The organism is Bacillus sp. NMCC4, from assembly GCF_002998555.1.
Classification (GTDB): domain Bacteria; phylum Bacillota; class Bacilli; order Bacillales; family Bacillaceae; genus Bacillus.
On record NZ_PVRA01000003.1, the window covers coordinates 56750 to 169313 of the forward strand.

Annotated in this window: 129 protein-coding genes, 2 riboswitches and 1 other annotated feature (2 of these 132 cut by a window edge); of the genes, 104 read left to right on the top strand and 25 right to left on the bottom strand. The window is 42.1% G+C overall.

Features of this window, described 5'->3' with window-relative positions; genetic code table 11:
* The 8 genes in view from comGA to C6Y02_RS07575 are tightly spaced (at most 58 nt apart) and all read left to right on the top strand, a layout consistent with a single transcriptional unit that may run on beyond the window.
* On the top strand, positions 1–734 hold the 3' portion of the coding sequence (comGA, locus tag C6Y02_RS07540; RefSeq protein ID WP_106030998.1) for a competence type IV pilus ATPase ComGA. 337 nt of this gene lie to the left of the window's left edge; 734 of the gene's 1071 nt are visible here — the last part of the coding sequence; the start codon falls outside the window, past its left edge; its stop codon occupies positions 732–734.
* Positions 715–1755, top strand: coding sequence for a competence type IV pilus assembly protein ComGB (comGB, locus tag C6Y02_RS07545; protein ID WP_106030999.1), 1041 nt, complete (start codon positions 715–717; stop codon positions 1753–1755). Before comGA ends, comGB begins: the two co-directional genes overlap by 20 nt.
* Positions 1756–1771: 16 nt before the next feature.
* On the top strand, positions 1772–2065 hold the full coding sequence (gene comGC / locus C6Y02_RS07550) for a competence type IV pilus major pilin ComGC (protein WP_003217322.1): 294 nt from the start codon (positions 1772–1774) through the stop codon (positions 2063–2065).
* On the top strand, positions 2058–2504 hold the full coding sequence (gene comGD / locus C6Y02_RS07555; RefSeq protein WP_106031000.1) for a competence type IV pilus minor pilin ComGD: 447 nt from the start codon (positions 2058–2060) through the stop codon (positions 2502–2504). Before comGC ends, comGD begins: the two co-directional genes overlap by 8 nt.
* Positions 2488–2805, top strand: a complete 318-nt coding sequence (gene comGE, locus C6Y02_RS07560; protein ID WP_034661291.1) for a competence type IV pilus minor pilin ComGE — start codon at positions 2488–2490, stop codon at positions 2803–2805. The genes comGD and comGE overlap by 17 nt, the downstream gene beginning before the upstream one ends.
* Positions 2744–3244, top strand: coding sequence for a competence type IV pilus minor pilin ComGF (comGF, locus tag C6Y02_RS07565; protein WP_034661289.1), 501 nt, complete (start codon positions 2744–2746; stop codon positions 3242–3244). The genes comGE and comGF overlap by 62 nt, the downstream gene beginning before the upstream one ends.
* Entirely contained in the window at positions 3241–3624 is a 384-nt protein-coding gene (locus C6Y02_RS07570) for a competence type IV pilus minor pilin ComGG (protein ID WP_034661288.1), read from the top strand. The genes comGF and C6Y02_RS07570 overlap by 4 nt, the downstream gene beginning before the upstream one ends.
* Positions 3625–3682: 58 nt before the next feature.
* Positions 3683–3877 (top strand): YqzE family protein, encoded by a 195-nt coding sequence (locus C6Y02_RS07575; RefSeq protein WP_024718846.1) that lies wholly within the window; start codon positions 3683–3685, stop codon positions 3875–3877.
* 33 nt (positions 3878–3910) lie between these two features.
* Here the strand turns inward: C6Y02_RS07575 and C6Y02_RS07580 are convergent, their stop codons facing one another.
* Positions 3911–4189 carry a DUF3889 domain-containing protein gene (locus C6Y02_RS07580; RefSeq protein ID WP_223250494.1) on the bottom strand — a complete coding sequence of 93 codons (279 nt, stop codon included), beginning with the start codon at positions 4187–4189 and terminating at the stop codon, positions 3911–3913.
* Between the two features lie 299 nt (positions 4190–4488).
* Here C6Y02_RS07580 and tapA point away from each other — a divergent pair, with 299 nt between their 5' ends.
* From tapA to tasA, 3 genes are read left to right on the top strand one after another with little or no spacing between them, the layout of a single operon-like run.
* Entirely contained in the window at positions 4489–5016 is a 528-nt protein-coding gene (tapA, locus tag C6Y02_RS07585; RefSeq protein ID WP_060596834.1) for an amyloid fiber anchoring/assembly protein TapA, read from the top strand.
* Positions 5017–5067: 51 nt separating this feature from the next.
* Positions 5068–5640, top strand: a complete 573-nt coding sequence (gene sipW / locus C6Y02_RS07590; protein ID WP_106031142.1) for a signal peptidase I SipW — start codon at positions 5068–5070, stop codon at positions 5638–5640.
* Positions 5641–5697: 57 nt separating this feature from the next.
* Positions 5698–6498: a biofilm matrix protein TasA gene (tasA, locus tag C6Y02_RS07595; RefSeq protein WP_034661283.1), complete on the top strand. Its 801-nt coding sequence runs from the start codon at positions 5698–5700 to the stop codon at positions 6496–6498.
* 67 nt (positions 6499–6565) lie between these two features.
* Here tasA and sinR read toward each other — a convergent pair whose 3' ends face one another.
* The 4 genes from sinR to C6Y02_RS07615 all read right to left on the bottom strand — a co-directional run bounded on the left by sinR (position 6566) and on the right by C6Y02_RS07615 (position 9764).
* Positions 6566–6901, bottom strand: coding sequence for a transcriptional regulator SinR (sinR, locus tag C6Y02_RS07600; protein WP_095285385.1), 336 nt, complete (start codon positions 6899–6901; stop codon positions 6566–6568).
* Between the two features lie 33 nt (positions 6902–6934).
* Complete coding sequence (locus C6Y02_RS07605) at positions 6935–7099, bottom strand: anti-repressor SinI family protein (protein WP_106031001.1); 165 nt, start codon at positions 7097–7099, stop codon at positions 6935–6937.
* Positions 7100–7281: 182 nt separating this feature from the next.
* The gene (locus tag C6Y02_RS07610) at positions 7282–8079 is read right to left on the bottom strand and encodes a YqhG family protein (RefSeq protein WP_034661279.1); all 798 of its coding nucleotides are present in this window, start codon (positions 8077–8079) and stop codon (positions 7282–7284) included.
* Positions 8080–8093: 14 nt separating this feature from the next.
* Positions 8094–9764, bottom strand: a complete 1671-nt coding sequence (locus tag C6Y02_RS07615; protein ID WP_060596833.1) for a DEAD/DEAH box helicase — start codon at positions 9762–9764, stop codon at positions 8094–8096.
* A gap of 250 nt (positions 9765–10014) precedes the next feature.
* Positions 10015–10122: riboswitch (glycine riboswitch) on the top strand.
* Positions 10123–10125: 3 nt separating this feature from the next.
* Positions 10126–10220, top strand: a riboswitch (glycine riboswitch).
* A 104-nt stretch (positions 10221–10324) separates the two neighbouring features.
* Between C6Y02_RS07615 and gcvT the strand changes: the two genes are divergently transcribed.
* The 3 genes from gcvT to gcvPB are packed head-to-tail and all read left to right on the top strand — an operon-like array spanning position 10325 to position 14235.
* Positions 10325–11422 (top strand): glycine cleavage system aminomethyltransferase GcvT, encoded by a 1098-nt coding sequence (gcvT, locus tag C6Y02_RS07620; RefSeq protein WP_106031002.1) that lies wholly within the window; start codon positions 10325–10327, stop codon positions 11420–11422.
* Between the two features lie 16 nt (positions 11423–11438).
* On the top strand, positions 11439–12785 hold the full coding sequence (gene gcvPA / locus C6Y02_RS07625; protein ID WP_106031003.1) for an aminomethyl-transferring glycine dehydrogenase subunit GcvPA: 1347 nt from the start codon (positions 11439–11441) through the stop codon (positions 12783–12785).
* Positions 12778–14235 (top strand): aminomethyl-transferring glycine dehydrogenase subunit GcvPB, encoded by a 1458-nt coding sequence (gene gcvPB / locus C6Y02_RS07630; RefSeq protein WP_106031004.1) that lies wholly within the window; start codon positions 12778–12780, stop codon positions 14233–14235. Before gcvPA ends, gcvPB begins: the two co-directional genes overlap by 8 nt.
* A 44-nt stretch (positions 14236–14279) precedes the next feature.
* Here gcvPB and C6Y02_RS07635 read toward each other — a convergent pair whose 3' ends face one another.
* Complete coding sequence (locus C6Y02_RS07635; RefSeq protein WP_024718853.1) at positions 14280–14660, bottom strand: rhodanese-like domain-containing protein; 381 nt, start codon at positions 14658–14660, stop codon at positions 14280–14282.
* A gap of 220 nt (positions 14661–14880) precedes the next feature.
* Between C6Y02_RS07635 and C6Y02_RS07640 the strand changes: the two genes are divergently transcribed.
* The 3 genes from C6Y02_RS07640 (at position 14881) to C6Y02_RS07650 (ending at position 17389) form a co-directional block, all read left to right on the top strand.
* Positions 14881–15717 carry a lipoate--protein ligase family protein gene (locus C6Y02_RS07640; protein ID WP_003216009.1) on the top strand — a complete coding sequence of 279 codons (837 nt, stop codon included), beginning with the start codon at positions 14881–14883 and terminating at the stop codon, positions 15715–15717.
* A gap of 85 nt (positions 15718–15802) precedes the next feature.
* Entirely contained in the window at positions 15803–16237 is a 435-nt protein-coding gene (gene mntR / locus C6Y02_RS07645) for a transcriptional regulator MntR (RefSeq protein ID WP_003215946.1), read from the top strand.
* Positions 16238–16513: 276 nt separating this feature from the next.
* Positions 16514–17389, top strand: coding sequence for a patatin-like phospholipase family protein (locus C6Y02_RS07650; RefSeq protein ID WP_060596829.1), 876 nt, complete (start codon positions 16514–16516; stop codon positions 17387–17389).
* On the opposite strand, the gene C6Y02_RS07655 is transcribed toward C6Y02_RS07650, so the two are convergent.
* Together C6Y02_RS07655 and C6Y02_RS07660 are read right to left on the bottom strand one after the other, a co-directional pair.
* A complete protein-coding gene (locus C6Y02_RS07655; RefSeq protein WP_106031005.1) occupies positions 17386–17781 on the bottom strand; it encodes an SA1362 family protein in 396 nt (131 codons plus the stop codon). The genes C6Y02_RS07650 and C6Y02_RS07655 overlap by 4 nt on opposite strands.
* 38 nt (positions 17782–17819) lie before the next feature.
* Positions 17820–18776: a DUF1385 domain-containing protein gene (locus tag C6Y02_RS07660; RefSeq protein ID WP_106031006.1), complete on the bottom strand. Its 957-nt coding sequence runs from the start codon at positions 18774–18776 to the stop codon at positions 17820–17822.
* Between the two features lie 222 nt (positions 18777–18998).
* Here C6Y02_RS07660 and C6Y02_RS07665 point away from each other — a divergent pair, with 222 nt between their 5' ends.
* The 29 genes from C6Y02_RS07665 (at position 18999) to C6Y02_RS07815 (ending at position 44536) form a co-directional block, all read left to right on the top strand.
* Positions 18999–19532, top strand: coding sequence for a YqhR family membrane protein (locus tag C6Y02_RS07665; RefSeq protein WP_106031007.1), 534 nt, complete (start codon positions 18999–19001; stop codon positions 19530–19532).
* Positions 19533–19633: 101 nt separating this feature from the next.
* The gene (gene aroQ, locus C6Y02_RS07670; RefSeq protein WP_003215787.1) at positions 19634–20077 is read left to right on the top strand and encodes a type II 3-dehydroquinate dehydratase; all 444 of its coding nucleotides are present in this window, start codon (positions 19634–19636) and stop codon (positions 20075–20077) included.
* The gene (locus C6Y02_RS07675; RefSeq protein WP_106031008.1) at positions 20074–21135 is read left to right on the top strand and encodes a M24 family metallopeptidase; all 1062 of its coding nucleotides are present in this window, start codon (positions 20074–20076) and stop codon (positions 21133–21135) included. Before aroQ ends, C6Y02_RS07675 begins: the two co-directional genes overlap by 4 nt.
* Before the next feature lie 25 nt (positions 21136–21160).
* On the top strand, positions 21161–21718 hold the full coding sequence (efp, locus tag C6Y02_RS07680; protein ID WP_012010541.1) for an elongation factor P: 558 nt from the start codon (positions 21161–21163) through the stop codon (positions 21716–21718).
* A 382-nt stretch (positions 21719–22100) separates the two neighbouring features.
* Positions 22101–22385, top strand: a complete 285-nt coding sequence (locus C6Y02_RS07690; protein ID WP_066030673.1) for a YqhV family protein — start codon at positions 22101–22103, stop codon at positions 22383–22385.
* A gap of 66 nt (positions 22386–22451) precedes the next feature.
* On the top strand, positions 22452–23375 hold the full coding sequence (spoIIIAA, locus tag C6Y02_RS07695; protein WP_106031009.1) for a stage III sporulation protein AA: 924 nt from the start codon (positions 22452–22454) through the stop codon (positions 23373–23375).
* Positions 23369–23884: a stage III sporulation protein SpoIIIAB gene (gene spoIIIAB, locus C6Y02_RS07700; protein ID WP_034661265.1), complete on the top strand. Its 516-nt coding sequence runs from the start codon at positions 23369–23371 to the stop codon at positions 23882–23884. Before spoIIIAA ends, spoIIIAB begins: the two co-directional genes overlap by 7 nt.
* Positions 23885–23903: 19 nt before the next feature.
* On the top strand, positions 23904–24110 hold the full coding sequence (spoIIIAC, locus tag C6Y02_RS07705; RefSeq protein WP_003153142.1) for a stage III sporulation protein AC: 207 nt from the start codon (positions 23904–23906) through the stop codon (positions 24108–24110).
* Positions 24107–24520 carry a stage III sporulation protein AD gene (gene spoIIIAD, locus C6Y02_RS07710; protein WP_087978339.1) on the top strand — a complete coding sequence of 138 codons (414 nt, stop codon included), beginning with the start codon at positions 24107–24109 and terminating at the stop codon, positions 24518–24520. The genes spoIIIAC and spoIIIAD overlap by 4 nt, the downstream gene beginning before the upstream one ends.
* A gap of 19 nt (positions 24521–24539) precedes the next feature.
* Complete coding sequence (spoIIIAE, locus tag C6Y02_RS07715) at positions 24540–25733, top strand: stage III sporulation protein AE (protein WP_034661263.1); 1194 nt, start codon at positions 24540–24542, stop codon at positions 25731–25733.
* Between the two features lie 14 nt (positions 25734–25747).
* Positions 25748–26380 (top strand): stage III sporulation protein AF, encoded by a 633-nt coding sequence (gene spoIIIAF / locus C6Y02_RS07720; RefSeq protein ID WP_060596824.1) that lies wholly within the window; start codon positions 25748–25750, stop codon positions 26378–26380.
* A complete protein-coding gene (gene spoIIIAG / locus C6Y02_RS07725; protein ID WP_034661260.1) occupies positions 26373–27044 on the top strand; it encodes a stage III sporulation protein AG in 672 nt (223 codons plus the stop codon). Before spoIIIAF ends, spoIIIAG begins: the two co-directional genes overlap by 8 nt.
* Entirely contained in the window at positions 27044–27676 is a 633-nt protein-coding gene (locus C6Y02_RS07730) for a SpoIIIAH-like family protein (protein WP_034661997.1), read from the top strand. The genes spoIIIAG and C6Y02_RS07730 overlap by 1 nt, the downstream gene beginning before the upstream one ends.
* 197 nt (positions 27677–27873) lie before the next feature.
* Positions 27874–28350, top strand: coding sequence for an acetyl-CoA carboxylase biotin carboxyl carrier protein (gene accB, locus C6Y02_RS07735; protein WP_034661259.1), 477 nt, complete (start codon positions 27874–27876; stop codon positions 28348–28350).
* An 11-nt stretch (positions 28351–28361) separates the two neighbouring features.
* Positions 28362–29711, top strand: a complete 1350-nt coding sequence (gene accC, locus C6Y02_RS07740) for an acetyl-CoA carboxylase biotin carboxylase subunit (RefSeq protein ID WP_034661258.1) — start codon at positions 28362–28364, stop codon at positions 29709–29711.
* A gap of 25 nt (positions 29712–29736) precedes the next feature.
* Positions 29737–30144, top strand: coding sequence for an Asp23/Gls24 family envelope stress response protein (locus tag C6Y02_RS07745; RefSeq protein ID WP_034661256.1), 408 nt, complete (start codon positions 29737–29739; stop codon positions 30142–30144).
* Positions 30145–30355: 211 nt separating this feature from the next.
* Positions 30356–30751: a transcription antitermination factor NusB gene (gene nusB / locus C6Y02_RS07750; protein WP_034661255.1), complete on the top strand. Its 396-nt coding sequence runs from the start codon at positions 30356–30358 to the stop codon at positions 30749–30751.
* A gap of 11 nt (positions 30752–30762) precedes the next feature.
* Positions 30763–31614 carry a bifunctional methylenetetrahydrofolate dehydrogenase/methenyltetrahydrofolate cyclohydrolase FolD gene (gene folD / locus C6Y02_RS07755; RefSeq protein WP_106031010.1) on the top strand — a complete coding sequence of 284 codons (852 nt, stop codon included), beginning with the start codon at positions 30763–30765 and terminating at the stop codon, positions 31612–31614.
* 70 nt (positions 31615–31684) lie between these two features.
* Positions 31685–33031, top strand: coding sequence for an exodeoxyribonuclease VII large subunit (gene xseA, locus C6Y02_RS07760; protein WP_106031011.1), 1347 nt, complete (start codon positions 31685–31687; stop codon positions 33029–33031).
* A complete protein-coding gene (locus C6Y02_RS07765; RefSeq protein WP_003215880.1) occupies positions 33028–33288 on the top strand; it encodes an exodeoxyribonuclease VII small subunit in 261 nt (86 codons plus the stop codon). Before xseA ends, C6Y02_RS07765 begins: the two co-directional genes overlap by 4 nt.
* Positions 33272–34168 (top strand): polyprenyl synthetase family protein, encoded by an 897-nt coding sequence (locus C6Y02_RS07770; protein WP_189288356.1) that lies wholly within the window; start codon positions 33272–33274, stop codon positions 34166–34168. Before C6Y02_RS07765 ends, C6Y02_RS07770 begins: the two co-directional genes overlap by 17 nt.
* 150 nt (positions 34169–34318) lie before the next feature.
* Complete coding sequence (dxs, locus tag C6Y02_RS07775; RefSeq protein WP_106031013.1) at positions 34319–36220, top strand: 1-deoxy-D-xylulose-5-phosphate synthase; 1902 nt, start codon at positions 34319–34321, stop codon at positions 36218–36220.
* Positions 36217–37071, top strand: a complete 855-nt coding sequence (locus C6Y02_RS07780) for a TlyA family RNA methyltransferase (RefSeq protein WP_060596819.1) — start codon at positions 36217–36219, stop codon at positions 37069–37071. Before dxs ends, C6Y02_RS07780 begins: the two co-directional genes overlap by 4 nt.
* Before the next feature lie 162 nt (positions 37072–37233).
* A complete protein-coding gene (ahrC, locus tag C6Y02_RS07785) occupies positions 37234–37683 on the top strand; it encodes a transcriptional regulator AhrC/ArgR (RefSeq protein ID WP_024422938.1) in 450 nt (149 codons plus the stop codon).
* 33 nt (positions 37684–37716) lie between these two features.
* A complete protein-coding gene (recN, locus tag C6Y02_RS07790; RefSeq protein WP_060596818.1) occupies positions 37717–39450 on the top strand; it encodes a DNA repair protein RecN in 1734 nt (577 codons plus the stop codon).
* Positions 39451–39648: 198 nt separating this feature from the next.
* Positions 39649–40926, top strand: a complete 1278-nt coding sequence (gene spoIVB / locus C6Y02_RS07795; protein ID WP_034661244.1) for a SpoIVB peptidase — start codon at positions 39649–39651, stop codon at positions 40924–40926.
* 285 nt (positions 40927–41211) lie between these two features.
* Entirely contained in the window at positions 41212–42015 is an 804-nt protein-coding gene (spo0A, locus tag C6Y02_RS07800; RefSeq protein ID WP_012010520.1) for a sporulation transcription factor Spo0A, read from the top strand.
* Between the two features lie 456 nt (positions 42016–42471).
* Positions 42472–43572 carry a Rap family tetratricopeptide repeat protein gene (locus C6Y02_RS07810; protein WP_106031014.1) on the top strand — a complete coding sequence of 367 codons (1101 nt, stop codon included), beginning with the start codon at positions 42472–42474 and terminating at the stop codon, positions 43570–43572.
* A 226-nt stretch (positions 43573–43798) separates the two neighbouring features.
* Positions 43799–44536 carry a glycerophosphodiester phosphodiesterase gene (locus C6Y02_RS07815; protein ID WP_060596816.1) on the top strand — a complete coding sequence of 246 codons (738 nt, stop codon included), beginning with the start codon at positions 43799–43801 and terminating at the stop codon, positions 44534–44536.
* Between the two features lie 34 nt (positions 44537–44570).
* On the opposite strand, the gene C6Y02_RS07820 is transcribed toward C6Y02_RS07815, so the two are convergent.
* Complete coding sequence (locus tag C6Y02_RS07820) at positions 44571–44807, bottom strand: DUF2627 domain-containing protein (protein ID WP_034661240.1); 237 nt, start codon at positions 44805–44807, stop codon at positions 44571–44573.
* A 149-nt stretch (positions 44808–44956) separates the two neighbouring features.
* On the opposite strand from C6Y02_RS07820, the gene C6Y02_RS07825 reads away from it, so the two are divergent.
* The 9 genes from C6Y02_RS07825 (at position 44957) to C6Y02_RS07865 (ending at position 55377) form a co-directional block, all read left to right on the top strand.
* Positions 44957–47029, top strand: a complete 2073-nt coding sequence (locus C6Y02_RS07825; protein WP_034661239.1) for a sigma-54 interaction domain-containing protein — start codon at positions 44957–44959, stop codon at positions 47027–47029.
* Between the two features lie 125 nt (positions 47030–47154).
* On the top strand, positions 47155–48048 hold the full coding sequence (gene yqiS / locus C6Y02_RS07830; RefSeq protein ID WP_034661238.1) for a phosphate butyryltransferase: 894 nt from the start codon (positions 47155–47157) through the stop codon (positions 48046–48048).
* Positions 48049–48073: 25 nt separating this feature from the next.
* Positions 48074–49168 carry a branched-chain amino acid dehydrogenase gene (gene bcd / locus C6Y02_RS07835; RefSeq protein ID WP_003215658.1) on the top strand — a complete coding sequence of 365 codons (1095 nt, stop codon included), beginning with the start codon at positions 48074–48076 and terminating at the stop codon, positions 49166–49168.
* Between the two features lie 33 nt (positions 49169–49201).
* Entirely contained in the window at positions 49202–50323 is a 1122-nt protein-coding gene (gene buk, locus C6Y02_RS07840) for a butyrate kinase (protein ID WP_060596815.1), read from the top strand.
* On the top strand, positions 50313–51737 hold the full coding sequence (gene lpdA, locus C6Y02_RS07845) for a dihydrolipoyl dehydrogenase (RefSeq protein WP_106031016.1): 1425 nt from the start codon (positions 50313–50315) through the stop codon (positions 51735–51737). The genes buk and lpdA overlap by 11 nt, the downstream gene beginning before the upstream one ends.
* A gap of 17 nt (positions 51738–51754) precedes the next feature.
* Positions 51755–52747 (top strand): thiamine pyrophosphate-dependent dehydrogenase E1 component subunit alpha, encoded by a 993-nt coding sequence (locus C6Y02_RS07850; RefSeq protein WP_106031017.1) that lies wholly within the window; start codon positions 51755–51757, stop codon positions 52745–52747.
* Between the two features lie 12 nt (positions 52748–52759).
* Entirely contained in the window at positions 52760–53743 is a 984-nt protein-coding gene (locus tag C6Y02_RS07855) for an alpha-ketoacid dehydrogenase subunit beta (protein ID WP_034661229.1), read from the top strand.
* 18 nt (positions 53744–53761) lie between these two features.
* Entirely contained in the window at positions 53762–55018 is a 1257-nt protein-coding gene (locus C6Y02_RS07860) for a dihydrolipoamide acetyltransferase family protein (protein WP_106031018.1), read from the top strand.
* Positions 55019–55083: 65 nt separating this feature from the next.
* A complete protein-coding gene (locus C6Y02_RS07865) occupies positions 55084–55377 on the top strand; it encodes a YesK family protein (RefSeq protein ID WP_034661226.1) in 294 nt (97 codons plus the stop codon).
* 15 nt (positions 55378–55392) lie between these two features.
* Here C6Y02_RS07865 and C6Y02_RS07870 read toward each other — a convergent pair whose 3' ends face one another.
* Positions 55393–56286, bottom strand: coding sequence for a YegS/Rv2252/BmrU family lipid kinase (locus tag C6Y02_RS07870; RefSeq protein WP_095285373.1), 894 nt, complete (start codon positions 56284–56286; stop codon positions 55393–55395).
* 171 nt (positions 56287–56457) lie between these two features.
* On the opposite strand from C6Y02_RS07870, the gene C6Y02_RS07875 reads away from it, so the two are divergent.
* The 6 genes from C6Y02_RS07875 (at position 56458) to C6Y02_RS07900 (ending at position 60990) form a co-directional block, all read left to right on the top strand.
* Positions 56458–56895: a BrxA/BrxB family bacilliredoxin gene (locus tag C6Y02_RS07875; protein ID WP_034661224.1), complete on the top strand. Its 438-nt coding sequence runs from the start codon at positions 56458–56460 to the stop codon at positions 56893–56895.
* A 195-nt stretch (positions 56896–57090) separates the two neighbouring features.
* Complete coding sequence (locus C6Y02_RS07880) at positions 57091–57855, top strand: transporter substrate-binding domain-containing protein (RefSeq protein ID WP_012010505.1); 765 nt, start codon at positions 57091–57093, stop codon at positions 57853–57855.
* A 126-nt stretch (positions 57856–57981) separates the two neighbouring features.
* The gene (artQ, locus tag C6Y02_RS07885; RefSeq protein ID WP_003215691.1) at positions 57982–58638 is read left to right on the top strand and encodes an arginine ABC transporter permease ArtQ; all 657 of its coding nucleotides are present in this window, start codon (positions 57982–57984) and stop codon (positions 58636–58638) included.
* Positions 58631–59353, top strand: a complete 723-nt coding sequence (artM, locus tag C6Y02_RS07890) for an arginine ABC transporter ATP-binding protein ArtM (protein WP_106031019.1) — start codon at positions 58631–58633, stop codon at positions 59351–59353. Before artQ ends, artM begins: the two co-directional genes overlap by 8 nt.
* Positions 59354–59473: 120 nt before the next feature.
* Positions 59474–60427 (top strand): aromatic acid exporter family protein, encoded by a 954-nt coding sequence (locus C6Y02_RS07895; RefSeq protein ID WP_034661221.1) that lies wholly within the window; start codon positions 59474–59476, stop codon positions 60425–60427.
* 53 nt (positions 60428–60480) lie between these two features.
* Entirely contained in the window at positions 60481–60990 is a 510-nt protein-coding gene (locus tag C6Y02_RS07900) for a L,D-transpeptidase (protein ID WP_034661220.1), read from the top strand.
* Between the two features lie 38 nt (positions 60991–61028).
* On the opposite strand, the gene prli42 is transcribed toward C6Y02_RS07900, so the two are convergent.
* Positions 61029–61121, bottom strand: coding sequence for a stressosome-associated protein Prli42 (gene prli42 / locus C6Y02_RS19215; protein ID WP_149865350.1), 93 nt, complete (start codon positions 61119–61121; stop codon positions 61029–61031).
* Between the two features lie 102 nt (positions 61122–61223).
* Here prli42 and mce point away from each other — a divergent pair, with 102 nt between their 5' ends.
* From mce to C6Y02_RS07920, 4 genes are read left to right on the top strand one after another with little or no spacing between them, the layout of a single operon-like run.
* Complete coding sequence (mce, locus tag C6Y02_RS07905; protein ID WP_034661218.1) at positions 61224–61646, top strand: methylmalonyl-CoA epimerase; 423 nt, start codon at positions 61224–61226, stop codon at positions 61644–61646.
* Positions 61633–63102: an acyl-CoA carboxylase subunit beta gene (locus tag C6Y02_RS07910; RefSeq protein ID WP_189318249.1), complete on the top strand. Its 1470-nt coding sequence runs from the start codon at positions 61633–61635 to the stop codon at positions 63100–63102. The genes mce and C6Y02_RS07910 overlap by 14 nt, the downstream gene beginning before the upstream one ends.
* A 16-nt stretch (positions 63103–63118) precedes the next feature.
* A complete protein-coding gene (locus C6Y02_RS07915; RefSeq protein WP_034661216.1) occupies positions 63119–64240 on the top strand; it encodes a M20/M25/M40 family metallo-hydrolase in 1122 nt (373 codons plus the stop codon).
* Between the two features lie 14 nt (positions 64241–64254).
* Positions 64255–64719: a chemotaxis protein CheW gene (locus C6Y02_RS07920; RefSeq protein WP_034661215.1), complete on the top strand. Its 465-nt coding sequence runs from the start codon at positions 64255–64257 to the stop codon at positions 64717–64719.
* A 36-nt stretch (positions 64720–64755) separates the two neighbouring features.
* Here C6Y02_RS07920 and C6Y02_RS07925 read toward each other — a convergent pair whose 3' ends face one another.
* Both C6Y02_RS07925 and C6Y02_RS07930 read right to left on the bottom strand, forming a co-directional pair.
* Entirely contained in the window at positions 64756–65574 is an 819-nt protein-coding gene (locus tag C6Y02_RS07925; protein ID WP_034661213.1) for a membrane protein insertase YidC, read from the bottom strand.
* A 27-nt stretch (positions 65575–65601) separates the two neighbouring features.
* Entirely contained in the window at positions 65602–65883 is a 282-nt protein-coding gene (locus C6Y02_RS07930; protein ID WP_003215677.1) for a hypothetical protein, read from the bottom strand.
* Between the two features lie 106 nt (positions 65884–65989).
* Here C6Y02_RS07930 and C6Y02_RS07935 point away from each other — a divergent pair, with 106 nt between their 5' ends.
* The 9 genes from C6Y02_RS07935 to C6Y02_RS07975 all read left to right on the top strand — a co-directional run bounded on the left by C6Y02_RS07935 (position 65990) and on the right by C6Y02_RS07975 (position 74952).
* Positions 65990–67246, top strand: coding sequence for a DNA polymerase IV (locus C6Y02_RS07935; RefSeq protein ID WP_106031020.1), 1257 nt, complete (start codon positions 65990–65992; stop codon positions 67244–67246).
* Between the two features lie 98 nt (positions 67247–67344).
* On the top strand, positions 67345–68754 hold the full coding sequence (gndA, locus tag C6Y02_RS07940) for an NADP-dependent phosphogluconate dehydrogenase (RefSeq protein ID WP_034661210.1): 1410 nt from the start codon (positions 67345–67347) through the stop codon (positions 68752–68754).
* Positions 68755–68876: 122 nt separating this feature from the next.
* Positions 68877–69725, top strand: coding sequence for a GRP family sugar transporter (locus C6Y02_RS07945; RefSeq protein ID WP_181185461.1), 849 nt, complete (start codon positions 68877–68879; stop codon positions 69723–69725).
* A gap of 12 nt (positions 69726–69737) precedes the next feature.
* The gene (locus tag C6Y02_RS07950; RefSeq protein WP_034661209.1) at positions 69738–70523 is read left to right on the top strand and encodes a glucose 1-dehydrogenase; all 786 of its coding nucleotides are present in this window, start codon (positions 69738–69740) and stop codon (positions 70521–70523) included.
* 143 nt (positions 70524–70666) lie between these two features.
* Positions 70667–70978 carry a PTS sugar transporter subunit IIB gene (locus C6Y02_RS07955; protein WP_003215713.1) on the top strand — a complete coding sequence of 104 codons (312 nt, stop codon included), beginning with the start codon at positions 70667–70669 and terminating at the stop codon, positions 70976–70978.
* 3 nt (positions 70979–70981) lie between these two features.
* On the top strand, positions 70982–71314 hold the full coding sequence (locus C6Y02_RS07960; RefSeq protein ID WP_060596797.1) for a PTS sugar transporter subunit IIA: 333 nt from the start codon (positions 70982–70984) through the stop codon (positions 71312–71314).
* 25 nt (positions 71315–71339) lie between these two features.
* The gene (gene celB / locus C6Y02_RS07965) at positions 71340–72686 is read left to right on the top strand and encodes a PTS cellobiose transporter subunit IIC (protein ID WP_034661207.1); all 1347 of its coding nucleotides are present in this window, start codon (positions 71340–71342) and stop codon (positions 72684–72686) included.
* Entirely contained in the window at positions 72670–74076 is a 1407-nt protein-coding gene (locus C6Y02_RS07970) for a glycoside hydrolase family 1 protein (protein ID WP_106031021.1), read from the top strand. Before celB ends, C6Y02_RS07970 begins: the two co-directional genes overlap by 17 nt.
* A 153-nt stretch (positions 74077–74229) precedes the next feature.
* Entirely contained in the window at positions 74230–74952 is a 723-nt protein-coding gene (locus tag C6Y02_RS07975; RefSeq protein WP_106031022.1) for a GntR family transcriptional regulator, read from the top strand.
* Between the two features lie 47 nt (positions 74953–74999).
* On the opposite strand, the gene zwf is transcribed toward C6Y02_RS07975, so the two are convergent.
* Positions 75000–76475, bottom strand: coding sequence for a glucose-6-phosphate dehydrogenase (gene zwf / locus C6Y02_RS07980; RefSeq protein ID WP_034661204.1), 1476 nt, complete (start codon positions 76473–76475; stop codon positions 75000–75002).
* A 221-nt stretch (positions 76476–76696) separates the two neighbouring features.
* On the opposite strand from zwf, the gene rnz reads away from it, so the two are divergent.
* Positions 76697–77626, top strand: coding sequence for a ribonuclease Z (gene rnz / locus C6Y02_RS07985; protein ID WP_034661203.1), 930 nt, complete (start codon positions 76697–76699; stop codon positions 77624–77626).
* A 139-nt stretch (positions 77627–77765) separates the two neighbouring features.
* On the top strand, positions 77766–79073 hold the full coding sequence (locus C6Y02_RS07990) for an aspartate aminotransferase type Ic (RefSeq protein ID WP_066030694.1): 1308 nt from the start codon (positions 77766–77768) through the stop codon (positions 79071–79073).
* A gap of 47 nt (positions 79074–79120) precedes the next feature.
* On the opposite strand, the gene C6Y02_RS07995 is transcribed toward C6Y02_RS07990, so the two are convergent.
* Together C6Y02_RS07995 and namA are read right to left on the bottom strand one after the other, a co-directional pair.
* Positions 79121–79885 (bottom strand): alpha/beta fold hydrolase, encoded by a 765-nt coding sequence (locus tag C6Y02_RS07995; protein ID WP_106031023.1) that lies wholly within the window; start codon positions 79883–79885, stop codon positions 79121–79123.
* A 119-nt stretch (positions 79886–80004) separates the two neighbouring features.
* On the bottom strand, positions 80005–81021 hold the full coding sequence (gene namA, locus C6Y02_RS08000; protein WP_106031024.1) for an NADPH dehydrogenase NamA: 1017 nt from the start codon (positions 81019–81021) through the stop codon (positions 80005–80007).
* Between the two features lie 140 nt (positions 81022–81161).
* Here namA and C6Y02_RS08005 point away from each other — a divergent pair, with 140 nt between their 5' ends.
* On the top strand, positions 81162–82775 hold the full coding sequence (locus C6Y02_RS08005; protein WP_106031025.1) for a M20/M25/M40 family metallo-hydrolase: 1614 nt from the start codon (positions 81162–81164) through the stop codon (positions 82773–82775).
* Positions 82776–82896: 121 nt separating this feature from the next.
* Positions 82897–83379, top strand: coding sequence for a DinB family protein (locus tag C6Y02_RS08010; RefSeq protein WP_106031026.1), 483 nt, complete (start codon positions 82897–82899; stop codon positions 83377–83379).
* 46 nt (positions 83380–83425) lie between these two features.
* Here the strand turns inward: C6Y02_RS08010 and proC are convergent, their stop codons facing one another.
* Positions 83426–84253 carry a pyrroline-5-carboxylate reductase gene (gene proC / locus C6Y02_RS08015; protein WP_066030697.1) on the bottom strand — a complete coding sequence of 276 codons (828 nt, stop codon included), beginning with the start codon at positions 84251–84253 and terminating at the stop codon, positions 83426–83428.
* Positions 84254–84294: 41 nt separating this feature from the next.
* Positions 84295–84506, bottom strand: a binding site (T-box leader).
* A gap of 169 nt (positions 84507–84675) precedes the next feature.
* Here proC and C6Y02_RS08020 point away from each other — a divergent pair.
* Both C6Y02_RS08020 and C6Y02_RS08025 read left to right on the top strand, forming a co-directional pair.
* Entirely contained in the window at positions 84676–85626 is a 951-nt protein-coding gene (locus C6Y02_RS08020; protein WP_106031027.1) for an MBL fold metallo-hydrolase, read from the top strand.
* Positions 85627–85638: 12 nt separating this feature from the next.
* On the top strand, positions 85639–86415 hold the full coding sequence (locus C6Y02_RS08025) for an SDR family NAD(P)-dependent oxidoreductase (RefSeq protein ID WP_106031028.1): 777 nt from the start codon (positions 85639–85641) through the stop codon (positions 86413–86415).
* Positions 86416–86479: 64 nt separating this feature from the next.
* Here C6Y02_RS08025 and C6Y02_RS08030 read toward each other — a convergent pair whose 3' ends face one another.
* Positions 86480–87808, bottom strand: a complete 1329-nt coding sequence (locus C6Y02_RS08030) for a CoA-disulfide reductase (RefSeq protein WP_106031029.1) — start codon at positions 87806–87808, stop codon at positions 86480–86482.
* 187 nt (positions 87809–87995) lie between these two features.
* On the opposite strand from C6Y02_RS08030, the gene coaA reads away from it, so the two are divergent.
* Positions 87996–88955 (top strand): type I pantothenate kinase, encoded by a 960-nt coding sequence (coaA, locus tag C6Y02_RS08035; protein WP_106031030.1) that lies wholly within the window; start codon positions 87996–87998, stop codon positions 88953–88955.
* A gap of 30 nt (positions 88956–88985) precedes the next feature.
* On the opposite strand, the gene C6Y02_RS08040 is transcribed toward coaA, so the two are convergent.
* The 4 genes from C6Y02_RS08040 to C6Y02_RS08055 all read right to left on the bottom strand — a co-directional run bounded on the left by C6Y02_RS08040 (position 88986) and on the right by C6Y02_RS08055 (position 92602).
* Positions 88986–90221, bottom strand: a complete 1236-nt coding sequence (locus tag C6Y02_RS08040) for an MDR family MFS transporter (protein ID WP_034661190.1) — start codon at positions 90219–90221, stop codon at positions 88986–88988.
* A 188-nt stretch (positions 90222–90409) separates the two neighbouring features.
* Complete coding sequence (locus C6Y02_RS08045) at positions 90410–90754, bottom strand: YolD-like family protein (protein ID WP_106031031.1); 345 nt, start codon at positions 90752–90754, stop codon at positions 90410–90412.
* A gap of 15 nt (positions 90755–90769) precedes the next feature.
* Positions 90770–92002 (bottom strand): DNA polymerase IV, encoded by a 1233-nt coding sequence (locus C6Y02_RS08050; RefSeq protein WP_034661188.1) that lies wholly within the window; start codon positions 92000–92002, stop codon positions 90770–90772.
* A 150-nt stretch (positions 92003–92152) separates the two neighbouring features.
* Positions 92153–92602 carry a YfmQ family protein gene (locus tag C6Y02_RS08055; protein ID WP_034661187.1) on the bottom strand — a complete coding sequence of 150 codons (450 nt, stop codon included), beginning with the start codon at positions 92600–92602 and terminating at the stop codon, positions 92153–92155.
* Positions 92603–92880: 278 nt separating this feature from the next.
* Between C6Y02_RS08055 and C6Y02_RS08060 the strand changes: the two genes are divergently transcribed.
* Together C6Y02_RS08060 and C6Y02_RS08065 are read left to right on the top strand one after the other, a co-directional pair.
* Positions 92881–93360: a GNAT family N-acetyltransferase gene (locus tag C6Y02_RS08060; protein WP_034661184.1), complete on the top strand. Its 480-nt coding sequence runs from the start codon at positions 92881–92883 to the stop codon at positions 93358–93360.
* Positions 93357–94331, top strand: a complete 975-nt coding sequence (locus C6Y02_RS08065) for a GNAT family N-acetyltransferase (RefSeq protein ID WP_106031032.1) — start codon at positions 93357–93359, stop codon at positions 94329–94331. Before C6Y02_RS08060 ends, C6Y02_RS08065 begins: the two co-directional genes overlap by 4 nt.
* A 17-nt stretch (positions 94332–94348) precedes the next feature.
* Here the strand turns inward: C6Y02_RS08065 and exlX are convergent, their stop codons facing one another.
* A complete protein-coding gene (gene exlX, locus C6Y02_RS08070; protein ID WP_223256530.1) occupies positions 94349–95011 on the bottom strand; it encodes an expansin ExlX in 663 nt (220 codons plus the stop codon).
* A gap of 257 nt (positions 95012–95268) precedes the next feature.
* Between exlX and C6Y02_RS08075 the strand changes: the two genes are divergently transcribed.
* From C6Y02_RS08075 to C6Y02_RS08085, 3 genes are all read left to right on the top strand, one after another.
* A complete protein-coding gene (locus tag C6Y02_RS08075) occupies positions 95269–95595 on the top strand; it encodes an iron-sulfur cluster biosynthesis family protein (protein WP_106031034.1) in 327 nt (108 codons plus the stop codon).
* 12 nt (positions 95596–95607) lie between these two features.
* Positions 95608–95847 carry a YqkC family protein gene (locus C6Y02_RS08080; RefSeq protein WP_003215790.1) on the top strand — a complete coding sequence of 80 codons (240 nt, stop codon included), beginning with the start codon at positions 95608–95610 and terminating at the stop codon, positions 95845–95847.
* Between the two features lie 305 nt (positions 95848–96152).
* A complete protein-coding gene (locus C6Y02_RS08085) occupies positions 96153–97415 on the top strand; it encodes a response regulator aspartate phosphatase (protein ID WP_034661176.1) in 1263 nt (420 codons plus the stop codon).
* Between the two features lie 26 nt (positions 97416–97441).
* Here C6Y02_RS08085 and C6Y02_RS08090 read toward each other — a convergent pair whose 3' ends face one another.
* A complete protein-coding gene (locus C6Y02_RS08090) occupies positions 97442–98368 on the bottom strand; it encodes an alpha/beta hydrolase (RefSeq protein WP_106031035.1) in 927 nt (308 codons plus the stop codon).
* A gap of 124 nt (positions 98369–98492) precedes the next feature.
* Here C6Y02_RS08090 and C6Y02_RS08095 point away from each other — a divergent pair, with 124 nt between their 5' ends.
* Both C6Y02_RS08095 and C6Y02_RS08100 read left to right on the top strand, forming a co-directional pair.
* Positions 98493–98717, top strand: a complete 225-nt coding sequence (locus tag C6Y02_RS08095; protein WP_106031036.1) for a YqkE family protein — start codon at positions 98493–98495, stop codon at positions 98715–98717.
* A 322-nt stretch (positions 98718–99039) separates the two neighbouring features.
* Positions 99040–99321: an antimicrobial peptide LCI gene (locus C6Y02_RS08100; protein WP_106031037.1), complete on the top strand. Its 282-nt coding sequence runs from the start codon at positions 99040–99042 to the stop codon at positions 99319–99321.
* Between the two features lie 442 nt (positions 99322–99763).
* On the opposite strand, the gene C6Y02_RS08110 is transcribed toward C6Y02_RS08100, so the two are convergent.
* Positions 99764–100687 carry an aldo/keto reductase gene (locus C6Y02_RS08110; RefSeq protein WP_060596776.1) on the bottom strand — a complete coding sequence of 308 codons (924 nt, stop codon included), beginning with the start codon at positions 100685–100687 and terminating at the stop codon, positions 99764–99766.
* Between the two features lie 167 nt (positions 100688–100854).
* Between C6Y02_RS08110 and C6Y02_RS08115 the strand changes: the two genes are divergently transcribed.
* From C6Y02_RS08115 to C6Y02_RS08190, 16 genes are all read left to right on the top strand, one after another.
* Positions 100855–101412 (top strand): NUDIX hydrolase, encoded by a 558-nt coding sequence (locus tag C6Y02_RS08115; protein ID WP_060596775.1) that lies wholly within the window; start codon positions 100855–100857, stop codon positions 101410–101412.
* Positions 101409–102590: a TIGR00375 family protein gene (locus tag C6Y02_RS08120; RefSeq protein WP_106031039.1), complete on the top strand. Its 1182-nt coding sequence runs from the start codon at positions 101409–101411 to the stop codon at positions 102588–102590. The genes C6Y02_RS08115 and C6Y02_RS08120 overlap by 4 nt, the downstream gene beginning before the upstream one ends.
* Positions 102577–103029, top strand: coding sequence for a GNAT family N-acetyltransferase (locus tag C6Y02_RS08125; RefSeq protein ID WP_034661163.1), 453 nt, complete (start codon positions 102577–102579; stop codon positions 103027–103029). Before C6Y02_RS08120 ends, C6Y02_RS08125 begins: the two co-directional genes overlap by 14 nt.
* Before the next feature lie 68 nt (positions 103030–103097).
* Positions 103098–103319 (top strand): hypothetical protein, encoded by a 222-nt coding sequence (locus C6Y02_RS08130; RefSeq protein ID WP_106031040.1) that lies wholly within the window; start codon positions 103098–103100, stop codon positions 103317–103319.
* 109 nt (positions 103320–103428) lie between these two features.
* Entirely contained in the window at positions 103429–104559 is a 1131-nt protein-coding gene (locus C6Y02_RS08135) for a S8 family peptidase (protein WP_106031041.1), read from the top strand.
* 116 nt (positions 104560–104675) lie between these two features.
* A complete protein-coding gene (gene spoIIM, locus C6Y02_RS08140) occupies positions 104676–105323 on the top strand; it encodes a stage II sporulation protein M (RefSeq protein ID WP_060596772.1) in 648 nt (215 codons plus the stop codon).
* A 118-nt stretch (positions 105324–105441) separates the two neighbouring features.
* Positions 105442–105894, top strand: a complete 453-nt coding sequence (fur, locus tag C6Y02_RS08145) for a ferric iron uptake transcriptional regulator (protein WP_003215577.1) — start codon at positions 105442–105444, stop codon at positions 105892–105894.
* 118 nt (positions 105895–106012) lie between these two features.
* Positions 106013–106240, top strand: a complete 228-nt coding sequence (locus C6Y02_RS08150; RefSeq protein ID WP_003215798.1) for a YqzK family protein — start codon at positions 106013–106015, stop codon at positions 106238–106240.
* Between the two features lie 6 nt (positions 106241–106246).
* Positions 106247–107137 carry a site-specific tyrosine recombinase XerD gene (gene xerD / locus C6Y02_RS08155; RefSeq protein WP_060596771.1) on the top strand — a complete coding sequence of 297 codons (891 nt, stop codon included), beginning with the start codon at positions 106247–106249 and terminating at the stop codon, positions 107135–107137.
* 151 nt (positions 107138–107288) lie between these two features.
* Positions 107289–108473: a phosphopentomutase gene (gene deoB / locus C6Y02_RS08160; RefSeq protein ID WP_066030705.1), complete on the top strand. Its 1185-nt coding sequence runs from the start codon at positions 107289–107291 to the stop codon at positions 108471–108473.
* Positions 108474–108484: 11 nt separating this feature from the next.
* Positions 108485–109297, top strand: coding sequence for a purine-nucleoside phosphorylase (locus tag C6Y02_RS08165; RefSeq protein WP_034661149.1), 813 nt, complete (start codon positions 108485–108487; stop codon positions 109295–109297).
* 157 nt (positions 109298–109454) lie between these two features.
* Complete coding sequence (locus C6Y02_RS08170) at positions 109455–110609, top strand: D-alanyl-D-alanine carboxypeptidase family protein (RefSeq protein WP_374955737.1); 1155 nt, start codon at positions 109455–109457, stop codon at positions 110607–110609.
* A 162-nt stretch (positions 110610–110771) separates the two neighbouring features.
* Positions 110772–111125 carry an anti-sigma F factor antagonist gene (gene spoIIAA, locus C6Y02_RS08175; protein WP_034661146.1) on the top strand — a complete coding sequence of 118 codons (354 nt, stop codon included), beginning with the start codon at positions 110772–110774 and terminating at the stop codon, positions 111123–111125.
* On the top strand, positions 111122–111562 hold the full coding sequence (gene spoIIAB, locus C6Y02_RS08180) for an anti-sigma F factor (RefSeq protein WP_034661145.1): 441 nt from the start codon (positions 111122–111124) through the stop codon (positions 111560–111562). Before spoIIAA ends, spoIIAB begins: the two co-directional genes overlap by 4 nt.
* 13 nt (positions 111563–111575) lie before the next feature.
* On the top strand, positions 111576–112343 hold the full coding sequence (gene sigF / locus C6Y02_RS08185) for an RNA polymerase sporulation sigma factor SigF (RefSeq protein ID WP_060596768.1): 768 nt from the start codon (positions 111576–111578) through the stop codon (positions 112341–112343).
* Positions 112344–112457: 114 nt separating this feature from the next.
* Positions 112458–112564: the start of a stage V sporulation protein AA gene (locus tag C6Y02_RS08190; protein ID WP_060596767.1), read on the top strand. The gene runs 514 nt beyond the window's last position; 107 of the gene's 621 nt are visible here — the first part of the coding sequence; its start codon is at positions 112458–112460; the stop codon falls past the right edge of the window.

The following is a 112564-nucleotide window of genomic DNA, read 5'->3' on the forward strand; positions in this document are numbered from 1 at the left end:
TTCCAAAAATAAAACATCTGTCACTATTTCCGAAAGCCTCCATCAGGTTATTATCATTTTTGAATCATTCGCATGGGCTGATTTTATTTACCGGTCCAACAAATTCAGGGAAAACAACAACCCTTTATTCATTAATCCAGTTTGCAAAAAAGAATTTCAACCGAAATATTATTACACTTGAAGATCCTGTGGAAACAAGAAATGAAGAAGTGTTACAGGTTCAAGTGAATGAAAAAGCCGGCATCACATATGCCGCAGGATTACGTGCTATTTTAAGACATGATCCAGATCTGATTGTGCTAGGAGAAATAAGAGATGCTGAAACGGCCCGAACGGCAATTAGAGCAGCACTGACAGGCCATTTAGTGATGAGTACGCTTCATGCGAAAAATGCAAAAGGAGCCCTTTATCGTATGCTTGAATTTGGTGTCACGATGAATGAACTCGAACAAACGATGGTTGCGATTGCTGCGCAGCGATTAATCGAGCTTACCTGTCCTTTTTGCGGAGAAACATGTCAGCTTTACTGTAAATTAAATCGACCGGTCAGACGAACAAATGTATTTGAACTGCTTTTCGGAAAGGAGCTCGGTGAGTGTATCAAGGAGGCTAAAGGAGAATATGCTCACTCGTCATATGAAACACTGCAAAGATTAATTCGTAAAGGAGTGGCACTAGGCTATTTATCGAAAAACACCTATCATCGCTGGGTTTATGAAGAAGCAAGCCTCTAAAGCATGGTCTAAAAAGGACCAAGCGGAATGTCTATCAAAACTTGCTCAATTGATTCAGGCTGGATATACAGTGATTGAGGCATTAACGATGGTGAATATCCAGTTGTCGAATGAGCAGCAGCAACAATTAACACCGGGCGTTCAGTGGCTGCTTGAAGGGGAGCCTTTTTATGTGGTGCTGGAGAGACTCCAATTTCAGCGGGAAGTCATTGCCATATTAAGTTTCTCCGAAAAGCATGGCAGTCTAGCACAAGCACTTGAACAAAGCGCGCGGTTTTTAGAGAAAAAAATCAAACAGGTAGACACGTTTAAACGCATGTTACGTTACCCGATCTTCCTCATCTTTACGGTTTTGGTCGTGCTCATACTCGTTCAACAAATGATCATTCCTCAATTTTCTCTCTTGTACTCCTCGATGGATACCCGAATGTCATGGCTGATTCAAGGTATGTTTGGACTTTTTCAATTGCTGCATGTTTCTCTCCTCCTCATCGGCAGTGTGTGTATCTGTTTGACCGGATACTATGCTGTCTTTTTTAGGAAAAAGTCCACCCTTGAGAAGCTGAGGGTGATAAGCAGGTTTCCTTTTTTATATAAAGGAATGCGGCTGATGCATACGTACCTTTTCTCTCTTCAGTTAAGCGGACTGCTTCAAGCTGGATTATCGATGTACGAGAGCTTGCTAGCTTTTAAACAGCAAAGCTACTTACCCTTTCTTCAAGAAATATCAGAACAGATGATTGAAGAGCTAAGAAAAGGAGAAAGCATGGCACATCAAGTAAGCTCGTCTCCTTTTTTCGAGAAACATTTTGCAGCCGTCATCGAGCATGGTGAAGCGAGCGGGATGCTTGCAAGAGAAATGTACACGTACAGCCAATTTCTATTAGAGAATGCAGAGCTGAAAATTGAAAAATGGATTTCGTGGCTGCAGCCGGTTATCTATGGTGTGACAGCACTTCTTATACTCATTGTGTATCTATCTATTCTTTTACCAATGTATCAACTCATGGAGCAAGTGTAAGAAGGAGGACAAAGACATGAATGATAAAGGATTTACCCTGTTAGAAATGTTAATTGTCATGCTCGTGATTTCGATTCTTTTACTTATTACCATTCCGAATATCACTCGTCACCACCAAACGATTCAAGCAAAGGGCTGTGAAGGGCTTAAATCAATGGTGAGCACACAGGTGATGGCATATGAATTAGAGCATGATGGCAAGACACCATCTTTAGCTGAATTAGAAAAAGAAGGCTATGTCAAAAAGGGATTAACGTGTCCTAATGGAAAAGCGATTGTCATTCAAAACGGCCATGTGAAGCATGAATAAATTGATTTTTCATGAGAAGGGTTTTACCCTCATTGAACAGCTAATGGTCTTACTTGTTCTATCGATTCTATTGTCGATCATAGGAGGAAAAATCCCAAATTTAATAGAAGGCGCTGAAGCCAAAAGACAAGTGAACATCATGAAACAAGATTTTCAATTGGCTGCTTATACTGCATTTATCAAAAAAACACGTGTGTATGTTGAATTCCATCCGCCACATGTATCGTATCAGGTAATCGATCAGAAGGATGGCGAAGTCATTACTTCTTTTCAGCAACAAAAGGGAAGCATTAAGGCTTCTACATTTCCACAAGGTATCTATTTTAATGTAAACGGACATCCAAGCAGCGGCGGGTCTCTCATCATTCAATTTGGCAGTCAAACGTATAAACTCACGATCTATTTAGGAAGCGGGCGAATCCATGTTCAAAAACAATAGAGGGTTTAGTACGATTGAGGCGCTGTTTGCTTGTCATATCTTCCTATTTGCAGCCCTTGTGCTCATGCCAGCCTATGAAAAAATCATGATAGGGAAAAATGAAGTAAGAGCCAAACTTGAAGCTTACCAAATCTTGCATGAACAGATGAATGAATCGTTCATAGATGGTACAAAACCTTCTGTCAAAAAGAAACGAGGCGACGTCACATATGTATTCAATTGGAGTAAAGAGAAGGGATGTGTATCATACAAAATACAAAAAAAGCAGACCATATGCTTTCACCATGTTGCTGAACGGTGAACAAGGTTTTACCCTTGTCCAGGCTTTGTGGCAATTACAGCTATTTTTGTTCCTTTCTTTTGGCTGTGTACTAATCTTTTCTACAGCTGAGAAAGCCCGTCCTTTTGAAGAGATTAACCGATTTTCACAAATGGAGTGGAAACAGACTGTCCTGCAATTAGATGAGGAATTAAGCCGTGCAACAGCTGTTAGATCGGTGCAAGGAGGTAAAGCGTTAGAGTATGTATCTGATCAAGGGCGAGTGGTAACGATTGAGCCATATCAAGAGATGCTTCGGAAGCGAATGGATCAAGCAGGCCATCTTCCTTTATTGCAAAAGGTGAAAGAATTTCGTGTCAGAACGAATCAATATAGAGCCATCCTGAAAGTCACAGATGAATCTGGTAAGGTGTATGAAGCCGTTTTTTTCATATATAAAGGGGTGGTTCCTACATCGTGAAAAGAGAAGGAGGATTTATCTATCCGCATGTACTAGCTGCGATTCTATTTTTTCTCTTGATCCTAGGATCAATGACGATAGGGTTTCAAAAAGAGCTGAGAAGTGCAGAGCTGACGATTTCTTTTTATAAAAAACAGCAGCTTTTCAGAGTGGGGGCGAGTGAAGCTGCCCGTACATTACATCGTTTGTGTGAAAAGCAGCATACCCATATTGACACTGAAGAAGGCCGCGTGACATTGAAGCAGATGACATGCGATCAAAAGAAAAAGCGTATCCTCATGTTAGTCAGTGTGAAAACAAAGGATGGTTTATCAGATGAGCGGGAACTGGTGCTGGATTGGAAGACCCGTGAAATCATGAAATGGGCAAACCCTGAATAGCCAGTGTATAAAATGATCCTCTTCTAGGTAACACTTGAAGAAAGAAGAGGTGAATGTGTTGAAAACCAATGACTATGTAAAATATATGACGCAGGAAATCATTAAATATATGAATACACCACGTGACGAACGGAAGGAACATAAACAAGAGAAAATGGAAACGAAACCGCCATTTTCACAGCGTTTATTTGGGGTTCTGCCGTTTGGGTTTTCAATGATGTTAAAAAAACGTCAGCGACATCGACGAAAGTAAAAAGCCGCCAGCAGGCGGTTTTTTTATGCCCCTTTAGCTGTATTCTTCCACAACTATCACTTTATTGACCTTGTTTGAGTAAGGGTTATAAGAAATAGTGACAAATACCCCAAATTCTTTGGCGTGGTCTTTTAACGTAATATGATACTGTTTCACAGATTCCTTCTCACGATGACGGTCCCATACTTTTTGTTTGAATAAGACTTGTGCCAGCGGATATCGTTTCTTTGCTTCTTTGACTGCCCGTGTTTCCCATTGATCTGCGGCGGCAGTGAAACCTTTCGCATCAGCAGGATTGGCGTCGTATATCATAGGGCCCAACAATAAACTGAGCAAGATTAACATCTTTCCATATTTCACTTCACATCACCTCACCTGTTATTATTCTGACCAAATGCTGCACTTTTATGTAAATTTTTAAGAAGTACAAATGTCACACAAAAAATTATTGAATACGGCGAAAGAATGAGAAAATGGAAGAATTTTCTCGTAATAGTTCTTGTTTAAGAACAAAATGGACTAATTTGACGTTTTGGGTTTTATAGGTATTTCCTTATACTGTATGTAATCGTTCTTATTAAAGAACAATCGTTCAAGGAGTTGGAGAATGAATGAAACAGTCGCTCTTTGTACTCTTTTGTACCATTTGTTTGATTTTCACATCTCTTTTGATCTCAACAACGAACGCTTCTTTTAACGATGTTGAGCACTCAAACTTTGTCATGAAAACATGCGAAAATTTTGAACAGACGGATCAGCATTGTCAGCCTACCAAATGGGATAGAAGTCATTTGGAACTCATCGATCAAACGATGAACAAAGGAACAGTCTGCGCGCCTCAAAGCTTGAGCATGACATTAAAAAATAGTGGACAATCTATTGCACACTCTGAATGGAAATGGGAATTACATAAAGTAAAAAGTGAGCAGAAGCCGTTACAAGATGGTCATATTCTTGAAAAAGGCTCTATACAGTCCCTTCTTTCACAAGAAACAACGACTGTCACGACAGATAAAGCAAAAACGAATGGAATCTATGCGTTTAAAATCTATTATCCTAAAGGTTTTGGTGGATCTGAAGAAGCATTCATATGGTCTAAACATATGCAGCTCGCAAAGTGTCAAGAAAAGGCATCCTAAATGGAGCTGTCTTCTAAAGGAAACAATGATAGGCGAAGGGGAGAAGAGGTCATGAAAAAATGGATGAAGATGTCTGGAAGTATTCTTTATGTGGTGGTGTTCACGGTGATGATTGCATGTATTATTGTCGTATTGTCTTCAAGAACTACTGGGGGAGATCCTCAGATTTTCGGTTATCAATTCAGCCAAGTATTATCTGGATCAATGGAACCAGAATTTTCGACTGGCTCACTCATTGTCGTAAAAGAAGTGACTTCACCGGAGGCGCTTAAAAAAGGAGATATTATCACGTTTCAAACGAAGCAGGACCAGTCTTATGTGACCCACCGAATTGTTGGGGTGAAAGGAAAGGGAGCAAATAAAGCCTTTGAGACGAAAGGTGACCACAATATGTATCAGGACGGCACGCTAGTAAAAGCGGATCAGGTGGCTGCGCAGTATACGGGTGTGAACATTCCTTATGCAGGAAAGCTTCTATCGTATGCAGGGACTTCGGCTGGAACTGCGTTGCTGCTCATTATACCAGGTGTGATGCTGCTCGTTTATTCCACTCTTCATTTTGTGGGCGCTGCAAAACACCGAAGACACACGGCTGATTTACATATGTCAGAGGAACAAGCTTAAATTTTCGTTTGTAACCTAATTAGGTTTCAATAAAACAATTTATTAGGGGGTTCATTCATGGCAAAGAAAAGATCAATTCGTTTAGGTGTATTATCAGGGGCTTTAGGCCTTGCATTAATCGGCGGGGGGACATGGGCGGCGTTTAACGATGTAGAAAAGGCAAACGCGGTCTACTCGACAGGAGAGCTGGATTTATCAGCAAAAGAGAACTCCGGCGCCATCAACCTTGCGAACTTAAAACCTGGTGATCGGATCAAGAAAGAATTTCATTTTGAAAATAAAGGATCGCTTGCGATCAATCAAGTGCTGATGAGTCTTGATTACAGCCAGTTTCAAGACGGAGCTTCCGCGAAGAATGGCGGTAAGAATACAGCTGAAGAATTTCTCAGCCAGTTTCAGGTGAGTGTTCTTACGGTTGGAGCCGAAGGTGGAAATGGTTATCCGAAAAATATTATCTTAGACCATGCAAACCTGCTTGACTTGCATCAACTAACGTCAAAACAGGATCAGACCGCATTTGAAAAGCTTCGTCATGCCGTCGATGAGAAGTTTTTACATGAAAGTGGGAAGATTAATGTAGCAACTGTTGATGGAACAGTGGCTCCAGAGTATGACGGCATTCCAAAGAACCCGTTTGATTACGATAAAATGGAAATGATCATTGAATTTGTCAATGACCAGACGAAGGATAAAGCTGGTCACTATATCCAAAATAAATACCAAGGCGATGCGATTCAAATTGATCTTTCCTTCGAAGCGACTCAGTGGAATGGTTTAACGATCAATCCCAAAAAGCATACGGATGAAAAAGGCTACGTGAAAGAAAACGAAAAAGCACACAGCGAAGATAAAAAATAAAGCCAGTCTTTAGACTGATATCAAGCTCTGCATAGCAATTGGAGGAGTATGCGCTAAAATGTGCGCTTTACTCCTCTTCTTGATTTTTTTTCCAGATTTGATAATCTAAAAATTCACGAAATTGCTTTTTCGAAACCCCTGATGTCATTGCATCTCGAACTAGTTTTTCCCATTCACTATCTAATTGACCATCGTATTCGGTTTCATCTTTTTCGTGTAACAGTGTATGAACCGAGACGTCCAGAACAGCGGAGACTTTTTCAAGAAATTGAATGGAGGGGTTTGTTTGCAAGTTTCTTTCTATTGAGCTTAAATAAGACTTCGCTACCCCAGCCTTTTCGGCCAGTTCTGATAGTGAGTAGCCTTTTTCATTGCGGTATTGTTTAATACGCTGGCCAATCAATGTCATCACCTTCCTTTCGATATTATAGCACATTCAGAAAGGTTTGATAGAATGACTTCTTACCAGAGGGTGAGACTCAGAGGACTTTTCACTTGATTTGAGGAATTGACGGACTTCTTCAACTGTTAGCCCTGCTTTACGAGCTTCAAGTAATAATTCAATCCATTCACTGTCTAATATGTTCGTTTTCTTTTCCATACAAATACCCTCCTAAAATACTGAATCATGTATTTCAGGCACTTAACGCATGAAATGGAAAGACACAGGTGGTAAGACCTCATAGTTTGCTTGCGTCATTTTTCCGCCCAATACAAACAGACAAACGTTGCTTTTGGCTGATCGAAAATTGTATGTCACATGAAAGGGAGGGGACCTATGGGTCAACCTCCTCTTTTTTGCTGTAAGTAAAAAAGTCCGCCATTTTCAATCGTAAGACTGATTTTTGGTTCGTATAAAGTTTTAAGTGCTTGTCTTTCTATTTCATATTCTACAGACGTGTCTGAAGTCCCTTCATAAAATTGGTTTAAAAGTTCAGTGTCTTCTTTCCATTTTTGAACAGCTCTCACCGCCCAATTGTCTGGTTCCTCATGGGCGTAACGCTCCATTAGACTATAGAGCCGTTTGACTCCGCTTTCTGGCTTGATCATTGTACTCATTGTAAAGCAATAATCGGGAATTTGAGATGACAGCTCACGGGTTTCCAGCTTTTCTTGAAATTGTTCAACGACTTCTCCGCGTATTAGATGAAGTCCTAGTGATAAAAGTTTATCCTTCTTTCGATCTGCGAGATAAGAAATTTTCACATTGAGACCAAGCCATGGCTCGAGTGCGATCTGGTTGTTCGTGAGCGGAGTGACTCGTTCATAGAGACGGATAAAACGGCCCTGCTGTTTGACAGCTTCAAATATTTGAAATAAACGAGGGGAGCCAAAGTGGATAAATTCACCCTCAATCGTATCATCCACTTTTTTTTGATCGGTGATGAGGGTCAATTGCCGCGGCTCTGGTACACCACCAGTTTTTTCAAGCCAGTGCCAATAAAAAGGGCGGTTCATAATCAATTTATCCATATCGATGGTTAGTTGTACGGTCATATGTCCTGCACTTTCTTCTAGTATGTCGCATTGATTTGCCTGAAAGAAACGGAGAAGAAAGGTATGTATGTCACGCTGCTCCATTGATCAACTCTCCTTTATGAGCCTTGCTGTCTTTTTTCTAAAAGTGGTGTTTTTGCTTCTGATAAATAGGAAGCAAACTGGGTTAATTTCTTTTTCATGTCTCCGTCTGATTCGTGCTGAAAGAGAATCTGATGTAGTTCTGTTTCGGCATCTTTGATATCTATTCGCGTTAAAATATCATCTAGATCGCCAATGACGTTTTCAAACAGCTGAATTTTTTCATATAAAAGCTTTAAGATATGTTCCTCAACGGTTCCGTTTGTTGCCATATTGTAAATGTGGACATCTCGCTCTTGTCCAAGGCGGTGGATACGTCCAATTCGCTGTTCTAGACGCATCGGGTTCCACGGAAGATCGTAGTTGATGATTTGGTTACAAAACTGAAGGTTGATTCCTTCGCCGCCCGCTTCTGTCGCAATTAACACTTGCGCCCGTTCTCTAAATAAATCTTTCATCCAATCTTTTTTGCCCCGCTTAAAGCCGCCTCGAAAAGGAACGGAGCTGATGCCATTTTGCTGAAGAAACCATTGTAAATATATTTGTGTCGCGCGGTATTCGGTGAAAATAATGACCTTTTCATTTAACTGCTGAATAAGCTTGACGACTTCAAGCGCCTTTGTGTTTTGCTGAACTTGATTGATTTTCTCCATAATTTGCGCTATAGCAGAAGATCCAAGGATATGTTTTTCATCTTCCTGCATTTTTTTAATCGTCATATAGACCGCCTCGCGGCTTGAACAGCATTCACGTTCCAAGGTCATGATGGAAAACATGTGCTTTGTATAAGACGGGTTCTCTTTCAGCTTGCAGATTTCATCATATAAAGCTTGTTCCGTTGGAGAGAAATCAATGGAAATCGTTTTGACATGCCGTTTTGTCCACTCGATGCCCGTGTCTTGCCTTCGGTTACGAATCATCACTTTATTCACAAGCTGTTTTAATCGGTCGTGGTCTTCAAGCTGTAAATCCTTTTTGGCAAAGACATCTTTAAACTGATGTTCATTCCCGAGGTGGCCTGGCTTCAGAAGGGAAACGAGATTAAATATTTCTCCGATACGGTTTTGGATAGGTGTCGCTGTCAGCAGCAGGCAGAATTTCTTATTTAGATTTCTCACAAATTCATAGTTTTTCGTTTTATTGTTTTTCAGTTTGTGTGCTTCATCAATAATGACCATATCGTAGGCAATTGATAAAATGGTGTCTCGATGCGGCTGTCTTTTGGCTGTATCAATGGAGGAAACCACGACGTCACACTGCTCCCACACGTAGCTCTTTTTTTGTTCAACAGCATCAATGTAAAATTTCGTCCGCAGCTCCTGTACCCATTGAGACACAAGGGAGGCGGGGACAAGTATGAGAATTTTTTTTGCAAGTCCACGAATCATGTATTCTTTGATAATGAGTCCTGCTTCTACGGTTTTTCCAAGTCCCACTTCATCTGCTAAAATGGCTTTTCCGTTCATCTCTTCTACGACTCTTCTGGCTACTTCAAGCTGATGTTTTAAAGGCGTGAATGCAGGCAGGTGCGCGGGAGCTTGCAGTCCTTCAAATGAATCAATGGCTGTGACTTTTTGGACCTGCGTCGCTAAACGGTACATTTCCCAGTTCGCCCAGGGGCCGTCTGCTGCAAGCCGCTGCTGAAATTCACTTGCCCATTCCTGATCAAAAATCGTTTGAATATTCAATGTGATCGCCTGCCTTTCTAATAGGTTAAGGATAAAATTGTTCTGTATTTAAACGCTTCATTTTTTAAGAGGTCTTTAAAAGACTAGATATATGAATAAAAGCGAACGATAGTGAATGTTTGTTTAAAAAATGTTAATGATTTTTCTGTTGCTCTTCATCCGTTTCTAATGGTAGGATGTTGGTAAGTGATCTAGAAAATAAGTCACCCATTTTGATAGTATGTCCAATAAATGTGAAGAATATGAGCGGATGATGGTATGGGGAGAGACTTGGCGGTTATTTAGCACTGGCAGGCGCCGAAGGAGCAAGCTGAATCGTTTCAGTGAATCTCTCAGGCAAAAGTACTCTTACCGGACGCAACTCTGGAGAGTGTTTGCTCTCGATTTTTAGCAAACCACCAAAGGGGAAAACGCACAATGCTGTTGTGCTGTAAACTTTCAGGTGCAAGGACAGAGACTTCTTTTTGATAAAAGGGAGCGCTCTGTCCTTTTTTGCTGCGATTTTTTTCTGAAAATTCAGCTTGTGATCTGCACTGAAAGAAAAAAGGGGGAAACGATTGATGTTGAAACGAACACCGCTTTTTCATGCGTATGAAACGTTTGGCGCAAAAACCATTGACTTCGGGGGCTGGGAATTACCTGTCCAATTTTCTTCCATTAAAGAAGAACATGAAGCTGTTCGAACAAAAGCAGGGCTTTTTGATGTGTCTCACATGGGTGAGGTGGAAATCAAAGGTCAAGATGCCCTTCCTTTTTTACAAAGGTTATTAACCAATGATGTGTCTAAGCTGACAGACGGTAAGGCACTATATACAGCCATGTGCTATGAAGATGGCGGGACGGTGGATGATCTGCTCGTCTATCAAAAAGAAAAGAACAATTATCTGCTTGTCATTAATGCATCAAATATTGAAAAAGATGTGGATTGGCTGCTTCAGCACCAAGGTGAGAACGACGTATTGATCCAAAATGTCTCTGATCAAATCGCCTTGCTAGCACTTCAAGGACCTCTTGCTGCTGACATTATGAAAGATGTGGCGGATGAAGAGGTGACATCTCTCAAGCCATTTACATTTTTATCAAAAGCTGAGGTCGCTCAAAAAGAAGTGCTTGTTTCAAGAACGGGCTACACAGGGGAGGACGGCTTTGAAATCTACTGCCAGTCAGAAGATGCAATCCACATTTGGTCGGCTTTATTAGAAGCAGGCGAGCCAAAAGGGTTAATACCGTGCGGGCTCGGTGCACGTGACACCTTAAGATTTGAAGCAAGACTTCCGCTTTATGGCCAGGAGCTGACAAAGGATATCTCTCCATTAGAAGGCGGGATTGGCTTTGCTGTCAAAACGGATAAAGAAGCCAATTTTATTGGCAAAGAAGCGCTCAAACAGCAAAAAGAAGAGGGAGCGAAGCGAAAGCTTGTCGGCATTGAAATGATCGATAAAGGGATTCCGCGCACAGACTATCCGGTCTTTTCAGGAGAAAAGCAGATTGGGGTTGTCACAACCGGCACACAATCCCCAACATTAAAGAAAAATGTCGGGCTTGCTTTGATCGAATCTTCTCAGGCGCAGCTTCAGGCAGAGGTGGAAGTACAAGTTCGCAAAAAACGTCTAAAAGCTAAAATCGTCGCAACACCATTTTATAAAAGAGCCAAATAACGAGGGGGAATAGAGGATGAAGCACAGGTATCTGCCGCAAACCGAGCAAGATCAAAAAGAAATGCTGGATGTCATCGGCGTTCAGTCGATTGATGAGCTTTTTTCAGATATCCCAGAAAAAGTGAGATTTAAAGGAGCATACAACATTAAAGAAGCCGCATCTGAAACAGAGCTTGTAAGGGAATTATCCCGATTAGCTGCAAAGAATAAGGATACGGTTTCCTATGCATCGTTTCTTGGTGCCGGTGTATATGATCATTACCAGCCTGTCATTGTTGATCATGTCATCTCACGTTCCGAATTTTATACAGCATACACACCTTATCAGCCGGAGATTTCGCAAGGTGAACTACAAGCCATTTTTGAATTTCAAACAATGATTGCTGAGCTGACGGGTATGGATCTTGCCAACTCCTCGATGTATGATGGCGGGACGGCATTAGCTGAAGCGGCGATGCTGGCTGCGGGACATACAAAAAAGAAAAAAGTGGTTGTTTCTGAAACGGTTCACCCTGAATCAAGAGCAGTGCTAAAAACATACGCCAAAGGACAGCACATCGAAGTTGTTGAAGTGCCTGCAAAAAAAGGGCAGACGGATCTAGCAGCATTAGAGAAGGCCGTCTGTGACGATACAGCAGCAGTTCTTGTGCAATATCCAAACTTCTTTGGTGTCGTCGAACCGTTAAAAGACATTGAACCTATTGCGCATAAAGGAAAAAGTCTGTTCATTGTCTCAAGTAATCCGCTTGCACTCGGGTTACTGACGCCGCCAGGTAAACTTGGGGCAGACATTGTCGTTGGTGATGCACAGCCGTTTGGCATTCCAGCAGCGTTTGGCGGGCCGCATTGCGGATATTTTGCTGTGACGAAAAAGTTGATGCGAAAAGTGCCAGGTCGTTTAGTCGGGCAGACAGAAGATGAAAATGGTGTTCGTGGGTTTGTGCTGACCCTTCAAGCGCGTGAGCAGCATATTCGGAGAGATAAAGCGACGTCCAATATTTGTTCGAATCAGGCATTAAATGCATTAGCCGCTTCCGTTGCCATGACAGCACTCGGAAAAACAGGCATCAAAGACATCGCCTATCAAAACGTGCAAAAAGCGCACTATGCTAAGATGCAGGCTCAAACATATGGACTTCTTGCTGATATAGAAGGGGCCCATTTTAATGAATTTGTGATCAAATTACAAGAGCCTGTGAAAGAAGCCAATAAACGATTGCTTGAAAAAGGAATCATCGGCGGCTATGACTTAGGGATAGACTACCCAGAGCTTCAACATCACATGCTTGTCGCCGTAACAGAGCTAAGAACGAAAGAAGAAATTGATACGTTCATTAAGGAATTGGGGGATCGCCATGAATAAACAAGATCAGCCGCTTATTTTTGAATTATCCAAAGAAGGAAGAATTGGTTATAGCCTGCCTGATTTAGATGTACCTGAACAGGAGATCCCGTCTTTATTTGATGAAACGTATATCCGTCATGAGGATGCTGAGCTTCCTGAAGTATCTGAGCTTGATATCATGCGTCATTATACAGCATTATCAAGACGTAATCATGGGGTCGATTCCGGATTTTATCCTCTTGGCTCTTGTACGATGAAATATAATCCGAAGATTAATGAAAAGGTCGCACGCCTTGCAGGCTTCGCGCAAGTCCATCCACTACAGGAGGCAGACACTGTGCAAGGTGCATTAGAGTTACTCCACGACCTGGGTGCTCATCTTGAAGAAATTACTGGGATGGACGCTGTGACATTACAGCCTGCGGCAGGAGCACACGGGGAATGGACAGGACTCATGATGATCCGTGCGTACCATGAAGCAAGAGGAGACCATAAGCGAACAAAAGTCATTGTGCCTGATTCTGCCCATGGAACGAACCCGGCATCTGCGACAGTGGCCGGATTTGAAACCATTACCGTCGCATCTGATGCGAATGGGCTTGTTGATTTAGAGGACCTGCGCCGTGTTGTCAATGAAGAAACAGCTGCTTTAATGCTGACGAATCCGAATACACTCGGTCTATTCGAAGAAAATATTTTAGAAATGGCTGAAATCGTTCATGGAGCTGGCGGTAAGCTTTATTATGACGGAGCCAACTTGAATGCCGTTTTAAGCAGAGCAAGACCGGGGGATATGGGGTTTGACGTCGTTCACTTAAATCTCCATAAAACCTTTACAGGTCCACATGGAGGCGGAGGCCCTGGTTCAGGTCCTGTAGGCGTCAAAAAGGATTTGATCCCATACTTGCCAAAGCCGGTGCTTGTGAAGAAGGAAGGCCGCTTTTACTTTGATGATGATCGACCAGAATCAATTGGCCGCGTGAAGCCGTTCTATGGCAACTTTGGCATTAATGTCAGAGCATATGCGTACATTCGCTCTATGGGTCCAGACGGCCTAAAGGCTGTAACGGATAATGCCGTGTTAAATGCGAACTATATGATGCGCCGCTTAAGTGCTCATTTCGATTTGCCATTTGACCGTCACTGTAAGCATGAATTTGTTCTTTCAGGTAAACGTCAGAAAAAATTAGGTGTGCGGACACTCGATATTGCCAAACGATTACTTGATTTTGGCTATCATCCGCCAACGATCTACTTCCCGCTCAATGTAGAGGAATGTATCATGATTGAACCAACTGAAACAGAATCAAAAGAAACTCTTGATGCCTTTATCGAAGCGATGATTCAGATTGCCAAAGAAGCAGAAGAGAATCCAGAAGTGGTACAGGAAGCGCCGCATACGACGGTCGTCAAACGAATGGACGAAACAAAGGCCGCGCGGAATCCAGTCCTCGTTTTTGAAAGATAAAGAAAAAAAGACTCAGGGGGATCACGCTCCCAGAGTCTTTTTTGTTAGTTCTTCGTTTTGATGCGGCCGCCCCATTTTTTAAAGCCGCCTTTTAAATTATAAATCTCACGACAGCCGTTTTTACGTAAAGTTTGAGCTGCTTTTCCGCTTCTTAAATTGTTTTGGCAATAGAGATAAACAGGCTTGTCAGGACGAATTTCATTTTTGCGCTGCTTTAGCTGGGAAAGGGGGATGTTTCTGGCCCCTAAAATATGTCCGCCTTCAAACTCATTTGGCTCTCTCACATCAATGAGTTGAGCTTTGCGGTAACCTTTAATAAATTCTGCTTCCGTCAGCGTTTTCATAATGCGCTGCTGATAAATGTAGCTGCCGATGGAATAAAGAACGAAAAGTCCACAAAGTGAGAGGACGATATAGTTGAATATTGACAATACAACTCGACTCCTTCTTGAGCATCAGCACAGTAGCCTGTCTGATGGTACGTTTTAGACAAATACTATTATAGTAAAGCAAAAGAAACTTGTCATCATAAATGGTAAGAATTATTTTCAATTCGTTCCCTATTTGATAGACTGATGAAGAGAGAAAACCGGTGGCCATCACCATCATCTAACATTGACTACGTAAAAGAGAAGGGATTTTTATATGCAAAAAGAGAAATGGTGTTTCATTGATACAGGAAATCAAGACCCTGCCTTTAACATGGCAATGGATGAAGCCTTGCTTTATTGGCATAGTGAGAAGCTCATCCCGCCTGTCATCCGTTTTTATGGATGGAATCCGGCGACATTGTCTGTGGGGTATTTTCAGCATGTTGAAAAGGAAATCAACATGGAAGCAGTCGAGCGCTATGGTCTTGGGTTTGTCCGTAGACCAACTGGAGGGCGGGGGGTTCTTCATGATCAGGAGCTGACCTACAGCGTGATTGTGTCAGAGGAACATCCAGAAATGCCAGCGACGGTGACAGAGGCATACCGCGTCATTTCAGAAGGCATTTTAGAGGGCTTTAAAGAACTGGGACTCGATGCATATTTTGCCATTCCTCGTACAGATAAAGAAAAAGAAAGCTTAAAAAATCCAAGATCGTCTGTATGCTTCGATGCTCCTTCCTGGTATGAGCTTGTCGTAGAAGGCAGAAAGGTAGCAGGCAGTGCTCAAACGAGACAAAAAGGAGTGATCCTCCAGCACGGCTCCATCTTAATTGACCTTGATGAGGACAAATTGTTCGATTTATTTCTTTATCCAAACGACCGTGTGAGAGAGCGGATGCAGCGGAGCTTTAAAAACAAAGCGGTCGCCATCAATGAAATCTCAGACCGAACTTGTACAATAGACGATGCGCGTGTTGCGTTTAAACGAGGATTTGAAAAAGGGTTAAATATTGAGCTTGTGCCTTATGAGCTGACAGATGAAGAATTAGCGTTTGTCCATCATCTCGCCAAAACGAAATATGCCTCAGACGAGTGGAATTACAAGCGTTAAGACAGTGGACACTCCTTGTTTTTTAATGGGCGATGGTGTAGAATTGTTATGATTATTAAGTAAAGGTGCATTATGGAGGGGTTTTATGACTACACCTAGTATGGAAGATTACATTGAACAAATATATATGCTGATAGAAGAAAAAGGATATGCCAGAGTCTCTGATATTGCAGAAGCACTCGCTGTCCATCCCTCCTCTGTAACAAAAATGGTTCAGAAGCTAGATAAAGATGAATACCTCATTTATGAGAAGTATCGTGGTCTAATTTTAACCCCGAAAGGCAAGAAAATTGGAAAACGTCTCGTATACAGACATGAACTGCTAGAGCAATTTTTAAGAATCATTGGTGTAGATGAAGAGAAAATTTATGATGATGTAGAAGGCATTGAACATCATCTCAGCTGGAACAGCATTGACCGCATCGGCGATCTTGTTCAATTCTTTGAAGAAAACGACGAGCGATCTGTTCAGCTGAAAGCGATTCAAAAGAAAAACGAACAAACAAATCAAGAATCTTAAGAAAAAGGACACCCTTAGCAAGGGTGTTCTTTCATATTGTTGACAAAGGGCTAAAATGATTTTTATTTTAGCCCTCTGTCTTCTTTTCAGCGTGATTTGAAAACCTTTGCAGTCTAGGAAGGGCGAGTACCGGAGCGCAGACCTGAAACCGAATGCGAGGGTTTGTCCGCGCGCTGAAAGGACACCCTCAGCATGGGTGTCCTTTTTGATTAAAGTTCTAATTGAAAGCATATGCTCTTACACTATTAATAGCGTGATATCAAAGGGGGCTCCTTGATGAAGATAGATGGTGTGTTCTCAGGTGGAGGCATTAAAGGGGCAGCACTTGCGGGTGCCTATGAAGCGCTTGAAGCGAGAGGATATCAATTTGTCCGCCTTGCTGGTACAAGTGCTGGAGCGATCATTGCTTCATTCATCGCAGCAGGTTTTACTAGTCAGGAGATTCGGGAGCTTTTAGATGAAATGGAGGAACATCACTTGCTTGACAGGAGATGCCAATTCATTCCGTTTCAAATGCTCAGGTGGGTATCCATTTACTGGCGCCTCGGTCTGTACAAAGGCGACCGGCTGGAAAAATGGCTGACAGACGTTTTAAAACGAAAAGGGGTTACCGTATTTGGAGATCTCAAAAAAGATTCGCTGAAAATTGTTGCCTCCGATTTAACAAATGGGAAAATCCTCGTGCTGCCAGACGACCTTCCTTCATACGGCTTAAATCCAGAGCGCTTTTCCGTTGCAAGGGCGATTCGGATGAGTTGCAGCCTGCCGTATTTTTTCGAGCCTGTCAAACTAAGGTCATCAAAAGGCATTTGTACCATTGTGGATGGAGGAGTGCTTAGCAATTTTCCAATTTGGTTGTTTGCGGAAGAGAAAAAAAGACCGTTCGTCGGTGTCACATTAACCCCAAACGAAAAAGAACGCCCTCAACACTCCATCCGCAATGCGTTTGAACTGTTTGGCGCTCTTTTTGAAACGATGCGTGGTGCTCATGACGAAAGACACATTGCCACAAAACACGAACGTCATGTTATTTTTATTCCTGTAGAACACGTCATTGCCACTGATTTTCATCTGAAGACAGAAAAGAAAAAGGCGCTTGTCGATCTAGGCAGACAGAAAGCCGAGCAATTTTTAAAAAGCTGGACATTTTAAAACAAGGCGCGATTTTTCTTTTTGTTTTTCTTGCCTTCAATCACAGTTAACTGTGTTTGGCTTTTCTTTTTGAGAAGGACGGGCTTAGACTTGTGGTCAGTCGGCACGCTTCGCAAATGAGTGACCCGATTTTTCATCTGGCTTTTCGTTTTTGGTTTAGGCTGCTGGTAGCGACGTTTTGATTGTTTGACTGCTTTACGATAAAGATTGCCCTCTGTTCCAGCTCTTCGATTCATCAGCCATCTAAATAGGAAAAATAGAGCCGCTCCAATGATCACAACTGATAGCAGCATTGTAAAAAGTCTGCCTGGATTCGTTGTGAGTAAATACACAAATCCCAAAATACCTAAAGCGAAAATAATGGTAAAAGCAGGATGTACTCGGCGATTCATAACTGTCCACCTCCGAAGGAATTTACCGGATTTATAAGTTAGATCACTTGATGAGCAGAATCTGACGCTTGTTTCTCAGACGCTTCCTCTAAACGAAGAAGTTCATTAAAACTTGCAATGGCTACCTCGACTTGATCGCCAGAGGGTTCTTTTGTTGTGAGCAATTGCAGCCAACGGCCAGGATAGCCAAGCACTTTAAGCACAGGCACTTCTCGGAGTTTGTTCGTGAGCTGAAGCACTTCAAATGAAATGCCCAGAACAACCGGAATGAGCGCCAAGCGATTCAGAACTCTCACCCATAAAGGATCTGTCGGTACGAGTAAATAGACGAACATTCCGACAATGACAGTGAATAAAATAAAGCTGCTACCGCATCGATAATGCAGCCGTGATTGTTTTTGGACATTTTCCACTGTGATGTCAAGATTCTGTTCATAGCAGTTTATGACTTTATGTTCTGCGCCATGATATTGAAATACCCTTTTAATTAAAGGGGTCATGGAAATAAAGTAAATGTAGCCTAATAACAGGACCAGTTTAAAGAATGTTTCCACCGCGATTTGTGCGAAATTCCCTGAAAAGACGGGCCGCACCAGTTCAGCTAAAAAGACAGGTACTAGGGTAAAGACAAATTTACTAAAGAGAAGAGAGAGAACTCCGATTACAGCAATGCCGAAAATCATGGATAATTTCGAGCTTTTTTGTTCTTTTTCAAGAGTATGATCTTCTGAAGGATCTAAGTCATAGCGCTCGCTGGAGAAGTTCAAGTGCTTACTGCCATTTGCGCTTGCTTCAAGAAGTGCAGCAACACCCCTGACAAAGGGAATTTTCTTGAGAAAGGCGGTTCGTTTATTGGAGGTCCGGGGAAGCTTCAAAAACTCAATGGACTGATCCTTTCGCCGAATCGCTGTCACATAGTTCTTTTTACCTCCAAACATGACACCTTCGACAACTGCCTGCCCTCCATATGCTGGACGTTTTGTTTGATTGGACATATTTCATCAACCTGCCTGTTTCCTGTAATTTACATGCATTTCCTTATACCTTTATTGTACAGGAAATGAGGGGAAATCACTAGCGCACAGGTCGATTATCTACTAGAATTCTATCTACCTCTTTTTAGCCAGTATACCCTGTTATAAAAATTTTACACTCACGGATGGAAATCCTTTTTTTTATGACATTTTGGACATACTACTTGCTGGAGGTGTTCACAAATGAAACGTGATGAAAAGAAAAACCAAGAAGAAAAAAATCAGTCTGTACAAACGTCATCGCTGTTGGCAAGAGCAGCTGCGACAGGCTTTGTTGGCGGTGTTTTTTGGGGCTTTATCGGGTTTCTGACCCATATGTTTCATTTCTCAGAGGTGAGTCCCAATATGCTCCTTCAGCCATTTGTGCTCGGAGAGTGGAAAAAGGGAGGACTTGGCACTTTTATTAGTATTGTGCTTTTAGGGGTTTTATCGATTGGAGCAGCCTTTATTTATTATGGGGTTTTAAAACGAATCAAAGGCTATTGGATGGGGCTGATATATGGCGCGCTTTTATGGCTGCTCGTTTTTTACGTATTTAATCCGATTTTCCCAGATGTAAAGCAAGTCCAAGATTTGCAGCAAAGCACCATCGTCACGACATTTTGCCTATATATTTTATATGGCATGTTTGTCGGGTACAGTATTTCGTTTGAATATAATGAATTAACGAGTCAGAAGCTTGCAAGGGCTCTCGGGAAAAGACAGAATAAAGTGTAAATCACCTATTCATATGATAAAATATTTTTGGAAACGAAAGGTTTCTAATGAAAAAGAAACAGATCTCGATATAGATTGAATTAGGGTGAAGGAGTGGTTGTATGCCTCATTTTCTTGTGCTGAATGGGCCCAATTTAAATAGGCTTGGCAAAAGAGAGCCGGCTGTTTACGGAAGTAAGACGCTGACAGATTTAGAAACGGATTTGTTCCAGTTTGCAGAAAGAGCCAATATCCAGTTAACGTTCTTTCAATCGAATCACGAAGGGGATTTGATTGATGCGCTCCACGAGGCAGAAGATCAGTACGATGGAGTCGTGTTTAACCCGGGTGCTTTTACACACTACAGCTATGCGCTGAGAGATGCCATTGCAAGTATTTCTTTATCCGTCGTCGAAGTACATATCTCAAACGTTCATAAGAGAGAGGAATTCCGCCATCATTCTGTACTTGCTCCAGTATGCCAAGGGCAAATCGTTGGTCTTGGTTTAGAAGGGTATAAATTGGCGATTCGTTATTTAGTGAGTGAAGGGGGAGCAGTATCATGAAACTTGAAAAGTTAAAAGCACTTTTATCTGAATTAGAGATCGATGGTCTTGTCATTACGAGCAGCTTTAATTTACAGTACATGACCAGCTTTACTGGCTCAGCCGGTCTTGCAGTTGTTTCAAAGGACCAGGCAGCTTTTATCACGGATTTCCGTTATACAGAGCAAGCGAAGGACCAAGTAAAAGGCTACGACATTATTGAACATAAAGGAAACATCGTGGAAACCGCAGCCCAAACGGCAAAGGAATTTGGGATAAAACGCCTTGGGTTTGAACAACATCATATGACATTTGCCACGTACCAGCAGTATGCAGATAAAGCAGGCGATATAGAGCTTGTTCCGGTCTCAGAATCAGTTGAAAAGTTGCGCTTGATTAAGTCTAGTGAAGAGATTAAGATATTAGAGGAAGCTGCGAAGATTGCAGATCACGCCTTTGATCATATTCTCACTTACATCAAGCCGGGCTTGACGGAAATTGCTGTCATGAACGAGCTTGAATTTTTCATGAGAAAAGAAGGCGCTGAAGGATCTTCATTCGATATGATTGTCGCCTCAGGTGTTCGTTCAAGCCTGCCGCACGGAAGAGCGAGTGAAAAGGTGATTGAATCTGGTGATTTAGTCACACTCGATTTTGGTGCTTACTATAAAGGTTATTGTTCTGATATGACAAGAACGATTGCTGTCGGCACACCGAGCGATAAGCTAAAGGAAATTTATCATATCGTATTAGAAGCAGAAAACGCTGGTGTGGATAGAATCAAGCCAGGCTTAACAGGAAAAGAAGCTGATCGCATCACACGTGACATCATTGAAAAGTATGGCTATGGTCAATACTTCGGGCATTCAACTGGCCACGGGCTAGGGATGGAAGTACATGAAGCGCCAGGCCTTTCCTCACGATCAGAGGTCGTCTTAGAAGAAGGAATGGTCGTGACAGTTGAGCCGGGAATTTACTTGCCGGATGTCGGCGGCGTGAGAATTGAGGATGATATTGTCCTGACAGCTGACGGCAATAAACGATTGACCCACTCACCGAAAGAACTTATCATATTATGATGGTGAAATGTAGGAGGATGACAAAATGATTTCAGTAAACGATTTTCGTACAGGCCTGACAATTGAAGTGGACGGCGGTATTTGGCGTGTAGTGGATTTCCAACACGTAAAGCCAGGGAAAGGCGCAGCGTTTGTTCGTTCGAAACTGCGTAACCTGCGTACTGGTGCTATTCAAGAAAAAACATTCCGTGCAGGCGAAAAAGTAGCGAAAGCTCAAATTGAAACAAAAACAATGCAGTACTTGTACGCAAATGGCGACCAGCATGTCTTCATGGATACAAGTTCTTATGAGCAGCTTGAACTAAGTGAAACACAAATTAAAGATGAGCTGAAATATTTGCTAGAAAATATGTCAGTTCAAATTGTGATGTACGGTGCTGAAACACTTGGAGTAGAACTTCCAAACACGGTAGAACTAGAAGTAGTAGAAACAGAGCCTGGTATTAAAGGTGACACAACATCAGGCGGCTCAAAACCTGCAAAAACTGAAACTGGTTTAATCGTCAACGTTCCTTTCTTTGTGAACCAAGGAGATAAACTAGTCATTAATACATCAGACGGTTCATACGTGTCAAGAGCGTAATGAACGAAGAAAGACTGTAAACCTCGTGTTTACAGTCTTTTTAGATTGTTGACAAAGGGCTAAAATGACGTTTATTTTAGCCCTTTGTCTTCTTTTCAGCGTGATAGAAAACCTTTGAAGTCTAGGAAGGACGAGCACCGAAGCGGAGCGAATTTGCCATTCGTGAGCATCGGCGCGCAGGACTGACACCGAATGCGAGGGTTTGTCTACACGCTTTGACTGTAAACGTCGTGTTTACAGTCTTTTTTTATTGTAAAACATGTAAGACTCCTCAAAAGGCAGACCTTCTCTCAATTCTCTCATTCATCTCTCTTCCTTTCTGAAAAACAAGACTACTTCCAGCTAGACAAGCATATAGTGTAAAAAAAGCTGGAGGTTCTATATGAAACCATTTCTTTTCCCAGGCATCCATCCGTCAGTAGCTGCAATGGCAGGCATGAGGTTCTTATCGGCAGCGATTGAACTGACGGCCGCCATCCTCATTTTAGTCACAAATGACGTTCGAAAAGCGGTTGTCATCAATAGTATATTGGCGATCATTGGGCCGCTCATTTTTATTATCACGATGACGATTGGAATCTATCAAATTGCAGGGCAGTTATCCTATGCCAAGCTCGTCTTTATTTTCATTGGTGTCGTGTTTATTCTTGTTGGGATCTATAAGTGAAACGGCTTGGCATAATTAACGACTCCCATCATACATTTTAGAGAAGAAAAAAAGGAGGGGAATTCGTTGCGGAGTTTGTTGGATATTCTCCCGCACTCGATTGGACAAGAACTTAGACTGCTAAAAGAAGCAGAATGGGATCAAATAGAAGAAATCCGCATTCGCACGGATCGTCCTATTGAATTGATGCAAAGAGGAAAACCGCGCTTTCTTTCTTATCGCACAACAGGAGAAGATGCGTCTCAGCTATTAGGCAGGCTGAGCAATTACAGCATGTACACACTTGAAGAGGAGCTAAAGCAAGGCTACATCACCATATCTGGCGGACACCGGGTGGGACTTGCAGGAAAGGTGATCGTTGAAAACGGCATTGTCAAAGGATTAAGAGATATCTCTTCATTTAATATCCGCATCGCAAAAGAAAAAATCGGGATTGCGCTTCCCTTTCTTCCTTATTTATATGACGAGCACTGGTGCAATACACTCATCATCGGTCCACCGCAAACAGGGAAAACGACATTATTGCGGGATGTAGCAAGACTGGCTAGTACTGGCAGAAAAGCAATTCCTCCTAAAAAAACAGGCATTATAGATGAGCGTTCTGAAATCGCCGGATGTATAAGAGGGGTGCCGCAGCACCAGTTTGGACACCGGGTTGATGTGCTCGATGCATGTCCAAAGGCTGAAGGTTTGATGATGATGATTCGGTCTATGAGTCCAGAGGTCATGATTGTTGATGAAATCGGAAAAAGCGAGGATGTACAGGCACTTTTAGAAGCGATTCATGCCGGAGTCACCATTATCGTCTCAGTTCATGGCTATTCACTTGAAGATGTGTATAAACGTCCATCATTGAAGCCGTTATGGGAGCTTCGAGTATTTGAACGATATGTTGAATTAAATCGCAAGAATGGTCCCGGCACGATTAGGCGGATATATGACCAAGACGGACAAGAGATGAAATGGAGGCGGGGAGTGGACGTATGTTAAAGCTCATTGGCGCTATCTTGATTGTCGCGGCTACGACTTGGGGAGGGTTCGAGTTTGCCAAACGATATAGCGACCGGCCGAAACAAATTCGGCAGCTTCGGTTTGCGCTCCAGTCTCTTGAAGCTGAAATTATGTATGGGCAAACGCCTCTAGCGCGGGCTGCAGAGCAAATTGCGTCGCAAGTAGGTCCTCCTGTGAATCGGTTATTTGAACAATTTGCAGAAAAACTCAAAGTCGGAACTTTTTCGGCACGGCATGCATGGAATGAGAGTCTTGAGGATGTTTGGAAAAAAACCGTTTTGAAAAAAGGCGAATATGAGGCACTGAAGCACTTTGGAGAAACACTTGGCCAGCATGATGTCACTTCTCAGCAAAAGTATATCAAGCTTGCTTTAGGTCATTTGGAATCGGAGGAGAAGGAAGCTGAAATCGCCCAAGCGAAAAATGAAAAAATGGTCAGAAGTCTCGGATTTTTAAGCGGATTACTACTGATTCTTTTATTGATGTGAGAGGAAGGGAGTCGAGAGCATGGGCGTTGATGTAAACGTCATTTTTCAAATTGCGGGAGTAGGCATCGTTGTGGCATTCCTCCATACGATTTTAGATCAAATGGGGAAAAAGGAGTATGCTCAGTGGGTCACGCTGCTTGGGTTTATCTACATTTTGTTTATGGTGGCAACCATTGTAGATGATTTGTTTAAAAAGATTAAAGCCGTATTTCTATTTCAAGGATAGGGGAGGGCTTACAAATCGAAATCATACAAATTGTTGGACTTGGTTTAATCGCTACTTTTTTAGCATTAATCGTCAAAGAACAAAAGCCGACCTTCGCCTTTATGCTTGTTGTTTTTACAGGATGTGTGATTTTTCTTTATTTAATTGATCAAATCTATGCCATTATCTCGATGATTGAAAAAATTGCGGCAAGCGCCGGCGTCAATATGAAGTATGTTGAAACCATTTTAAAAATTATTGGCATTGCCTATATTGCAGAATTCGGCGCCCAGCTGACAAAAGATGCTGGACAAGGCGCCATTGCATCAAAAATAGAGCTTGGCGGCAAAATTCTCATCTTGGTCATGGCAGTCCCTATTTTAACAGTCATCATTGAGACCATCTTAGGTATGATCCCGTCCATGACGTAATTGAAAAGAGGTGATGACAATGAAACGGGTGACAGCTGTTATGGGACTGATGCTTTTCTTCTGGCTGATCGCTCCGCATGCAGGTGCAGAAGAGAAAGTACCTTTATCAAATGAAGAACCAGCAGCAGAAGAAGTGGCGAATGGACAGGCTGATGCACTAGAGCTTCAATCCATCAATGACTTTTGGGAAACCATATTGGACGAGTATGGCGGCTTTCTGCCAGAAAGCCAAAAAGGCACAGTGAAGGAAATGATTGATGGCGATAAAGAGCTGTCTCCCCAAACATGGCTGAAAGCCTTTGTTCATTATCTTTTTCACGAGGTCATAGCAAACGGAAAGCTCCTAGGTACACTGATTTTACTCACCATCTTTTGTTCGCTTTTGCAGCTTTTGCAGAATGCGTTTGAGCAAAGCACCGTCAGTAAAGTCGCATACGCTCTTGTTTATATGGTGCTGATCATTATTGCACTCAACAGCTTTCATGTGGCGATTTCTTATGCAACAGAAGCCATTCAAACGATGACCAGTTTTATTCTTGCTCTTATTCCTCTTTTATTAGCACTTATTGCTTCATCAGGCGGGCTTGTCTCAGCCGGATTCTTTCATCCCGTTATTTTATTTTTGATGAATACGAGCGGCGTTTTTATTCAATATGTCGTTCTTCCCCTTATCTTTTTATCTGCGATATTGAGCATTGTCAGTACGCTGACCGAACAATACAAGGTCACCCAGCTTGCCCAGCTGTTAAGAAATGTGGCGATAGGCGGGTTAGCCGTTTTTTTAACTGTCTTTCTTGGCGTCATTTCTGTGCAAGGTGCATCTGCTGCAATTACGGATGGAATCGCTCTTCGTACAGCCAAATTTATTACCGGAAATTTCATCCCTGTCCTTGGCAGAATGTTTACAGATGCGACGGATACCGTGATCAGTGCCTCTGTGTTACTCAAAAATACGGTCGGACTTGTTGGCGTTGCCATTCTCATTTCAATTGCCGCCTTCCCGGCGATTAAAGTGCTCTCGCTAGCCCTTATATATAAGCTTGCCGCAGCCATTCTTCAGCCATTAGGAGGCGGACCGATCATCAGCTGTCTTGATGTCATTTCAAAAAGTGTTCTTTATATCTTTGCCGCACTTGCTGTCGTGTCGCTCATGTTCTTTTTAAGCATTACCGTCATTATCACTGCTGGCAACTTGACCATGATGATGAAGTAAGGAGGGGACACCTTTTGAGTTTTCTCACGGAATGGATCACAAGTATTATTCTCTTTATCTTATTTGCGATTGTCATTGATCTTCTGCTTCCCAATTCAAGCATGCAAAAGTATGCCAAAATGGTCGTCAGCCTGCTGCTGATTGTGGTGATGCTCAATCCGATCTTTGCTTTATTTCGGGCAGACCCTGACCAAATTTTTTCGGAATTGATGAAGGGGAAGGAAGAAGCACAGTCAGAAGAAATAAAAAATCAGATGAATTTAGAAAAAAAAGAAATACAAGCCTCTCAGCGTGCATATATTTTAAAGCAAATGGCTGTCCAACTAGAAAAAAGCGCAAAGGAGCCACTGGAGAAGGAGAGCTATGAAATGAAACACGTAGAAGTGCTGGCAGATGAGGAGCACCTGGATCAGAATATGGAGGCGGATCAATTTCGCATCAAAGCAGTTCTTTCCCCGCTCACAGGTGATGCTGTAGAAACGGTGGCAAAGGTGGACATTGATCTCTCCACGCAAAAGGAGGAAAGCGCTGAATCTTCTAGCAAAGAGATCACGAGGTTGAAAGAGACACTTGCTGATGTTTGGAATACGAGTCCTGAGCACATTGCGCTGAACATTGAGGGAGGTGACGCAGCAGATCATGAATAACAAGGACTGGAAACAAAAGCTGAAATCATTCTTGCAGCCGCCTGAAAAAGGTGAAGGGAAACCAAAATTAACGAAGCACCATTACTTGCTGCTTGTATTCATCATCGGCGTATCTTTCATGTTAGTCAGTCAGATCTTGTCACCGCCATCAAGCAAAGAACAGGCTGCTGTTCCTGCTTCTAAAAAAACATCCTCACAAGAGCAGGAGGTATTCAAGCCGGCATCGTCAAGTAAATCAAAGAATTCGATTGAGGATGTGGAGCAAGAATACGAAAATCAGCTGAAAGAAATTTTAGAGACCATCATTGGCGTTGAGGATGTATCGATTGTGGTCAATGTAGACGCAACTTCTTTAAAAGTGTTTGAAAAAAACAAATCCAATAAAAGCACAACGACCGAGGAAACAGATAAAGAAGGTGGCGTGCGAAGTGTCACTGATCAAACAAAAGAAGAAGAAATCGTCATCATCAAAAATGGCAATGAAGAAACACCTGTAGTGGTTCAAACGAAAAAACCAGATATTCGCGGTGTCCTCGTTGTTGCTCAAGGAGTAGACAACGTTCAAATAAAGAAAACCATCATTGAAGCGGTTACACGAGTGCTTGATGTACCGAGCCATAGAGTGGCTGTTGCCCCTAAAAAAATCAAGGAGGATTCGGAATGATGTTAAAAAAACAAACGGTTTGGCTATTAACGATGCTAAGTTTAGTTGTCGTCTTAAGTGTGTACTATATCATGTCTCCACAAGGTGAAAATGCAGTGACAGTAGAAGATATGAAATCAAAAGGAACGGAAGAGAAAAAGACTGAAACAGAAAAAGGGACGGACAAAGGAACGGAAAAAGGCACTGATGAGAAGTCCACTGACAAAGAAACAAATGGCAAACAAGAGGATATCGAAACAAGCGGTGAAGAAGGAAAGGCTGTGTCGGAGCAAACAGACGATGAGCTTTTTACAACATACAGATTAGAGCTTGAAGATAAACGAAGCAAACAGCGCGAAGAGTTCAACGAAATCGTATCCAGTGATGATGCAACAGCACAAGAAAAAAGTGAAGCGTATGATCAAATGACAGCGCTTAGTGAGGCAGAAGGGACGGAGCGTCAGCTCGAAACCTTAATTAAAACAAAAGGATATAAAGATGCGCTAGTGAGTGCTGAAGGAGATAAAGTGAGCATCACGGTTCGTTCTGACAAAAAATCAAAGTCCCAAGCGGCCGATATTATTGATATGGTCACAAAAGAAATGAGAGGTCTTGATAACGTAGCTGTCACTTTTGAGCCCTCCAATCAATAAAAAATGAACAGGCGCCCTTTGCCGAAAAGGGCGTTTTTTGATGCGGTTTGGCGTCCTCTCCAAGGTGCTTTCGCGAGGCGCTTCGCCACAATAGTAGTTGAATTCATTGAAATCCTCCTGTAAGATGGTTATAGTATGTACTTTTAGTACTAGCCTATAAGACAAAAAGATAAATCCATACATAGGGGTGCAAATCCATGTTAAAAATTGAAGAAATTCATGAACTGATTAAATTAATTGACGAATCTACAATTGATGAATTTACGTACGAAAACGAAGGTGCAAAAATCAAACTGAAGAAAAATAAAGAAGTCGTTCAGCAAGTTGCGGCACCAGTGGCTCCTGTCCAAGCAGCTCCAGCTCAACAAGCTCCTAAAGCACAAGCTCCAGCTCAGACCGAAGCCCCTGCACAAGAGGCAGCTGCGTCTGAAAATCTGCATAAAATCACATCCCCAATGGTTGGCACATTTTATGCTTCATCTTCACCAGAAGCAGGTCCATACGTGACAACAGGTTCTAAGGTGAAGGAAAACACAGTTGTGTGCATCGTAGAAGCGATGAAACTGTTTAATGAAATCGAAGCAGAAGTAAAAGGTGAAATCGTCGAAGTATTAGCTGAGAACGGTCAGCTTGTAGAATTCGGACAACCCCTCTTTCTAGTGAAAGCAGAGTAAGGAGTACGATCATGATTAAAAAGCTATTAATTGCAAACAGAGGAGAAATCGCAGTTAGAATTATCCGCGCTTGTAAAGAGCTTGGAATTGAAACAGTTGCGGTATTTTCTGAAGCGGATCGCGATGCGCTTCATGTTCAAATGGCTGATGAAGCATATTGCATCGGACCGACTGCTTCAAAAGATAGTTATTTAAATGTCACGAATATTGTCAGTGTAGCAAAATTAACAGGGACAGATGCCATCCATCCAGGATACGGCTTCCTTGCTGAAAATGCAGACTTTGCAGAGCTTTGCGAGGAATGCAATGTCATCTTTGTTGGGCCAACTGCGTCAGCGATTTCCAAAATGGGAACGAAAGATGTCGCAAGGGAAACAATGAAAGATGCCGGGGTTCCGATTGTTCCTGGTTCTCAAGGAATTGTAAAAGATCTTGATGATGCTGTTTCAACAGCAGCAAGTATTGGGTATCCTGTCATTATTAAAGCAACTGCCGGCGGAGGCGGTAAAGGAATCCGTGTGGCTCGTACCGAAGAAGAGCTCATTAATGGTGTCACCATCACGCAGCAGGAAGCAGCGCAAAACTTTGGTAACCCTGGCGTCTATTTAGAGAAGTTCATTGAAGACTTTAGACACGTGGAAATCCAAGTGCTTGCAGATCAGCATGGCCATACCATTCACTTAGGAGAGCGTGATTGCTCGATCCAAAGAAGAATGCAAAAGCTTCTTGAAGAAACGCCATCACCAGCGCTGAATGCAGACATCCGTGAGCAAATGGGTGAAGCAGCCGTAAAAGCAGCAGAAGCTGTTGAATACACTGGTGCTGGAACAGTCGAATTCATTTATGATTATAATGAAGAGAAATTCTACTTCATGGAAATGAATACCCGTATTCAAGTAGAGCATCCTGTAACAGAAATGGTCACAGGTGTTGACTTGATCAAAGAACAAATTAAAGTTGCATCAGGTGAAAAACTTTCTCTTACACAAGAGGATGTCGTATATGCAGGATGGGCGATCGAATGCCGTATTAATGCAGAGAACCCAGAGAAAAACTTCATGCCATCAGCTGGTGAAATTAAAATGTATCTTCCGCCAGGCGGTCTAGGAGTACGTGTTGATTCTGCCGCTTATCCGGGCTATGTGATTCCGCCATATTACGATAGTATGATTGCAAAGGTGATCACATATGGTAAGACGAGAGAAGAAGCGATTGCGAGAATGAAACGCGCGCTTCAAGAATTCGTCATTGAAGGAGTCTACACAACGATCCCATTCCATCTAAGATTGCTTGAGCATGAAACATTTGTGAGCGGTAATTTTAATACGAAGTTTTTAGAAACATACCAAATCATGAAATAATCATAGCTTTCGGAGGTGAATGATCGTGTCAGAAAACAATTTGCTTGAAATGAACCTTGATGAAGATCAATTGGGAAAAGTGCAAATTGCACCAGAAGTGATTGAGGTCATTGCTGGGATCGCCGCTTCAGAAGTCGAAGGCATTGCCGAAATGCGCGGCAATTTCGCTGCTGATGTAGCAGAACGCTTTGGTAAGAAAAATCACCGTAAAGGTGTGAAAGTAGATGTCTCTGATGAAGGCATCACAATCGATGTATACTGTGTGGTTCAATTTGGCCTATCCATTCCAAAGGTATCCACTGCTGTCCAAGAAAATATCCGTCAAACTCTTTTGAACATGACTGCCTTGACGATTAATGAAATCAATATTCATGTCGTTGGTATTCAATTTGATACTAAAGCATCTGAGGCTGAAGTAGATCAAGAAATGTAAAAAAAGAGTTCAAGTGAAACCAAGGAGGCATTGCCTCTTTGGTTTTTTAAAGCCCATTTTTGGGTCATTTCCGAATAATAATGATCTCACGCGTTGATTGATTCGTTTTTCGTCACAGCTCGCATGGATCTTGGTGCGACCACGGGCAAAATATGTTATGATCTCTGTATGGCTTAACGACAAGCGGATAAAGTGGTTAAAGGAGTAAATAATGAAAAGAAGAACTGCAAGAGAAAAGGCGCTACAAACATTATTTCAAATTGATGTGAGCAATATTGATCCGAAAGAGGCCATTACACATGCGCTGGATGAACAAGAATCAGATCCTTTTTTCGAGGAACTGGTTTTCGGTGTGCTTGAACAAAAGGACAAGCTCGATGACATGATTTCACAGCATCTAGTGAATTGGAAACTCGATCGTATTGCAAACGTAGACAGAGCCATTTTAAGGCTGTCTGTGTACGAGATGGTGTATCAAGAAGATATCCCGCTTAGTGTTTCGATGAATGAAGCGATTGAATTGGCCAAATTATTCGGTGATGATAAAGCACCGAAATTTGTAAATGGTGTACTTTCAAACATTAAAAACGACCTAAAGCAGCAATAGGAGGATTCGACATGACAGCAACAATCATCGATGGGAAAGAAACAGCAAAAGAAAAGCGTGAGCAATTAGCAAAAGAAGTAGAAGAGCTAAAACAAAAAGGTGTCACACCTGGTCTTGCCGTTATTCTAATCGGTGATGATCCGGCTTCACTTTCTTACGTGCGCGGGAAGAAGAAAGCAGCAGAAGCAATGGGGATGCATTTCCAGCTTGACCATTTAGATGCTTCTTTAACAGAAGAAGAATTGCTTCAGCTGATTGATCAGTACAATGCGAACGACCAATTCCACGGGATTCTTGTTCAGCTTCCACTGCCAAAACATATTTCTGAAAAAGCCGTTATTGAACGTATTTCACCTGAAAAAGATGTTGATGGTTTCCATCCATTGAATATCGGGAAAATGCTGCTTGGGGAGGACACATTCCTTCCATGTACACCAGCAGGCATTGTTGAATTACTAAACAAAACGGGTGTTAATCTTTCTGGAAAAGAAGTCGTTGTTGTGGGACGCAGCAATATTGTCGGTAAACCAGTAGGGCAATTGCTGTTAAACGAAAACGCAACGGTTACTTATTGCCATTCAAGAACAGTGAATATTTCAGAACATACGTTGAAAGCGGACATTTTAGTTGTTGCCGTCGGTCGAGCAAACTTTATTAAAGCTGACCAAATTAAAGAAGGCGCTATTGTTATTGATGTAGGAGTCAATCGTTTAGATAATGGGAAGCTTGTTGGAGATGTTGATTTTGAAGAGGCAAAAGAAAAAGCTTCTTATATCACACCAGTCCCTGGCGGAGTCGGTCCAATGACGATTACGATGCTTGCACACAATACGGTTAAATCAGCAAAACGTACATTAGCATAAGCTTTATCCATTCATCCACCTGCATGCTGCTGGTGGATGAATGTGCGTTTTTGAAGAGGAGGAATACGTCATGAGTGAAAAAGCCTTTGTGACGGTCACAGCCCTTACAAAATACATAAAAAGAAAATTTGATGTTGATCCGCATTTAGAAGATATTTGGATCAAAGGTGAGCTATCCAATGTAAAGATTCATTCAAGAGGACATGTGTACTTCACCTTAAAAGACGAAAACGCACGCATGCAAGCTGTCATGTTCCAGCGCTCTGCGTCTAAGCTGCCTTTCTCTCCTAAGAGCGGAATGAAGGTGTTTGTACGCGGCGGGATTCAAGTATATGAACCAAGCGGCAACTATCAATTATATGCAAAAGAAATGCAGCCTGATGGTGTTGGTGCTCTTCATCTTGCTTATGAAGAGCTGAAGAAAAAGCTGGCAAGTGAAGGCTTATTTGATGCGCGCTATAAAAAACCAATTCCTGAATATCCAGAGGTTGTTGGTGTGATTACATCTCCAACAGGAGCGGCTGTTCGAGATGTCATTACGACCATCAACCGGCGCTATCAGCAGGCGAAAATCATTGTGCTTCCGGCGCTTGTCCAAGGTGAACATGCGACCCGTTCCATCGTAGAACGGATCAAGGAAGCGAATGAAAAACAGCTCTGTGATGTCTTGATTGTCGGAAGAGGAGGCGGTTCGATTGAAGAACTTTGGGCCTTTAATGAAGAAGCTGTCGCAAGGGCCATCTTCGCATCAGACATTCCAATCATATCTGCAGTTGGGCACGAAACAGACTTTACGATCAGTGATTTCACTGCAGACATGAGAGCACCCACACCAACAGGAGCAGCCGAACTTGCTGTTCCAAGCACGACCGATTTAATTGAACGAATCAAATCAATCGATATACGGCTGACAAGAGCGGTAAAGAATCAAACCTCACAAGCGAAAGACCGTCTTGTGGCGCTGCAATCCTCGTATGCCTTCCGTTTTCCAAAACGATTACAGGAGCAAAAAGAGCAGCAATTTGATTTGGTATTTGACCGTTTTCAAAAACAGCTGACGAGACAAATTGAGCAAAAACGCAGTCAACTAGACAGACAAACATACAGGCTGAAGCCGCTTCATCCTAAAGAGCAGCTGCTTCAGGCGAAAAAACGCCACGCCAATGAATCAGAACAGCTCATCCGCAGTATGAATGTGCAAATGAAAACAATTCATTCGCAGTTCCAATCGGTTCTTGGTAAACTAAATGCATTAAATCCACTTCAAGTGATGGAAAGAGGCTACAGCTTAGCCTATAAAGAAGAAGAACTGATAAAAAGTGTGAACCAAGTAGAGACGAAGGATCAGCTGACTATCACGATGAAAGATGGACGTCTGATTTGTGAGGTTATTGAGAAGGAGGGGCAATCATCATGACAGAATCCAATAAACAAAAAGAAGAACAAATGACATTTGAAGAGGCGATGAAAGGTCTTGAGGAGATTGTGGGAAAGCTCGAGGAAGGAGATGTACCACTTGAGCAGGCCATTCATTATTTCCAAGAAGGCATGACCCTTTCGAAGCTTTGTCATGAAAAATTACAGCATGTTGAAAAGCAAATGGATTTCATTTTAAAAGAGGACGGTGAGCTGGCTCCCTTCTCAGTGAAGGAGGCAGATGCTGGTGACAAGTAATTTAAATGAATTTTTAACAACACGAAAACAGGCCATTGAAGATTATTTATTTACATATGTTCAGGAATTGACGATTCCAGAAGACCTGAAATCTTCTATGCTCTATTCTCTTAAAGCGGGCGGGAAAAGGCTTCGACCTGTTCTCGTTCTTGCTCTATTACATGCCTACGGTAAAAACGAAGAAGACGGTATACCTGTCGGCTGTGCAGTTGAGATGATTCATACGTATTCATTGATACATGACGACCTTCCTTGCATGGACGACGATGACCTTCGCAGAGGAATACCGACAAATCATAAAGTGTACGGAGAAGCAACAGCGGTTCTCGCAGGTGATGCCCTTTTAACAGAAAGCTTCCGCCTGATTACATCACAGCTGTCTAGCAGCGTCTCAGCTGACCAAAAGCTCAGAATTGTAGAGGAGCTTGTAAAGTCAGCAGGTGCACTAGGAATGGTTGGCGGTCAATTTGACGACATGGAAGCAGAGCAAAAACAAGTATCGCTTGCTGAACTAGAATCCATTCACGCCCGTAAAACAGGAAAGCTTCTTACGTTCAGCGTCGCGGCAGGTGCAATGCTGGCAGGAGCATCAGATGACGATATCGAAAAGCTAAGGGAATTCAGCTATCATATTGGCATTGCGTTTCAAATCCGTGATGACATTTTAGATCTTGAAGGAAACGAAGAAAAAATCGGCAAACGGGTCGGCTCTGATACAGCAAATGAAAAGTCGACATATCCTTCTTTATTAACGCTTTCAGGAGCAAAAGAAAAACTGCATGAGCACATCACACGTGCAAAAGAAATTGTCTCAAATCTTCAATTAGAGCAGCAATTGCTGCATGATTTATGTGATCTAATTGCCTCAAGAGATCATTAAAAACAGCCTAGATTTGAGGGTCCTCGAGCAATTGTGGTAAACTGTAAACAGTTTATTATGATGAGACAACTCTTATTCCCTATTGGTTTTCAAAGGAATAAGGCATTATAGATGTATATAGAAATTTTGTTGAAAGCGAGTTGATCCTAATTGGATCTTTTATCAATAAAAAATCCAACGTTTCTAAAAGGAATGTCAAATGCAGAATTAGAGGAGCTTAGCGCTGACATTCGCATGTTTTTAATTGAGTCCTTAGCTAACTCTGGCGGGCATATTGGTCCGAACCTGGGAGTCGTTGAACTGACTGTTGCGCTTCATAAAGTATTTGACAGCCCAAAAGACAAATTCCTCTGGGATGTTGGACATCAGTCTTACGTTCATAAGCTGTTAACGGGAAGAGGGTCGGAGTTTGATACACTTCGTCAATATAAAGGGCTTTGCGGTTTTCCTAAACGAAATGAAAGCGAACATGACGTTTGGGAGACAGGTCACAGTTCAACCTCGTTATCTGGTGCGATGGGTATGGCAGCAGCGCGTGATATTAAAGGGACAGATGAATATATCCTGCCGATTATCGGAGACGGTGCACTAACCGGAGGGATGGCGCTGGAAGCTTTGAATCATATCGGTGATGAAAAGAAAGATATGATTGTCATATTAAACGACAATGAAATGAGTATTGCACCAAACGTTGGTGCGATTCATACAATGCTTGGCAGATTACGTACAGCAGGCAAATACCAATGGGTAAAGGACGAGCTCGAATATTTATTCAAGCGCATTCCAGCTGTAGGCGGAAAGCTTGCTGCCACAGCAGAGCGTATCAAAGACAGCCTCAAATATTTACTTGTGTCTGGCATGTTTTTTGAGGAAATGGGATTTACTTACTTAGGTCCTGTAGACGGACATTCGTATGAAGATCTTTTTGAAAATCTTGAATATGCAAAGAAAACAAAAGGTCCAGTTCTTCTGCATGTCATCACGAAAAAAGGAAAAGGCTATCAACCGGCAGAATCCGATAAAATCGGGACTTGGCACGGTACTGGTCCATACAAAATCGATACCGGTGATTTTGTAAAACCGGCAGCAGCAGCTCCGTCTTGGAGTGGTCTCGTCAGTGAAACGGTCAGAAAGCTGGCGCGGGAAGATGAGCGGATTGTTGCGATCACGCCTGCGATGCCTGTTGGTTCAAAGCTTGAAGGCTTTGCGAAGGAATTTCCAGAGCGGATGTTTGATGTAGGAATTGCCGAACAGCATGCAGCCACAATGGCAGCTGGGCTTGCGACGCAGGACATGAAGCCATTTTTAGCGATTTATTCAACGTTCCTGCAAAGAGCCTATGACCAAGTGCTGCACGATATTTGCCGTCAGAACCTCAACGTATTTATTGGCATTGATCGTGCGGGACTTGTCGGTGCAGATGGAGAAACCCATCAAGGTGTGTTTGATATTGCCTTTATGCGTCATATGCCGAATATGGTACTTATGATGCCAAAAGATGAAAATGAAGGACAGCACATGGTCAATACAGCCATTCAGTACGATGACGGTCCTATTGCTATGCGTTTCCCGCGCGGTAATGGGCTGGGCGTGAAAATGGATGAACAGCTGAAAACCATTCCGATTGGGTCCTGGGAGGTTCTTCGTCCAGGGAAGGACGCTGTCATTTTAACATTTGGTACGACGATTAAAATGGCGCTTCAAGCAGCAGAAGAACTTCAAAAAGAAGGGAAATCAATTCGTGTCGTCAATGCTCGTTTTATTAAGCCTCTTGATGAAGCGATGTTAAATGACATTCTTTCTGAAGGTATTCCGATTTTAACGATTGAAGAAGCTGTGCTCCAAGGCGGATTTGGCAGCAGCGTCTTAGAATATATACACGATAAGAAAGCATCTCATATCAAAGTAGAACGTATGGGCATTCCAGATGAATTTATTGAGCATGGAAGTGTTGATGCCCTGCTTGAAGAAATTGGTCTGACGAAAGCACAGGTTGCTGACTCTTTACGTGACCTGCTTCCCGCAGCACCAAGAAAAGGAATTGGATCATGACATCAAAGAAAGAACGACTTGACGTTTTATTAGTCGAACAAGGACTAATGGAAACGAGAGAGAAAGCAAAGCGTGCCATCATGGCAGGGATCGTTTACTCAAATGAAAACCGTTTGGATAAACCAGGAGAGAAAATCGCTCGTGATACTCCGCTCACTGTGAAGGGGAACCCTCTGAAATATGTGAGCCGCGGCGGGTTAAAGCTCGAAAAAGCGCTCAAAGAATTCGACTTAACCGTTGAAGGGAAATTGCTAATCGATATTGGTTCATCAACAGGCGGATTTACAGATTGTGCTCTTCAAAATGGAGCGGTCAAATCATATGCTGTTGATGTTGGCTACAATCAGCTTGCGTGGAAATTAAGGCAGGATGACAGGGTAATCGTCATGGAGCGCACCAATTTCCGTCACTCCGTCCCAGCAGATTTTACTGAAGGGTTGCCAGAAGTAGCATCAATTGATGTCTCTTTTATTTCACTTAAACTCATCCTGCCGGCTTTAAAGCACATTCTTGTCCCAGGCGGAGACTGTATTGCACTCGTCAAGCCTCAATTTGAAGCAGGCAGAGAGCTTGTTGGGAAAAAAGGCATTGTGCGAGATCCGTCCGTCCACCTCGGTGTACTGGAAGAGATGAATCAGTTTGCTGCAAAAGAAGGCTATGATGTAAAGGATGTATCATTTTCGCCTATTACTGGTGGAGACGGGAATATTGAGTTCCTTCTTCATTTAGTGCTTCATTCCGATCAAGAAGAGAATGCGGCACTTCCGGCTTCAGAGCTTGAAAAGGTCGTCAAGGAAGCCCATTCGGTATTGAAAGAAAAGAAAAACAGCCCTGAGCCGGCTGACACATGAGATCATCGAAACAAAAGGAATAATAGCTCGCTATTATTCCTTTTTACATGGTCAAAAGACGAGAATTCATCGTTTCTCACGTAATGCTTGTTTTTTGAACAGTGGTTCATATAACATAGAACGTAAAGACAAACTGAGATCAAACGCCTAGGGGGGTCAAACATGAATAAAGGTCAAAGGCATATTAAGATTAGAGAAATCATTGCGAGCCAAGAGATTGAAACACAGGATGAACTAGTCGATATTTTAAAAGCCGATGGATATAACATCACACAAGCGACCGTTTCAAGAGATATTAAAGAATTGCATTTAGTGAAAGTGCCAACGAACAATGGAACATATAAATACAGTCTTCCTGCGGATCAGCGGTTTAACCCGCTGTCTAAACTGAAGCGATCCTTAATGGATGCATTTATCAAAATGGATGCTGCCAGTCATTTAATCGTCCTCAAAACCATGCCCGGTAATGCTCAGGCCATTGGGGCTTTAATGGATAATTTAGATTGGGAAGAAATTATGGGAACCATTTGCGGAGATGATACCATTTTGATCATTTGCCGCACACCAGATGATACGGAGACAGTTTCGAGCAAAATTTTAGAGCTTCTATAAAGAATCAGGTTTACAAAAAGAGGTGTCAAATGAGTGTTAGCAGAACTAACCATTAAAAACTTTGCAATCATTGAAGAGTTAACGGTTTCATTTGAAAAAGGACTCACAGTCCTAACAGGGGAAACAGGTGCTGGAAAATCCATCATGATTGACGCAGTCTCACTTCTTGTAGGAGGGAGAGGGTCGTCTGAATTTGTTCGTTATGGTGAAAAAAAGGCAGAGTTGGAGGGGCTTTTTCTTGTGCCAGCCGATCACCCTGTATTTGCTTTATGCGAAGAGCAGGGAATTGACGCATCGGATGAAATGATGATTCTTCGCCGTGATATTAACAATAACGGAAAAAGCATCTGCCGCATCAATGGCAAGCTTGTCACGATCTCACTTTTACGCGAGGTAGGACGCCTTTTGCTCGATATACATGGGCAGCACGATAACCAGTTATTGATGGAGGATGAAAATCATCTGCATTTGCTCGATCAATTTGGAGCAGAAGAAATTGCACCTGCTTTGTCACAATATCAAGAAGCATATGAGCAATATACAAAGACAGCCCAAAAGCTCAAACAGCTCTCTGAGAATGAGCAAGAGATGGTGCACCGGTTAGATTTACTGCAATTTCAGCTAGAGGAGATTGAAGCGGCACAATTAGAGCCGGGAGAAGATGAGAAGCTTCAAGAAGAGCGCCATCAGATCAGCAACTACGAAAAAATCTTTTCCTCACTCCAAAACGCATATAATGCCTTGCGCAATGAGCAGGGAGGACTTGATTGGGTTGGCATGTCATCAAGCGAGCTCGAGCAGGTTTCTGAGATCAACGACGATCTGAAAAAGCTATCCGAACAAGTGTCGAACTCCTATTACTTATTAGAGGATTCGACGTTCCAAATGCGAAGCATGTTGGATCAATTAGAGTTCGACCCAGCACGTCTTGATTTTATTGAATCTAGGCTGAATGAAATGAAGCAGTTAAAACGAAAATATGGGACAACGGTTGAGGAAATTTTGGAGTATGCGGCGAAGATTGAAGAAGAAATAGATCAAATTCAAAATCGAGACAGCCACCTGCAGACGCTTAAAAACAAACTGGATGCAATGAGCCGTGATGCCCTGCTTGAAGCACTTAACGTTTCAGAGCTTCGTAAAAAATGGGCGAAAAAACTAGCGAAGCAAATTCAAACAGAACTAAAAGATTTGTATATGGAGAAGTCAACGTTTGATACATCCTTTTCCATTCGGTATGCGCCTTTTAGCAGCACGGATAATCCGCTGCTAGATGGAAAGCCCGTCCAGCTTGGAAAAAACGGAATCGACCAAGCTCAATTTGTGATCTCTACTAATCCTGGCGAACCGATGAAATCTTTATCAAAAGTTGCCTCGGGTGGAGAAATTTCACGTGTCATGCTCGCCGTGAAAAGTATTTTCTCAGCCAAACAAGAAGTCACGTCCATTATTTTCGATGAGGTGGATACGGGCGTAAGCGGCAGAGTGGCACAGGCGATTGCCGAAAAAATTTACAAAGTGGCGGCTGGCTCACAAGTGCTCTGCATTACGCACCTCCCGCAAGTAGCAGCAATGGCTGACACGCATCTCTTCATTTCTAAACGCTCTAAAGCCGGCAGAACACTGACAAGCGTCAAACCATTAAGTCATGAAGAAAAAGTGAGTGAAATTGGCAGGATGATTGCGGGTGTGGAAGTCACTGAGCTGACAAAACAGCACGCAAAAGAATTGCTTCATCAAGCAAATGATGTCAAAACAACAGGGTAGCTGAAAAATCAGCTGCCTTTTTTATATTGTGTCAAAATCGCTGTATATACCCGTGAAATCGTCTTTTTCTTTTATCAATTTATCCAATCATTTTCTATAGGTGCCGGTTATAAATCCTAGCGAAGAAGGCAAAAGTAAAGATGTAGCCAAAACATGAGTGTTCTGGTGTGGGTAAGGAGCGAGGAGAGTGAAAAATGAATGCCCGAAAAGATGAGAAAAGCCATTGGTGTGATTCTCCTTGTTTCTTTAATAAGTACAGGGTTTATGAGCATAGTGAAGGAATACATCAGCATTCCAACAAATGTTGCTGTATTTGAAAAACAAAAGCACTCAATTGACACATCAATAGAAGCGTCAGCCAATGCTTCTTCACAAGCCTTTAGTCTTTCAGAGAAAAAGAATCAGCTTGAAGTGACAGGACAAAAGGCGGGAAAAGCCGAAATTGTTTATGATTTTAAAGGATTTCCTATTAAGAAAACAAAAGTCGACGTTCTCCCTGAATTAAAAGTCGTTCCTGGAGGACAATCCATTGGCGTCAAGCTCCACTCTGTAGGAGTTCTCGTTGTTGGTTTTCATCAAATCACAACAGCAGACGGCAAAAAATCACCAGGCGAAGCCGCAGGCATTCAATCAGGGGATATGATCATTGAAATCAATGGTCAAAAGATGGAGAAAATGAATGACCTCACCCCATTTATCCAGAAAGCAGGAAAAACAGGTGAAACGCTTCGTTTACTCATAAAAAGAGACCATAAAACCTTTCAAACAACATTAACACCCGCAAAAGATGCAAGTGAAGGCACCTATCGAATTGGTCTTTACATTCGAGATTCCGCAGCAGGAATCGGCACGATGACCTTCTTTGAACCATCTTCTAAAAAATATGGTGCCCTTGGGCATGTGATTTCTGACATGGATACAAAAAAACCAATCGTTGTCAACAATGGTGAAATTGTCAGATCAACCGTGACATCAATTGAAAAAGGCACAGGAGGCAACCCTGGAGAAAAATTGGCGAGATTCTCTTCCGAACGAAAAACGATAGGGGATATCTCCCGCAACAGCCCATTTGGTATCTTTGGTACGTTAACCGAAAAGCTTGAAAATCATGTATCAGACAAACCGCTTCCAGTCGCTTTATCAAATGAAGTAAAAGAAGGTCCAGCAGAAATTTTAACCGTTGTGGATCATGATAAAGTGGAGAAGTTTGATATTAAAATCGTCAGCACGACACCGCAGAAATTCCCGGCAACAAAAGGGATGGTATTGAAGATAACAGATGAACGTCTTTTAAGTAAAACGGGCGGTATCGTCCAAGGCATGAGCGGAAGCCCCATCATCCAAAACGGAAAGGTCATTGGAGCGGTCACACACGTATTTGTCAATGATCCGACAAGCGGGTACGGCGTACACATTGAATGGATGCTGTCAGAAGCAGGAATCGATCTTTATCAAAAAAACAAAAAAGCAAGCTGATCATCAAACTGCCGCGAATCTCCCGGCAGTTTTTTTCTCCCCTTTCTTTCTCTGCCATCATGTTATAAAATAAGGAAAAAGAGATTTTTCGACAAAATGGAAAATAGTATGTTGTCAAATTGCAATAATCGTCGATTCGTTAAGAAAAACGTAGAAAAAGCTAGATAATGCTCTATTATTCGGAAAATTAAAGTTTTTTAAAGGGGATAGCATGGTTTTGTCGAATTGAACACTCAGAAGAGAAATGCAAAAGACTAAAGGAATCGACATTGGGGAGGAAAGAACGTGGAGAAAATTAAAGTGTGTGTAGCTGATGACAATCGAGAGCTTGTTGGCCTTTTGACAGAGTATATTGAGGGACAGGAAGATATGGAAGTACTTGGCGTGGCGTATAATGGTCAGGAATGTCTGACATTATTTAAAGATAAAGAGCCCGACGTTCTCCTCTTAGATATTATCATGCCTCATTTAGACGGTCTTGCTGTACTGGAACGCCTCCGTGAAAACAATGACATGACCAAACAGCCAAGTGTGATTATGCTAACGGCGTTCGGTCAAGAAGATGTCACGAAAAAAGCAGTTGATTTGGGCGCATCCTATTTCATCTTAAAGCCATTTGATATGGAAAACCTAGTCGGTCATATTCGTCAAGTCAGTGGAAACGGCACACAAGTCACCCATCGATCTTCATCTATCCAAAACAGTGTCCTTCGGAACAAACCTGAACCGAAACGTAAAAACTTAGATGCGAGCATTACGACGATTATTCATGAGATTGGCGTACCCGCTCATATTAAAGGATATTTATACTTAAGAGAAGCGATTTCGATGGTGTACAATGACATTGAGCTTCTCGGAAGCATCACAAAAGTGTTGTACCCAGACATCGCGAAGAAATTTAACACGACTGCCAGCAGGGTAGAACGAGCGATTCGCCATGCGATTGAAGTTGCTTGGAGCAGAGGAAACATCGATTCCATTTCCTCACTCTTTGGTTATACAGTCAGCATGTCTAAAGCGAAACCAACCAATTCTGAATTTATTGCTATGGTGGCTGATCGTCTGCGCTTAGAGCATAGAGCTAGCTAGTTCATTTTCTTAAAAAAACGTTTCTGCAAAGAGGCGTTTTTTTATTTCGAAAAATATTGTTAAAAATTGGTTGTGTTGATACAATCATCTTATTGTTTCATTTGGACAAACTCGGCTTGCTTTATTTTCGGAATAAAATGAAAAATAAAGCATGAAAGAAATGGGTATGTCATAAATTAGTGGTAATCAGCTACGCCAATCAATTGTTTGGTCTTCAAATAGAAGAAGAAAAAGCTCATTCGTAAGGAAAAGGATGAGAGGAAAAGGTCTGATGGATTTGGTAAATAAAGCAAATAAGATCGAAAGTTCTATTTCTATTGACCTGATTGGTTGGCGTTTTAAAGTCACTGGCTTCTTAGAGATTGTGCCATTTGAACTGAATATTCCCATTGTCGAATTTAATAATTTTCACATTCTTTTACTATGCTATAATAATGAGAAGAAGAGGGTGAGGTTATGGGAAAGCTGAAAATCCACTCTGCTGAGGTAGCGAACGAAATTAGCAAGTGGACGAGGGTCATTTCTCAGAATGACCTAGGAAAATCTGCTGTCTATAAAGAGAAAATTCAGAATTTGCTAAAAAATACAGATGAAGACCGTGAAGTTCTCCTTTATTATCAGCTTGTTAATGGCAGACATGAAATGTTACTTGGAAATATTGAAAAAGCCAATCACATTATGAAGAGTGTCGGAACGCTCGATGAGAAAGCAGATGACATTATTAATTTTTATTTTTACTTTTACAAAGGCCAATATGCTGCATATGTGAAAAAGTATGATGAAGCCATCAGTTTTTACAAAATTGCAGAACAGCGCCTAAAACGTGTGAATGAAGACCTGGAAGTAGGAACTTTTCACCATAAGGTTGCTTCAATCTATTACGAACTGAAACAAAATTTCATATCCATTAATCATATTAAAAAAGCCATCGATACGTTCAAAGCGCATGAAGAGTATACAGCGCAGGCGATTGACAGTTTGATTTTACATGCAAGTAATTGTATTGATTTGTTTCAATTTGAAGAAGCAGAAGAAAAATACCAAGAAGCACTTGAGAAAAGTAAACGCATTAACAATGAAGTGCTGATTGGGAAATGCTATCACAATTTAGCCGTTCTTTATTATGCGAAGCCTGATTATGAAAAAAGCGCACAATATGCCAAAAAAGGGATGGGCATTCAAATTCACCGTGACAATAGCCATTATTACATCCAATCTTTATATGTTCTGGCAAATGCCTTGGTTCATCTAGGAGATCAAGAGGCGAAGGAATATATTAAAGAGGGTATTCAGTATAGCTGCGATATCCAAAATAATGAATATATAGTAAAATTTGAAATTTTGGATTTGATGTGCGAAAATAGTGGAGCAGCAGACGTATTCTCTGAAAAATTAGGCTACATAGAAAAAAATAGATTATATGTGGAGCTTGAGGATTTGTCTGAACAAATATCGAAATACTTCAAGGAACGAAATGACTATCAAAATGCCATTCGTTTTCTTGAAAAGAAATTCGATGCACAAATACTTCAAAAGAAAGTGGAGGTTATCTTATGAAAAAGTTGTTGTTAGGTGTAACCGTCGTTACAGCAGTCGCAGTTGTTTCTTCCCTTTTTGCTCTTGACGCAGAGACGACAGAGCAAGCCATCAGAGCGATTACGTGATCGAATTTACCTGTGAGCCTCTTCGTACTAATCAGAAGAGGTTTTTTTATGTGCTCAAACTGGAAAAATGAAAAGAGACACGTCATAATGAAAGGAAGCATCATACTTAGAGGTGACCTATGACGAAAATTTTTGCACACAGAGGTTTTAAAGGAATCTACCCTGAAAATACCATGATAGCCTTTGAGCATGCACTCCATTCTGGAGCTGACGGAATTGAGCTCGATGTTCAGCTGACGAAAGATGGCAAGCTTGCTGTCATTCACGATGAGAAGCTGAACAGAACAACGAATATGAAGGGCTTAGTGAAAGACCATACATATGAAGAGTTAAAAGCAGGAGATGCGAGTCATTCTTTCTATGAAGAAACTGGTGCTGTATCCATTCCTCTTTTAGAGGAAGTATTGGAGTTAGTGACGCAGCAACCATCACTCATCATCAATATTGAACTGAAAAATTCCATTTATCGATATCCTGGTATTGAAGAGAAAGTAAAGGAGCAAATTGAACACTTTCAAATAGAAGATCGTGTACTTGTCTCATCGTTTCATCATGGGAGTTTAGCTCTTTTTCACAAGCTGATGCCGCATGTTGAGCTTGCTGTTCTCACAATGGATGTGATTCATCAGCCGGAGATGTACTTGAAAACAGTACCTGCAAGAGGTTATCATCCGAATATAAAGGGCGCAGGGGTGACAAAAGAAGTCGTGTCGGCTCTCCGTGCCGCTCAGCAAGTGATCAGGCCGTTTACGGTAAACAGTGAAAAGCAGATGAAAAGCATGTTTTCCTTAGGTGTCGATGGAATTTTCACTGATTTTCCTGACAGAGCCGTCAAAATAAGAGAAGAAATGAAATAGAGACCTGCTATCAGAAGCGGGTCTTTTTTCATGTCTATCTCTGCTTAAAGCGGGTGGTCACTTTATTGCGTTTGCGGTCTCTATATAAAATAAAGCCAGCGACTACATAAAGACCTCCTCCTAAAAATAACAACCCTGCAATTCCTTGCAGCCATAAAAATGGAAATGGTGCAATGATGATGCCGAAAACCGTGTCACGCAGCAGCTTAATCCCAAGTGCAGCAAGCGCGCCAGGTATTAAAATAATCACTAATGCAAGTATTCTCCCCATCAAATGTCCCCTTAAACGTCATTTACTTCCATTGTCTAATTCAAAAAATATTTTGTCAAGAAAGGAAAACGTGGTAATATAAGAGTTGTGCAATTTTTTGCAACGGAAAAATATGGTGTGCAAATTTTTTCATATAAAGGGGTAACGGGATGCAGAGAGTCTTGATTGTCGGTGCAGGACACGGTGGATCAATATTGCTTGAAACATTGCTGAAAACAAATATGATTCAAATCGTTGCGATCGCCGACCTTGATCTTGGGGCACCGGGGATGGTAGAAGCGAAAAAGAATGGAATCGATACGACAACGGATTGGAAAGAATACATAAAAGATGACATTGATATCATCATTGAAACAACGGGCAGTTCAGCTGTGCTTAAAGAACTGATGAAAGAAAAACGAGAGCATGCTGTCATTGTTCCGAGTTCGATGGCATACGTCATATCAGAATTAATGTCAGAAAAGCATCAGCTCATTCAAATATTAAAGGAACAAACCTATAAACATGACCGCATTTTTAATGCAACGAACGATGGCATGATTTTTATTAATATGGATGAAGAAGTCGTCCTATTTAATCGGTCGGCTGCCAAAATGGTTGGATGTTCGCAAAAAGATGCGATTGGCCGTCACATACGTGAAGTCATTCCAAACACAAAGCTTCCCGATATTTTAAGATCGAGGGAGCCTGAATTTAATCAAAAACAATTTCTGAATCAGCAAATACAAATTGTCACAACGCGTTTGCCAATTATTGATGACGCAGGAAGAATGCTGGGCGCTTTATCGATCTTCAAAGATATTACAGATGCGGTGGAGCTTGCGGAGGAAGTCACAAACCTCAAAGAAGTGCGGACAATGCTTGAGGCTATTATTCAATCATCGGATGAAGCGATATCCGTCGTAGATGAGCAGGGGAAAGGAATTTTAATCAACCGAGCTTACACGAAAATGACGGGGTTAACAGACAAAGAAGTTGTGGGCAAACCAGCAGGTGCGGATATTTCTGAAGGCGAAAGCATGCATTTGAAGGTGCTTGAAACGAGAAGGCCGGTTCGAGGCGTTAGAATGAAAGTCGGACCAAATAAGAAGGATGTGATCGTCAACGTAGCGCCAGTGATCGTTGATGGCATTCTAAAAGGCAGTGTCGGCGTCATTCATGACGTATCAGAAATTCAATCACTCACCAATGAATTGAATAAAGCAAGACAGCTCATCCGGACACTTGAGGCAAAGTACACATTTGAAGACATTATTGGAGAAAGTGAGCAAATGCTTGTGGCACTTGAGCAGGCAAAGCTAGGGGCAAAAACACCAGCCACCATCTTACTCAGGGGAGAATCAGGTACTGGGAAAGAGCTGTTCGCGCACGCTATACACAATGAAAGTGACCGGAAATATAATCGCTTTGTAAGAGTCAACTGTGCGGCCTTATCGGAAACCCTTTTAGAGTCAGAGCTTTTTGGCTACGAGGAAGGAGCATTTTCTGGTGCAAGGCGCGGCGGTAAAAAAGGGCTGTTTGAAGAGGCAAATCACGGCAGTATTTTTTTGGATGAAATTGGTGAAATGACGCCAAGTACACAAGCGAAATTATTACGCGTCATGCAGGAGAAAGAAATTGTCAGAGTAGGCGGAACAAAAGCCATCCCTGTTGATGTACGTGTGATCACCGCAACAAATGTCAATATTGAAAAAGCGATGGCGGAAGGAAAGTTCAGAGAGGACTTATATTATCGCATGAACAGATATCCGATCTCTATTCCGCCGCTAAGGCAGCGCCTTGAAGATATTGACTCCTTAAGCAAACGTCTCATCCAGAAGATCAATTTAGACTATGGACGAAATGTGAGCGGCTTAACGGAAGGGGCGCTCGATAGACTTCGATCCTACAGCTGGCCTGGAAACGTAAGAGAACTGGAAAATGTCCTTGGACGAGCCATGATCTTTTTGAACCCGCAAGAAGAATGGATCGATGAAGATCATATTTCCTTCATGGAGTCAGAAGAGCAGGAAGAAAAAGAGCAGCAGGAACTGGCTGTCAGTCAATTTGAGGGAGAGACACTTTCGGATGCTGTTGAGGCATTTGAAGCGCAGCTGATTAAACAAACCCTTGAAAAGCATCAATTCAACCGCACGAAAACAGCGAAAACGTTAGGGATTAGCATTCGAAACCTTTACTATAAAATGGATAAATATCAACTTGCAAAAGATAGCATGCAATAAAATGCATGTTACCTGCAAAAAATTGCATGTATTTCATGCGAAATGCCTTATGTCGCTGCATTTCAAGCTGGCACAGAACTTGCATATGAAAACCATGAACCGAGCATAAGGAAAGGTGGACATATATGAAGCTTGACGATCTGATTATGAAAGCCGCCCAGCTGCAAAATAAAACTGCTGCTGTGGCTCATGCAGAAGACGAAGAAGTGCTTCATGCCATCAAGATGGCAATTGAACGAAAGGTCGCTCGCTTCCTGCTGGTTGGGAACAAACGCAACCTGAAGGAGCTGGTGAAACAGCATGAGATCAATGAGGACTGGATAGATATTATTCATTCGGATTCTCCTGAAGAATCAGCCAAAATTGCCGTGCAGGCAGTGAGTGAGAAGCATGCAGATATATTGATGAAGGGGCATGTCCCGACAGCCGTTCTTTTAAAAGCGGTACTGAATAAAGAGTACGGGCTGCGGACAGCGAGTGTCCTATCACATGTCGCGGCATTCGAAGTGCCGGGCTTTGATCGTTTTATTTATGTCACGGATTCTGCGATGAACATCGCGCCCGATTTAAATATGCTCAAAGAGATCACGATCAATGCTGTTCAAGTAGCACAAGCTGTCGGAAACGACATGCCAAAGGTGGCAGTGTTATCTGCGGTAGAGGTCGTGAACCCGGCAATGGATTCAACTTTGACAGCGGCAAGTCTGGCACAAATGAATAGGCGAGGTCAAATTTCTGGCTGCCTCATTGATGGACCTCTTGCTTTAGACAATGCCATTTCTCAAACGGCAGCTTCTCATAAAAATATTACGAGTGATGTCGCCGGTCATGCAGATATTTTGCTTGTGCCAACGATTGAAGCAGGGAACATTCTTTATAAATCTCTCATCTACTTTGCACATGCAAAGGTGGGAGCTGTGGTGGCAGGAGCGAAGGCGCCGATTGCCTTAACAAGCCGGTCGGATACAGCTGAAAGTAAGCTTTATTCAATTGCACTTGCCATCTGTACATCAAATTAAGCGGAAGTCATAGGAGGAATAAACAATGGAACTTTTTAAATATATGGAACGATACGATTATGAGCAGCTTGTGTTTTGTCAGGATGAACAGTCTGGCTTAAAAGCCATTATTGCTATTCATGATACAACACTTGGGCCAGCACTAGGCGGGACGAGAATGTGGACGTATGAAAACGAAGAAGCAGCGATCGAAGATGCGTTACGTCTAGCAAGAGGGATGACTTATAAAAACGCAGCAGCAGGCCTGAATCTTGGCGGCGGGAAAACAGTCATCATCGGTGACCCGAGAAAAGATAAAAATGAAGAAATGTTCCGTGCGTTTGGACGCTACATTCAAGGATTGAATGGCCGCTATATCACAGCGGAGGATGTCGGTACAACGGTAGAAGACATGGATCTTATTCATGAAGAAACAGACTTTGTGACAGGTATTTCTCCTGCATTTGGTTCTTCCGGAAATCCGTCTCCTGTTACGGCTTACGGTGTATATAAAGGGATGAAAGCTGCTGCCAAAGCTGCATTTGGGACCGATTCATTAGAAGGAAAAACAATTGCTGTCCAAGGTGTTGGGAATGTGGCCTACAATTTGTGTAAACACCTGCACGAAGAAGGCGCACAGCTGATTGTCACAGATATCAACAAAGACTCTGTAAAACGAGCTGTAGAAGACTTTGGTGCAAAAGCAGTAGACCCTGACGATATTTATGATCAAGCATGTGATATTTATGCACCATGTGCACTTGGTGCAACGATTAACGATGTAACGATTCCTAAGTTGAAAGCAAAGGTCATCGCAGGTGCAGCCAATAACCAGCTGAGAGAAACGCATCACGGCGATCTTATCCATGAAATGGGCATTGTCTATGCACCTGATTATGTGATCAATGCAGGCGGCGTGATTAACGTTGCTGATGAGCTTTATGGCTATAATGCAGATCGTGCGATGAAAAAAGTGGAAGGTATTTACCAAAATATTGAACGTGTCATTGAAATTTCAAACCGTGATGCCATTCCAACTTATAAAGCGGCAGACCGATTGGCAGAGGAGCGAATTGAAAGAATGCGCAAATCAAGAAGCCAATTCCTGCAAAATGGTCAACATATTTTAAGTCGTCGCTAATTTGAAGAATGAGTTGAAACGGAGGTTTTGTTTTTGCTGACAAAAGAATGGCGTATTCTCACAATTAATCCTGGCTCTACTTCAACAAAAATCGGTGTGTTTCACAATGAACGATCTATTTTTGAAACGACACTCAGACATACAGATGAGGAATTAAAGCAATTCCCACATATCATTGATCAATTTTCATTTCGTAAAGAAACAATCCTGAAAACGCTGCATGAACAAGGGATGAACATCTCAAAGTTTGATGCAGTGTGCGCACGCGGTGGCCTTCTCCGGCCTATCGAAGGAGGCACATATGAAGTCAATGAGCAAATGGTGGAAGACCTGAAAGAAGGATATGCCGGCCAGCATGCATCAAATCTGGGCGGTATCATTGCACGAGAAATTGCACTTGGCCTGAACATCCCAGCTTTTATTGTCGATCCAGTTGTGGTGGATGAACTAAAACCAATTGCTCGTATTTCAGGGCTGCCAACGATTGAAAGAAAAAGCATCTTCCATGCATTAAATCAAAAAGCAGTCGCAAGAAAAACGGCTGCATCCTTTGGGAAGCGTTACGAAGATTTGAACATGATTATTACGCATATGGGCGGCGGCATCACCATTGGTGTACATGAAAAAGGAAAAGTCATTGATGTCAATAACGGACTGCATGGCGAAGGACCTTTCAGCCCGGAGCGAGCGGGGACCCTGCCAACAGGTGACCTCGTCAATCTTTGCTTTTCTGGTGAGTATAGCCAAGAGGAAATGCTGAAACGCATTATTGGTGAAGGCGGACTTGCGGGCTACCTTGGTACGACAGATGCTGTGAAAGTGGAGCGCATGATTGAAGCAGGCGATGAACGGGCGGCACTGATTTATGAAGCGATGTGCTATCAAATTGCCAAGGAAATCGGTGCGGCTAGTGCTGTCTTAAAAGGAGCAGTTGACGTCATTGTGTTAACAGGCGGACTTGCGTACAGCAAACAAATTACATCAAGTATTAGAGGATACATTGACTGGATTTCAGATGTTGTCGTGTATCCAGGCGAAAATGAACTGCAATCCTTAGCAGAAGGTGCACTTCGTATTTTAAAAGAAGAAGAATCACCGAAAGAATACCCAAATGATCAACGAATGAAGAAAGGAGTGACAAGTCATGGCAACTGAATATGACCTCGTCATTCTTGGTGGAGGCACAGGCGGCTATGTAGCGGCCATCCGTGCCTCACAGCTTGGATTGAAAACAGCAGTTGTAGAAAAAGAAAAGCTTGGCGGAACATGTCTGCATAAAGGATGCATTCCGTCTAAAGCGCTGCTTAGAAGTGCAGAAGTCTATCAAACCGTCAAACGTGCTGCTGATTTTGGCGTTGAGGCAAACGGCATTGCCTTGCAATTTGCCAATGTGCAGAAAAGAAAAACAGAGATTGTAGAGAAACTAGCAGGCGGCGTCAAACACTTAATGAAACAAGGAAAAATTGATGTCTATGAAGGGATTGGCCGTATCCTTGGTCCATCTATCTTTTCGCCAATGCCAGGAACCATCTCCGTAGAAATGGCAAATGGAGATGAAAATGAAATGCTCATTCCAAAGCAGGTCATTATTGCGACAGGTTCAAGACCGCGGGTGCTGCCTGGGCTTGAAGCAGATGGGACGCACATTCTTTCATCAGATGATGCACTTGAACTGCCAGAGCTTCCGCAGTCAATGCTCATTGTCGGCGGCGGGGTGATCGGAATTGAGTGGGCTTCCATGCTCAATGATTTTGGTGTGAAGGTGACTGTGATTGAATTTGCAGATCGCATATTGCCAACTGAGGATCATGACATTTCTAAAGAAATGGAAAAGCTTTTATCTAAAAAAGGCATCACCTTTGTGAAAAATGCGAAAGTACTGCCAGATACCGTCAAAAAGCAGGAGAATCTTGTGACGATTCAAGCAGAAAAGGATGGAGACATTCAGACGTTTGAAGCGGAAAAACTTCTTCTTTCAGTCGGCAGAGTACCAAATATTGAAGGCATTGGTCTTGAAAACACGGACATCCAAACAGAAAAACAAGGCATTGTCGTGAATGAACATTATCAAACGAAAGAATCGCATATTTACGCAATTGGAGATGTCATTGGCGGGCTTCAGCTGGCACATGTGGCTTCACACGAAGGCATGATTGCTGTGGAACATATGGCTGGGAAAGATCCAAAGCCGCTCGATGAAACGCTCGTATCTAAATGTGTCTACTCTCACCCAGAAACCGCTAGTGTTGGACTCACTGAACAGGCGGCAAAAGAGCAAGGCTTCGAAGTCAAAATGGGGAAATTTCCATTTATGGCGATCGGTAAAGCGCTTGTGTACGGGGAATCTGATGGATTCGTCAAAATCATTGCCGATCAAAAGACAGATGATATTTTAGGGATTCATATGATTGGTCCTCATGTCACAGATATGATATCTGAAGCTGGATTAGCCAAAGTACTTGATGCAACGCCGTGGGAAGTGGGGCAAACGATTCACCCGCATCCAACCTTATCAGAGGCGATTGGCGAGGCAGCTCTTGCTGTTGACGGGAAGGCGATCCATTTTTAATCAAGGAGGGAAATAAGATGAGTAACATGCGTCATCATGAATTAGGATTATCAGATGAACAAGCAATTGATATATATAGAACAATGCTTCTAGCAAGGAAAATTGATGAACGGATGTGGCTTTTAAACCGTTCTGGTAAAATTCCATTCGTGATTTCTTGTCAAGGGCAGGAAGCGCAGCAAGTCGGTGCTGCTTTTGCTCTCAATAGAGAAGAGGATTACGTCTTACCTTACTACCGTGATATGGGGGTTGTCCTCGCATTTGGGATGACAGCAAAAGATTTAATGATGTCAGGTTTCGCAAAACAAGACGATCCAAGCTCAGGCGGAAGACAGATGCCAGGGCATTTTGGACAGAAATCAAATCGAATTGTGACAGGATCTTCACCTGTTACAACGCAGGTTCCTCATGCAGTGGGCATCGCACTTGCTGGACGTCTGGAGCAGAAAAACTTTGTCAGCTTTGTCACGTTCGGTGAGGGCTCTTCAAACCAAGGTGATTTCCACGAAGGTGCTAACTTCGCTGCTGTGCATAAGCTGCCTGTTATTTTCATGTGTGAAAACAATAAGTACGCGATTTCCGTGCCGTATGACAAACAAGTGGCATGTGAACGCATTTCAGATCGTGCGATTGGGTACGGAATGCCTGGCGTAACCGTTGATGGCAATGATCCGCTTGAAGTATATGCCGCTGTCAAAGAAGCAAGAGACCGTGCGGCAAGAGGCGAAGGGCCAACGTTGATTGAAACGATCTCTTACCGTTTAACTGCGCATTCAAGTGATGATGATGATTCAAGCTATCGAGAAAAAGAAGAAGTGCTCGAAGCGAGAAAGAAAGATCCGCTCATCCAATATGAAACGTATTTAATCGAAGGAAACGTCATGACTTCTGAAATGAAAGAAGAGATGACAAAAGAAATCATGCAAATCGTAAACGAAGCGACCGATGAAGCGGAAAACGCTGCTTATGCTGATGCAGAAAGCGCACTTCGTTACGTGTATGCGGAGTAAGGGGGAAGAAAAATGCCTGTTATGTCATATATAGACGCCATTACACTGGCGATGAAAGAAGAAATGGAACGAGATCCAAAAGTGTTTGTGCTCGGAGAGGATGTCGGGAAAAAGGGCGGCGTATTTAAAGCGACAGCGGGTCTTTATGAGCAATTCGGAGAGGCGCGCGTCATGGATACACCTCTTGCAGAATCAGCCATTGCTGGTGTAGGTATTGGGGCAGCGATGTATGGAATGCGCCCAATTGCGGAGATGCAATTTGCGGATTTCATTATGCCTGCAATCAACCAAATCATTTCAGAGGCTGCGAAAATCAGATACCGCTCAAATAACGATTGGAGCTGTCCAATGGTCATCCGCGCACCTTACGGGGGCGGTGTACACGGGGCGCTTTATCATTCACAATCGGTTGAAGCGATTTTTGCCAATCAGCCTGGTTTGAAGATTGTCATGCCTTCTACACCTTATGATGTAAAAGGTCTTTTAAAGGCTGCGGTGCGTGATCCAGATCCTGTATTGTTCTTTGAACACAAACGTGCCTACCGTCTCATCAAAGGAGAAGTACCTGAGGAGGATTACACACTCCCTATTGGAAAAGCAGATGTGAAACGTGAAGGCGATGATATCACGGTCATTACATATGGCCTCTGTGTCCATTTTGCGCTGCAAGCAGCAGACCGCCTTGCGAAAGACGGCATTTCTGCGCATATTCTCGATTTGAGAACAGTGTACCCGCTCGATCAGGAAGCCATTATTGAAGCGGCATCAAAAACAGGCAAAGTGCTTCTTCTAACGGAAGATACAAAAGAGGGCAGCATCATGAGTGAGGTAGCGGCGATCATATCAGAGCATTGCTTATTTGATTTAGACGCACCAATCAAACGTCTAGCCGGACCAGAAATCCCGGCAATGCCTTATGCGCCGCCAATGGAAAAATTCTTCATGGTCAATCCAGATAAGGTAGAAGCTGAAATGAGAGAGCTAGCGGCGTTTTAAGAAAGAGGAGGGTTTCAAGTGGCAATTGAACAAATGAAAATGCCTCAGCTAGGTGAAAGTGTAACAGAAGGAACCATTAGCAAATGGCTCGTTTCACCTGGCGATCATGTGAATAAATACGATCCGATTGCGGAAGTCATGACGGATAAAGTGAACGCAGAAGTCCCGTCATCTTTTACAGGAACGATTACAAAGCTATCGGCTGAAGAAGGCGATACGCTGCAAGTAGGAGAAGTGTTCTGTGAAATTGAAGTAGAGGGCAGCTCGCAGCAGAGTGCGAAAGAAGAAGCGGCACCTGAGCAAAGTGAAGCACCTGAAGCAGATCAAACAAAAGAGAATCAAAGTCAAAAGAAACGCTACTCTCCAGCAGTCCTTCGTTTAGCAGATGAGCACAGCATTGATTTAGCGGCTGTTCAAGGAACCGGAGCAGGCGGACGAATCACAAGAAAAGATTTACTTCAGCTCATTGAAAACGGCGGCGTACAAGAGAAGGCAGCACCTGTTAATGAACAGGCGGCAAAGCCGGAGCCTGCGCAGCCATCAAAACCAAAAGCGGCGCCTTCCGTCTCTACAATGCCTGGTGATGTTGAACTGCCAGTCACGCCAATTAGGCAGGCGATTGCGGCAAATATGCTGAGAAGCAAACATGAAATTCCGCACGCATGGACGATGATGGAAGTCGATGTGACAAACCTTGTGACAAGAAGAAATCAGCTCAAGGACCAATTTAAAGCAAAAGAAGGCTTTAATTTGACGTTCTTTGCGTTCTTTGTCAAAGCAGTGGCTCAGGGCTTAAAGGAATTCCCAGAAATGAACAGCATGTGGGCTGGAGATAAAATTGTGCAAAAGAAAGCAATCAATGTCTCGATTGCTGTTGCGACTGATGACGCTCTTTTTGTTCCAGTCATTAAGGATGCGGATGAAAAAACGATTAAGGGCATCGCCAAAGAAATTCATGAGCTTGCTTCCAAGGTGAGACAAGGAACGCTGAAGCAAAGTGACATGGAAGGCGGCACCTTTACTGTAAACAACACGGGATCATTTGGTTCTATACAATCCATGGGAATCATTAATTACCCGCAAGCGGCGATTTTACAAGTAGAATCGATCGTGAAGCGTCCAATGATTGTAAATGGCATGATTGCAGCAAGAGACATGGTCAACCTTTGTCTTTCATTAGATCACAGAGTACTTGATGGTCTTGTATGCGGCAGATTCCTTCAACGAATAAAACAAATCCTTGAAGGCATTGACGAGCAGACATCTGTTTACTAAAACAAGAATGTCCCCCTCCCGGTATGGAGAGGGGGATTTCTACATAATGAGAAAGGAGCGGTGATATGTCTGGATTAGACTTTTTTGCGTTTTTAACGGTTGGACTCATGTTTATCACAGCAATTGCGTTCGCTTTTCTTCGATATATTTCTAAATCACGCAATCACCCTGAAAGATTACTACTCATCATATCAATCGTTTCAATGATTCAAATTGTGTATTGCTTGCTGATTGTCGGTGGATTTAAAGGAGCAGCAAATAGTCTCTTAGGAATTTCTCTTCTTGCCGGGACGCTGCTTGGCTATGCACTTGAATATTTATACAGACGCTATATCAAAAAAACGCCCGAAAAAGAATGATTTCGGGCGTTTTCTTTATTCTGCTGGAACAATAAAGGTCAAATGCTGTTTTAACACTTCTAAAGAAGCAGGGGCTGTCATGTACACTTCGCCATCCGTATCGGCATCCATTTCCTCTTTTGTGTGGATCCGAATACTGGACGCTTGAATGAGGGAGAGATCGCCGGTGAAATCCTCCAGTTCTTCCCGGTTCATAGAAAAGATTTCTTTTAGAGCAGAGAAGCTCGTATTTCTGCAAATGAAGATTTCTGCTTTCCCATCATCAATTGCTGCATTGGGCAAATCAATTTTATTTGTCCCGATGAAATGTCCATTCATGACAAGAACGATGACGGCTTCTTCTTCCCAGCTTTCCTCCTCTGTTTCAATTCGTACGTGAAAAGGATCTGTTTGCTGCAAGGTGCGCAGGGCACTTGTGAAGTAGCTGATTTTGCCGAGTACAGCTTTTTCCTTGTCATTAATATTGTTGGATGTGTCTGCAATCAGCCCGATGCCCCAAAAGTTTAACAAGTATCGATCTCCTGCTTTGATTAAGTCGACCTTCTTTTCTATGCCGTCTACAATTATTTGAGCGGCTTTTTGCATTTGTTGCGGAATACCAAGCGTTCGAGAAAAGTCATTGCATGTCCCGCCTGGTAATATCGCTACAGCCGGCCTTTTTTCTAAACCGCCGATGCCATTCATGCATTCATGCACGGTTCCATCTCCGCCTAATATGATCAGCAATTCTATCGTCTCATCAATTGCACGACAGAATTGATAAGCATCATTTGGCTGTTTTGTTGGTTTAAGAATGAGTTCATCAATATGTAGAGAAAGAAGAGGTACTGTTTGACCGAGAATTTTTTCCATGTTTTTTTGTCCAGCATTTCCATTATAAATGAGCATCGCTTTTTTGAATTGTGCCATCACGCAGTTCTCCCTTTCATCTCTTTATCATCACTTTTCCCCAATTTGACAGCTCATAAACGATGTTCGGAAAAAGTGGGGGGATGAAAAGACAACACATTTGCCCGCAGGCGTTTTCCTTGATATGATGTTGTTAAAATGGTTTTGGCATGCTAAAGGAGTGGACGGACAATGAATATTGATTTTAATTTATTTATGAATGATATTGTGAAACAAGCGAGAGAAGAGATCAAACAGGCAGGCTATACTGAGCTTACATCATCTGAAGAGGTAGATGAAGCACTGTCTAAAAAAGGCACAGCACTTGTGATGGTGAATTCAGTATGCGGATGTGCTGGCGGTATTGCAAGACCAGCTGCAGGCTATTCTGTTCATTACGATAAGCGTCCAGATCAATTGCTGACAGTGTTTGCTGGACAAGACAAAGAGGCAACAGCAAGAGCCCGTGAATACTTTGAAGGCTTCCCGCCATCTTCACCATCCTTTGCATTATTAAAAGATGGAAAGATCATTAAAATGGTCGAACGTCATGAAATTGAAGGACACGAGCCAATGGAAGTCGTGTCAAAGCTTCAAGCTGCATTCGATGAGCATTGCGAAGAAATTTAACGTGTGACGTTTGAATGATGAAATATAAAGCAGTCCGGTCTTTAGATCGGTCTGCTTTTTGTTTTATAAGACCATTGAATCAAAATAATTTTAGCAAAATACTATTGCATCTTAAAAAGAAAGTGTTTAAAATACATTATAGTGAATAAATATTCAAAACAATACATGATTTTAAATACTGGGAGGCATTATCTTATGAAAAAGTGGTTATTATTACTTATGACAGCTGGTCTTGCAGCTGCACTCGCAGCTTGCGGAACTTCTTCTAATAATTCAAACGCATCAGGAGATGACAAAACACTCGTTATGGCGACATCGGCAGATTATCCGCCATTTGAATCAAAAGACGGAGATAAAATTGTCGGTTTTGATGTCGATCTTGCAACAGCACTAGCGAAAAAGAACGGCTACAAGCTAGAAATTCAAGATATGGATTTTGCAAGCCTTGTATCAGCCCTTAAAACAAATAAAGCTGATATTGTCCTTGCAGGCATGACCCCTACAGAAAAACGAAAAAAACAATTAGATTTCTCTGATGTTTATTACAATGCTAAAAACTTAGTTGTCTCAAAGAAATCTAGCGGAATGAAAACAGAGAAAGACTTAAAAGATAAAACAGTCGGCGTTCAATTAGGTTCAATCCAGCAGGATGAAGCAAACGGTTTGCAAAAGAAATATAACTTAAAAGTGGAAGACCGTAATAAAATCTCTGATATCATTCAAGAAATCAAAGCAGGTCGTTTTGATGCAGCCATTATTGAAGATAAAGTAGCTGCTGGTTATTTGAAAAAAGAAAAAGACTTCCAAGCATTTGGATTGAATAGTTCAAACGAAGGTTCAGCCATTGCATTCAAGAAAAATAGCGACTTAACAGCTAAATTTAATAAATCATTAAAAGAAATGCAAGACAATGGCGAACTTGATAAATTAATTAAAAAATGGTTTGCTGATGAAAAATAAGTCAGGAAAAGGATCAGCGTCATTCATGAAAATTCAGTAGAAAGCGCTGAAAAGTTCAACTTATGTTGAACTTTTTTCCTGTTTTATTTTTTGATTTCGTATGAAGGCATAAAAAAGGAGACTGTCATGTTAGATTTTAAAGATGTAATACCTCAGATGCCCTTTATTTTAGAAGGGCTTAAGGTCACACTTTCTATTGTTGTGGTATCACTTTTTCTTGGATTTATCTTAGGGATTTTATTAACGCTTTGCAAAATTAGTGTGTTTAAGCCGCTCATTTGGCTTGCAGATTTTTACACATCAATCTTCCGAGGCACACCGCTTGTGCTTCAATTGCTCATTATTTATTTTGGTCTGCCTCAGCTTCTCGGGTTTCAAATCGATCAATACTGGGCTGCTGTAGCGGCATTTTCACTTAACTCCGCGGCATACGTATCTGAAATCATTCGTGCTGGTATTAATGCCATTGATAAAGGTCAAAAAGAAGCCGCCGTTGCTTTAGGCATCCCTTATGCTAAAATGATGAAGGACTTATTGCTTCCGCAGGCATTTAAAAATATTTCACCTGCACTTGTGAACGAAACGATTACACTGACAAAAGAATCAGCTATTGTGACAGTCATTGGACTGGGAGATGTCATGAGACGAGCTTACCAAGCAGGTGCCGTCACGTATAATTATCTTGAACCGCTTATTTTTGCAGGTCTCATCTATTATGTCATCGTGCTTGTTCTCACCTTTGTCGGTAAATCGGTGGAAAGGAAGTTAAAATCAAATGATTAACATAGAGAAACTCACAAAATCTTTTGGCAAAAATGAAGTATTAAAAGGGATCGACACCACCATTAAAGAAGGGGAAGTTGTCGCAGTCATTGGACCATCTGGTTCAGGAAAATCGACGTTTCTTCGCTGCATCAACTTGCTTGAAAAGCCGACTACTGGTGTCATTACAATTAAGGATACTGAAATCACAAACCCAAAAACCAATGCACTAAAAGTGCGTGAGAATATCGGAATGGTGTTTCAGCATTTCCACCTGTTCCCGCATAAAACCGTGCTGGAAAATATCACGTATGCGCCAATGAATGTGAAGAATCAATCGAAGGAAGACAGCATCAAACAAGCTGAAGATCTGCTGAAAAAGGTAGGGCTTTTAGAGAAAAAAGATGATTTTCCGAACCGTTTGTCAGGCGGTCAAAAGCAGCGTGTGGCAATTGCACGTGCGCTTGCGATGACTCCAGACATCATGCTGTTTGACGAACCAACTTCTGCACTAGATCCAGAAATGGTCAAGGAAGTCCTAGAGGTCATGAAAGAGCTGGCTCAATCTGGAATGACACTTGTGATCGTCACACATGAAATGGGCTTTGCAAAAGAAGTGGCTGACCGCGTGATCTTTATGGATGATGGGAAAATTGTAGAGGATGCAAACCCTGTGCAATTCTTTGAATCGCCGTCGTCACAGCGCGCGCAAGACTTCTTACAAAAAATATTATAAAGAAAAAAGAGAAGGCGACTTAACATCTCCTTCTTTTTTTGATTATAATGGGGAAAGTAAAAAAAGTTCATCATTTCACAAAAGTGAATGGAAACAAGACAGAAAAGAGTGAATCACATCATGTTTAAAATCGGCTACCGAACGCTGAAAACAGCATTAGGAACAGCGATCGCTATTTATATTGCACAATTGCTCGGCCTTCAAAATTATTCGGCTGCCGGGATTATTACGATCCTGTGTATTCAGGTGACGAAGAAACGGTCGCTCCTCGCATCAGGCGCCCGCTTTGCAGCTTGCAGTCTTGCCATTTTATTTTCTTATCTATTTTTCGATCTGATTGGATATCATCCTTTTGTGATTGGTCTGATGCTGCTTGTCTTTATTCCGACAACCGTTTTGCTCCGCATTAAAGAAGGGATTGTCACAAGTTCAGTCATCATTCTCCATTTATACATGTCCGGCGGGATTACCCTTCACCTCATCTGGAATGAGCTGCTGCTGATTACAATTGGTGTTGGCGTAGCACTTATCATGAACTTGTATATGCCAAGTGTCGATAAAAAGCTCAAACGCTACAGCGAACAGATTGAAGCCAACTTTGCAAAAATCTTTGAGGAAATCGAGCAATACTTAATGACAGGGAAACAAGACTGGACAGGAAAAGAAATACCAGAGACACATCAATTGATCAAAGAAGCGAAAGCTCTCGCATATCGTGATGTTGAAAACCATGTCCTAAGACATGAAAACCTGTATTATCATTATTTTAATATGAGGCAAAAGCAATTCGAAATCATTGAGCGTGTGCTTCCGAAAATCACGTCCATTTCCATCACAACAGAGCATGGGCAAATGATTGCCGAATACGTCAGAGACTTACGCGAACATATTCACCCAGGGAACACGGCGCATAAGTTTTTAAGACGTCTCATTGATATGAAAGAAGAGTTCGATAAGCTTCCGCTGCCGCAAACACGAGAAGAGTTTGAGGCGAGAGCTGCACTTTTTCATTTCCTCGGAGAAATGGAACAATATTTAGTACTGAAAAGCTATTTTAAAGGGATGAAAGAATAGAGACGCATGAGTTCCTCCTTCATTGGTCAATCTAATGAAAAAAGGAGGAGCCTATGCGTCTTTTATTTTATACCGTATTGACCATGTCCCTTTCACCTATCTGGCCGCTCGGACAAAACCCGCTTCCAGGAGACCCGTATGTCATTATTAATAAACAAACAAATGAACTTGCCTATATTGATCAAGGACAAATCCAAAAAATATATCCTGCTTCTACAGGGAAAACAGCCGATTTAACACCAGAAGGGGAATTTACCATTATGATCAAAGCGAAAGATCCCTATTACAGAAAAAAGAATATTGAAGGCGGTGCGAAGAATAACCCTCTTGGCCGAAGGTGGATTGGATTTGATGCACGAGGAACAGATGGCAGAACGTACGGAATTCATGGAACGAGTGACGAAACATCGATTGGGAAATTTATCACGGCAGGCTGTGTGAGACTTCATAATCAAGATGTAGAGCTTCTATTTGACCAGCTTCCGATTGGAACAAAAGTATGGATTACAACATCAAGCGATTCATTTGAAAAGCTTGCCAAAGACAAACAGGCCATTCGTTGATTGAACGAATCACCTGCTTGTCTGCTTTTATTGAAACCTTATAAAAAGGTTGCTGCTCCTGCTAAAAGTGAAGAAATTAACAGCAGGCTAATCATGAGCAATACCATGAATTTCATAAATTTCTGAGACATATCGCACCCCTATAACCGAAGATTTTTTGCGACGAACGCACCTTTCTTTATTCTAGCTGGTTTTTTCAAATGCGACAAGTGATCAACAAAGGAAGTGAACGGATGAATCAAATCGATCATATTGCCATTGCGGTCTTTTCTATTAAACAAACATCTCAACTCCTTCATCAGCTGTTTAACTGGCATTTTTCAGACATACAAGAGGTTCCTGAGCAGGAGATTAAAGCGTCCTTCGCTTCACTTGATCATGTGCACATTGAATTAATTGAACCAATGTCAGACAGCAGTAAACTACATACCTTTTTAACAAAAAGAGGAGAGGGGCTCCATCATATTGCGTTAAAGTCAGGTGACATTCATGCAGATCTTAACCATCTTGATCACCTTGGCGTGCAGCTTCTCCAAAAATCAGCACAGAAGGGCGCAAGCGGCAAGCAGATTGCATTTATTTCACCTAAAGAAACGTCTGGTGTGTTATTCGAATTGTGCGAGCCCTTGAAAGGAGAAAAACATGGCAATGAATGAATCGTTCAATGACTTGTCTAAATGGCGGGAAAAAGCGTTAATGGGCGGCGGTGAAAAACGAGCAGCCGCGCACAGAAACAAAGGAAAGCTATCGGTTCGCCAGCGGCTGCATGAACTTCTTGACGTGGGCAGTTTCATGGAAATTCAGAGGTTTGCAACAGGCCGCATGTCAGAGAATGTCGGTGATGGCGTCGTCATTGGAACGGGACTTATTCATGGAAAGCCAGTATGTGTTTATGCACAAGATGCAACAGTGCATGGGGGCTCTTTAGGCGAAATACATGCCAAAAAAATTGCTTCTCTAATGGATCTCGCTGCTAAAAATCAGATGCCGGTCATCGGTCTAAAAGACTCAGGTGGTGCGAGAATTCAAGAGGGTGTGGTATCATTAGAAGGATACGGACAGATTTTTAAACGGAATGTGCTGTACTCTGGTCAAATCCCGCAAATATCCGTTATTTTAGGCTCATGTGCTGGAGGTGCAGTCTATTCTCCTGCTTTGACTGATTTTGTCTTCATGACAGAACAAACAGCTCATATGTTTTTAACAGGTCCGAAAGTAATAGAAAAGGCAACAGGAGAAACGGTCTGTCCTGACCGTCTTGGCGGTGCAAGTGTTCAGCATCAGACAAGCGGGAATGTGCACTATACTGGGAAAGATGAGCAGGACGTGTTAAAGGCGGTTCGAACACTTTTAACGTACATACCAACGACTAAACAGCCTGACATGCACACTGAAGTGCAAAAGCATGACGCCGTTGATCCAGGCAAAATCTTGCCAAAGGATCCATCACGCACCTATGATGTCAAACAAGTGGTGACAGCGATCATCGATCCAGGCTCATTCTTTGAGACCCAGCCTTGTTTCTCAAAAAATATCGTCACAGGGTTTGCCAGATTAAAAGGGGCTCCAATTGGTGTAGTTGCCAATCAGCCAAAGGTGCTGGCAGGAAGCCTTGACCTTGACGCTGCCGATAAAGCGGCCAGGTTTATTCGATTTTGCGATGCGTTTCATATTCCGATCTTAACGCTTGTCGACGTCCCTGGTTTTTTACCAGGGGAGAAAGCTGAGCATGCGGGAATTATCCGTCACGGCGCAAAGCTTTTATATGCGTACGCTGAAGCGACCGTTCCAAAAATCACGGTGATTTTAAGAAAGGCGTTTGGCGGTGCATATGTCGCGATGAATAGCAAGGGCTTAGGCGCTGACTTTGTTTATGCATGGCCAGCGGCAGAAATTGATGTCATGGGGAAAACGTTCGCAGACGAAATCGTTCATCCTGCTTCGCGCGAGGTTGAGACGGAGCCAAGTGTATTAAAAGCGGCTCAGGCAGGGCTGATAGACGATATTTTCATGCCGGATGAAACGAGAGAGCGATTGATTCGCTCATTTGATTTGCTTCGCAGGAAGGAAGAAGATAGACCGTTAAAAAAGCATGGCAACATGCCGCTATAAGAGGAGGAGCATCATCATGATCAATGAAAAACGTTTACTAGACGAATTTTTAGAACTGGTTCAGATCGATTCGGAAACAAAACACGAAGAGAAAATTGTGGAAGTCTTAAAAGAAAAATTCTCGCAGCTTGGTCTTAAAGTGGTGGAAGACGACTCAAAAGCGAAAACTGGCCACGGTGCAGGCAACCTCATCTGTACACTGGAAGGCAATCAAGAGGCTGATACTATCTATTTCACTTCTCATATGGACACAGTTGTTCCCGGCAATGGCGTAAAACCAGTCATTGAAGACGGCTATGTGAAGACAGATGGAACAACCATTCTTGGTGCTGACGATAAAACAGGGCTTGCGGCTATGTTTGAAGCCATCCGCGTGCTGAAAGAGAAGAATTTACCGCATGGAACGATTGAATTTGTCATCACAGCAGGTGAGGAATCAGGACTTGTTGGAGCAAAAGCGTTAGATCCAAAATTGATGACAGCAGCATACGGCTATGCCCTTGATTCAGATGGCAAGGTCGGGACAATTATCGTAGCTGCGCCAACACAGGCGAAAGTACGCGCAACCATTTACGGAAAAACAGCTCACGCAGGTGTGGCACCTGAAAAAGGCGTGTCTGCGATTACCATTGCATCAAAAGCCATTGCCAGCATGCCGCTTGGCCGAATTGATGAAGAAACAACGGCGAATATCGGGCGTTTTGAAGGTGGAACGCAAACGAATATTGTGTGCGATCAAGTCGATATCCTTGCTGAAGCACGCTCTTTAGAACCTGCAAAAATGGAAGCACAAGTAGCGAAGATGAAAGAAGCCTTTGAAAAAACCGCTAAAGAAATGGGCGGAAGTGCCGATGTACAAATTGATATCATGTATCCAGGCTTCAAATTCTCTCACGGCGATCAAGTCGTAGAAGTGGCGAAAAAAGCGGCTGCGAAAATTGGCCGTCCATCAGAACTACAGACGAGCGGCGGAGGCAGTGATGCAAACGTCATTGCAGGAAACGGCGTCCCAACTGTCAACCTAGCTGTTGGATATGAAGATATTCATACGAAAAATGAGAAAATGCCGATTGAAGAATTAGTCAAAACAGCTGAAATGGTTCTCGCCATTATCGAAGAAACGACAAATCCATCGTAAAGGCAGGAGACTCTGTGAGCACGCAAAAGATCATTATTTTCCAAGTGGGGCAAGAGGATTTTGGCATCAGTGTAGAGCATATTCGTTCGATTGAGAAGGTCCCTTATTTACAAGAAGTATCGAACCTTCCAAAAGAAATTAAAGGACTGATGTCATTAAGAGGAGAAGTCATCCCTGTCAGTGACACAGGCGTGATGCTTCACGGAAAGCCTCTTGATGTGAACGAACAGTCCAAGGTGTTGCTATTTGAATTAAACGATCAAATGATTGGCTGTCTTGTCTCAGATGCAAAAGATATTATCGATATCGAGCTAAGCGAGATCAAGCCATTTCATATGAACACGAAAGCCTCCGAATATTTCTTCGGCGTTGTGGAGAGAGAGAACAAGATGATTTTACAAGTGGACCCTAATAAGTTCCTTGGGAGAATTGATGACCTCGATCAACTGCCAGAGCGGTTAAAAGAAGAGTTGGCATAAAGAAAATCCCCCTATCTGATGATAAGGGGATTATTTTTATTCAGCAGCTGGGCTAGCTTGGTCGTTTGCCTCAGCTTTCGATTTTGATTTTTGGTACATGACATTCAAAATAATTGTTTGGATTGTGAGTAGTAATCCGCTTGTCATCCAGTATAAAGGAAGGGCAGCGGGTGCATTGATTGAAATAAACAGCATCATGATTGGGAAAATCATGCCCATGACTTTGGCTTGCTTCAGCGCAGCTTCTGTCTGGGTGCCTGATTGCTTCGCAAATCTTTGCGTAACATAAAATTGCAAGAAATACATGGCGCCTGCAAAGATCGCGACCAATAGATCGGTTTGTCCTAAGTTAAACCATAGGAACGAATGTGTTGCGATCTCAGGTGTTGAGCGGATCGCTGAGTAAAAGCCAAGAACAATTGGAATTTGAATCAGCATAGGCAGACAGCCCATTGCCAGCGGGTTCACATTGTTCTCTTTGTATACTTTCATCATTTCCATTTGTAGTTCTTTTTGTTTTTCAGGTTCTTTCGTTTTCTTCAATTTGCTTTGAATTTGGTCAATTTGAGGCTTCACCAGTGCCATTTTCTCCTGCATGACTCTTTGTTTCTTAAATTGGTTCGCAAAAAGAGGGAAAATCAGCAGGCGGACTATCAAGGTCACGAACATAATCGATAAACCATAATCATCATGGAAGAAGTTCGCAAGCCAAATGATCAGCTCCGAAAAAGGCTGGACAAAATAATGATGGAAAAACCCATCAGAGCTCGCATTTGTTTGCCCACTCGCTGCAAAAGCAGGTGAGGCAATCATCATTAAACATAAAGTCGTACAAATCGTCAATAAACGTTTCAATTCGTTTCCTCCTCATTTTTTAAAAAATTAATTAGAGAGAGGAAGCGAATGGTCTTCATCATCATTTGATGATCGTTTCATTCGAATGACTTTACTAATCCAAGTTGTAATGCGATCATATATGATAAACAGAAAGTCTGTTCGGTTCAATAAAGATGCGTCCAACTCTTCCAAACGATGTCCACCGAGGTGTTCGTTCATACGGCAGTCTTTTAATAAAAACGCAATGCCGATAGCCGTCAGCGCTGGAAGAATAATCGTAAAGAATTCAACAAGGAAAAAGACTTCATTGAATGTATCAATAATCATGATTATCACATCCATTTCATTACTCACAGTGTACTATACACTATATGAAATGTCTATTGGAACAAACATGAAGTAACAAGAGTCAATAAATGTAGGAGGCAGGCAAATGGGTGATTCTCAAAGGAAGGGTCGAATTATTTTTCATATTGATATGAATAGTTTTTATGCATCTGTCGAAATGGCGTATGATCCTTCTTTGAGAGGGAAACCTTTAGCCATTAGCGGAAATGCGAAAGAGCGTAAAGGGATTGTGGTGACGTGCAGCTACGAGGCAAGAGCACTAGGTGTAAAGCCCCCGATGCCGTTATGGGAAGCGAAGCGGCTTTGTCCGGGGCTGATTGTCCGTACACCTAACTTTGACCGGTACCGCAGCTCCTCACAAGAGATGTTTACGATACTAAGAGAATACAGCGATTTAGTCGAACCCGTATCCATTGACGAGGGCTATATTGATTTAACGCATACGCCCTATGCCGAGCACGCGGTGAAAACGGCTCATGATATTCAAACGAGGCTTGTAGAGGAGCTCATGCTTCCTTCAAGTATTGGCATTGCACCGAATAAATTTTTAGCGAAAATGGCGTCTAATTGGAAAAAACCAATGGGCATCACCATTTTACGTAAACGAGATGTGCCCCAAATGCTCTGGCCGCTGCTAGCGGGTGACATGCACGGAGTTGGACAGAAAACGGCAGATAAATTGAAAACGATTGGCATTCATACCATTGAAGATTTAGCGAAAGCAAATGAGTATACGCTAAAGAAATTACTGGGCATCAATGGACCGAGATTAAAGCAAAAGGCGAATGGTGAACATGACGGTATCGTGGACCCAGAAAGGATATACGAATTTAAATCTGTCGGTAATTCGTCAACCCTTCCTCATGATTCTGACGATCCAGATGAACTTGTCACGTTAATTGACAAGCTGTCACAATCTGTGAGTGCAAGATTAAGGAGAAAAGAAGTGATGGCAAATCGGCTTCTCATCATGATACGGTACGCAAGCTGGAAAAATATCACTCGAAGTGTCACACTCACGAATCCAACGGATCGAAAGGAAGACTTATTTGAGGCAGCAAAGCAGTTATTCCTTAAACATTGGAATGACCAGCCCGTGAGGCTCTTAGGTGTGACGGGGACAGACCTTGTAGAACGAAAAGCAGCTGTTAAACAGCTTGATTTATTTTCCTATACAGAAGATGTAAAAGAAGAGCCTCTCCAAACCGTTTTAGAAGGGCTGAAAGAAAAATATGGCAAATCACTCATTCAAAGAGGAATGACCATCAAGGAAAAAGAGAGCAAAACAAGCGGAACAAGTTTTAATAAAGACTTTTTTCAGGACGAAAAAGGAAATGACTAACCTGAAAACTTGATAAAAGAGGTGGTGTTGTGGTAATTTCAAAGGGTACATCATTTCAGCAGTAATCAATATAGTGTGTTAGAAGGGACGTCAGAATTATGTCAAAACAACAAATCGGTGTGGTTGGACTAGCCGTTATGGGGAAAAACCTTGCCCTTAATATTGAAAGCCGCGGTTTCTCCGTGTCCGTTTATAACAGATCTAGCAGCAAAACAGAAGAGTTTCTCGAAGAATCAAAAGGAAAAAACGTTGTAGGCACATACAGCATTGAAGAATTTGTTCAGTCGCTTGAAACACCGCGTAAAATTCTTTTAATGGTAAAAGCTGGTGCAGCAACGGATGCAACCATTCAATCATTACTTCCTCACCTAGAGAAAGGTGACATCTTAATTGATGGTGGAAATACATATTACAAGGATACGCAAAGACGTAATCAAGAGCTTGCGGAAAGTGGTATCCACTTCATTGGTACAGGTGTTTCTGGCGGTGAAGAAGGTGCACTAAAAGGTCCATCTATCATGCCAGGCGGTCAAAAAGAAGCGCATGAGCTAGTGAAACCAATTTTAGAAGCGATCTCTGCGAAAGTAGATGGCGAGCCATGTACAACGTATATCGGCCCAGATGGAGCAGGACATTATGTCAAAATGGTCCATAACGGCATCGAGTACGGAGACATGCAATTGATCTCTGAATCTTACTTTATCTTGAAGCATGTGGCTGGCTTGTCAGCAGAGGAGCTTCATGAAGTATTCTCAGAGTGGAATAAAGGCGAGCTTGACAGCTATTTAATCGAAATTACAGCGGATATTTTCACAAAAGTGGATGAAGAAACAAACCAGCCGCTTGTGGATGTCATCTTAGATAAAGCTGGTCAAAAAGGAACTGGAAAATGGACGAGCCAAAGTTCTCTTGATCTAGGTGTCCCGCTTCCAATCATTACTGAGTCTGTTTTTGCGCGCTATATTTCAGCAATGAAAGATGAGCGTGTAGAAGCAAGCCAATTAATCGAAGGTCCTAAGCCAGCGCAATCAGCTGAGAATAAACAAGAGCTGATCGAAGCTGTTAGAAAAGCCCTATTCATGAGTAAAATCTGCTCGTATGCTCAAGGTTTTGCGCAAATGAAAGCAGCATCTGATGAGTATAACTGGGATTTAAAATACGGTGAAATTGCGATGATCTTCCGCGGTGGATGTATCATTCGTGCAGCCTTCTTACAACAAATTAAAGAAGCATATGACCGTAACCCTGAACTGAAAAACCTATTGCTAGATCCTTACTTTAAGGATATTGCTCAAAGCTATCAATCATCACTTCGTAAAGTCATTTCACTTGCAGTGGAGCAAGGAGTTCCTGTTCCTTCATTCTCAAGTGCACTTGCTTACTTTGATAGCTATCGCACAGCTGTCCTGCCAGCGAACTTAATTCAAGCGCAGCGTGACTATTTCGGTGCACATACGTATGAGCGCACAGATAAAGAAGGCGTCTTCCATACGGAATGGATGAAATAAAATAGAACGTCAGAAAAACCTTACCATTGGATTGGTAAGGTTTTTTTGTGTTTGCATCTTTTCGGCTAAAAATGCGAAAAAGAGGGATGCTATGTAAAAAAGAAAAGAAAGTAGGGATAGAAGTGGGCATCTTATATGCACTTCTCCCAGCAATATTTTGGGGAAGTATTGTTCTGATCAGTGTCAAACTTGGCGGGAATGCATACCAGCAAACGCTCGGCATTACGCTTGGCGCATTTTTATTTTCAATTGCAGCCTTCTTCATCAAAATGCCAGAGCTGACACCGTTTATTTTTGCGGTTTCTGTGATTTCAGGCATCTTTTGGAGCATTGGACAAATGAATCAGCTTTCAAGTGTTGCGTTTCTCGGAGTCTCGAAGGCGGTTCCTTTGTCAACAGGCATGCAGCTTGTGAGCACTACTTTATTTGGTGTCATGGTTTTTAAAGAATGGCAAACGATGACGGTCATACTCATTGGTTCTTGCGCCATTTTACTGATTATTGCAGGTGTTGTGATGACATCGCTCGGTCAAAAGAAGAATGGCGGCGGGAACGGTGGAGGCAATTTCAAAAAAGGGATCATTATTCTGCTCATCTCAACGGTTGGCTATGTCGGATATGTCGTCATTTTAAGATGGTTTCATATTGATGGGTGGTCTGCCCTCGTTCCGCAATCGGTCGGTATGCTGCTTTCATCCTTGGCGATTAGTCTAAAGCAGAACCCGTTTAGTAAATATACGTTTAAAAATATCATTGCCGGTTTGGTTTGGTCGACAGGAAATCTTGGGCTTCTTTTGGCCATTCCGCTCATTGGCGTAGCCGTAAGCTTTTCGATGTCACAGACAGGGATTGTCATCTCAACATTAGGCGGCATTTACTTATTAAAAGAGAAAGCATCCAGAACAAGCTTTGTCATTGCAGGCTGCTTGATGATCATTGCAGGCGGCGTGCTGCTAGGCTTTACAAAATAGGAGGGTAAACGAATGTATCCAGATTTAGAAGGAAAAACAGTCCTGATTACAGGAGCCGGCACAGGAATAGGGCAAGCGATGGCGCGCCGGTTTGGACAAGAAAAAGCCAATGTGGTGATCAATTATTTCTCAGATCAAGAAAATCCGGATGACACCATTGCGGATATTCAAAAAAATGGCGGCCAGGCTGTGAAAATCAAGGGAGATGTATCAAAGGAAGAGGATATGCGGGCAATGATTGATAAAGCCATTCATACGTACGGCAGCCTTGATGTCATGATCAATAACGCAGGTATTGAAAACGAAGTGCCTTCCACAGAAATGACGCTGGATAATTGGAACAAAGTAATGTCGACCAATTTAACAGGTATGTTTCTCGGCTGCCGTGATGCACTGAAGTATATGACAGATCACGGGATAGAAGGATCGATCATCAATATGTCGTCGGTTCACCAGCAAATCCCTTGGCCTCATTTCGTTCATTATGCAGCAAGTAAAGGGGGCGCCAAGCTGCTGACAGAAACGCTGGCACTAGAATACGCCCCTAAAAAAATCCGTGTAAACAGCATTGCACCAGGCGCCATCGATACCCCGATCAATGCGGAAAAATTCGATGATCCCGCATTGAAAAAAGGCGTGATTGAATTGATCCCCATCGGCTATATTGGAAAGCCGGAAGAAGTGGCAGCATGTGCTGTCTGGCTGGCGTCAAAAGAGGCAAGCTATGTCACAGGCTTGACGCTCTATGTGGACGGCGGCATGACAAAGTATCCTGGCTTCCAGGCAGGAAAAGGATAGGGAGAAAGTCAAAGAGCGTACACACATGACGCTCTTTTTTTATATAAAATACAGACAAATAAAATTAAATGTCTAGACATTTAAAAATAAAAATATATAATATTAAATGGAAGCGCTTTTATTACAACAATGGGGTGAGAGAAATGAAACGTATTTTATTAGCATGCAGTTCAGGAATGTCTACGAGTTTACTAGTTACAAAGATGAAGGCTCATGCCGACTCAATAGGGGACGAGGCAGAAATTTGGGCAGTTGGGCAAGATCAAGCGAGAAAAGAAATGGCGAATGCGGATGTTGTGTTAATTGGACCGCAAATGAGCTTTTTAAAAGGGGATCTTCAAAAAGAAGCAACAAAATACGGGATTGCAGTAGAGGTCATAGATATGCAGGCGTACGGGCTTGCCGATGGACAAAAAGCGTATGAACAAGCCGTTACATTGATGGAGGAATCGTAAAGAATGGAAAAGAAAACACTCGAAGGGCTCACAGAGGAACAAGTCAGTTTTCAATTGATCTTACACAGTGGAAATGCACGCAGCAAATTGCTTCAATCTCTTAAACAATTTCGAGAAGGTCAAGAAGATGAGGCATTTGGTCTCATGAAAGAAGCGGAAGAAGATTTACGTCATGCCCATGGTATCCATTTTCAACTCGTGCAGCAAGAGGCAGGCGGGGAGAAAACGCCTTTCTCCTTATTGCTCATGCACGCCGAAGATCACTTAATGTCCACCATTACGATCAAGGAGCTTGTGGGAGAGCTCCTGCCGATTTTCCAATCGCTTAAACAATAAAGGGTGTAAACAAGGGGGGAAACCAATGTTTGATAAAATAAGTGCCATTTTGGTTCCGATTGCTGGGAGATTGAACAACAACCGCTATTTAGGCGTATTACGGGATGCTTTTATGCTTGCGTTCCCGCTCACCATTTTTGGTTCCATTATGGTTGTGCTAATGAATTTGCCATTTTTAGATAAAATCATGAGTCAAACCGCACTGGAAGGAGTCCAGTCTGCACTGAATATCGCGCCAAGTGCGACCATCAGCATTATGAGCGTGTTTGTTGTATTTGGGATTGGCTACTATTTATCGAAAAGCTATGATGTGGAAGCTGTATTTGGCGGCGTGATTGCTTTAGCCTCTTTCTTGCTTCTGACGCCATTTTTACTAGAACAAGAAGGCGGTGCATCTATTGCAGGTGTGATCCCAGTCGATCGTTTAGGAGCAAAGGGGATGTTCCTAGGAATGATCACAGGCTTTTTGTCTGCTGAAATTTATCGTTATTTTGTCCAAAAGAAATTTGTCATCAATATGCCGCAAGGGGTTCCGCCAGCTGTTTCAAAGTCTTTTGCTGCACTGATCCCGGCTACTTTGACACTCACAACCTTTTTACTGATCAATATCATCATTACACAAGGCTTCAAAACAAACATGCATGACCTGATTTATCATGCCATTCAGGCGCCGCTTGTTGGACTTGGAAGCGGTATCATACCGACCTTGATCGCTGTTTTCTTTATACAAATTCTTTGGTTCTTTGGGCTCCACGGCCAAATTATTATCAACTCTGTCATGGACCCGATTTGGAATACATTGTCCATTCAAAATCTAGAGAGCTACACAAAAACTGGTGAGGTTCCGAATATCATCAGCAAGCAGTTTATCGAAATCTATACGGTTGGCATGGGCGGAACCGGTATGACGCTGGCTGTTGTGTTTACGATTTTAATTTTCCTGAAAAGTAAGCAATTAAAACAAGTAGCAAAGCTCGGCTTAGGACCAGGATTATTTAACGTCAATGAACCGATTATTTTCGGTTTACCGATTGTCATGAATCCACTTATTCTCATTCCATGGATTTTGGCGCCAATGGTCATTACATGTATTTCTTATTTTGCGATGGCAACAGGCATTGTACCGCCGCCGACAGGCGTGAATATTCCATGGACGGTGCCGATCTTTATTAGCGGAATAATGGCAACAAATTCACTAGCGGGCGGTCTGCTTCAGCTGTTTAATCTGATGATTGTATTTGTCATTTGGTTCCCGTTCCTGAAGTTTATTGACCGTATGAATGTGAAGAATGAAAAAATAACCCCAACGGAAAAAACGAAGACAACAAACATCAAAGGCGAAGGAGACTCAATACATGTCGATGGAAAATAACAAGCAATCATATACATTTCCAGAAGGTTTCTGGTGGGGATCTTCTGCCTCTGCCACGCAAACAGAAGGCAGTGTCCCTGGAGATGGTAAGGGACCGAATATTTGGGATCATTGGTTTGAACAAGAGCCGACTCGTTTTTTTGATGGTGTAGGCCCAAACGTGACATCCCAATTTTATCGAAAATATAAAGAGGATATCCGTCTGATGAAAGAAATTGGGCACAATTCATTTCGGCTGTCCATTTCATGGTCACGTCTTTTACCTGAAGGGAAAGGTGTGGTCAATGAAGAAGCAGTATCTTTTTACAATGATGTGATCAATGAACTGATTGCACATGATATTGAGCCGTTTGTGAACCTGTACCATTTCGATATGCCAATGGCGCTGCAGGAAAAAGGCGGATGGGTGAACAGACAGGTAGTAGATGATTATGTCAGCTATGCGGAATTGTGCTTTCAATTATTTGGCGACCGGGTGAAAAAATGGTTTACCCATAATGAACCGATAGTTCCTGTAGAGGGCGGGTATATGTATAGCTTTCATTATCCAAACGAAGTCGATTTCCAAAAGGCTGTACAGGTCGGTTTTCATGAACTTTTATCAAATGCTAAGGCGATTGCGGCTTATAAAAAGCTGCAGCAAGGCGGGAAGATCGGCATCATCCTAAATCTAACCCCATCTTATCCGAGAAGCCAGAATCCGTGCGATGTAGAAGCAGCAGAGATGGCTGATGCTTTCTTTAACCGTTCCTTCCTAGATCCTGCGGTGAAGGGACAATTCCCAGAAAAACTAGTAGAGGTCTTAAAGAAAGAAGGCTTTATGCCAAGTATTGAAGAAGGAGACCTTGAGCTCATTCAAGAGAATACCGTCGACCTCCTTGGGATCAACTATTATCAGCCAAGAAGAGTGAAAGCGAAAGAGCATATGCCGCATCCGAAAGCACCATTTATGCCAAATCATTATTTTGATGCGTTTAAAATGCCGGGAAGAAAAATGAATGTGTATCGAGGCTGGGAAATCTATGAAAAAGGTATTTATGATATATTGAAAAAAGTTCAAACAGACTATGATAATATTGAATGCTTTATTTCTGAAAATGGAATGGGTGTCGAAGGAGAAGAGCGGTTTAAGGATGAAGAAGGAATGATTCATGACGATTACCGCATTGACTTTATTTCTGAGCATCTCAAATGGGTGCATCAAGCCATTCAAGAAGGAAGTAATGTAAAAGGCTATCATCTGTGGACGTTTATGGATAACTGGTCATGGTCGAATGCCTATAAAAATCGTTATGGATTTGTCTCAGTTGATCTTCAAGAAGACGGGAAACGAACCATCAAGAAAAGCGGATACTGGTTTCAATCGGTATCAGAGAATAACGGTTTTTAATCAAGATACTTGCTCTTTCCTTGAAAAGGGCAAGTATTTTTCTTATGTGACGGTAAGTGGATGAAACAAAAATGGCTGGTACCTTTTAAGCTCACTAGGCTTAGTGTAGAATGAGAGGAAGCTATGAAAAAACAAGTCAGTTGGTGGTGTGAGATGAAAAAGTACGAACTCATTTCAGAAGAAATCAGAAAACGAATAGGAACAGCATATTATCCAGAAGATCAACCCATTCCAGATGAAAACTCGCTTGCCGCTGAATTTCAATGCAGTCGAATGACGATGAAGCGTGCGCTCGATCTTCTCGTAGCAGAAGGTCTGCTCTTTAGAAAAAGAGGCCACGGCACATTTATTGTGAAGGCAGCGCTCAATCAAGGGGCAATCAATGTATCAGGCCATGAAAATAAAGGGTTCACAAAAGTCATGGCGGATAAAAACGTCACAACCCAAATCATTCGCTTTGATGTCCATTTTCCAAGCGAAGAGGTGGCAGCCCATCTATTCATTGACTCCACCACACCCATTTACGACATCATCCGGCTCCGTCTTGTGGACGAGGAGCCATATGTATTAGAAAAAACGTTTATGCCCGTTAATCTCATTAAGGGCATAGATGAAGAGGTTTTATTGGGATCGATTTATGGCTACATATCAAATGAACTCCATTTAAAAGTGGCAGGAGCGCACAAGAAAATTAGAGCGGCTAAATCAGATGAGCTGGACCAGCAATATTTAGGCTGTGACCCAACGGATCCTGTGCTCGAAGTCGAGCAGGTTGCTTATTTAAACACAGGCCGCCCGTTTGAGTACTCCTTTAGTCATCACCGCTATGATAAGTTCGACTTTTCAACGGTTGAAATTACGAAAACAGGACGTTAAAAAAAGAGCAGAACCCCCGAGGGAGACTGCTCTTTTTTTATTTCATTTTATATATTCCACCAATGATATCCGTCTTTTTCTAGAAGCTGATCGGCTTCTTTTGGTCCCATTGAACCAGCAGGATAATTTGGTTTTAATGTTTTGTTTTCTGCCCATTTTTCAGAAATCGGATCAACAAAGTTCCAAGAAAGCGCCACTTCATCCCAGTGAGCAAAGTTCGTTGCATCGCCTAGCAAGCAGTCATGAATCAGCTTTTCATATGCTTCTGGTGTATTCATGATGTCGTTATAGTTTGTTTGGTAGTCGAGCTTAATCGGTTTCGCATACGTACCGCCATCAAGCTTGCGAGCGTTCAGGTGAAGGGTAATGCCTTCATCTGGCTGAATGTGAATGACGAGTAAGTTTGGATGCATGGAATTTCCGTTTCCATAGTACAGGTTCATTGGAATGTCTTTAAATTGAACAACGATTTGAGTAGATTTCTTTTCTAATCGTTTTCCTGTACGAATGTAAAATGGCACCCCGGCCCATCTAAAGTTATCAATGAGCAGCTTCCCTGCAACAAATGTTTCTGTGTTTGAGTTCGGGTCTACATTTTGCTCTTCAAGATAGGAAGGAACCATGCTGCCATCAACCGTACCAGCATCATACTGTCCGCGGACAAAGAATTGATCGACCTCATCTTTAGAGAAAGGACGAAGAGCGCGTAATGCTTTCCGTTTTTCGCTGCGGATCTCCTCTGTATTCAGCTTAATTGGCGGCTCCATTGCTAAAAGTGCCACCATTTGAAGCATATGGTTTTGGACCATATCTCTTAGTGCACCTGAACTTTCGTAATAGCGAGCCCGGTCTTCAACCCCTAATGATTCACTAGATGTAATTTGAATGTTTGAGATATATCGGTTTGTCCAAAGTGGTTCAAAGATGGCATTCGCAAAACGGATGACCTCAATGTTTTGAACCATTTGTTTACCGAGATAGTGGTCAATACGATAAATTTGATCTTCAGAGAATGCATCTCGAATTTCTTCATTTAATGTTTTGGCACTTGGCAGGTCATGGCCAAATGGTTTTTCAATGACAAGTCTTGACCAGCCGGTTGTTTTTGATACGCCTTCACTTTTTAGGAACTTCGCAATCGTTCCGAAGAATTCCGGTGCCATCGCTAAATAGAACATCCGGTTATTTGGGATACTGTACGTATCTTCAAGGCCTGCTAAAAGTGTGTTAAGCGATTGATAGGAAGCAGGGCTTGATACGTCAAAGTCGTGATAATAAAAATGCGAACTGAATTCCTCTATTTTCGCTTCTGCATCATCAGAAGAAACAGATTCTTTCACCACAGCTCTGAGATCCTCATGAGACCACGGACGGCGTCCAACACCGACGACGGCGAATTGATCACCAAGCTTTCCGCTATGAAAAAGTCTATGTATAGAAGGGTAGAGCTTGCGTTTGGCAAGATCTCCTGTTGCGCCAAAAATGACAATGACTGCTTTTGGATTGTTAGTTTCTGTATTCACGAAAAGTACCTCACTTTATTCGTAGCATTGTTGTAAAAACCGAGATTGTATGTACATTTTCTTTATTTTAAAGGTTCATTGTTCGTAAAGCAAACATTTGATTCGACTTTTTCTGCTCTCGTTTGACTTTTTTCGAAAATTCCGCTGAATTCACATTTACCTTGTCTTCATGTATTCTATATGAATGAAGATATTGTATACCGGCTTTAGGAGGAAAAGTAATGGAACTGCTCTTTTTAGGAACAGGTGCAGGCATTCCTGCAAAAACTAGAAACGTCACTTGCACTGCGCTAAAGCTTTTAGAAGAAAGAAAAGCAGTGTGGCTTTTTGATTGCGGAGAAGCGACGCAGCATCAAATATTACATACAACGATTAAACCGAGAAAGATCGAGAAAATATTTATCACTCATATGCATGGTGATCATGTATACGGTCTCCCAGGACTGCTTGGCAGCAGATCCTTTCAAGGCGGAGAGGATGAACTAACGATCTATGGGCCTAAGGGCATCAAAGCGTTTGTGAACGCAGCACTTTCAGCTACACAAACGCATTTGACATATCCGCTGCATATCATAGAGATAGATGAAGGGATCATATTTGAAGATGATACCTTTCAAGTAGAAGCAAGACGAGTATCTCACGGTATTCCAGCTTACGGCTATCGGGTAGTGGAAAAAGATGTACCAGGTGCATTAAAAGCCGAAGACCTGAAAGAAATCGGTGTAAAACCTGGACCTTTGTATCAGAAGTTAAAAAATGGGGAAACCGTGACACTCGAAGATGGAAGAATCATTGATGGAACCGATTATTTGGAACCCCCTAAAAAAGGGAGAATCGTTGCATTTTCAGGAGATACCCGTTTATGCGAGAATATAACAAGGCTTGCCAAAGATGCGGATGTGTTAGTCCATGAAGCAACATTCGGTAAAGAAGATGCTGATCTAGCCTACAATTATTATCACAGCACGACAGAACAAGCAGCGAAAACGGCGCAGGAAGCAGGCGCAAAAAGATTAATTTTGACCCATATTAGTGCACGTTACCAAGGAGAAGAGGCACTGAAACAACTATTGAAAGAAGCCCGCGATATATTCCCGCTGACAGAAGCTGCACATGATTTCTTTTCTTTTTCCATTGACCGCACGCTGTAAAAATTGGATGAATCGTCAAAAAAAGTTGTGTGATTTTTTTGATATTTATAATGACTCTCTTTTTCAGGTAGTGGTAAAATGGTGAAGAAAAAACAAATGACGAATGAAACTATGAAGAATACGGGAGGCACAATCAAAGATGAGCGGTTTTACAGCGTTAAGTGAAGCAGAATTAAATGACCTATATGCAGCACTACAAAATGAGTACGAAACTTATAAAAGTAAAAACTTACACTTAGACATGTCTAGAGGAAAACCTTCACCAAAACAGCTCGATTTGTCTATGGGCATGCTCGATGTTGTGACATCAAAGGATGCGATGACTGCTGAAGATGGCACAGATGTGCGAAACTATGGCGGCTTGACAGGGCTTCCTGAAACGAAGACATTTTTTGCAGATGTACTCAATCTGAAGCCAGAACAAATCATCATCGGCGGTAATTCCAGCCTTAATATGATGCACGATACCATTGCCCGTGCCATGACTCACGGCGTATATGACAGCAAAACACCTTGGGGAAAGCTGCCAAAAGTAAAATTCCTTGCACCAAGCCCAGGATATGACCGTCACTTTGCCATTTGTGAGCTATTTAACATAGAGATGATCACAGTCGATATGAAGGCTGATGGACCTGATATGGATCAGGTAGAAAAATTGGTCGCAGAAGATGAAGCGATTAAAGGCATTTGGTGTGTACCAAAATATAGCAACCCAGATGGCATTACGTATTCAGATGAGGTTGTTGACCGCCTCGCTTCTATGAAAACAAAAGCAGACGACTTCCGCATTTTTTGGGATGATGCATACGCAGTCCATCATCTAACTGATACGCCTGATACGTTAAAAGATATTTTTCAAGCAGTAGAGGAAGCAGGGCACCCAAATCGTGTGTTTATGTTTGCGTCTACTTCTAAAATTACATTCCCAGGATCAGGTATTGCACTGATGGCGTCTAGCCCGGACAATGTAAGCTTCACTCAAAAGCAATTATCGGTTCAAACGATCGGACCAGACAAAATCAATCAATTAAGACATCTTCGTTTCTTCAAGAATCCAGAAGGCTTGAAGGAACATATGAAAAAACATGCAGCGATCATTAAGCCAAAGTTTGACCTCGTTCTTTCCATTCTTGATGAAACACTTGGCGGGAAAGACATTGCTGAATGGCACAAGCCAAATGGCGGATATTTCATTAGTTTAAATACGCTCGATCATTGTGCAAAAGCTGTTGTGCAAAAGGCAAAAGAAGCAGGTGTTACAATGACAGGTGCAGGCGCGACATATCCTTATGGAAAAGACCCGCTTGATCGTAACATTCGCATTGCGCCAACGTTCCCAACACTTGAAGAACTAGAGCAAGCGATTGACATCTTTACATTATGTGTTCAGCTTGTCAGCATTGAAAAGCTGCTTTCTAAAAAAAGTCAGTCTGCTCCAACGGCATAAAGAAAAGAAAACTCCTTGACTGATAACTAGTCAAGGAGTTTTTGTTTTTAATTGGCTGTTTGATAATAGGAAACAGGTTGTTTGGCTGCGCACCATACATCATAGATCGCAAGCTGCACAATATGCGGTTCATCATGATGAATATAGTGCGAGCTGTTCTGCGCCTGAATCCATCCGCTTTGGGATGACAAAGACAGCATCCGTTTATGAAGTCTGAGCCAAGCTTCATGCGCTGGATGAAACAATCGGCTCTTACCTGATGAAATGACAAGGAGCGGCATCATCCCATAATGGGTTTGCTCCTCTTTCATTGTACTTAGCATTTGCTGAAAGTCCTCATGCGTACATTCTGCTGTGAATTGCGCCATATATGAGGTGCGTTCTTCCCTTGATAAAAGCGGCAGGATGACCTGTTCTTGCTCCTCACTTGCTGGGTCTAACATCACCATGCCAATGACGTCATCTCCTCTGCGGCTTGCCCATAACCGGCTGACAAGAGAGCCAAATGAGTGAGCCACAATGAGAAAGGGCGGCTGAATATTGGCTTCTTCTAGCAGCGCATCTAAATCATCTGCAAGATCATGCAATGTTCTTCCTTCACTGCTGTCACTGCTCTTTCCATTTCCTAATCGATCGTATAAGAAAACCCCAAGCTCAGGATCAATATCGCGGACCATATTCGACCACGTATCACCCGAAATGCCGTAGCCTGCTTCAAAGATAATGGTGGCTTGCCTTTTGCCTTGACGATGTTTTGTATAAAAATGATGTCCATCTATATGATACATTCTTTCAATCATTGCCGAGTTCATTCTTCCATCTCCTCTAAGTGGTTCTTTAGCTAAAAGACGGCACAAAAAGCTGATATGTTTCTCTTAAAAACAAAAAAGATGCCTATTTCAAAAAATAGACACCTTTTTTCTATGAGCTTTTACCAAGCGCGATCATATTGACGCGGGCCTTCGATAGATGTACGAAGTTCTTGAGCAGCTGTTTTTGGAAAGTATGGATCCCGTAAAAATTCTCTGCCTATAAAGATTAAGTCTGCACGCTGATTTCGTAAAATTTCCTCTGCCTGTACACCAGATGTGATCAGACCGACTGCCCCTGTTTGAATACCGGCACCTTCTTTTATTTTTTCTGCGAAGGTCACTTGGTAGCCAGGGAATGTGTTGATTTTCGCCTGTACGACAGCGCCTGAGCTGACATCGATTAAGTCGACACCTTGTTCCTTCAGCCATGTAGCAATGCCAATGTAATCTGCAATATCAAGTCCTTTTGTCGTGTAATCAGAAGCAGACACACGGACAAATAATGGTCCGTCCCATACTTCATTGACTGCATCGATGACTTCTCTTAAGAAACGATAACGGTTCTCTGGTGAACCGCCATAGTCATCTGTTCGATGATTTGCCAGCGGTGAAAGAAATTCATTGATCAAATAGCCATGCGCCCCATGAATTTCAATGATGTCAAAGCCAGCCTTTTTTGCTCGGACAGCTGCATCCTGAAACGCCTGAACGGTATCTTTGATTTGATCGACAGACATTTGGGCAGGGGTTTTAGACTGTTCATCAAATGGAATGCTTGATGGTGCCAGGATGTCACCACCTAGTTCAGCCTTACGCCCTGCATGAGCCAGCTGGATAGCTGTCTTGGTTCCGTATGCTTTGATTTGTTCGTTTAATGAAGCAAATCCTTCAATGTGCTCATCACTCCAAATACCGAGGTCTTGATCACTAATTCTTCCCTCGGGAGAAACAGCACTTGCCTCCACCATGATCAGGCCAGCCTGACCTTGGGCACGGGAAATATAATGTGTAAAGTGGAAAGGCTGTAATTTCCCATCATGGTCATAGGATGAATACATACACATCGGGGACATCACGATGCGGTTTTTCAGTGTAACACCTTTTAATGTCCAAGGTGAAAAGAGTTTTGTTTCCAAATACCTTCGCCTCCTCATGGAATTGTATAGCCGATTATAACAGCCATTCAAACTTTCGTCATAAAAGGTGCTCAAAGAATATAGCTTTTATACGCGTTTTTGTATAATGGAGAGATAGAGACAACAAAGGGGGAAAAGGGATGAAATGGCAAACAGAGAGTGAACTAAAGGAACTGCTCACAGCTCTTATGCAGTATGAAAGCATATCGGGTACAACTGGAGAAGTTGCGTTAGCTGAATATTTATATTATTTGCTGAGGGAGCGGCCTTATTTCAAGCAGAGCCCTGATCATTTGGCTTTGCATCCGATGAAAGATGGCCGGTATTATTTAACGGCGCTTGTAAAGCGCAGCACGCTGCCACGTACCGTTTTGCTGCTTAGTCATTTCGATGTCGTCGATACAGAAGATTACGGTGAATTTCAAAACATGGCATGCAAACCAGAAGAGTTAATGGCGTCATTTTCTCAAAAAAGTGCGCTTCTCCCAAAAAGAGCAAGAGAAGATCTTGCTTCAGGTGACTGGTTGTTTGGAAGAGGTGCCATGGATATGAAAGCAGGTCTTACTGTACAGCTTTCTATGCTGGAAAGAGCGATGACAGAAACCTTTCATGGAAATGTCCTGCTCGTCACAGTCCCTGATGAAGAAGTGAATTCTCAAGGAATGCTTGAAGCTGTTCCGAAACTAAAGGAGCTTAAGGAAAAGCATGACCTTGACTATACCGCGTGCTTAAACAGTGAGCCCATGTTTGAAAAATATCCAGGTGATGAACACAAATATATGTATACAGGCAGTATAGGGAAGGTGCTGGCCGGATTTTTCTGCAAAGGAATTGAAACACATGTAGGAGAGCCATTCTCAGGCTTAAATGCGAATTTTATGGTATCTGAATTAAACCGGCTGTTAGAGCTGAATAGTGATTATTGTGAGGAAGTAGACGGTGAAATAACGCCGCCGCCCACCAACTTGATGCAAAAGGACTTAAAAGAAGCCTATTCCGTTCAAACACCTCACACAGCTGTTTCTTTATTTAATGTGCTGATGATGAATCGTTCAAGTGAAGAACTGCACGGGCTTCTCTATGACACTGCGAAACAAGCAGCAGACGAAATCGAGGCCAATCTCAAACAGAAAACAGCTGAGTTTCAGCGCTTTAAACCTTTTACACCGATTGATACGAAGATTACGGTTCTCACGTATCATGAGCTGTATCAAAAAGCTGCAGAACGCTCAGGTAAACAGGAGGTTGAACGCATTGTTAACTATGCTTTCGCCAATCGAGGTGAGCTTGGAGATCGTGATTTTTCAACCAAAATCGTCTCTGAGCTGACGACGCTTTGTAAGGAAGAAGGGCCGCTGATTGTTCTATTTTATAGTCCGCCATTTTATCCTGCGGTTTCCTCAACGGAAGATCCGCATATCCAAACAACTTTAAAGAGGATTCAAATAGAGGCAAAAAAGAGTTATGGACTTGAAATAGAAGAAGTGAAATATTTCCCTGGATTGTCTGATTTAAGTTACTTACAGCTCGAAAAACAGGACGTAGGTCATTACACGACCAATATGCCGCTTTATCAAAAAGGCTATTCTTTACCGGAAGGAGAAAAGGGAGCACTTTACGTTCCAGTCATCAACGTGGGCCCATTAGGAAAGGACCCGCACAAATGGACAGAGCGGCTGCACATCCCGTTCTCATTCGGCATTTTGCCAGAATTACTAGAATCAGCGATTCATGCTTTGTTAGAGAAACATTGAGTATGTGTGAAAGCCCTATCGTGATAGGGCTTTTATTTTTAAATAGACGATCCATCGACTTAGATAGAGTATGATAAAGAATAAGACTTACATTTATTTGAAGGGAGATTGTGAGGATTGAATGGAAACTGGAAAATTAACAAAAACAGACATCATTACATCGCTTCAGGAAAGTAGCCGTGAACTAGAAAAGCTAGTGGAAATATGTGATGAGCACACACTAGATCAATCTTTGGGAGAGGGCAAGTGGTCGATCAAGCAAATCGCAGGGCATTTGTATGATACAGAAGAAGTCTGGTCAGAGCGGATAGAGCAGGCGATATCAGATGAACAGACGCCTTTTCAATCGTATGATCCTGAAATATATGTGAAGGAAAGAGGCTATGAAAGGTATAACGAACAGGAGATCAAAGCACTGTTCAAACGATTGAAAGAGAGAAGAAGCAAGACACTTCATCTATTAGAAAAGGATACATGGGAGCAATCGGGTGTGCATCCGGAAGAAGGGGTGATGACAGTGCAGATATTAGCTGAAACCATCGCTTTACATGAACAACATCATCTGGATCAAATCAAAGCCATCATGTCAAAGAGTGAACGATAGCAGTATGTAAAAAAGCACCTGTCATCAAAACAGGTGCTTTTCTCTATCATTTATACGTGCTTGCTGAAAACATTTCGTTTAATTCTGCTGCGCGTTTTGTTGCCGTTTTAACACAATCGACAACGGCTTCTTCAAATTGATAGGCAGCAAGTGTGTTCAGGCCGGCTTCTGTCGTTCCGCCTTCACTTGTGATTTCTTTGCGCAATTCAGCAGGTTCTTTACCGCTGCTTTGAAGCATGTTGGCGGCGCCCGCAATCATCTGGCAAATGAGTAACTTCGCTGTTGCTTGGTCCATCCCAAGTTCCGAGGCGCCTCGCTCCATTCCTTCAATCAAATGATAAATGAAGGCAGGGCCGCTTCCTGCAATAGCTGTAACAGCATTCAGCTGTGATTCATCCAATACCGTCACATGACCGATCGTTTCAAACAGCTCGATTGCTTTATTCTTTTGATCCTCTGTCACTTCTTGACTTACGGCAATGCCTGTTGCTGATTGCTGAATCGCCGCTGATGTATTTGGCATTGCGCGAACCACCGCAGTCTTCTCGCCAGCATAGTGCTGAATCGTTTCAATGGAGATGCCAGCTAAAATCGAAATGATCAACTGTCCTTGTAAATGAGGCCGCACATCAGATATCCCGCTTTCCGCATCTTTCGGTTTTAAAGCAAATACGAGAATATCCGCTTCTTCATAAATAAAAGAACGAGAGAAATCCGTTTTGACCCCATAACGCACCTTTAATTCTTCTAGACGTTTTTCATTCGTTTTGTTTGTGACAATAATATCTTCATTTGACATGATGCCGCTTTTTAATAAACCTTTTATCATCGACTCTGCCATCGAGCCTGCACCAATAAATCCAATTTTACTCATAAGCTGCTCCTCCTTGTAGAAAATAAAAAAACCTCTCGCCTGAAAAGGACGAAAGGTTTTTCGCGGTACCACCCTCAATTAGCATGCAGACATGCATACTCAGCTCTAGTCCCTTAACGCGGGAAACGTTTAGGTTTGCCTAACAGCTCAAAGGGCAGGTTCAGCAAATAAGAGGACGGTGAGGCCTTACAGCCGACGGACCTCACTCTCTTTCATCATTATTTTGCTTACTAATCCTTGTCATCGCGCATCTTATATTTGTTGTTCATTATGCAACGATGGACAAGTTTGTGTCAATAGGGACAGATAAAAAAATTGACCGCCTAAACCGCATGACAGTCTGCCTTTTGCAAGATACAATGAATAAAGAAGACAGAGTTACAATGAACCATGAGTCAAAAAGCAGGAGATGACATATAAAAGTGAAAGAAGACATCATTCAATTATCCATCCCTACACCGTTTGCTGTTGGGGATGTACATGCATATATATTAAAAGGAGAAGCCGTGACCTTAGTGGACTGCGGGCCGATGACAGAAGAGGCGGAGCACGCCTTTGTCGCGCAACTACAAGAGCATCGTTTATCGATAGACGATATTGATCAAGTGGTGTTGACCCATCATCATGCAGATCATGTCGGTCTTTTAAATCTGATGAAACCTCATGTCCGTGTGATCGGACACGAGTTAAATGAGCCGTATATTAGCCAGGACCCTGTGTTTAAAGAGCGTCAAATTGCTTTTATGGAACGCTTTTTTCAGCAGTTAGGTGTGCCGCTTCGTCAAGGTGAGTGTGAAAGAATCGTGAAGCAATCTTATACATATTCCTGTACTGCACATGTAGATGACGTCATCAAAGAAGGCGATCGGTTGAAAGAGCATGAACACTTCTTCGTGATGGAAACACCGGGACATGCACAATCTCATCTTTCCTTTCTAGATGAAACAACGGGCCATTTCATTGGTGGAGACCTGCTTTTGACGACCATTTCCTCAAACCCGTTAATGGAAGCGCCGTTTGAAGGGGAGGAACGTCAAAAATCGCTGCTTCAATATAAAGCATCACTCAATCGATTATTGCATCTGCCAATCAAGACGATTTATCCAGGACACGGTGAGCTCATTACCTCTCATCATGAATTGATCGAAGAAAGATTTAAGAAACAAGAGAAACGGGCAAATACGATGTATCAGCTGCTCAAACGAAAAGAAATGACTGCCTTTCATCTTTGCCGCAAGCTATTTCCAGTGCTGTATGAAGAGGCCTTATTTTTAACGATGTCGGAGACAGTTGGGCAGCTGGATGTCCTCTTAGAAGCCGGGCAAATTGAAGAAGTGCAAAAAGACGGAATTCTCTATTACAGGGCAAACTAAGGAGTGAAACGCATGGGGAGATTAACAGGAAAGAGGATATGGATTACAGGCGCATCTGGGGGCATTGGTGAAAAAATGGCGTACTTGGCAGCAGAAGAAGGCGCAGAAATCATTATTTCAGCAAGACGAATCGAAAAGCTGACGGGTGTAAAAGAAAAGATTATGAGTGCTGGCGGGGTGTGTCACATCGTGGAGTTAGATGTCAGTCACCTTGAGGACATTGATCGCGCATATCAAGAAGTGGGGGCTGTTGATATTTTGGTTAACAATGCCGGTTTTGGTGCGTTTGATCTCGTTGAAGATGCGTCCATTGAGGAAATGGTGTCGATGTTTGAAGTAAACGTGTTTGGCTTAATCGCCTGCACGAAAAAGGTCATTCCAGAGATGAAACAAAGAGGACATGGACATATTATCAATATTGCTTCTCAGGCAGGAAAGATTGCCACTCCGAAATCAGCCATTTATTCGGCATCAAAGCATGCCGTCCTTGGATTTTCAAACAGCCTTAGAATGGAGCTGGCAGACCTCGGCATTCACGTCACCACGGTGAATCCAGGACCGATCGCCACTGACTTTTTTACCATCGCCGATCGCAGCGGTGAATATGTGAAGAATGTTGAATTCATGATGCTTAGTGCGGACAAGGTGGCTGGGAAGGTCGTATCCGCTATGATGACGAAAAAAAGAGAGATTAATCTGCCTGGATGGATGAACGCTGGCAGTAAATTGTATCAATTATTCCCGTTTTTATTTGAAAAAGCAGCACGCAAAGCGATGATGAAAAAATAACAAAAAGAAACCGGTCGTGAGCTGGTTTCTTTTTTTGAGATAAGACGCCATTGTGACCGTCTTTTTATCTCCGCCTTGCTGCTTGCTGAAGCGGGTCCCACACACTGTTAAAAGGCGGGGCATAGCTAATATCTAAATCTTCAAGATCTGTTATGGTCAGCTGTTGGTAAAGGACAGTTGCCATCACATCGATCCGTTTATCTACACCGTTTCTTCCGATGATTTGGGCACCGAGCAAGGTGTAGTCATCACTTCTGTAAATCAGTTTGACTTTCATTTTCTGCGCATCTGGATAATATCCAGCGTGATCCGTACTGTCAATGGTGATGGTGGAATAAGGAATGTCAGCTGCTTGTGCTTCCTTTTCTGATAAGCCCGTTCGTCCTGCTGTCATGCTCATAAATTTCATCACTGCTGTTCCAGTCACGCCTTGAAACGCCCGGTTTGTTCCCGTCATATGAAAACCAGCGATTCTTCCTTGTTTATTCGCCGTTGTGCCGAGCGGAATATAATCTAGTGATTGTTTGATGCGGTGATAAGTTGCTGCGCAATCCCCGGCAGCATAGATGTCTTTTACATTGGTTTGCATGTATTCGTTTACAACAATGGCGCCATTTGGAAGACGCTTGATTCCTGTTTTGTCTAAAAAGGATGTTTGCGGTGTGACGCCGATGGCCATGATGACCATATCCGTTTTAATGGTTTGTTTGTCTGTTTGAACAGCTGTTACATGTGACTCGCCCTCTAATGTCTGCACGGTTTCCCCAAGTGTCACGTGAATACCTTGGGCATCCGCCTCTTCTTTCAGATGCTTTGCCATATCGGGGTCAAAGCCCGGACCTAGTGTTGAACCCCGCTGAATGATATGTACTTTTTTTCCCAGCTTTTTTAAATTTTCAGCCATTTCTAAGCCGATATACCCGCCGCCAATAATGGTGACATGTGTGATATTTTGTTTTAAATGGTCTAAAATGGACAGCGCATGCGGAATGGTTTTTAATACGTGTACGCCTTCTAGCGGCTGATTGTCTAAACCCAGTGTGACGGGGCTTGCTCCTGTCGCAATTAAGAGGCGGTCATAGCTTTCGATAAATGGTTCTTTTGTTTTCGTATGATGACCTGACACCGTTTTTTGCTTTGGGTCAATGGAGGTCACGTCGTGTAAGCATCTAGCATCAATTCCATATTTGTCGCGAAAGGTTTCAGTGCTGCGTGCAATCAGCTTGCTGTGATGATCAATGAGACCGCCGATCAAGTAGGGAAGGCCGCACTGTCCATATGAGAAAATCTCTCCTTTTTCAAAAGCGACAATATGTGCCTCTGGATCCTCTCTATATATTTGCATAGCACAGCTCATTCCTGCTGCATCTCCGCCAATCATCACATATTTCATTTGGTGTGCTCCCTTCTATCTATCGAACTGAATACTCTTATTTACCCTCATTTTCCTTTTTTTAATGCTTTTTTTCGCAAAAGAAGCAAACTTTAGTTGAAAAATAAAGACAGCGCCTTCATTTTAAGCTACAATCGGATTATCGTCTTTTTGGTTACGAGTTTAGTGAAGATTGGTGGGAAAGACTTTGAGTGACACGCGACTAGATTTTAATACTTTATATACACGCCATACAAGAGAGGCTTGGTCTGCTCTTGGGGAATATATGCCGGTATCTGTTTCAGAAGAGGAAGCGAGAGCACTTCAAGGATTAAATGACTATTTATCGCTTGAAGAAGTTCAAGATATTTACATACCACTTATTCGTTTTCTGACATTGCATGTCTTTGCAGAAAAACAAAAAAATCAGCATGTGAATGCCTTTTTAAACTACCCGCATCATGCGAAAATCCCTTTTTTAATTGGGATTGCTGGAAGTGTGGCTGTCGGGAAAAGTACAACGGCTCGTATCATTGAAACGCTTTTATCGAGGCTTGGAGATGGGCTGAAAGTGAGTCTTGTGACAACAGATGGCTTTTTGTATCCTCAAAAAGAATTAAAGGATCGAGGACTCATGGAAAAGAAAGGCTTCCCGGAAAGCTATGATGTCAAAGCCTTGTTGTCTTTTTTAAACGAATTAAAATCGGGCAAACAAACTGTTCATGCCCCGGTATATTCGCATCTGACCTATGACCGGCTTGAAGGGGTGTATGAAACAGTGGAGGATGCCGATATTGTCATCATTGAAGGAATCAATGTGCTGCAATCCCCAGCGCTGGATGATCTGAAGGATGAACCGCGTGTGTTTGTATCAGATTTCTTTGATTTTTCGATTTATGTAGATGCTGCTGAAACGCAAATTCAATCATGGTATAAAGAACGGTTCCGTTTGCTAAGGGAAACAGCTTTCCAAGACCCTGAATCCTTCTTTCATCAATACAAAGATTTGACGAATGAAGAGGCAGATCACATGGCAAGCACGATTTGGAATACCGTCAATCGCCCTAATTTATATCAAAATATTTTACCGACAAAATATCGAGCCGATCTCATTTTGAAAAAAGGTGATCAGCATAAGGTGGAAGAGATTGCTATCCGCCGAGTATAAAGGAAAACCGCTCAAACGAGAGCGGTTTTTTTAATGATCTCCACTGACTTTAACAGCGACCGCAGCTGCGGATCGCTTTTTCAGGCGGTAGTATCCAATGAGTAAGAACGGGACACCTGCGATGGTGACCATCGACAAGACTGAAAAAATGGAGAAGGGATGGGCTGCGCCAAAATAGTCAATGCACAGTCCGCCGACAAATGGTCCGATGACGCTGCCGAGCTGAGAAAATCCCATCGCACCAAAGTACGATCCCTTTACTTCTGGCTTTGCCACATTGTCTACAAAAAGATCCATCATCGCAAACAGCAGAACCTCTCCAATTGTAAACACGACAATGATGAAAGCAAGCATGCCGAGACTCTGTGAAAAAGCAATAGCAAACAAACTGCCGGCAAGAAGAATATTCCCAGTGGTCAGCGACAAAATGGTGGAGTAGCGCTTGGCGATCATGATGAGCGGATATTGTACGACAATGACAACAACTGCATTTAAAGATAAAAGGTATCCAAACAGTTTCGGACCATCCTCAATCATAGGTGAAGCGGATAAATATTGAGGCAGCGTTGAGCTCAAATGCGAATACCCGAACGAACATAAGGTCACGCCGATGAGGATAATGCTAAAGACCGTATCTTTTTGGATAATGGAAAGGGCTTTTTTGACACCAATTTGTTTCGTGCTTTCTGGAGCAGCAACTGGATGTTTCTGAAATTGCCAGACCAGCGTTAATCCGTATAACAAGTAAATGAAGGCAGCAACGAGAAATGGGAACGTTGTTTTCGATGACCCGAGATATAAGCCAAGCAGAGGACCGAAGATGACCCCTATGTTAATGGCTGTATACCGTAAATTAAACACAAACAACCGAATACTTGATGGGGTGACATCAGATAAGAGCGCCTTAGATGTTGGTTCAAACAGTGCCCGGCACAGTCCGTTTAAAGCGTTCATGATAAAGAAGACCCAAATGGCATCTGCAAATGCAAAGCCAACAAAGACAAGTGACCAACCGAAGATCGATAGAAGCATGACCTTTTTTCTGCCGATACGATCAGAAATATATCCGCCGTAAAAACTCGCAACGATCCCAATCAGAGAGCTAACGGCAATGATTAATCCAGCAGAAGACGCTGAGGCGCCTTTGACTTGTGTCAAATAAACGGCCAAAAAAGGAATGCTCATGGACGTCGCCATTCGGCCAAATATGGTGCCGATGATGATCGTCCAACTAAGCGGATGTAACGTACGTAAGTTATTTTTCATGCTGTTTCTCCCCTGAGTTTGTAAGATGTTCCAATCATACATGAAAAATTGTGCAAATTAAATACACAATTTGATGGAGGAGACATCTGCCATATGGCAAAGAAGCAAGATTGGCTCGCCATTTGGAGGTTTGCTTTTTGCTGCCAGTGCTTCTATGTCACTGATTTGCGCGGTCATTTGGCGAAAATTTAATCAAGGTCGATCGCGATGATTTGCTGCAAGGACAGGTTGAGAACATCCTCATCATTGACGATTTTTATGCGCTGCGTTTCATAATGAATGGCTTTTACCCAGCCCCAAAACTGCTCTTTCATACCTGCTGCGGCATATGTCACGTAAATCGCTTGATCCTCGGTAATCGACTGTGTGATCAAAAAATTCATTTCCTCCAGTTGATCGGTGCTCAGCGGGGGAGGGGTGTACTCTTTTTTCTTCCGTTTTTGAGCAAGCAGCTGCTCCCGGTGCTCTGGAAGCATCATTCGGCTTGATTCCCACATGAGGTTGTATCCAGGTGTTAATTTATTGGGATTCATGGCTGTTCGCCTCCGTTATTTGTAATGTCCGCCAATTTTTTCGGCGCGGTGATACGCCTGCCCTGCGCTTGTCAGTGACGAAGCGTGCAGCAGGGCAGCAGGTCCATACTTCATGTGGATCGCATCAAATACTTTGCTGAGTTTGTCTTTTTGAACATGGTGATCAAATAAAGTCAGCTGATATTGGCTGTCAGACTGCAGCTGTGAGAGAGTAATACCCACACTGCGAATGGGCTGGCCATCCCAGTGCTGCTTGCATAGCTGAATGGCTGCGTCTGCAATATCTGTCCCGTACTGTGTAGGTGAATGAAGCTTGATTTGTCTATGAAATCCAGTCGGATGAGAAAAATCAGCGCCTCTCACGCCAACAGACACTGTTTGCCCAAGATAATGCTTAAAGCGTGCACGTCTTGCCACTTCTTCACTCAATTCAAGAAGAGCGACTTTGATATCCTCAAAAGACGCATAATCATGGGGAAGAGTCATATGATGTCCAACCGCTTTTTGCTGATCATGTGTGTGAATGGTGACCGGAGAGGGATCATGCCCTAAAGCTGTTCGCTGCAAAAGCTCTCCGTTGATTCCCCAGCGTTTTTTAAGCCGGTCTAACGGATAAGCAGCAAGCGTCCCAATGGTACTGATGCCCATTCGTTTTAAATGGTGCTCCATTCGTTTGCCGACGCCAAATAATTTTCCAATCGGAAGCGGCCATAAATCAGCCGCAACACTGTCTGTACGAAGTTCATAGATACCAGATGTGTTTTTTTTAGCAAAATGGTCACAGGCCATTTTAGCGAGCACTTTATTAGGACCGATGCCAACACGTGCGTAAATGCCAGTCTGGTTCATAATGGTTGTTTGTATATTTTGAGCGATCTCGCGGGGAGAACCGAGTAGTGTCAGACTGCCTGTAATATCAAGAAATTGTTCATCAATTGAATACGGTTCGACAAGATCTGTGTATTGTTCGAGCAGCTCTGTTATCATGACAGAGATATCAAGATAGCGCTGCATACGGGGGCGTACGACGACAGCTTCGGGGCATTTCTCCTGCGCTTCCCATAATCTTGATGCATTTTGTACGCCTCGTTTTTTAGCGAGCGGGCAGGCGGCAAGTACGACCCCGCTCCGCCGCTCAGGATCTCCAGAGACGATGAGCGGCACATCCTTCAAGTGGGGAGCCTCCACTTTTTCGACTGACGCATAAAACGATTGCATATCCACAAGCAGAATGGCTCGTTCATTCATTATTTTCACCTCTTAGAACATATGTTCCGTTTATATTGTAACCGTCAGGAGGCGAAATTGATACTGGTAAATCATTCAAAGAAAAGAGTGTAAATCCATACAAAAAAGACGAAGTGTCTTCCACTTCGTCTCATTTGATGCAACATTATTTTAAGCATGTGCCAAGTTGTGAGATGTTTGGAGCGGCTCAGAACGCAAACGATAGGCCGTCAGTTTTTTCTTAGGCTTATGTGTAAACTGCCGCACCACATCCACGTGGTCATCGTAATGATACAGATAAAGGGTCACATCATGTTTGCCAAGCTTTGTTTGCATGGTAAGCGGCGCAGGCCCTTCCTGCGGATGAAGAAAACGCTCTTCATCACCAGGATAAATATAATAGCGTTCAATAAAGATCGCATCATTAAAATGTTGAATAATTTCAGATACTTGCTGATCATTGAGCGGACGATCTTCAAACATGATCGTTGTTTGATCACTTGTTACTTTTGCATGCACCGCATAACGACTAAAAAGGCGTTCCACAACACCAGAAGGCAGCGAAGTGACAAGAAGCTTTAAAAGACTAAACACAACAAGTGAAGTAACAATCCAAACCAATATCATCATCTCCAATAAACATTTGTTACATTTCCTATATGAACCATCTTAACATACCAAAAGAATGAAACTTTCGCACAAAAAGTGAACTTTTTGAAATAAGTGTGAAGATTTAAAAGGAGATGACGGCGAAAGAACGAAGAATCAACAAAGCTGAAAGGAAAAAAGGCCGACACGTGATCTTTACAAACAATTAATCGAACAGGTAGACTATTGAAACAACAGTTTTTTAAAAAAAAGAGAGCGGTAAGCCAAAAATGAAAAGGGGCGAGGTCATCATGATACGTCAAGTGAAGCCGTCAGATTTTTACGCCGTCACATCCGTCATCCAAAGCTGGTGGGGAGGCAGAGATTTGCGCGCAAAATTGCCGAAGCTATTTTTTGAACATTTTCAGCAAACAAGTTTTGTCGTCGTTGAAAAAGGTGAACTGATTGGCTTTTTAGTCGGTTTTTTATCGCAATCTCATTCAGATGAAGCGTATATTCATTTTGTAGGTGTACATCCAGACCATCGGAAATTAAAGATAGGAAAAATCCTATATCAAGCCTTTTATGATGTGGCAAAACAGGAAGGAAGAACAACCATTAAAGCGGTAACAGCACCTGTAAATAAAGTATCGATTGCCTATCATGCAAAATTGGGCTTTCAAATTGAAAAAGGGGACAAAACTGTAGAAGGAATCTCCGTGTTTTCAGACTATGATGGAATAAATGAAGATCGTGTTTTATTTGTGAAAAAATTAGAGGCAATGCAATGATTGTCAATTTAGATCAAACAATAAGTGATGTAGCAAAGCAGATCTTACATATTCAACTAGCTGCATACCAACAAGAAGCTGAACAAATTGGCTATGCCGATCTCCCACCATTAAAAGAGACCATTCAAGATGTAATGAAAGCAAAAGAGCAATTTATTGGTTTTGAGCAAAAGGGAATCTTACTAGGCGTTGCCTCTTATGAAGAGCAGAAAGATTATTTGATCATTAGTCGATTGGCTGTACATCCAAAAGCGCTAAAGCAGGGTATTGGAACAAGACTTATGTCCACAATTATGGAGAAAAATGTCCCTATAGAACTGACCACAGGGCAAAAAAACACCCCTGCAAAAAGGCTATACGAAAAGTTAGGATTTCTTGAAACAGATGTGATTCATGTTGCAAAAGAGCTCACCTTATCAAAAATGAAATGGAGACCAAGGCGAAAGGTTGAGGTTGTCGAATTCAAAAAAGAGTGGCATGAAGAATTCCATCAAGAAAAGCAGCAACTCAAGCAAATCATTCAAAAGAACTGGATAGAAGGACATCATATTGGTAGTACGTCAGTTGAAGGGCTTGTTGCCAAACCAATTATTGATATCTTAATAGAAGTAAGTCATATAAAAGAGATCGATAAAAAAAGAGAGAGCTTTGAACATCTTGGATATCAAGCGCTAGGTGAAAATGGCATAAAAGGGAGACGTTTTTTTCAAAAGGGTGGCTTGAATCGTACGCATCATGTCCATGTTTATGAGAGAAATCACCCTGATGTGAAAAGGCATTTATTGTTTCGAGATTACTTAAGGGCCCATTCAGAACGAGCTGTAGCGTATGCGTCTGTCAAGGAACAATTAGCAAATCAGTATCCGGAAGATATACAAAGCTATATGGCAGGAAAGAATGAAATCATAAAAGAAATAGAAAATGAGGCATATCACTGGGATAGAGAAGGAAGAGAGGAAGCTCTTAAATAAGCTACCTCTTTTCCTCGTTAATTAGGAAGCTGAACATTGCCTTTTACAATATAGGCCTGTGAAGCAGCAGTAGATGGAAGAGCGGGTAATTTATCCTTTACTATGACCCCGCGGATATCTGTGATTCGAACAGGAAGAGATTTAGACCCCATATTAAATCCAAGGAAATGGTTGTAGTCTGTTTTTTCCATGTTCACCCATTGTCCATCTTTGTAATATTCCATTTTCATAATCGGATATTTATGATTGCGCACTTGAATCGCAGCCCACCACTCACTGCTGCCTTCTTTTATTCTGTAAGCTACATTTCCGCTAATCGGTGCTTTTACAATTTTCCAACTAATTGGGATTTTTCCATCTGCCATATTACCGATTTTGGCAAAGGCATTAGGAGAAAGATCAAGAGCTCCTTTTGCTCCTTCTGGATATTTATCGGTTACATACACAACGGTTTTTCCTTTTGGACCCTTTACTTCAAGGTAAGCACCTGCAAGTGCCGCATTTATCCCTTTATAGTTATAGTCATGAGGATTTAAAGCCGTAATTTTCATGTCAGATGGAATAGGATCTAATAATGCGGCGCCCCCTGAGTAACCAGATCCCGTATAAGTCGCATAGCTTTCTCGTACTTCATCAAGGACAGATGCCGCTTTCATGTTTGGCACAGCGAAACTCAACATAAATATCAGTGCCCCGATGAAGCAGAGAGATAATCTTTTTTTCACGATCTAAAACCTCCTGTTTATTCTTTTAAAATTGGTAGCGTCATAAGTATAATTCTAAAAAACAAGAAGCGAAAAGAGCCAATAGATAGATATAATCCTAGTGAGAAGAGCGTGTATTTCAAAGAATATGACTTTCGGATTTAGTCGTGTGTCATGTTTTATGGTGTTTTATGTGTTACAATGTAAGCATCAATTTAAAAAGGATGTTCGCCATGTATATTCACATCACAGAACTGGCTAAAACATATATAGAAAAACAGCAAATAGGAAACGAAACTAAGGAATTACTGCTTCGCTACGATTCAGAAGGTTGTGGCTGTGCAGTGAGTGGCGTACCAATGCTTTGGTTAACAAGTGAAAGAACAGGTGAATCGGAACAACTGAATAATAGCCAACATTTAAAACTATATATACACATTGCACAGAAGGTATTTTTTGATGAGGAAATGACCATCGATTTTAATGAAAAAGCCAATACATTGATGCTGAAAAGTCCTCAGCAAATACTCAGTCCAAGAATGGGCATACTTGTAAAGTAAGGTGGAAACGTAGTGGATCAGAAGCTTAGAGTGATACAAAACACGGCACAAAATAAAACATGGGTGTCGTTTTTAAATAACAATCATCCCTATACCCTTTTGCACTGGTCAATAGGTGGAATGGATTCGGTGAAAAAGGACGTTTGGCTTCTTCAAGATGAAGTCACATTTGAAACGGAAGAATTTCCAACGCTCGAATTAGCTGTCAATTGGATCAAAGAGAATATGGAACAGGTAACAGATGTATTATAAAAGCCCTTTTTTGACAAAAGGGTTTTTTTCGTGCCTTCATCATCTCATCAAACAGCAGGGATGTCTAATCTGAAAAATGATCTTTTAAAACGCAAAAAAACCGTTTTATAACAACCAATTCGACAAAATGAGAAAAACAGAAATGAAAAAATCGTGGTTATAAATGCCGAAAAATAGGCAATGAAAGCGTTTATTGCGGGATACCGAAAACTTTGCGAAAAATGACATTTCATATTTCTTCCATTCGAGGGAATGTGATAGAATACAACATGTATCGTATATGAGAAGGGAGGTGCTAAAGTGAATTGAAGCTCAAGCTGTCATCGCCTCAGGTTGGAATCAAAATAAACGAATGGTATAGGCAGATTTGCGGATTTCATGTCATGAAAGCAGAGAAGCTGAAGGCCGAGATCGAGCAGGAAATTCTGGAGATGGAACAGGATCAAAACTTGTTGCTGTTTTACCAGCTGATGGATTTTCGCCATAAGGTGATGCTTGAATATTTTGAACCGGCAAAGAAAGCCTCAAATGATGAAGAAATTAAGAACCTGCTAGAAACGATCGAACATTCGCAAACGAAATTAACGGACATGCTTGAATACTATGTTCATTTTTTCACAGGAATGTTTGAGTTTGAACAGCAAAACTATTTAAGTGCCATTGCTTATTACCGTTCAGCAGAAAAAAAGCTCAATCTCATATCAGATGATATAGAAAGAGCAGAATTTTACTTTAAATTAGCTGAAATATACTACCACATGAAACAAACCCACTTTTCGATGCACTATGCCTTGCAAGCGTTAGATACGTACTCTGCCTACAGAACGTACACGCTGAGAATCATCCACTGTGAATTTGTCATCGGTGCAAACTATGATGATTTGAAATGCTATGAACATGCATTGCCCTACTTTAAAAATGCTCTAAATCGAGCACGCTCAATTGGAAACCCTCGAGTCATAGGTTCGGCCCTTTTCAACTTAGGTAACTGTTATTACCAAATGAACGATCTTGCGGAAGCAAGCCGTTATCTGAAAGACTCTCTTGAAGTGTTTGAAAAGGAGAATTTAACCCATCTTAATCGCTCTCTAGACCCACTATTTATGCTGACCCAAATCCTGTTTAAACAAAAACAAATAGAAGAGTCGTTAACCCTCTATCAACAAGGTATTATGAAAGCCTGTGAATTAGAAGATGAAATTTACATCTGCAAATTTCAGTTCTTAAAAGCATTATACGTTGATGCAGAAATAACGATCATAGACGATACATTAGACCTGCTCGAGGACAAGCGCTTATACCCAGATATTGAGGAATTGGCACTTGATGCGGCTCATTATTACAATGAGCTTGGACTGTATGAAGCATCTACACGGTTTTACGAAAGGAAGATTCAAGCCATATCAAAAATTCAAAATGGGGGTCATTTATATGAAAACGAGTTTGATAGTTCTTTTATTGGCAGCAACTGCAGGATTATCGGTCATGAGTCAGCAGCAATCGGAAGAGAGTCATATGGAGCTGGCGGGCAGACATCATACAACAGTGGTGACTATCGCATAAGTTAGCTCAAAAAGAGGAGACGAACCGCTGTTCATTCTCCTCTTTTATCTTCATTCGATTCAAATTGTTGAAGAAATCCTTGAACTTCTTGTTCATAAGCTGCCTTATTTTCGCTAAAAGACATCGCATGTGCCCCGTGCGGCGCTATAAATAGCTGTTTATCACCTTTTTTTCGAGCATATAGCTGCTGACTCTGCTCGCATGGAATATAGTCATCATGAAGACTATGGATAAAAAGCACAGGTTCTTTCACCTGATCGATCACATCCAGCGGTGAAACTTGCCGAATGCTGTATCCATCCCGCCATTTTAACACTCGATCACTTAGTGGAAGAATCCATTGCCCTGAAAGACGAAAATCTGTTTTTAATCGATAGAGAAGCTGATCCTCAAAAGAAGCAAAAGGACAGTCAGCTATGTAAAAATTGGCGCTTGCTTCCGGATTTGCAGCATATAACAAAGTCGTGACTGCACCCATTGATTCTCCATGTATGCCGATAATGGCATTTTCCCCGAGTCTTTGTCTGAGCCACTTCGCGACCTGCGCTAAATCTTCTTTTTCGTAGTATCCATAACTCGTGGTTTTCCCGCCGCTCATTCCATGTCTTCTATGATCATAAAGCATCACATTCCATCCGAGCTTTTGGAATAATTTCATATACTTAACGGAATTAATCAAACTGACTGTGACGCCATGACAAAGTACAATGGTGCGTGTTGTATGTGGATGCGGCACAAAATAGCCATGAAGATCATAACCAAATGCTGAAGGAATACACACTTTCTCTTTTTTAAGCTGTTGAAACTCTTCGTGATGATAGTGTCCTTCATCTGATTCTCTTTTGATGAGCTCTTCATCTGTTAATTTTCGAATATACATCATTTTATTGGTGAAAAAAATGCCGATTGCAGCGAGCGGACATAATATCAAGGCAAGTATAGCGATCCATTTCTTCATCCAGCTGATTCTTCCTTTCCGAAGTTTTTCCTATGACGATCATACCACATGTTGGGAGATTGGCGTGACTCTTGCTCAGCAAATAAAACGGATGATACACTTAGGGCAAAAGGAGAGAGGCACAATGAAAAAGACCAATCAAGATCAAGCGAAATTAAAGGACGGCATAAACGAGGATCTCAAACAGCAGCTCCTTCAAATGAAGCAGAACCTTGCCGCCGAGACAGAAAAAAGAGAAGAACAAAAACGACAAGACCTCCTTCGGCAGCAGAAAGAAAAAGAAAAAAATAAAAGCTTCTCCGAGCTGCTAGATGAAAGTCATTTGGACTGGAGAAAATATAAAAGCTAAAAAAAGGGAGCTCTGATGCTTCCTTTTTTTCATGTCATCATTGAGATTGAGCAACAGAAATGAACTTGTTCAAAACATAGGTGCTTTGAGAGCAGACTCTTCTGACTCCTTCGAATTTCACTTCATTTCAGCTTCGTGACAATATGATTTAAAACTAAATCCCATCACCTATTTTATACGTGATCAAAATAGAAGAAACGGGAGTATTGATTTATTAAAATTCCTTTTTATTACAAATATAGTAATTAAGACCCTTTAAATAGAGGAGCATTCTTCTTATAATGAAGATGCATTGAAAAATTTGGAAATGGAGATGATTCACATGAAATTGAGAAGAACAATGACTGGAGTTGCTTTATCTTTAGGATTGCTTTTACCTGTTTCTGGACAAGCTCTTGCTACAAATGATTCAACGGAAGCGGATTTGCGTACAAAGGCTACTTCAATTGTAGATTGTTCTGTAACTCCTTTTAAAGGCGCAAGTAATCGATTATGTATGTATTCGGATAATGGTTCTTTTGCAAATAGTTTCAGTCGTTTTGGTACGACATTTTATCTTAAAGGCAAATCTGGAAATTATGCATATTATGAAAGTGCAAGATAAGACAACGGAGCTTTTAGTCCCTTCAGGCTGTCGAGAAAATCTCGACAGTTTTTTTGAAGGTTTAAACACACCGTATATTGAATGAACTCCAAGTGAAAAACACCATATATCGTTTATCGAACAGTTCAAAAGACAAAAATGAGGGTTTTGTGGACATCTTGTCTTAAAAACCCTCACTTTCTCTTCAAGCTGACGGGGCTTTTAGCCCCTTCTCTCTTTTTAAGAGAGAAAAAATCCACTTTTTCGGTGAACTGATCGAAGAAATGATAGATACTACAATCAGTTCCAGAAAAAATGTGCATAAACGAAGCTGTGCAGCAAGGCTTCTCCACTGCCTGTTGAACATGAAAAAGAGTTCATACATACGATAAAATAAAAAATTGTAGAAAAACATAAGTTTCTCTACAATCCAAGAGATCACATGATGTGATCTCTTTTTATCTTATTTAAACCGGTGCGCCTCATACACAGATGGTTTTGTATAGTAAGTCAATGCTTTTACTTCTTGGTCACTTAAAGAACGTGCATTTGCCGCTGCAACATTTTCTTTTAACTGTTCCACCGAGCTTGCGCCAAATACAACGGAACTGACCGCAGAATGCTTAAGCAAATATTGAATGGACAGCTCTGTGAGTGATAGGTCATAAGCGACTTTCTTTAAAGAAGGAATGACCTGCTGGAGATCGTCAAATGAATATTGAAGATAGCCGTTTTTTTGAATCGCTGCACTTGCTTGCGAAAGTGGTTTTTCAGTTAAAAGCCCTTTTGCTAAAGGTCCTCTTGCGACGACACTAATGCCTTGTTCTTCAAGAAGAGAGAACCATTCCTCTGGACGGCGGTCGAGTAAACTATATTGCATCATCACACTGACGATGTTCGATTTTTTGGCGTATTCTTTAATGACGTTTGGACGGATAGAAGAGATGCCATAATAGCGAATAACGCCTTCTTCCACTAATTCTTCAAAAGCCTCAATCGTTTCATCGATAGGATCATCTATCGTGCCTCCGTGCAGTTGGTATAAATCAATATAATCTGTTTGCAGCCGCTTGAGGCTTTGTTTCACGGCCTTTTTTATGTACGCCTTTGAAGGGTCCCAGTCCCAGCCAGATTTGCCTTTTTCAAAGCGGTTGCCGCCTTTTGTGGCCAAAATCAAATCTTGCCGCCTGTTTTTAATAGCCTCCCCGACAATTTCTTCATTTGTCCCAAAATCATATAAATCGGCTGTATCCAAATAATTAATTCCAAGGTCTATAGCCTCATCTAATAAAGAGAGCGCTTTTCCTTTTTCCGTTCCAAGGGACATACATCCTAGTGCTGCCTCACTCACCAAAAGATCCGAGGTACCAATTCGTCTTTTTTTCAATTCCATCACACTCCTATCCCTTCACATTAAGTGAAAAAAATCTGGAATTCAAGCTAGGTGATTTCAAGTGGCGCATTGAAGCAAGCGTTCGCATTTCGCTTCTCCTAAATCATCTATGTTAAAATGAATGAAGTAAAAAGTGAAAGTAGAACGAGGAGCTGACAAAATTGAAGGACTTTGAAGAAAAAACATTATCGACTAAAGAATTATATAATGGAAAAATCATTGATTTGGTTCTTGAAGATGTAGAATTGCCAAACGGAAAACAAGGCAAACGCGAAATCATCAAACATCCTGGTGCAGTAGCCGTCATTGCTCGTACAGACGAAAATAAAATCATCTTGGTCAAGCAATACCGTAAAGCACTAGAGAGAGCCATCGTTGAAATTCCGGCTGGAAAATTAGAGCCAGGAGAAGAGCCGGCACATACAGCACTGCGAGAATTAGAAGAAGAAACAGGGTACACCACTCAGCAGCTCCAAAAGCTGACGGCCTTTTATACATCACCTGGTTTCGCAGATGAAATCGTCCACATTTATCTTGCAGATCAGCTGGTTCCGCTTGAAGAAAAAAGAGAGCTGGATGAAGATGAATTTGTTGAAGTGATGGAAGTTTCATTAGAAGAAGCCTTGCACCTCATTGAAAAGCAGCACATTTATGATGCAAAAACAGCCTATGCCATTCAGTACTTACAATTGCAAGAGGTACTTAAGTCAACAAAATGAGGGAGTTTTTTGCAGACATCCATATTCATATTGGCAGAACCAGAACAGGCAGAGCTGTTAAAATTACAGGTGCAAGGTCACTGACAATTGACCAAATTCTCATTGAAGCAACGCAAAGTAAAGGGATGGGGATGATTGGTGTGATTGATGCACAATCTCCAGAAGTCCTAGAAGAATTAATAGAGGGTGTAGAGGAAGGCAAGTACACTGAACTAAATGATGGCGGTCTATCATTTGGACAGACCGTGCTGCTTTTAGGCAGTGAATTAGAAATTAACGATAACCATTCAAAAGGTCCAATTCACGTGCTTGCATTTATGCCCACACTTCACAAAATGTCTGAGTTCTCCGCATGGCTCGCGCTTCATATGAAAAATGTGCATTTGAGTTCACAGCGCCTCTATGTTGATGGGAAAACACTTCAGCGCAAGGTCAAGGAGCTAGGAGGCTTGTTTATTCCTGCTCATATTTTCACGCCGCATAAAAGCTTATTTGGCAAAGGAGTCAACACGTCTTTAACGGAAGTATTCGACCCAGACCTCATTGATGCTGTTGAACTAGGTCTTAGCTGCGATACGTCAATGGCGTCCCAAATAAGTGAGCTGAACCGTTATCCCTTTTTAACGAATTCAGACGCTCATTCTTTAGGGAAAATTGCGCGAGAATATACAAAAATCCGAATGGATCATGCCTCTTTTGCCGAATTCAAACTAGCCCTTGAAGGGAAAGAGGGCAGAGCCATTACAGGAAATTATGGACTCGCTCCGCGGCTTGGGAAGTACTATCATACAACCTGCGAGAAGTGCGGAGTAAGACCTCGCGCGCTAGATCAAGAAAAGTGCCACGCATGCGGACATACCCGGATGACAAAAGGGGTGAGTGAGCGTTTAAAGGAGCTTGCTGACCAAGAAAGTGACAAAGGAACAAGACCTCCTTATGTTCATCAGCTCCCGCTTCAATTTATTCCGGGTGTCGGAGCCAAAACGCTGGAGAAGCTAAAAGCCGTGTTTCACACAGAGATGAATATCCTTCATCAAGCAACAGAACAAGAACTAAAAGCTATCCTGCCAGAAAAAACAGCCAATTACATCATCAAAGCAAGAAAAGGTGAAGTCGAACTGATCGCTGGCGGGGGCGGAGTGTACGGTAAGGTGGATATCAATCATGAATCAAGTTAACTGGACATGTCAAACGTTTGACCAATTAACAAAAGAGGATCTTTACCTAATTTTAATGGAAAGAGTCAATGTGTTTGTTGTTGAACAAACATGCCCTTACCCTGAAATTGATCACCGGGACCAAGAAGCGCTTCATCTGTCTGCAAAAGAGGACGGCACGATTGTGGCTTATTGCCGAATTTTTCAAAGCGGAATCATGTACGAAGAGGCGTCCATTGGCCGCGTTCTTGTGACGCAGGCAGGCCGAAAAAAAGGCTATGGAAAAATGCTGCTCAGCAAGGCTTTGGAAAAGCTGAGTGAATTAGGTGAAACAAGTGTCAAAATTCAGGCGCAGGCCTACTTGAAGTCGTTTTACGAATCATTTGGTTTTAAGGCCGTTTCAGATTGTTATGATGAAGATGGGATTCCTCATCTTGATATGGTGAAAACAGAAAGATAGGCGTGTATACGTCTATCTTTTTTATGTCACATCGTGTATCATAACGTCAACGAAAGGGGTTTTGCCAAATGGGAAAAAGCAATGCAAAGAAAAAACGAGAACATATTGAAAGGCAGCACAGCCGAAACCCGGAACTGTCGAGAGGAAACATGCCGCATTTTAGCACACATGAAAGAAAGACAAAAACAAAACAAGAAGCCTTGCAGCACATGATGAAAAAACATAAAAGAAGGAATGCTTATGATCACTTTCAAGAGGATCATAAGCATTTTTATTTTGCTTTTTTGTGACAACTAGTTCAAATAAATGGAAAAATTTTAAAAAATAGGACAAACGGTCGTTTCTTTTTGTCTGAAAATGTAGTTAAATGACAAAAAGATGAAAGGGAGAGTGAGTATTGTGAACGTCAAGTCAATTGGAGCAAGGCTTTGTATGGCAAGTATGATGCTGGCATCGGTCACGTTCGGCGCCTCACATATTTCTGCAAAGGAGCAAGCAAAAAAAGAGTACATGATCGGCTTTTCTTCTTCCGTTCAAGATCATACACAAAAACAGCTTGTCGAAGAAGCTGGTGGGCATGTAAAAGAATCCATAGAGCAAATAGATATGATGAAAGTTTCCTTGAATGAGGCATCGAAAGAGAAACTGAATCAGGCAAAAGAAGTGACCTTCATTGAGGAAGACCAAAAGGCAAAAACAAGCGGTCAAACGATCCCATATGGCATCAAAAGCATCAAAGCACAAAAGGTACATAAACGGGGATACGCCGGACAGAATGTCAAAGTAGCCGTTCTTGACAGCGGCATCGATGGCAAACATGAAGATTTACATGTCACCGGCGGAGTCAGCTTTGTTCCAACAAAGTCAGATCCGCTTGTTGACCCGCATGAACACGGAACGCATGTGGCAGGCACAATTGCAGCGTTAGATAATAAGGTAGGTGTCGTTGGTGTTGCGCCAAAGGCTTCTATCTATGCGGTCAAGGTGGCAGATGAAAATGGTGACGGCTACTATAGCTGGATCATTAAAGGAATTGAATGGGCCATTGAGAATGACATGGATGTCATCAATATTAGTATGGGAGGAGCAAGTGAATCTGAAGCGCTGAAAGAAGCGGTAGATCGAGCATATGGCAAAGGGATTCTCATTGTGGCTTCTGCTGGGAATGCAGGAAGTTATGGCTCTCTCAACACGGTTGACTATCCAGCTAAGTACGCCTCAGTGATGGCGGTTGCCTCTGTTGACGAAAGAAAACAAAGAGCCTTTGATTCATCTGTCGGCGAAGAAGTGGAAGTCTCAGCACCGGGCGTTTCAACGCTCAGCACCATTCCTCATAATGAATATGGCTATAAGAGTGGAACATCCATGGCATCACCGCATGTAGCGGGCGCTGCGGCTGTCATTCTATCAAAACATCCGAATTTGACAAACGATGAAGTGCGCGAGAGACTTTCAAAAACGGCTGCAAAGCTTGGAGATCCTTTTTATTATGGTGCCGGGCTTGTGAACGTACAAAAAGCCGCCCGATAAATGATAAGAGAGAGCAGTGTTTAGGCTGCTTTCTCTTTTTTCTTTCAATAAAACTGTCATGTTTCGTAATCTCTCTCATAGAATCTAGTAACCTTTACTATTTGGGAGGAAGACGCATGCGGAAAAAGTCTTGGAAGGAACATCTTCTTCAGCACGTAAAAGACCATCTATCGATTTATTTGTTTGTCTCTGTACTCTTTTTAATGGGCGTGATCTTTGGGGCCATCATCGTTAATAGTATGACAATTAGTCAGAAAGAGGATTTATTCTATTATTTAAATCAATTTTTTGGTCAGCTGACGAATGAGAAAGCAGCAGAATCAAAAGAAATGTTTTTGCAAAGCTTTTTGCATCATATGAAATATTTAGGTCTTATGTGGATACTAGGAATATCTATCATTGGCCTGCCGCTCATCTTTCTCATGATCTTTTTAAAAGGAATTGTCGTTGGGTTTACAGTTGGTTTTCTAGTAAATCAAATGGGGCTGAGTGGTTTTTTCCTTTCGTTCGTATCGGTTCTTCCGCAAAACATATTGCTTATTCCAGCCTATTTAGTGATTGGTACATGTGCGATTGCGTTTTCCATCCGTCTCATTGGGCAGCTGTTCATGAAAAAAACCATCAGTCAAGCACCTGTTCAGTGGTTCGCCCGATATGCATCTGTTTTGCTGATGATTTTAACGCTTGCTGCACTTTCGTCCTTTTTTGAATCTTACGTATCTTTCATGCTCATGAAAAAGCTGGCAGGTGTTCTTTTTTCATAATTTTATAATCGTTATTAAATAATAATCAATTTATTTATCAATTTAAAATGATTATAGTTGGCTCTCAGCACATCATTTGATATAATGATCAAGTAATGTGGCGTAGGAGGGAAAGTCAATGGAAAATCGGATTGATCGAATTAAGAAACAGCTTCATTCTTCCAGCTATAAGCTCACGCCACAGCGTGAAGCAACAGTAAGAGTACTGCTTGAGAATGAAGAAGACCATTTAAGTGCAGAAGATGTATACCTCCTCGTAAAAGAGAAGTCTCCTGAAATTGGTCTTGCTACTGTTTATCGAACGTTAGAATTGCTAACTGAACTGAAAGTTGTTGATAAAATTAACTTTGGAGACGGCGTTTCGCGATATGATCTTCGCAAAGAAGGAGCCGCTCACTTCCATCATCATCTTGTCTGCATGGAATGCGGGACAGTCGATGAGATAGAAGATGATTTATTAGAAGACGTTGAAGAGATTATTGAACGTGACTGGAAATTTAAAATTAAGGATCATAGATTGACATTCCATGGTATTTGCCACCGGTGTCATGATGATGAATCCGGCAAATAATCCGAATTGGAACCTTTTCATTTAAGATGAAGAGGTTTTTTGCATTTTCGCTGTATATTCCTTGTCCCACCTGGCATATGCTGAAGTAATGAGAAGCTTGAGAAAGGACATGAAAATCATGCGAAAATGGCTCAAAACAACAGGTGAAGTGATGAAAGTATTCATCTTGTTCACTGGTTTTACCGTCTTGTTCTATTATGCTATGATATGGATAAATTCAGAATATGAAAGCTACCATCGTTATGATAAACCAGAGGGTGCAGCAATTAAAGTGATGGAAATGGATCAGCCGAATCAAGACAACTGGCAAGACCGATTGATTTATTTTTATCAAAACGGGGAGTAGAAATCATTGAACGATCAATTATCCGACTTTATTCATTTTATGACAGTAGAGAGAGGACTCTCTGAAAATACCATTGTTTCTTATAAACGAGATTTACAGAACTACTTGTCTTTTTTAATGACACATGAGCAGCTGACGGATATCAAAGATGTCACGCGCCTGCATATCATTCATTATTTAAAGCAGCTAAAGGAGGAAGGGAAATCGAGCAAAACGTCAGTGCGGCATCTATCCTCGATCCGTTCCTTCCATCAATTTCTGCTCCGGGAAAAAGTGACAACAGATGATCCGTCGTGGAACATTGAAACGCAAAAAACAGAGCGGAAACTACCGAAAGTTCTATCACTAGGGGAAGTCGAAAAGCTGCTTGATACACCAAATCAGCACACTCCGTTTGACTACCGTGACAAAGCGATGCTCGAGCTCTTATATGCAACAGGCATTCGCGTCAGTGAAATGCTGGATCTGACTCTTGCTGATGTTCACCTCACAATGGGCTTTATCCGTTGTTTTGGAAAAGGAAGAAAAGAGCGGATTGTGCCAATTGGTGAAGCTGCTGCAAGTGCGATTGAAGAATATATCGAAAAGGGAAGAAGCAAGCTGTTAAAAAAACAGCCGGCAGATGCCTTATTTCTCAATCATCACGGAAAAAAAATGTCGCGGCAAGGTTTCTGGAAGAATTTGAAAAAAAGAACCATCGAAGCAGGGATTCAAAAGGAACTCACACCCCATACACTCAGGCATTCATTTGCAACACATCTGCTTGAAAACGGTGCAGACCTAAGAGCCGTGCAGGAGATGCTCGGACATGCCGATATCTCAACAACACAAATTTATACACATGTGACGAAAACAAGACTGAAAGATGTGTATCACAAATTCCATCCAAGGGCATAAGTAAAGCATGACACAGTGAACGTGTGTCATGCTTTTTCATGTTTGCACCGTTTATGGTTGTCAACCGGCTTGTAAACGGTTTATACTTGAGATGTCAGACCTCTCTTTTTGAAAGGTCAAAAGACAAGAATATTGAAGGAGGCGCTTTTTAATGCCTGATTATCAGTATAAACGCATTTTCCTCGTCGTAATGGATTCAGTAGGAATTGGGGAAGCACCCGATGCTTCTGAATTTAATGATGTAGGTGCAGATACACTAGGACATATTGCTGAAAAAATGAACGGGCTTCATATGCCGAATATGGCGAAGCTTGGGCTGAGCCATATTAAAGAAATCAAAGGAATTCCAGCGGATGAAAAGCCGCTTGCGTATTATGGGAAAATGCAAGAAGCATCAAATGGTAAAGACACAATGACAGGACACTGGGAAATCATGGGTCTTTACATAGACACACCGTTCAAAGTCTTCCCAGACGGATTCCCAGATGAACTATTAAATGAACTAAAAGAAAAAACAGGCAGAGGCATTATTGGAAATAAACCTGCGTCTGGTACTGAAATTTTAGACGAGCTTGGCGAAGAGCACATGAAAACAGGCGATCTAATCGTCTATACATCTGCGGATTCTGTGCTGCAAATTGCTGCGCACGAAGAAGTGGTGCCTTTAGATGAACTTTACCGTATTTGTGAAATTGCACGTGAACTCACATTAGATGAAAAGTATATGGTTGGACGTATTATCGCTCGTCCGTTTGTCGGGGAGCCTGGCGCATTTGTCAGAACACCAAACCGCCATGACTATGCTTTAAAACCATTTGACCGTACAGTTATGAATGAGCTGAAAGATGATGGGCTCGATGTGATTGCAATCGGCAAAATCTCTGATATTTATGATGGCGAAGGAATCACATCTTCTCTTAGAACAAAATCGAACATGGATGGAATGGACAAGCTGGTCGATACACTTAAAACAGACTTTACAGGACTCAGCTTTTTAAACCTTGTTGATTTTGACGCTCTTTACGGACATAGAAGAGATCCAGAGGGCTACGGAAAAGCATTAGAGGAATTTGACGCACGACTTCCTGAAGTGTTTGACCTGTTGAAAGAGGATGATCTCCTTGTGATCACAGCAGATCATGGAAATGACCCTGTTCATCACGGAACAGATCATACAAGAGAATACGTTCCGCTCATTGCTTACAGCAAAAAGCATCAGGGAGCAAATGAACTGCCAACAGCAAAAACCTTTGCTGATCTTGGAGCAACAGTTGCAGACAATTTCAAGTCAGCCATGCCAAAATACGGCACAAGCTTTTTATCTAAACTCAAATAGGGGGAAATCTCGTGGGAGCACAGTTTTCAGAAGCGGCGGCATACATTAAACAAGCATCGACAAACGTACCAACAGTTGGATTGATCTTAGGTTCAGGGCTTGGCATTTTAGCAGATGAGATTGAAAATCCAATCAAATTGAAATATGAAGATATTCCTGGATTCCCTGTTTCAACAGTAGAGGGTCATGCAGGACAGCTCGTCATCGGGACGCTGAAAGGCACTGTCGTATGTGCTATGCAAGGACGTTTTCACTTCTATGAAGGATATGATATGAAGCAAGTGACGTTTCCAGTCCGTGTGATGAAAGAAATTGGCATTGAGACATGCATTGTGACAAATGCAGCCGGCGGTGTGAATACATCCTTCCATCCAGGCGATCTCATGCTGATTACAGATCATATCAATATGATGGGGACCAATCCATTAATTGGACCAAATGACAGTCAAGGTGTTCGTTTCCCTGATATGTCTGCCCCATACGATAAAGATTTGCTGGCACTTGCAGAAGAAACAGCTCAGCGCTTAGGTATATCTGTACAGCATGGTGTTTATGCAGGGATGACAGGTCCTTCATATGAAACACCGGCTGAAGTTCGTTTCCTCAGAACACTTGGAGCAGATGCTGTAGGCATGTCAACTGTTCCAGAGGTGATTGTTGCGCGTCATGCAGGAATCAAAGTGCTTGGTATTTCATGCATTTCTAATGCGGCATCAGGTATTTTAGATCAGCCGCTGTCTCATGATGAAGTCATTGAAGTAACGGAAAAAGTGAAAGCGAGTTTCCTTGATTTAGTAAAAGATGTAGTCAAACAACTCTCATAGCATGTTTCAAGAAGCCTTCTGTTTTATCGACAGAAGGTTTTTTTATGGCAATCATACGATCTCTGAATAAAACAGCCTGTATGAGGAAAAAATAGAAAGGATTACGATAATGGAGGTCTGCCACTTGAAACGTCATATATGTGCATTGTTTATTTTAATGATCCTTATCTCAATGGTTTCACCATCAGCGATAGCAAAAGAAAAGATTGAAAAACCAGGAGAAAAACAAACATCAGAATTGGTGCACGAAGCCAAATCAGCGATCTTAATAGAACGTGACACGGGAAAAGTGCTTTACAACAAAAACAGCGATGAAAAGCTTGCACCCGCAAGTATGACCAAAATCATGACGATGCTTCTCATCATGGAAGCCATTGATCAAGGAAAACTGAAAATGACTGACAAGGTTAGAACAAGTGACTATGCAGCATCAATGGGAGGGTCACAAATCTTCCTTGAGCCTGGAGAAGAAATGACCGTGAAAGAAATGATGAAAGGCATTGCGATTGCGTCAGGAAATGATGCTTCAGTTGCCATGGCAGAGCATATTGCAGGGTCTGAAGAACAGTTTGTGGAGCAAATGAACAAAAAGGCAAAAGAACTCGGCCTCACCTCTACGGTCTTTCAAAACCCAACAGGACTTCCTGAAAAAGACCATTACAGTACAGCTCATGATATGGCAAAAATGGCAAAAGAGCTGTTGAAATATGAACAAATCACTAAATTCACAGGGGTCTACGAAGACTATCTCCGTCAAAACACGGATAAAAAATTCTGGCTTGTGAATACGAACCGATTGATTAAATTTTATCCAGGAGTCGATGGGTTGAAAACAGGTTTTACAGGCGAAGCCAAATACTGTTTAACTGCATCCGCTAAAAAAGGCAACATGCGCGTCATTGCAGTTGTCTTCGGCGCAAGTACACCGAAAGACAGAAACGCTCAAGTGGTCAAAATGTTAGACTATGCATTTAGTCAATACACCACTCACCCGCTTTACAAACGAGGACAAGATGTAGCGGAGATCAAGGTAAGCAAAGGGAAAAAGAAAAAAATTCAGCTTGTCACCTCTGAGCCAATCTCCCTTTTAACGAAAAAAGGCGAAAATGTGGATCAGATTAAAAAAGAAATCAAATTGTCTCAGGATGTCACGGCCCCATTCTCAAAAGGAACGGAACTAGGTACAATTGTCTTGAAAAAAGACGGAAAAGTGCTGCATGAAAGCCCTGTAGAAGCTAAAGAAGGAATGGAAAAAGCAGGCGTTTGGACTTTCTTGAAAAGAGCGATGGCGGAATTTGTGAAATGGAAATAAAATGTGAAAGGCTGCTGTAATTGGCAGTCTTTTTGCTATGAGTAAGAAGAAAAGAACATCTAAATGTGACGAATGGTCACTAGTTTTGTCATGGTGAAGGATTTACTTGATAAAAAAGAGAAACAATCTTTATCCGAAATTAGAGCAAGGAGGAATAAAAAGATGAGCCTTGAAATTGATTTTCAAGTAAAAGAGAGCGTACTTTGCATTCGGTTAACAGGAGAGCTTGATCATCACTCCGCAGAAACATTGAGACAAAAGGTGACGAATTATTTGGAAACAGAGGACATTCGCCACATCGTGCTGAATTTGGCTGATTTAACGTTTATGGACAGCTCAGGTCTCGGAGTGATTTTAGGAAGATATAAAGAAATTAAGCAGCTTGGCGGAGAAATGGTCGTCTGTGCTATCTCGCCAGCAGTGAACCGATTATTTGATATGTCTGGCTTATTTAAAATCATCCGTATGGAGCCTTCAGAGCAAACGGCATTGCAAACATTGGGGGTGGCATCATGAGGAATGAAATGAACCTGACCTTCTCTGCTTTAAGTCAAAATGAATCCTTTGCGAGGGTGACAGTCGCAGCGTTTATCGCCCAGCTTGATCCGACATTAGATGAATTAACAGAAATCAAAACCGTTGTGTCAGAGGCGGTGACAAACTCCATTATCCATGGCTATGATGGAAATCCAGATGGCAAGGTGCATATCCATGTCACACTTGATGACCATGTTGTGTACCTCACCATCCGTGACGAAGGCATGGGCATTACAGATCTTGAAGAAGCAAGACAGCCGCTATTCACCACAAAACCAGACTTAGAACGCTCTGGAATGGGCTTTACCATCATGGAGAATTTTATGGATGATGTCATGATAGACTCATCTCCAGAAATGGGCACGACCATCCGTTTAACAAAGCATCTATCAAAAAGCAAAGCGCTTTGTAATTAAAGGAGCTGCTCATATGGATGTGGAGGTAAAAAAGCAAGCAAAAAAAGCCCAGCTGTCAAATGATGAAGTCAAAGAGCTCATCAAAAAAAGCCAAGACGGTGATCAGCAAGCAAGAGACCTCCTCGTAGAAAAAAACATGCGTCTTGTTTGGTCCGTTGTTCAGCGCTTTTTAAATAGAGGATATGAACCAGATGATTTGTTTCAGATTGGCTGTATTGGACTGCTGAAATCTGTTGATAAATTTGATTTGTCATATGATGTGAAGTTTTCGACCTACGCTGTTCCAATGATCATTGGTGAAATCCAGCGATTCATTCGTGATGATGGAACAGTCAAAGTGAGCCGGTCACTAAAAGAACTTGGAAATAAAATTCGGCGGGCAAGAGATGAATTGTCTAAGTCTCACGGAAGAATGCCCACTGTCCAGGAAATTGCCGAATATCTTGATATCACACCAGAGGATGTCGTCCTCGCCCAAGAAGCGGTCCGCTCACCGACATCGATTCATGAAACCGTGTATGAAAATGACGGAGACCCGATTACATTGCTTGATCAAATTGCGGATCATTCAGAAGAAAGATGGTTTGATAAAATCGCTCTGAAAGAAGCGATCAAGGAATTAGAAGAACGAGAAAAACTCATTGTGTACTTAAGATATTATAAAGACCAAACACAATCTGAGGTAGCAGAGAGGCTCGGTATTTCACAAGTACAAGTCTCGCGGCTTGAAAAGAAAATTTTAAAACAAATCCAAATGCAAATGGATCAAAAAGACAGCTAGCCAATTAGGCTGGCTTTTTTTGTGTGGTAATTACCGGTAAATCAAGTTCTATCAGTATGAGAACCATTTTTCACCACATACTATTTTTAACCCATCGTATAGGAAGTGACTTGGATGGACGGACAAATCTTTCTTCGGCTGCGCCATCGAATCAAGACCGGTAATGATCAGCTTGTTTATTTAGAAGATATCGCCCAAATCACTGGTGATGAGTTTGCTGT

What these genes read in the sequence shown, in the direction of transcription:
- C6Y02_RS07895 (WP_034661221.1), top strand. Translation starts at nt 59,474, where the DNA reads ATGTTTAAAATCGGCTACCGAACGCTGAAAACAGCATTAGGAACAGCG.
- C6Y02_RS07825 (WP_034661239.1), top strand. Translation starts at nt 44,957, where the DNA reads ATGCAGAGAGTCTTGATTGTCGGTGCAGGACACGGTGGATCAATATTG.
- C6Y02_RS07640 (WP_003216009.1), top strand. Translation starts at nt 14,881, where the DNA reads ATGCAAAAAGAGAAATGGTGTTTCATTGATACAGGAAATCAAGACCCT.
- gcvT (WP_106031002.1), top strand. Translation starts at nt 10,325, where the DNA reads ATGTTGAAACGAACACCGCTTTTTCATGCGTATGAAACGTTTGGCGCA.
- fur (WP_003215577.1), top strand. Translation starts at nt 105,442, where the DNA reads ATGGAAAATCGGATTGATCGAATTAAGAAACAGCTTCATTCTTCCAGC.
- C6Y02_RS07930 (WP_003215677.1), bottom strand. Translation starts at nt 65,883, where the DNA reads ATGATTATTGATACATTCAATGAAGTCTTTTTCCTTGTTGAATTCTTT.
- C6Y02_RS07580 (WP_223250494.1), bottom strand. Translation starts at nt 4,189, where the DNA reads ATGATATACGACGCCAATCCTGCTGATGCGAAAGGTTTCACTGCCGCC.
- spoIIIAE (WP_034661263.1), top strand. Translation starts at nt 24,540, where the DNA reads ATGAAACGGGTGACAGCTGTTATGGGACTGATGCTTTTCTTCTGGCTG.
- spoIIIAB (WP_034661265.1), top strand. Translation starts at nt 23,369, where the DNA reads ATGTTAAAGCTCATTGGCGCTATCTTGATTGTCGCGGCTACGACTTGG.
- folD (WP_106031010.1), top strand. Translation starts at nt 30,763, where the DNA reads ATGACAGCAACAATCATCGATGGGAAAGAAACAGCAAAAGAAAAGCGT.
- C6Y02_RS07810 (WP_106031014.1), top strand. Translation starts at nt 42,472, where the DNA reads ATGGGAAAGCTGAAAATCCACTCTGCTGAGGTAGCGAACGAAATTAGC.
- C6Y02_RS07665 (WP_106031007.1), top strand. Translation starts at nt 18,999, where the DNA reads ATGAAACGTGATGAAAAGAAAAACCAAGAAGAAAAAAATCAGTCTGTA.
- C6Y02_RS08120 (WP_106031039.1), top strand. Translation starts at nt 101,409, where the DNA reads ATGAGGGAGTTTTTTGCAGACATCCATATTCATATTGGCAGAACCAGA.
- C6Y02_RS07655 (WP_106031005.1), bottom strand. Translation starts at nt 17,781, where the DNA reads ATGAATCGCCGAGTACATCCTGCTTTTACCATTATTTTCGCTTTAGGT.
- C6Y02_RS07820 (WP_034661240.1), bottom strand. Translation starts at nt 44,807, where the DNA reads ATGGGGAGAATACTTGCATTAGTGATTATTTTAATACCTGGCGCGCTT.
- C6Y02_RS07975 (WP_106031022.1), top strand. Translation starts at nt 74,230, where the DNA reads ATGAAAAAGTACGAACTCATTTCAGAAGAAATCAGAAAACGAATAGGA.
- accB (WP_034661259.1), top strand. Translation starts at nt 27,874, where the DNA reads ATGTTAAAAATTGAAGAAATTCATGAACTGATTAAATTAATTGACGAA.
- C6Y02_RS08060 (WP_034661184.1), top strand. Translation starts at nt 92,881, where the DNA reads ATGATACGTCAAGTGAAGCCGTCAGATTTTTACGCCGTCACATCCGTC.
- C6Y02_RS07765 (WP_003215880.1), top strand. Translation starts at nt 33,028, where the DNA reads ATGACAGAATCCAATAAACAAAAAGAAGAACAAATGACATTTGAAGAG.
- C6Y02_RS07915 (WP_034661216.1), top strand. Translation starts at nt 63,119, where the DNA reads ATGATCAATGAAAAACGTTTACTAGACGAATTTTTAGAACTGGTTCAG.
- mce (WP_034661218.1), top strand. Translation starts at nt 61,224, where the DNA reads ATGAATCAAATCGATCATATTGCCATTGCGGTCTTTTCTATTAAACAA.
- spoIIAA (WP_034661146.1), top strand. Translation starts at nt 110,772, where the DNA reads ATGAGCCTTGAAATTGATTTTCAAGTAAAAGAGAGCGTACTTTGCATT.
- C6Y02_RS07815 (WP_060596816.1), top strand. Translation starts at nt 43,799, where the DNA reads ATGACGAAAATTTTTGCACACAGAGGTTTTAAAGGAATCTACCCTGAA.
- artQ (WP_003215691.1), top strand. Translation starts at nt 57,982, where the DNA reads ATGTTAGATTTTAAAGATGTAATACCTCAGATGCCCTTTATTTTAGAA.
- artM (WP_106031019.1), top strand. Translation starts at nt 58,631, where the DNA reads ATGATTAACATAGAGAAACTCACAAAATCTTTTGGCAAAAATGAAGTA.
- C6Y02_RS07950 (WP_034661209.1), top strand. Translation starts at nt 69,738, where the DNA reads ATGTATCCAGATTTAGAAGGAAAAACAGTCCTGATTACAGGAGCCGGC.
- yqiS (WP_034661238.1), top strand. Translation starts at nt 47,155, where the DNA reads ATGAAGCTTGACGATCTGATTATGAAAGCCGCCCAGCTGCAAAATAAA.
- xseA (WP_106031011.1), top strand. Translation starts at nt 31,685, where the DNA reads ATGAGTGAAAAAGCCTTTGTGACGGTCACAGCCCTTACAAAATACATA.
- C6Y02_RS07690 (WP_066030673.1), top strand. Translation starts at nt 22,101, where the DNA reads ATGAAACCATTTCTTTTCCCAGGCATCCATCCGTCAGTAGCTGCAATG.
- C6Y02_RS07675 (WP_106031008.1), top strand. Translation starts at nt 20,074, where the DNA reads ATGAAACTTGAAAAGTTAAAAGCACTTTTATCTGAATTAGAGATCGAT.
- sigF (WP_060596768.1), top strand. Translation starts at nt 111,576, where the DNA reads ATGGATGTGGAGGTAAAAAAGCAAGCAAAAAAAGCCCAGCTGTCAAAT.
- proC (WP_066030697.1), bottom strand. Translation starts at nt 84,253, where the DNA reads ATGAGTAAAATTGGATTTATTGGTGCAGGCTCGATGGCAGAGTCGATG.
- gcvPA (WP_106031003.1), top strand. Translation starts at nt 11,439, where the DNA reads ATGAAGCACAGGTATCTGCCGCAAACCGAGCAAGATCAAAAAGAAATG.
- spoIIM (WP_060596772.1), top strand. Translation starts at nt 104,676, where the DNA reads ATGCGGAAAAAGTCTTGGAAGGAACATCTTCTTCAGCACGTAAAAGAC.
- C6Y02_RS08010 (WP_106031026.1), top strand. Translation starts at nt 82,897, where the DNA reads ATGGAAACTGGAAAATTAACAAAAACAGACATCATTACATCGCTTCAG.
- C6Y02_RS08065 (WP_106031032.1), top strand. Translation starts at nt 93,357, where the DNA reads ATGATTGTCAATTTAGATCAAACAATAAGTGATGTAGCAAAGCAGATC.
- sipW (WP_106031142.1), top strand. Translation starts at nt 5,068, where the DNA reads ATGAAAAAATGGATGAAGATGTCTGGAAGTATTCTTTATGTGGTGGTG.
- C6Y02_RS08025 (WP_106031028.1), top strand. Translation starts at nt 85,639, where the DNA reads ATGGGGAGATTAACAGGAAAGAGGATATGGATTACAGGCGCATCTGGG.
- C6Y02_RS07960 (WP_060596797.1), top strand. Translation starts at nt 70,982, where the DNA reads ATGGAAAAGAAAACACTCGAAGGGCTCACAGAGGAACAAGTCAGTTTT.
- C6Y02_RS08100 (WP_106031037.1), top strand. Translation starts at nt 99,040, where the DNA reads ATGAAATTGAGAAGAACAATGACTGGAGTTGCTTTATCTTTAGGATTG.
- comGC (WP_003217322.1), top strand. Translation starts at nt 1,772, where the DNA reads ATGAATGATAAAGGATTTACCCTGTTAGAAATGTTAATTGTCATGCTC.
- mntR (WP_003215946.1), top strand. Translation starts at nt 15,803, where the DNA reads ATGACTACACCTAGTATGGAAGATTACATTGAACAAATATATATGCTG.
- C6Y02_RS07900 (WP_034661220.1), top strand. Translation starts at nt 60,481, where the DNA reads ATGCGTCTTTTATTTTATACCGTATTGACCATGTCCCTTTCACCTATC.
- C6Y02_RS07650 (WP_060596829.1), top strand. Translation starts at nt 16,514, where the DNA reads ATGAAGATAGATGGTGTGTTCTCAGGTGGAGGCATTAAAGGGGCAGCA.
- C6Y02_RS07995 (WP_106031023.1), bottom strand. Translation starts at nt 79,885, where the DNA reads ATGAACTCGGCAATGATTGAAAGAATGTATCATATAGATGGACATCAT.
- C6Y02_RS07880 (WP_012010505.1), top strand. Translation starts at nt 57,091, where the DNA reads ATGAAAAAGTGGTTATTATTACTTATGACAGCTGGTCTTGCAGCTGCA.
- C6Y02_RS07935 (WP_106031020.1), top strand. Translation starts at nt 65,990, where the DNA reads ATGGGTGATTCTCAAAGGAAGGGTCGAATTATTTTTCATATTGATATG.
- exlX (WP_223256530.1), bottom strand. Translation starts at nt 95,011, where the DNA reads ATGTTGAGTTTCGCTGTGCCAAACATGAAAGCGGCATCTGTCCTTGAT.
- comGE (WP_034661291.1), top strand. Translation starts at nt 2,488, where the DNA reads ATGTTCAAAAACAATAGAGGGTTTAGTACGATTGAGGCGCTGTTTGCT.
- C6Y02_RS07660 (WP_106031006.1), bottom strand. Translation starts at nt 18,776, where the DNA reads ATGTCCAATCAAACAAAACGTCCAGCATATGGAGGGCAGGCAGTTGTC.
- aroQ (WP_003215787.1), top strand. Translation starts at nt 19,634, where the DNA reads ATGCCTCATTTTCTTGTGCTGAATGGGCCCAATTTAAATAGGCTTGGC.
- C6Y02_RS08130 (WP_106031040.1), top strand. Translation starts at nt 103,098, where the DNA reads ATGGGAAAAAGCAATGCAAAGAAAAAACGAGAACATATTGAAAGGCAG.
- C6Y02_RS08005 (WP_106031025.1), top strand. Translation starts at nt 81,162, where the DNA reads ATGAAATGGCAAACAGAGAGTGAACTAAAGGAACTGCTCACAGCTCTT.
- C6Y02_RS07910 (WP_189318249.1), top strand. Translation starts at nt 61,633, where the DNA reads ATGGCAATGAATGAATCGTTCAATGACTTGTCTAAATGGCGGGAAAAA.
- bcd (WP_003215658.1), top strand. Translation starts at nt 48,074, where the DNA reads ATGGAACTTTTTAAATATATGGAACGATACGATTATGAGCAGCTTGTG.
- C6Y02_RS07770 (WP_189288356.1), top strand. Translation starts at nt 33,272, where the DNA reads ATGCTGGTGACAAGTAATTTAAATGAATTTTTAACAACACGAAAACAG.
- ahrC (WP_024422938.1), top strand. Translation starts at nt 37,234, where the DNA reads ATGAATAAAGGTCAAAGGCATATTAAGATTAGAGAAATCATTGCGAGC.
- C6Y02_RS07730 (WP_034661997.1), top strand. Translation starts at nt 27,044, where the DNA reads ATGTTAAAAAAACAAACGGTTTGGCTATTAACGATGCTAAGTTTAGTT.
- C6Y02_RS07865 (WP_034661226.1), top strand. Translation starts at nt 55,084, where the DNA reads ATGTCTGGATTAGACTTTTTTGCGTTTTTAACGGTTGGACTCATGTTT.
- C6Y02_RS07855 (WP_034661229.1), top strand. Translation starts at nt 52,760, where the DNA reads ATGCCTGTTATGTCATATATAGACGCCATTACACTGGCGATGAAAGAA.
- C6Y02_RS08030 (WP_106031029.1), bottom strand. Translation starts at nt 87,808, where the DNA reads ATGAAATATGTGATGATTGGCGGAGATGCAGCAGGAATGAGCTGTGCT.
- efp (WP_012010541.1), top strand. Translation starts at nt 21,161, where the DNA reads ATGATTTCAGTAAACGATTTTCGTACAGGCCTGACAATTGAAGTGGAC.
- C6Y02_RS08040 (WP_034661190.1), bottom strand. Translation starts at nt 90,221, where the DNA reads ATGAAAAATAACTTACGTACGTTACATCCGCTTAGTTGGACGATCATC.
- comGD (WP_106031000.1), top strand. Translation starts at nt 2,058, where the DNA reads ATGAATAAATTGATTTTTCATGAGAAGGGTTTTACCCTCATTGAACAG.
- rnz (WP_034661203.1), top strand. Translation starts at nt 76,697, where the DNA reads ATGGAACTGCTCTTTTTAGGAACAGGTGCAGGCATTCCTGCAAAAACT.
- C6Y02_RS07850 (WP_106031017.1), top strand. Translation starts at nt 51,755, where the DNA reads ATGAGTAACATGCGTCATCATGAATTAGGATTATCAGATGAACAAGCA.
- lpdA (WP_106031016.1), top strand. Translation starts at nt 50,313, where the DNA reads ATGGCAACTGAATATGACCTCGTCATTCTTGGTGGAGGCACAGGCGGC.
- C6Y02_RS08050 (WP_034661188.1), bottom strand. Translation starts at nt 92,002, where the DNA reads ATGAATGAACGAGCCATTCTGCTTGTGGATATGCAATCGTTTTATGCG.
- C6Y02_RS08075 (WP_106031034.1), top strand. Translation starts at nt 95,269, where the DNA reads ATGTATATTCACATCACAGAACTGGCTAAAACATATATAGAAAAACAG.
- accC (WP_034661258.1), top strand. Translation starts at nt 28,362, where the DNA reads ATGATTAAAAAGCTATTAATTGCAAACAGAGGAGAAATCGCAGTTAGA.
- C6Y02_RS08090 (WP_106031035.1), bottom strand. Translation starts at nt 98,368, where the DNA reads ATGAAGAAATGGATCGCTATACTTGCCTTGATATTATGTCCGCTCGCT.
- spoIIIAG (WP_034661260.1), top strand. Translation starts at nt 26,373, where the DNA reads ATGAATAACAAGGACTGGAAACAAAAGCTGAAATCATTCTTGCAGCCG.
- C6Y02_RS08045 (WP_106031031.1), bottom strand. Translation starts at nt 90,754, where the DNA reads ATGAATCCCAATAAATTAACACCTGGATACAACCTCATGTGGGAATCA.
- C6Y02_RS08150 (WP_003215798.1), top strand. Translation starts at nt 106,013, where the DNA reads ATGCGAAAATGGCTCAAAACAACAGGTGAAGTGATGAAAGTATTCATC.
- spoIIIAC (WP_003153142.1), top strand. Translation starts at nt 23,904, where the DNA reads ATGGGCGTTGATGTAAACGTCATTTTTCAAATTGCGGGAGTAGGCATC.
- C6Y02_RS07955 (WP_003215713.1), top strand. Translation starts at nt 70,667, where the DNA reads ATGAAACGTATTTTATTAGCATGCAGTTCAGGAATGTCTACGAGTTTA.
- C6Y02_RS07610 (WP_034661279.1), bottom strand. Translation starts at nt 8,079, where the DNA reads ATGGAGCAGCGTGACATACATACCTTTCTTCTCCGTTTCTTTCAGGCA.
- C6Y02_RS07780 (WP_060596819.1), top strand. Translation starts at nt 36,217, where the DNA reads ATGACATCAAAGAAAGAACGACTTGACGTTTTATTAGTCGAACAAGGA.
- prli42 (WP_149865350.1), bottom strand. Translation starts at nt 61,121, where the DNA reads ATGTCTCAGAAATTTATGAAATTCATGGTATTGCTCATGATTAGCCTG.
- C6Y02_RS07870 (WP_095285373.1), bottom strand. Translation starts at nt 56,286, where the DNA reads ATGGCACAATTCAAAAAAGCGATGCTCATTTATAATGGAAATGCTGGA.
- C6Y02_RS08170 (WP_374955737.1), top strand. Translation starts at nt 109,455, where the DNA reads ATGATCCTTATCTCAATGGTTTCACCATCAGCGATAGCAAAAGAAAAG.
- tasA (WP_034661283.1), top strand. Translation starts at nt 5,698, where the DNA reads ATGGCAAAGAAAAGATCAATTCGTTTAGGTGTATTATCAGGGGCTTTA.
- tapA (WP_060596834.1), top strand. Translation starts at nt 4,489, where the DNA reads ATGAAACAGTCGCTCTTTGTACTCTTTTGTACCATTTGTTTGATTTTC.
- deoB (WP_066030705.1), top strand. Translation starts at nt 107,289, where the DNA reads ATGCCTGATTATCAGTATAAACGCATTTTCCTCGTCGTAATGGATTCA.
- C6Y02_RS07990 (WP_066030694.1), top strand. Translation starts at nt 77,766, where the DNA reads ATGAGCGGTTTTACAGCGTTAAGTGAAGCAGAATTAAATGACCTATAT.
- comGB (WP_106030999.1), top strand. Translation starts at nt 715, where the DNA reads ATGAAGAAGCAAGCCTCTAAAGCATGGTCTAAAAAGGACCAAGCGGAA.
- spoIIAB (WP_034661145.1), top strand. Translation starts at nt 111,122, where the DNA reads ATGAGGAATGAAATGAACCTGACCTTCTCTGCTTTAAGTCAAAATGAA.
- C6Y02_RS07605 (WP_106031001.1), bottom strand. Translation starts at nt 7,099, where the DNA reads ATGGAAAAGAAAACGAACATATTAGACAGTGAATGGATTGAATTATTA.
- C6Y02_RS08125 (WP_034661163.1), top strand. Translation starts at nt 102,577, where the DNA reads ATGAATCAAGTTAACTGGACATGTCAAACGTTTGACCAATTAACAAAA.
- gcvPB (WP_106031004.1), top strand. Translation starts at nt 12,778, where the DNA reads ATGAATAAACAAGATCAGCCGCTTATTTTTGAATTATCCAAAGAAGGA.
- gndA (WP_034661210.1), top strand. Translation starts at nt 67,345, where the DNA reads ATGTCAAAACAACAAATCGGTGTGGTTGGACTAGCCGTTATGGGGAAA.
- nusB (WP_034661255.1), top strand. Translation starts at nt 30,356, where the DNA reads ATGAAAAGAAGAACTGCAAGAGAAAAGGCGCTACAAACATTATTTCAA.
- C6Y02_RS08095 (WP_106031036.1), top strand. Translation starts at nt 98,493, where the DNA reads ATGAAAAAGACCAATCAAGATCAAGCGAAATTAAAGGACGGCATAAAC.
- spoIVB (WP_034661244.1), top strand. Translation starts at nt 39,649, where the DNA reads ATGCCCGAAAAGATGAGAAAAGCCATTGGTGTGATTCTCCTTGTTTCT.
- C6Y02_RS07875 (WP_034661224.1), top strand. Translation starts at nt 56,458, where the DNA reads ATGAATATTGATTTTAATTTATTTATGAATGATATTGTGAAACAAGCG.
- C6Y02_RS07970 (WP_106031021.1), top strand. Translation starts at nt 72,670, where the DNA reads ATGTCGATGGAAAATAACAAGCAATCATATACATTTCCAGAAGGTTTC.
- celB (WP_034661207.1), top strand. Translation starts at nt 71,340, where the DNA reads ATGTTTGATAAAATAAGTGCCATTTTGGTTCCGATTGCTGGGAGATTG.